This window comes from Mesorhizobium sp. CA15 (assembly GCF_020165215.1).
Classification (GTDB): Bacteria; Pseudomonadota; Alphaproteobacteria; order Rhizobiales; family Rhizobiaceae; genus Mesorhizobium.
In genome coordinates, this window is sequence record NZ_JAIUHQ010000007.1 from 1 (window position 1) to 110,839 (window position 110,839).

Below are 110,839 nucleotides of genomic sequence, written 5' to 3' on the forward strand. Positions count from 1 at the left end.
GTCTCACTCCGCTGGAACACCCCTCATCCGTCTCGGCGCTATCGCGCCGATCCACCTTCTCCCACAAGGGGAGAAGGTAAGAGCGCTCATTCCTCGTCTTCGTCCTTGTTCTTCGACTTGAGCGCCGAAAGCTTGGCGAAGACGGCGTTGGCATCGAGCTCCTGGTCCTCGTCCTTCGGCTTCTCCGGCGCGGGCACCAGCCGTTCGGTGAGCGCGGCGGGCAGCAGCGTGTCGCCGACAGGCTGCGCCGGCTCGCGGCCGCGCGAGGCGCGGTTGACTTCGAGGTCCAGGTCGATCTGCGAGGTGAGGCCGAGCGTCACCGGATCCATCGGCTGCAGATTGGCCGAGTTCCAGTGCTTGCGCTCGCGGATCTGCTCGATCGTCGACTTGGTCGTGCCGACGAGACGGGCAATCTGCGCATCCTTGAGCTCGGGATGGTTGCGCACCAGCCACAAGATGGCGTTCGGCCGGTCCTGGCGCTTCGACAAAGGCGTGTAGCGCGGACCCTTGCGCTTCGATTCCGGCACCCGCACCTTCGGCTCCGACAGCTTCAGCCGGTAGTTGATGTCCTTCTCGCCGCGCGCGATCTCGTCGCGCGTCAGCTGGCCGGTGATGATCGGGTCCATGCCCTTGATGCCCTGGGCCGACTCGCCGTCGGCGATCGCCTTGACCTCCAGCGGATGCAGCCCGCAGAACTGCGCGATCTGCTCGAAGGAGAGCGCGGTGTTGTCGACCAGCCAGACGGCGGTCGCCTTGGGCATCAGCAGCGAATTGGCCATGTCAAAAATCCTTCTCGTTCGCCCGCGTTCCCGCGCGGGCGGTGGTTTTAGAGCCACCAAAATGGGAAATTCGCGGCCTGTATAAACGCTCCCTCCAATTTTCGCAATGTTTTTGGGAAGGGCCGATTCAAGGCCCTAAAAAGACAAAACCCGCTGGACGAGGTCCAGCGGGCTTGGAACCGGAAACAAAGCAAGCGTCTCGACGGCTCTGGCTTGCATGTCGCAGCCCGACCGCGAGGCCGGGCTGCGTCTGATTACACCGCCTGGCGGGCGATACGCTCGATGTCGGCCCGGTTGATGCCGAGGTCGCTCAGCTGGCGGGCATTGAGCTTGTTCAATTCGCGCACGGTCTCGTTGTACATGCGCCACTTACGGAAAGCACTGATCGGGTTCATGATGGTTCTCCAGTCGTTTGGTCAAAATCGTTTGATGCCGCGTAAATAGGCACTCCTGCCCACAAATTGAACGGACGCTTTTGCATGGCCGCAATGCGTTTTGTGCAATGCAGCATTAAGGTTTCGTTCAGCTTGGAACCGGACACGCGCCGACGCCAGGATGGGTCGAGATTCAGGTCAGGCCGAGTCGAAAATGGTGGACTTCGAGAACCGGAGCGGAGCGTACTTCCGCATGTCCCGGAAAAGTGGTTTTCCGGTTTTCCGATCAGGACATGCGGCAGCTGGAAACCACGTAAGCACCGGAAGCGCAGAAGCCCGGCATTTGCAGGCCGGCCTCACCTGAATAACGACCCATCCTACTCCACGTCGAGGACGATCTTGCCGATATGCTCGCCCTCTTCCATTCGCTCGTGCGCTCGCCAGGCTTCGGTCAGCGGAAAGATCATGTCCATCACAGGAGCCACCTTGCGCGTGCCGAGCAGTGGCCACACCTGGGCCTCGAGCGCGGCTGCGATCGCCGCCTTGAACTCGACGGTACGCGGGCGAAGCGTCGAGCCGGTATGGGTCAGCCGTTTCACCATGATCTTGGAGAAGTCGGCGCTGGCCACAGCCCCGGCCTGCACCGCGATCTGTACGATGCGCCCTTCGACGGCCGCGGCATCGTAATTGCGCCCGACATAATCGCCGCCGACCATGTCGAGGATGACGTCGGCGCCCTTGCCATCGGTCGCATCCTTCACGGCGGCGACGAAATCCTCCTCGCGGTAGTTGACTGCCCGGTCGGCGCCGAGCTTCAGGCAGGCGTCGCATTTCTCCTTGCTGCCGGCGGTGGTGATCACAGTGGCGCCGAAGGCCGAGGCGAGCTGGATGGCGGTGGTGCCGATGCCGGACGAACCGCCATGGACAAGCAGCGTCTCGCCCTCCTTCAGGCCGCCGCGCTCGAATACATTGTGCCAGACGGTGAAGTAGTTTTCCGGAACCGCGGCGGCTTCCGAATGCGTGAAACCCGCCGGCAGCGGCAGCACGCTGCCGGTATGAACCTTGACATATTCGGCATAGCCGCCGCCCGGCGTCAGCGCGCAGACCCCGTCGCCGATGCGCCAGCGCGATATCTCGTCGCCGAGCGCCGCGATTTCGCCCGACGCTTCGAGGCCCGGCAAGTCGGATGCACCGGGCGGCGGCGGATAGGCGCCCTTGCGCTGCTGGACGTCCGGCCGGTTGACGCCGGCCGCGTGCACCCGGATCAGCACTTCGCCGGGGCCGGGCACCGGCACGTCGCGCGTTTCCGGCTTGAGCACCCTTGGCCCACCCGGTTGCGAGATCGCGATGGCCGTCATCTTCGCCGGAATCTTCTGTCCGTTTGCCATGATATCGTGTTCTCCCTGTATCCCGGTCTATCGCCGCCCGTTTGCATCGGCGCCCCCGCCTGGAGCAGTTCGGCGCTTGAAGAAGCGCCAACCTGCTCCAACTCTTTGTTCCTACGCTATTCCGGACGGAAAACCGCTACGCACTTTTCCCGGAATTGCTCTATGTATGCCGATTGCCAAATCAGGCAAATGGCCGAGTAAGAGAGGAGCGACGGATGGCGATCTTCGACGACGAACCCAGGAAAAAGCAGCGCCCGCACGAGATCGGCCAGGACCTGTCTCTACTGTCCGTCGACGAATTGGCCGAGCGCATCGCATTGCTGCGCGACGAGATCGCCAGGCTGGAAGCCGAGCGCACCGCCAAGGGCGCCACCAAATCCGCCGCCGAGTCGCTGTTCCGCCGCGGATAAATTGTTCGGCGTGCTCTCTCGCCGCCGAAAAGCCCGAATACATCTGTCTTCAGGCCCTGCGTCTCGAACCCGGATCAAGCGATGTTTGCAACCTACAGACCGATCCTCTCGCTGCTGCGCGGCACCGCGTTCCTGCTCGCCGCATCCGGCCTGCACGGGCTGCTCCTGCCGCTGCGCGGCCAGGTGGAAGGCTTTTCGACCGCATCGCTCGGCCTGATGGGCACGGCCTGGGCCGGCGGCTTTGTCGCCGGCTGCTTCTTCGCGCCGCGTCTCGTGCGCCGCGCCGGCCATGTCAGGGCTTTCGGCGCCTTCGCCGCGTCGGGCGCGATCATCGCGCTGCTCACCGGCCTCATCATCGACGAATATTTCTGGATCCTTTTGCGCGCCTTCACCGGCTTCACCATGGCCGGGGCCTTCATGGTGATCGAGAGCTGGCTGAACGAGAAGGCCACCAACGAGAACCGCGGCACGGTCTTCGGCCTCTATATGATGGTCACCTATGCCTCGATCATGGGCGGCCAGATGATTGTCGCCGGCGGCGATGTTCGGTCGGCCTCGCTGTTCATGATCACCGGCATCCTGTTTTGCCTGTCGCTCATTCCGACGGCCGTGTCGACGCAGTCGCATCCCAAGCCCCTGCAGGACGTCAAGCTCGACGTCAAAGGCCTTTACGCCAACTCGCCGGTGTCGGCGGTGGCCTGCCTCCTGATCGGCATCGCCAACGGTGCCTGGGGCACGCTGGGCGCCGTCTATGGCGCGCGCGTCGGCATATCGACCGCCGAGATCGCGCTGATGATGAGCCTGGTCGTCATTTCCGGTGCCGCCATGCAGCTACCGGCCGGGCGCCTGTCGGATACAACCGACCGGCGGTTCGTGCTGGCCGGCGCAGCCTTCGGCGCAGCCCTGGTCGCGATGCTGATCTTCCTGATCGCGCCGCGTTCGGGCGTTTTCATCATCGTGATGACCGCCGCCTATGGCGCCTTCGCCTATACGCTCTACTCGATCGCCGTCGCTCATGCCAACGACCACGCCCGCTCCGAGGACTTCGTCAAGGTTTCGGGCGGTCTGCTCTTGCTCTACGGCTTTGGCACGATGATCGGTCCGCTTTTGGCCGCGGCCTTGATGGGCTCGGTGCGTCCGGAGGGGCTTTTCCTGGCAACCGCGCTCGCGCATCTCAGCCTCGCCGGCTACACGCTGCTTCGCATCCGCGCCCGCGCGCCGGTGCCGATCGAAGACCGCGATGCCTTTAAAACGCAGCCCGCGGACCGCGCGGTCACGCCCGAGGCCACGCGGCTCGATCCGCGCAGAAAGGTTGAAACCGATAGTTGAGATTCGCGAGACTTTGCCTCACAAATAAAGGCATGATGTTTTCTGACGCCTTTATGGCGATAGCCGATCCCAACCGGCGCTATCTCTTGGAAGAACTCCGGCGCGGCCCAAAGACGGTGAACGAATTGGCCGCCGGACTGCCCGTCTCACGTCCGGCGGTTTCCCAGCATCTGAAGGTCCTGCTGGACGCCGGCCTGGTCAACGCCAAGCCCGAAGGCACAAGGCGCGTCTATACCGTCAGCAGCGCCGGCTTCCTCAGGCTCAATATCTGGCTCGACCAATTCTGGGAAACGGCGCCTGGGGAATAGTCTTTGGCGTTTGATGCATGTCGCTCAGAAGTGTGCAGCGGTTCTGAGACAACGACAGGCGTCAAGACCCAAAGCGCGATGCGCTTTGGCCGGAGCCCTCAGCTCCCAGTGCCGTCCCGAGCGCGTCGAGCAATTCGCCAGTGCCGTGCTCGCGGGTGGCCGGTGAGTCGATGCCGTCGAAAAAGGCGCCCTGCTCCGTCAGGATGAGCCGCGTTCCCTTGCCTTCGGCGACGAGCTCGATCGTCGCAAGCGACACGGAGACCCGGGTTTCGCCGAACAAGAGCTCATAACTGTAGACGATGCGCCGGTTGGGCACGATATCGTGATAGATCGCGTTGTAGAAATGCATCTGTCCGTCGCTGGGACAGCCGGCATTCACTTCCTTGCCGCCGACCCGAAAATCCATCTCATGCCGGCTGGGCATGGGGTTGTCGGGGTCAAAGAACCAGCGCTTCTTCGCCGTCGGATCGCTCAGCGCGAAATAGACCTTCTCCGGCGCCGCCGGATAGACGCGCTCGATGACGAAGGTGGAATGGACGACGGATCGTTCGCTCATGACGGGACCCTTCAGGTTTCATCTTTCGTTTCAGCGAGGAAATCGCCGAGGCGGTCGAGCCGACGCTCCCAGGCAAGCCGCCGCTCGTTGATCCAGTGCTCGGCGGCCCGAAGCGCCTGCGGCTCGATCCGGCAGGTCCGCACCCGGCCAAGCTTTTCGGTCCGCACCAGGCCGCTTGCCTCAAGCACGTTGAGATGCTGGACGACGGCCGACAACGACATCGCTAACGGTTCAGCAAGCTGGCTGACCGAAGCCGGCCCGCGCGACAGACGGTCCACCATCTGCCGCCGCGCCGGGTCGGCGAGCGCCTGGAACATCAGGTCGAGCTGGGCGGGATCGTGGAGCATCTCGCCCTAGCCGTTATTGTACGGAAAGAGCTTGAAGTAAGGTCCCGCTTCCTCGATCACCCGGGCAAAGGACGGGCGCGCGAGCAGCCGGTCGTGGTAGCGTTTCAAGGCCGGGAATTTTTCGCCGAAGGGCTCGACCTTTTTGGCGTAGAACAGCGCCGGCGAGGCGGCGCAGTCGGCCATGGTGAAGCTTTCGCCTACGGCCCAGGTCTTTGCCGCCATCTCCTCGTCGACAATGGCGTAGGAGTTGCGCAGCTGCACGCGGGCTTCCTCGACCCCGAACGGATCGGTCTTGTCCGTCGGCCGCAGCCTGTCGCCGACGATCTTCTGCATCGGATGCTGCACGTAGAAATCGTAGAAGCGGTCTGCCTGGCGGACCTGCAGGGCGAGATCGATATCGGCGGGAATGAGCTCGACCGGCCCGGGGTAATGCGCGGCGAGATATTCGACGACGATGGTCGATTCCAGCACCGTGCGGTCCCGCGCATCGTCACGCAGCGCCGGCATCTTGCCGGTCGGCGACACTTTCAGGAATGCGGCGCGGGAAGCCTCGTCGCCGAGGTCGACAATGACCGGCTCGAATGGCGTGTCGTTCTCGTAAAGCGCGATTAGCGGCTTCCAGCAGAACGAGGCCAGCGGGTGGAAATGCAGCGTCAGGGACATTCCGGCTCTCTTTCGCATTCGGATAATCGATACTGAAGTAACTACTTCACTATTGTCGCGGACGGCTCGAGTCAAGCCGGCGGCTTGCCGGCGCTAGCCGTGTGTGGCGATGGCCTCGATGATCTGCGACCAGTCGTTGCGATGCAGTTCGTGGCCGCCCCCTTCGACCTTGACCAGCTTTGCGCCGAGAACCGTCTTGGCGAGCGCCTCGCCATGTTCGATCGGGAAGAGCGGATCGGCGGTGCCGTGGATTACGAGCAACGGCACGCGAAGATCCCGCACCGTGCGTTGCGGGCCGCCGCCCTTGAGCAGGAAATGATTGGTCGCGCTGACGAGACCGCCGGAGCGGTCGTAATCCTCCTCGATCATCTTGCGCGTCCGCCCCTCATCGAACGGATGGCGAGTGCTGGCAATCGCGCGGGCATCCTTGACCATGAAGTCGAGCACCTGCTCCCGCTTCGACCAGTCGACGTTGCCGCCTTCGGCCGAGTGCTCTTTGTAAGCCTCGGTCGTTCCGGGCAGGGCGGACGTATCGACGCCGAGCGGCGAACAGGAGATCACGGTGAGCGCGCTGACGCGTTCGGGATATTTCAGCGCCACGCTTTGCGCGAGCATGCCGCCCATCGACATGCCGGCGACATGCGCTCTGGTGACGCCATGGTCGTCGAGCACGCGCTTGGCGTCGTCCACCATGTTCTCGAACGTGTAGGACGGCGCGCCCGGTGGATATTTCGTCGACAGGCCGGTGTCGCGGTTGTCGTAGCGGATGACGAAGCGGCCGCGCCCGGCAAGTTGCCGGCAGAAGGCTTCCGGCCACCACAGCATCGAAGCGATGGCGCCCATGATCAAAAGGATCGGCGGATCTTTCGGACTGCCGAAGCTTTCCGAAACGATGTCGGGGCGCTGCGCTGCGGTGGTCATCTGCTCCTCCTATCCGATTGCAATTTGCAATCAGTTGCACGATAATCAAACCGATATCATAATGCAACTGGTTTTTCTGGAGAGTGCCATGAGCATCGACCGTCGGTCCGGCTGCCCGATCAATCTGTCGCTCGAAGTCTTTGGCGACCGCTGGAGCCTGATCATCCTGCGCGACATGATCTTTGGCGGCCGGCGCCATTTTCGCGAGTTGCTCAACGGCTCGCTGGAAGGCATCGCCTCCAACATCCTGGCCGACCGGCTGAAACGGCTGATGGAGCTTGGCCTGCTGACCAAGGCCGACGACCCCAGCCACAAGCAGAAGGCGATCTACAGCCTGACCGAGATGGCGATCACCCTGGTGCCCATCCTGGCGCAGCTCGGCGCCTGGGGACGCGTCTGGCTGCCGGTCACGGAAGAATTGTCGATCCGCGCCGAGCTGCTCGAAAAGGGCGGTCCGCCGCTATGGGAGCAATTCATGGACGAACTGCGCCATGAGCATCTCGGAGCGCCATCGAAGACGCCGCCAGGCACGCCGACCGTGCGCCAGCAACTGCGCGCTGCCTACGAGGAAGTGGTCGCGCGAAAAGCTGAGGCAACGTCAATTTAAGTTTATATCCCGGCTGGCCGACCGCATCGACACCGAGAAGCCGGCCAGCACGTCGAACAGCGCGATGACCATCAGCGTGAAGAAGACGGAGTGCGCCGCGCCTTTCACCAGCAGGAATTCGACCAGGAAGGCGATGAAGACCAGCGTCGACAAAAGGTGATCGAGGATCGAGGCATTGGTGGTGCGCACTGATTTTGAGATCTCGACGAACAGGAAGATCAGCCCGATCAGCACCATCAGGCCACCGAGCGTCATCGAGAACACGCCGCCCGACATCATGCGGAAGGAGAACATCTCGGTCGTCCAGGGATCGTCGCCGCCGCCGAACAATCCCAGCAGGCCGAGATTGTAGAGGACGAAGGGCACGATCAGCAGCGGGACGGCACCGAACATCTGGGCGACTCCATGAGCACCCCTTTTGTAAAATCCGCGGCAGGCGCGCCGTCAAGGCTTTTCGCCGGCGGCGGCGAACACGCTCTAAGACCTAATGAAATAACAATGTCAGCCGGTTGTCCGGCTTTTCTGCAGCCTGCGAGGCCCAGGTCTCCCTCAACCAAGGGCCGCACGCAAAAAGACCGGCCAGAGGCCGGTCTTTTGAAACGTCACGAACCGCGGAAGCCTCTCAGCTTTCCTTCGGCTCAAGAACCTGGCGGCCGCGATACATGCCGGTCTTCAGGTCGATGTGATGCGGGCGGCGCATTTCGCCGGAATTCTTGTCCTCGACATAGGTCGGGGCCTTGAGCGCGTCGGCCGAGCGGCGCATGCCGCGCTTCGACGGAGAGGTTTTTCTTTTTGGAACGGCCATGGATATGCTCCACTACATGGTCAAAATGCCCCGGCAACCCTCGCGAAAGGGCCGCATCGAGGCCATAATCTGAGAAAGTCGGGTGCCTATACACGCCTTGCGCCGTTTTGGCCAGCGCCGGCGCGAATTTTTTTGCCGCAGGAGGACAGGAACTAGGTGTGTCGAGATTCAAGTCAGGCCGAGCCGAGAACGGTGGCCACCGAGAACCGGAGCGGAGCGTACTTAAAGTACGTGAGCACCGGAAGCACAGGTAGCCGCCGTTCGCAGGTTGGGCTCACTTGAATATCGATGCACCTAGTCAAGGCAGCCGACATAGGCGCCTGACCTGCTCGCGCGCCGCTCGATCAGCGAGGCCAGCCGCCGCAGGCCCGGCCCCGGCCTGGCGGGATTGCGCGCGATCGGGTTGGGAAGGCTGACGGCGAGCAGCGCCGCCTGCCGGCGCGACAATTGCTTGGCAGAGACGCCGAAATGATGCCGGGCGGCGGCCTCGATGCCGTAGATGCCCGGCCCCCATTCGGCGATGTTGAGATAGATTTCCATGATCCGCCGCTTCGACATCACAGCATCGAAATAGACGGCCAGGGGCAGCTCGACCACCTTGCGCACGCTGCCCAATGGGCGCGACCACAGAAAAAGGTTCTTCACCGTCTGCATGGTGATGGTGGAGGCGCCGCGCGTCGCCTCGCCAGCCAGCGCGTCGTCGACCACGCCGCGCAACTCGCCCAGATCGACGCCGCGATGAAAGCAGAACTGCCCGTCCTCCGACATGATCACCGAATGCGCCAGCACCGGCGCCACGTCATCGATCGAAACCCAGCGCCGGTCGTAGCCGGAAAAAGTCACGAGGTCCTTCAGCATCAGCGTCGAGACCGGATGCACGAAAGGTGGCAGATAAAGGAAGGTGAGCACGACCGGTATGACTGCCAGCACGAGCGCCACGACCAGGCAACGCCGGCCAAGCCGCTTGAGACCGGCGCGGTTCAGGCGCCGACGTCGCGCCATGTCCAGCCCTTCGCTTTCATATTCGACGATCGGTTCCGTCAAGCCGTCCACCCGTGCCTCGCCTCCTCCGGCATAAAGGCGCGAGCCTGCTTGCGCAATGTCTGAGTGTCGGCTACCGGTCCCGGCCATGGGCAAAGACGACCAGATCGCCTTCGAATCCGCGCTTTTCATGCGCGCCGCCGCGGTCGAGACCGAGCTGCGGCGGATCCTCGACGCGCGTCCGCTCACCAGTGAGATCGTGCGGCCGGAGCGCCTGATGGCGGCCATCCGCCATGGCGTGCTCAATGGCGGCAAGCGGCTGCGGCCATTTCTGGTCATGGAAAGTGCCGCGCTGTTTTCGGCCGATAGCGAGGCGGCGCTGCGCGTCGCCGCGGCGCTCGAATGCGTGCATTGCTACTCGCTCATCCATGACGACCTGCCTTCCATGGATGACGACGATTTGAGGCGCGGCCAGCCGACGGTGCACAGGGCCTTCGACGAAGCGACCGCGATCCTCGCCGGCGACGCGTTGCTGACATTGGCCTTCGACGTCGTCGCCGACGAAGCGACCTTGCTGGCGGCGGAGCGCCGCGCCACCCTGGTTCTCGCCCTTGCCCGAGCGGCCGGTGCCGGCGGCATGGTCGGCGGCCAGATGCTGGACCTGGAAGCCGAGCGCGAACGGCCGGACGAGGCGGGCATCATCACGCTGCAGGCGATGAAGACCGGCGCGCTGATCCGCTTCGCCTGCGAGGCCGGCGCGATCGTCGCCGGCGCGCCTGCTGCCGACCGCGAGCGGCTGGCGGAGTTCGGCTCGGCGATCGGCCTTGCCTTCCAGCTCGCCGACGACCTGCTCGACCTGACCGCCGACGCAAAGCAGATGGGCAAAGCGACGAACAAGGATGCGGCCGCCGGCAAGGCGACGCTCGCAGCACTGCACGGACCAGACTGGGCGCGCGGTCAGCTCCACGGCCTCATCGACCAGGCGCATGCCCTGCTCGAGCCCTATGGCGAGCGGGCTGAGCTGCTCAAGCAAGCGGCGACCTTCGTGGCGACGCGCAGCAACTGAACTGTGGCGCGGCGGGCGCCCATTGCGGAAGCCGACAACGGCTCCGATTGTTCGCCATGTTCGAATACTGCGGTCGATGGCCGGGTGATTATCCGGCATCCGCAGCAGTCTATATCCGCTCCAGGACAACGAACGGACATCATCGGTCCGGTCGCTGACGCCTCCCCGGCCCTCCATCCAGAGCCGTGAAATCCACCGGAAGGAACCTGGAAATGCCCTTTGCCAACTTCAAGATGCCCGAGGCCGCCCTCACAAAGGCGCAAAAGGAAGACCTCGTCCACAAGACCACGCAGATGTTCGTCGACTATTTCGGCGAAGGTGTACGCCCCCACACCATGGTGCTGATCGAGGAAGTTCCCGACGGAGGCTATGGCCGCGCCGACGAAGTCTTCATTCTTCCCGACGCCTACCGGGCCGAGGATAGTGCCTGACTTGAACCGGGCGAGTCGCTTGCCGAGCGCACGCCCAACTTTCCGTGTCGGAGCCGATACTCGCTTTCCCTTGGATCAGCCCCGCTTCGGCAAGCTCCGCAGGAAATCGATCATCGCGGCGTTGACCTCGTCCGGGCGCTCCTGCTGGGTCCAATGCCCGCAGCCGGGCAGCATCAGCGTATCGCGGATTTGCGGGACGAAGTTCCTGAGATTGGCCAACAGTTGATCCATGCCGGGGAAGGCGACCACAAGGTCACGGTCGCCCGCTGCGTAGAGAGCGGGAACCTTGATCCGCGCGCCGGCAAAGGGCGCCATCAGTTCCCAGTTCCGGTCGATGTTGCGGTACCAGTTGAGACCTCCGGCAAAGCCGGTGCGCTGGAACTCGCCGGCGTAGAAATCGCTGTCGCTTTCGCTGAGCCAGTGCGGCAGACTTGCAGGAACCTCGGCGGCTTGCAGGAGACCTCCGCCGTGCGGGACCATGGCAATTCTGGCGCCGCCGTCCGAAGCGTCTCCCGACACCGCGTAAAGCATGGCGCGCACCGTGGCCCGCGGGTCCCTTTCCAGCTCCGCCTCGGCAATGCCGGGTTGCTGGAAATAGAGCTGGTAGAACTGGGACTCCGCCGTTCGCGGCATGAGGCTGGTCGGACGCGCATTGCCGCGCGGCCGGAACGGAACGCTGAGGCCGACGACGGCATGGAAGCGGTCCGGCCGTAGCAGCGCGGCATGCCAGGCCACCACCGCACCCCAGTCGTGGCCGACGATGACGGCGCTGGGGACCTCGAGGGCGTCGAGAAGACCCACCATGTCGCCGACCAGATGAAAGAGTGTGTATTGGTCGATCGCTTCCGGCCGGTCGCTCTTGCCGTAGCCTCGCATGTCGGGGGCGACGGCACGGAAGCCCGCTGCTGCGAGCGCGCCCAGCTGATGCCGCCAGGAATACCAGGATTCAGGGAAGCCATGGCACAAAAGCACCACTGGCCCTTCGCCCTGCTCCGCGACATTGAGGCGGATGCCGTTGGTCTCAACTGTCCGCTGTATAGGTTCGCTCACGGCCGCTTCTCATGCTCGCGTTCCACCTCTGATCAATGGCGAAAGGCCAGACGCCGCAACGGGTGGCCGAGCCAGCGGGGTGCCAAGTTTTGGAGGCGCGCATCTTCCATTGACTGTCTCAGGCGCGGTCGCGGCAGTCAATATCCGACATGGTAACGTAGCGCCACGGCGTCCACGCACTTGAATAGTTCTGGCGATGCGCGTCCATTCGTGCAGGATCGCTGACTGAGGAGGCGGGGAACCAATGCTTAAGCTGCAAGCCTGGCTGGCCGATTATTGGGTCATCGGTGCAGGGTTCATGGCAGCATCGCTCATAGCGGCCGCGCCGGTCTTACCGCTTCCGCTGCCGGTGTTCCTGATCTTCCTGCACAGCCCGTTTTACATGGTCCATCAGGTCGAAGAGCACGCCGGCGGCCGATTCCGCAAATTCGCGAACGAAAATATTTTCGGCGGCCGTGACGCCCTTACCGTCGCCTCTGTTCTCGTCATCAACCTGCCGTTTGTCTGGGGTATCAACCTGCTGGCTCTTTATGCGGCATTCCTGTGGGGACCCGCCTGGGGCCTGGTTGCCCCGTATGTCATGATCGTGAACGCGCTTGCGCACCTCGTCACATCGGCGCGGCTCGGCAAATACAATCCCGGCCTCGTCACCAGCGTCATTTTGTTTTTGCCGCTGAGCGTCGTCACGATCTGGATGATCGGCCGGACGGGAGGTCTTGTCCCGCAATTGATCGGCGCAGCTCTCGCGATCCTGCTTCACCTGGCGATCATTGCGGTCGTGGCCGCCCGATACCGCTCTCTCGTCGTCACCTCACAGCATCGGCGGCGACGTCATCAGTCTTGATCATCGGCAAAACGGCCCTTTGTCCTCAACGGCACCACATTCGCGCTGGCTGGCTGTTCCGGCTCGGCGCTCTGCGCGGCGACTGCCATATCGGCCCGGGGCAGATAGATCGTCACCGTCGTGCCCTTGCCGATTTCGCTGTCAATCGTGACCGCGCCGCCGGACTGCTGCGCCAAACCGTAGACCTGGGCGAGGCCGAGGCCTGTGCCCTTCTCGGGCCCTTTGGTCGTGAAGAACGGTTCGAAAACCTGCGGAAGCACGTCTGCCGCGATACCGATGCCTGTGTCGGTCACCCGCAACGCGACGAATTCACCTTGCAGGCCGGCTGCGTTATCCTCGCTCGACAACAGCACGTTCTCCGCCGTTATCGTTATCAGGCCACCGTCTGGCATGGCGTCCCGCGCGTTGAAGGCAATGTTGACGAGACCAAGCTCCAGTTCGCCGGGGTCGACCTTGACTGGCCAGGTTTCGGGTCCGACAGCGGCGACCAATTTCACCGATTTGCGCATGGAGCCCGCTATCATTGCGCGGACGGCTTCCACTCGCTCTGCCAGCGAGACGACCTCGGCGCGGGCAGCCTGCTTGCGCGAGAAGGCCAGCAGCTGGCGTGTCAATGCGGCGCCGCGCTGGAGTGCAAGTTCCACGGATTCGGTCGCCCGCTTCATTTCGGGATCGGCGCCGACTTTCTTCCCCAATCGAACAAAGCTTTCGACCACCGTCAGGAGATTGTTGAAATCATGCACGATGCTGCCGGTCAGTTGGCCGAGCGCATCCATTTTCTGGGCATGAACGCGTTGCGCTTGCGCCTGCCGCAGTGCGATCTCCGCATCGCGTCGATCGGTGATATCGCGCGTAATCTTGGCGAAGCCGATCAGCTCTCCTCGCTCGTCGCGGATCGGATCGATCACCACATTCGCCCAGAACAGCGTCCCGTCCTTACGGACGCGATGGCCCTCGGTTTCGAAGCGTCCATCCCGTGTTGCCGTATGGAGCGCGCGGCCAGGTAAACCGGCGGCACGGTCATGCTCGGTGTAAAAACGTGAGAAGTGCTGACCGATGATTTCTTCGGCCGCATAGCCCTTGATGCGCTCCGCGCCGGCGTTCCAACTGGTCACCAGCCCGTTGGGGTCAAGCATGAAGAGCGCATAGTCGGTCACGCCGCTCACCAGAAGGCGGAACTGGCGCTCGCTTTGGCGCAAGGCTTCGTGCGCCGCACGGCGTTCGGTGATGTCGCGCGTGACCTTGGCGAATCCTTCGAGTCGGCCTGCGTCGTTATGGATCGGGGTAACGACAACCGATGCCCAGAAACGGCTGCCATCCTTGCGTACGCGCCAACCCTCGCCTTCATATCGACCGTTCTGCACGGCTGCTTCAAGGACGCGGAGCGGTGTGCCTTTTGCGCGTTCTTCGCGAGTATAGAATTTGGAAAAATGCTGGCCCACGATTTCCTCGGCAGCGTAGCCTTTCAGCCGCTCAGCGCCGGCGTTCCAATTGGTGACCACGCCGCTTGGATCGAGCATGTAGATGGCATAGTCGGTCACGCCGTCGACAAGGATGCGGAAGCGCCGCTCGCTCTGCAGCAGCGATTCATGCGCGGCGACGCGCTCCGTGATGTCTCGCGTGATCTTCGCGTAACCCAAAAGAACGCCGTTGCGGTCCAGTACCCGTTGGACAAGGCCGCTCGACCAGAACCTGGTTCCGTCCTTGCGCACCCGCCATCCTTCGGCCTCGTATCTTCCCTCCGCCTTTGCCGCGGCAAGCATCCTGCTCGGAACCCCATTCGCCTGATCTTCGACTGTGAAAAATCGGGAAAAATGCTGCCCCAGGACTTCCGAAGCCGCGTAGCCCTTTATCTTCTCGGCGCCGGCATTCCAGCTGGTGATGAGGCCATCTGCATCGAGGGTGTAGATCGCGTAGTCGGCGACAGCGTCGATGAAGAGTTCAAGGCGCCGGCTGTCGGAAAGGTGTTGCGCGTCGGCTGTGGTCAATGGCATTGTCGAACCCGCGTTACGTTCGCATTAGGCAGTTCGTCCGGTGACACCTCTGCAACATAAACGTGCCTATCTTGCATAGCAACGAGCTTGGACCAATGGCGACATATTCATCCACTCTCGCGGCCAATCTCAGAAATCCGGGCCATCTGTACAGCTTTGCTCCGGAAAACGAGCCTGGAGATGACGAGGAAAATCCCGTCTCTCACGAACTCGGCTCTGCCGAGCATGATGAACTTCCGTATAGGGTCGAGTTGTGGAACGCCGCCAAGAATGGTGTCGAACAAGTCCTCGCCGTCACGGCAAATGCCAGTATCGGCTACGCTGCCTATTATGCAGCGACGCGTGAGCATCCGGATCGCTACGTCACCTTGCGGCACAAGAACAATTTCGTTTCGAGATGGAACGGCCCGACGAACTAGGCAGAGGCCGGTCTATGACACGGAGCGCCAATTCTTCCCGTTCGGCCGAAGCGCTGCCCTATCGTATCGAACTCTGGCGGGCCGATAGCCATGAGATCATCGAACGGGTCCTCGCACGCGCCGCTACGGCCCAGCTTGCCCGCGCCATTTTTCAAGCCGCGAGAGACGAGCATCCTCGACGGCGGATCACGCTGCGCAAGGGAAACGGGATCCTCTCCGATACATCGGATTGACGATCTGCCGTCCGGTTTCGAGGCGCTGTCCGGAACGCCAGTGCGCTTACCCTGTCTGTCACGGATAGCGATACGTCGCCTTTGTATTGGAAGCTGCGACAAGGCCATCCTCCCTCCAACGAAATCTTAATGTAAATCAAGCGTAATCCCGACCATTAAAATTGTGCGTATGTGTTGGGGTTGCGCATGCCGGAATATTCTTCCTTCCTCCGGTCGATCCGGATCCGCTACATTTCGGGATTGCTTGTCTTCGCGCTGGCTTCGGCCGCCGTCATGTTCGCGCTCAACCGTGTGAATTCGTACCGCCACGAGGTCGATGCTCTCAGCGGCAATTTCGTCATCTTCGCCCGCGACCTGCGCAACGCCACCAATTTCGCCGAAACCACCGGCACCGCCTGGCGCAGCGAGACGCGCGATGCGTTGGCGACCGCCGCGCGCGGCCATTCCGAACGCCTGATGGGCGAGATCGGGATCCTGAACGCCCAGCTTGCCGCGATCAGGCCGCGCCTGTCGAACAACACCGTCAACGCGCTGGACACCGCTTCGGTCAATGACGACCTGTTCTGGTCGGCGCGCGATATGGTGCGCAACTTCAACTTGATGGCAGTCGCCCAGAAGGTCGACGAGTGGAGCTACCGCGAGATCCGTAACCAGAACGACCTTTTCGCCCAGCCGATGCTGGTGAAGGTGCGCACCGCGCTCGACGAGGAGCGCCGCCTCGCCGATGCTTCCAGCGACCGGCTGCTCCTGTGGGCGAGCGGCCTGCTGTTCGCTGTGCTCGCCATCGCGGCGTTTCTGATATTCCGGCCGATGGAGAATGCGATCCGCCGCGCCTTCGCCGAGACCGCCGCATCTTTGTTCAAGGCCGAGGCCGCCGACCGCGCCAAATCAGAATTCCTTGCCAATATGAGCCATGAGATCCGCACGCCGATGAACGGCGTTCTCGGCATGGCCGAGTTGCTTGCCAAGACCGAGCTGACGCCGCGCCAAAAGACCTTCACCGACGTCATCGTCAAATCCGGCAACGCGCTGCTCACCATCATCAACGACATCCTCGATTTCTCGAAGATCAATGCCGGCCAGCTGACGCTCGACCCCGCCCCTTTCCGCCTCGCGGAGGCGGTCGAGGATGTGGCGACGCTGGTGTCGGCGCGCGTTGCCGAAAAGAACCTCGAGCTCATCGTGCGCGTCGACCCGCGCCTGCCGGCCTTCGTCGTTGGCGATGCCGGGCGCTTCCGCCAGATCGTCACCAACCTGCTCGGCAACGCAGTGAAATTCACCGAGAAGGGCCATGTCCTGATCGATGTCGGCGGCGATGTCGTCGACGGTGTGGTCCAGCTCAAGGTCCGCGTCGAGGACACCGGCATCGGCATCCCGGCCGAAAAACTGCAAAGCGTGTTCGAGAAATTTGCCCAGGTCGACGGCTCCTCGACCCGCCGCCATGAAGGCACCGGCCTTGGCCTTGCGATCGGCGCCCGGCTTGTCGACCTGATGGGCGGCAAGATCGGCGTCGAAAGCGAGATCGGCCGCGGCTCCGTGTTCTGGTTCGCCGTGCCGCTGCCGGCGCACAGCCAGCAGGCGCGTGACGAGCTGGTGCCGGTCGACGTCACCGGCGCCCGTGTCCTGGTCATCGACGACAATCCGGTCAACCGCGAGATCCTGCTGGAGCAGCTCAGAAGCTGGAGCTTCGACTGCGCGGCCGCCGAAAGCGGCGCGGTCGGCCTCGCTTTCCTCGACCGAGCCTGCCAGCTCGGCGCCTCGGTCGACTGCATCATCCTCGATTACCAGATGCCCGGCATGAACGGCGCCGACGTCGCCAGAGCCATCGCCGCCGACAGCCGCCTCTCCTCCATCCCCGTCGTGCTGCTCACCTCGGTCGACCAGGTCGATTTCGGCCGCATGGTGATCGATTTCGGCATCGTCGCGCATCTCACCAAGCCGGCGCGTTCGGCGGTGCTGCTGGGCACCGTGATCGCCGCCATCCAGAAGGCGCGCACGCAAGGCGCCAAGGCGCATTTCGTGCGCGAGCCGGTCGCGGCCCAGGCGGCCCCGCCGGCCTTCACCGTCATCCGCGGCCCGTCGGTGTCCTTGCCGGCGGCGCCGGAATCGACGGCAGCGCCGAGCGGCCCGATCGATATCCTGATCGCCGAGGACAATGACGTGAACCAGCTGGTCTTCGGCCAGATCCTCAACGGTTTTGGCCTCAGCTATCGCATAGCCGGCAATGGTCGGACGGCTGTCGAGATGTACCGCTCGTTGCGCCCGCGCCTGGTGCTGATGGACGTCTCCATGCCGGAGATGAACGGCTATGAGGCGACCCGCGCCATCCGTGCCATCGAAGAGCAGAACGGCGATCACACGCCGATCATCGGCGTCACCGCGCATGCGCTCAAGGGCGACCGTGAAAAATGCATCGAGGCAGGCATGGACGACTATCTGCCGAAACCGGTCTCGCCCGACCGCCTCGGCGCCAAGATCGGCACCTGGCTCAGCGAGACCGTGGCGGCGAAGACGGCTTAAGCGTCAGGCGCCAGGTGCGTTCGGCGGCCACCGCCGAGTTCCTTCGCGCCCCCCTCTGCCCTGCCGGGCATCTCCCCCACGAGGGGGGAGATCAGCAGTTCCGGCGCTTCGTCCGTCCGTTGGAGATTGGCGAAAGCAAACGTGACGGCCAATCTCCCCCCTTGTGGGGGAGATGTCCGGCAGGACAGAGGGGGGCGCTGTCCCGCCGACTCTGAACCAGCTCTTTTCGAGCCTTCAGCCCCGCCGGAACGGATACAGGAATTGCCGCCAATAGCCTTTCGGCACCGGATGGCCGTGAATGCCATAGCCCTTCGGCCAGCGTCCCTCGGGCAGATGATAGGTGCCGAACAGCCGGTCGAGCAGCGGGAAATGAATGGCGAAATTGACGTCGATTGCCTCTTTCTCGAGGCCGTGATGCCAATGATGGAAGCGCGGCGACACGAGCATCTTTTCGACCGGACCGAAGCTCGTTCCGATGTTGGAATGGATGAAGGACGAATAGACGTAGACGATCAGGATATAGGTCTGGATCGCCGATTCATCGAAGCCCAACACGAACATCGGCGTCGCCGTCAGGCTGCGCAGCACGATGATTTCCAGGAAATGCATCCGCGCGCCGGCGATCCAGTCCATCGACTTGGCTGAATGATGCACGGCGTGGAAATTCCACAGGAATGGGATGCGATGGAAGGCGCGGTGCACCCAATATTGGGCGAGATCGGTCAGGAACATCACCGCCAGCAGTTGCACGATCCAAGGCAGGTCGTGGACCCAGGCGCGCACCGACCCAAGACCGCCTTGCGCATTGACGAAATTGGACGGCGCGAGCGTCAGGTAGGTCAATATTTGCACCAGCAGCGACGAGACCAAATAGTAGAACAGGTCCTCGCGCCACTCGTCGCGGAACACGGTCTGGCTCTTGTTGCGGGCAAAGATGCGTTCGAGCGGGACGAACAGCACGCCCATGAACAGGACATTGAGAATGAAGAAATCAAGGCCGAAGAACACGCCGTCGACATGCAACTCGTGACGCACCGGGAGCATGCCGATGAGCGAGGCCAACAGCACCGTGACCATAGCCCCCACGCCGAGCGTCTTTTCCCGGCGCAGCATCATGCTCAGGATGGCCAGGACGTAGCCCGAGATAAGCACGAAATAGAGGACCGGCTTGAAGAACAGCATCTGGTGGATCGGAGCAAGGTCCGGCATCGAGGTCAGCGTCGGATAGCGCACTACGATGACCATCAGGAGGCCGGTGATCCCGGCAAGCAATGCGATCGAGCCGGACAGCCAGCCGGACCCGAACGGCCGCTTGGTGCGCGGTGTTTCGAGCTCACCGATCACCCTTTTAAGGAAATTCCCCTCCGGCATGATGCTCCCCCCTATGTGATCCGAATAAAAACGCGCCCTGGAAACACTGTGCCCGCTCTTGCTATGGCAAAGCGCAATAAGATTTGAACGCCACCGCCCTGACAAGCGGATTCTCGTCGCAACATTAGCAATTGGCTATCGGCGTTGTTGACGGCCGGGAAGCTCGCGTCCCCGCCAGGAATGCAAGTCGCTACAATTTAAATCGCTGCTGGATGAGGCGGGCACATTCGCCGGCATCAGCCGGCTGGTGTCGAGCTCAAGGTCGTAGGCGACACCCAAGTGCACGCGTTCGAATTGCCAGCGTGCAAGTCCGGGCAGTCGGTCTGCACGCCGGCTTTCGCGCGTTTCGAGCACCTCTTGCGGCCCCTGTCCTGGCGTTGCGTCACCGATTGCGCAACACCACGCAGGCGCCGCCGACGCTTTGCAGCTTGTCGCAGATACCGTTGGCCTCGCCGCGCGAGTCGGCGCCGATCCTGACCGCGTAGATGCCGCGCCGGCCGATCGGCGTGCGAACCCGGCTCACCACCGGATCACGGCTGGCGAGCAAAGCCGGGAACCGGCCCCTGACCCGCAGCCACTGGCCTATCGCCGCCGAGCGGCGGAAATTGCCCGCCACCTGCACGCCCCACGGCTTCACGTTGATCGAAGCCATGGCGACGGTCCGCGACATGATCACCGGCAGTCTGCGGCAGGCAAGCGCGAAGCTCATCTTCGGGTCGAGCGGCTGGACGGTGCCGGCATAGGACCTGTCCGAGAACTTATCCACGGGCTCGCCCATAACGTCGAAGACATAGCTTTCCGTCTCCATTGGCAGGAAGCCGCCCGAGCTCAGCCAGCGCGACACGCGGTTCTCGCCGGCATTGTAGGCCGCGGCCGCGAGCCCGAGATTGCCATAGCTGACCTTCATCTCGGCGAGATATTTCGCCGAGGCTGGGATGGCCTGCCCGATGTCGAAGGGATCGGCGAGCCCGCGCATCTTCGCGGTGCCCGGCATGAATTGCGCGATGCCTTCGGCGCCGACCGGGCTCACCGCGCCCGGATCGAAGCGGCTCTCCTTCCAGATCAGCCGGGCGAAGAAATCCTTGGGCAGCCCGTTCTGTTGGGCCTGGGTCTCGATCAGATCGCAGACGCGGGAAATCAGGCGCTTGGCGGCCGACTTCGACTGCGGCGGATCGGCGAATGCCTGGGCGGCCGGGATCAGCACGAAAAACAAGAGCAGCGTTGCCTTTAGGAAACGCCGCATCGGTTCATTCCGCGGCGGCTTTGCCGTGTCCGTACCGCTGCTCGATATAGTCGCCGACCATCTTCTCGAAATCCTGCGCGATCGAAGGGCCGCGCAGCGTCGCAGCCTTCTTGCCGTCGATGAAGACAGGCGCCGTCGGCGTCTCGCCGGTGCCGGGCAGCGATATGCCGATGTCGGCGTGCTTGGATTCGCCGGGACCGTTGACGATGCAGCCCATCACCGCGACCTTGAGGTTCTCGACGCCGGGATATTTCTCGCGCCATACTGGCATGTTCTTGCGGATATCGGCCTGGATGCTCTGGGCAAGTTCCTGGAACACAGTGGAGGTGGTGCGGCCGCAGCCGGGGCAGGCCGCGACAATCGGCACGAACTGCCGGAAGCCCATGGTCTGCAGAAGTTCTTGCGACACCTGCACCTCGCGCGTGCGGTCGCCATTCGGCTCCGGCGTCAGCGAGATGCGGATCGTGTCGCCGATGCCCTGCTGCAAGAGGATGCCCATCGCCGCGGAAGAAGCGACAATGCCCTTGGTGCCCATGCCGGCTTCGGTGAGGCCCAGATGCAGCGCATGGTCGGAGCGGGTGGCAAGCTCGGTGTAGACGGCGATCAGGTCCTGCACACCGCTGACCTTGGCCGACAGGATGATCTTTTCGCGGCCAAGCCCGATCTCTTCCGCCATCTCGGCCGACAGGATCGCCGACCGTACGATCGCCTCGCGCGTGACTTCCTGCGCGGTGAGCGGCGAGCCCTTCGCCTGGTTGTCGTCCATCAGCTGGGTCAAAAGCTCCTGGTCGAGCGATCCCCAATTGACGCCGATGCGTACCGGTTTGTCATATCTGATCGCCATCTCGACGATCGCGGCGAACTGGCGGTCCTTCTTGTCCTTGAAGCCGACATTGCCCGGATTGATGCGGTATTTGGCCAGCGCTTCGGCGCAGGCCGGATGATCGGCGAGCAGCTTGTGCCCGATATAGTGGAAGTCGCCGACCAGCGGCACATCGATGCCGAGCCGCAACAGCCGCTCATGGATGCGCGGAACCGCCGCCGCGCTCTCGTCGCGGTCGACCGTGATGCGCACGATCTCGGAGCCGGCACGATGCAGCGCCGCGACCTGGGCGACGGTCTGGTCGACATCGGCGGTATCGGTGTTGGTCATCGATTGCACGACGACCGGTGCGCCGCCGCCGACCATCACGCCGCCGACCGATACGCCGACCGACCGGCGACGCGGGAAGGGACAAGAAAAATATCCGGTCATGCCGGCCGCCTTCATTTGGGAGTTTCGGCATGAGGTGGCGGAGCAAAGATGGCTTGTCAATGGCAAGCGACGGGCCATCCTGCAAATCGGCTGGAGCCGCGCGAAAAATAATAACCCGCCCGACCGCAAGATTTGCGGCCGAGCTTTCCGTCAATTTCAGTTAAAAGCACCGACCCGGTGGCATTTCTTGCCACCGGAAATTCACCGCGGCGGGTTGCGATGATGGTGCCTGGAAGAGCTTCAGTGTGTCGTCGGACTAGCTTTCAGCTTTTCAATCTCGTCCTTGATTGCCAGCTTGCGTCGCTTGAGATTCACGATTTCGAGGTCGTCGACCGAAGGATGGTTCATCGCATCGGTGAGCTCGCGCTCGATATCACCGTGTTTCCGCTGCAACTCGTCAAGATGGGATGCAAGAGACATGAATGGTTCTCCCTTTCATGGTTTCCTCGATTGCAGCCGTCGCAGGAGCCTCCACCGCAGGTTGCGACTGTGACGGCACCATGACAGTTTGCCACCAACCGATCCCGATGTCGAATGCCACGTGGTAGCATTCCACGACAAAGTGAAATGTGGTAAGGGCTGCGCGCCGGTCACAAACCCGCAAGTCACGGCCCCGCCCAAACAGCCCGATTGGGCGATGCATACGCAGACGGTAGATAATGTCCGAACAGGAACAGGCTGAAATACGCCTCGAATATTCCCGGCTCAAACAAGAACACGCCGATTTCGACGCCGCCATCAACGCGATGATCGCCACCGGCTGCGACCCGCTTCAGATCCAGCGCATGAAGAAGAAGAAGCTGATGCTGAAAGACCGGCTGTCGGCGCTGGAAGACCGCATCATTCCCGACATCATTGCCTGAGCGGATCGCCCCGCACCGTTAAGAGATCGATAGCCGTGCCGCGCGTTCGCGCAGCAGCGCGAGAAGTTCGCCGGTCCGTTCTTCGGACGTGTCGATCGGCACCACAAGGCACATGGTCGCTTCGACCTTGCCTGGCGCAGAGAACACCGGCGCCGCAAGGCATTTGGTGTAGGCATCGACCAGGCCTGACGTGACGCAATAGCCGGTGATGCGCGCCCGCGCGATATCGTCGATGAAATCGTCGAGTTCGAGCTTGCGGCCGTCCGGCAGCACGAGGTCGTCTCGCGTGACCATCGCTTCGATCCCGCCGCGGTCGAGGCCGGCAAGCAGCAGCCGGCCGGAAGCAGTCCAGGGCAGCGGAATCTGCAGGCCGGTGGCCGAACTGATGCGGAATGGCCTGGTGCCCGGGCTCGAATGGACGATCGTGTAGCGGCCGCTCTGCAGCATGCAGAGTTCGGAGGTCTCGCCGGTCTCGCGCGACAGCGTGTCGACCTCCTGGCGGCCGCGCCTGAGCAGGTCGTTGCCGCGCATATAAGCCATTCCATAGAGATAGAGCTTCTTGCCGAAATAGACGCGGTTGCCGTCGCCAGCCATTTCCAGCAGCCCGGCTTCGACCAACTCGCGCACAAGCGTATAGGTCGTCGAGCGCGGCGCGTTGAGCCCTTTGGCCAGGTCGCCGATGCCGATCGCACGCTGGTTGGCGTGCAGGAATTCCAGGATGTTCAAGGCCCTGTTGAGCCCCTTCTCGCGCGAGCCCGCCGGCCGCTCTTCATCCGCATCGTCGCTTGGCCACTCGGTCAGCGTTTCACTCTCTTGCATTGTCGATTCCTAGTGCTAGTATCTGTCTTGTACAGGATACACACGTCTCTTGTAAGAGACAATCGCTGATTGCGACGCGTATCTCTGCTGCATTGGGGAACACACCATCAAAGGAGGTCGCCGTGAACGACACATCCGGCAGACGTGATTTTCTGAAACTGGGAATGGCGGGCCTGGCTACCGCCGGCGCGCTCACCGCCATCAGCGCCGAGAAGGCGGCGGCGCAAGCCGCGTCCGACAGCGTCCTGCGCACCGCGCTCGATCGCGGGAAGCTCATCGTCGGCACCGGCAGCACCAACGCGCCGTGGCATTTCGAAAACGATGCCGGCGAGCTGGTCGGTATGGACATCACCATGGGCCGCATCCTTGCCAAGGGCCTCTTCGACGACCCGACCAAGGTCGAGTTCGTCATGCAGGATCCGGCGCAGCGTATTCCGAACGTGACGACCAACAAGGTCGACATCACCATCCAGTTCATGACCATGACGGCGCAGCGCTCGCAGCTGATCCACTTCTCGCGGCCATATTACGTTGAAGGCGTCGCGCTGCTGACTTTGCCCGGCTCCGAGAACAAGACCTTCGACAAGCTCCTGGCGAACGGTTCCGCCACGCGCATCTCGATCCTGCAGAATGTCGACGCCGAAAGCTCGGTGCATTTTGCCTTGCCGCAGGCGCAGGTGCTGCAGATCGATACCCAGGCGAACGTTCTGCAGGCGTTGGAATCCAAGCGTGCCGATGCCGCCGCTGTCGATCTGTCGACGGTGCGCTGGCTCGCCTCGCGCAATCCCGACAAGTATTTCGACGCCGGCAAGAGCTGGTACTCGATGCTTTACGGCGCTGCGGTCCGGCAAGGCGACCTCGACTGGCTGACCTTCGTCAACCAGACCTTCACCATCGCCATGTTCGGCCATGAGACGGCGCTCTACGATGCCGCCTTCAAGGAATATTTCGGTCAGGAGCCGCCGCCGCGCCATCCGGGATTCCCGGTCATCTGACGCGCCACACGACCAACCGGCGGAAGAGCGGGGCAACCGTTCTTCCGCCTGTTCTCCTCACACCGGCCCATGCGAATGATGAATGCTATGTTCACCGCGGGTCATTGAGACGGACGCATGGGCTATACGCTCAATTTCAACCTGATCTGGCGGCATTTCGACAAGCTATGGGGTGGCTTGCTGCTCAGCCTTGAGCTTGCCGTCATCTCGATCGCCATCGGCATCGTCATCGGTTTGGTGTTGGCCGTCTGGTATGTCTCGGCCGGACGCGTGGTGCGCGCCATCATCGCCGCCTATGTCGAATTCATCCGCAACGTACCGCTGATCCTGCTGGTCTATTTGGTCTTCTACGGCCTACCGACGGTCGTCGACCTTGCCTACAGCGCCCCTACCTCGTTTGTCCTGACGCTATCGGTCTATAGCGGCGCCTATCTCGTCGAGGTGTTCCGCTCGGGCCTGGAAGCGGTGCCGCGCGGTCAGCTCGACGCCGGCAAGGCGATCGGCCTTACCCCATGGCAGCGCCTGATCCACGTACGCCTGCCGACGATGCTGCGCATCACGCTGCCGGCACTGTCCAACACCTTCATCTCACTGTTCAAGGACACCTCGATCGCCTCGGTGATCTCGGTCCCCGAGCTCACCTACGGCGCCCAGTGGATCAACTTCAACACGTTCCGCATCGTCGAAGTCTATCTGGTGACGACGGCGATGTATCTGGTGACCGGCTACACCTTGCTGTTTGCGCTGCGGCTGGTCGAACGCCGGTTCAGGGCGGCGCGCTGAGATGCTGAGCCAGATCCTCTACGCCCTGCCGTTTCTCGCCGAAGGCTTCGCCGTGACCTTATGGGTCTCGCTGCTGGTCGTGGTCCTGTCCTTGATCGCCGGGGTCCTGCTGGGGGTCGGCCTGGTCTACGGCCCAGCGCCGCTGCGTTGGGCAGTGCGCATCTTCTCGGACACCATCCGCGGCATCCCGATCCTGGTGCTGATGTTCTTCGTCTATTACGGCCTGCCCGCGGTCGGCGTGCACCTTCAGTCCTTCTGGGCGGCGGTGCTGGCGCTGACCTTGTTCAAGACGGCGCAGGTCGTCGAATATCTGCGCGGCGCCGTCGCCTCGATCCCGAAAGGCCAGTCGGAAGCGGCGATGGCGATCGGTCTCACGTTCCGCCAGCGCCTCACCTCGGTGATCTTCCCGCAGGCCTTCCGCCGCTTCCTGCCGCCTTGGATCAACGGCGTCACCGATGCCGTGAAGGGCAGCGCGCTGGTTTCGCTGCTCGGCATCACCGATCTGATGCAGGCGATCAACCAGGTCATCGGCCGCACCTATGAGGCGATGCCGCTCTATATCCTCGGCGCCCTCATCTATTTCGCCGTCAATTATGCGCTTTCCTATGCCAGCCGGCGGCTGGAACGGCGCTTCGCTTTCATCCGGGATTAAGTGATGGCCAGTTCGAACGACAACCCAGCGCTTCTCGACATTGCCGAGGTCTCGAAATCCTTCGGCTCGGTCAGTGTGCTGCGCTCGGTCAGCTTGCAGGTGGCGAAGGGCGAGGTGGTGACCATCATCGGCCCTTCGGGCAGCGGCAAGACCACGCTGCTGCGCTGCGTCAACTTCCTCGAAAGCTATGACAGCGGCTCGATTCGCATCGACGGCAAGGAGGTCGGCTTTCGCGACGGCGGCGCGCGCCAGCGGCGCAGCGAACGCGATTTGGCCGCCATGCGCGCCGAGACCGGCATGGTGTTCCAGAGCTTCAACCTCTTCCCGCATCTGACCGCCGCCGGCAACATCATGCTCGGCCTGACCAAGGTGCGCGGCAGGAGCAAGACGGAGGCGCGCTCGATCGCCGAGCATTGGCTGAGCCGCGTCGGCCTCGCCCACAAGGCAGACAGCCTGCCCGCCGAACTTTCGGGTGGCCAGCAACAGCGAGTCGGCATTGCCCGCGCAGTCGCCATGGAGCCCAAAATCCTGCTGCTCGACGAGATCACCTCGGCGCTCGACCCGGAGCTCGTCGGAGAGGTGCTGGCGGTGGTCCGCAGCCTCGCCGAAGACGGGATGACCATGGTGATGGTCACGCACGAGATGGCCTTCGCCCGTGACGCCTCCAGCCGCATCGTCTTCATGGCCGATGGCGGTGTCTCGGCCGTCGGTCCGCCGAAAGAAGTGCTCGCGGCGGAAACGACCAACGAGCGCCTCCGCGCATTTCTGGCGCGTTTCCGCGCCTCGCATTTCTGAAAGCGGATGGCCTCGGCCATCCAGGGAGTACCCTTCCATGTCGCCTTACATACGGCTCGCCGAGCTTGGCCTGACGTTGCCGGAGCCGCCGACGCCCATCGCCAATTTCGTCACCCATGCCGAGAGCGGCCGGCTGATCTTTCTTTCGGGACAGGGGCCGCTGCGTGCCGACGGCACGCTTTGCACCGGCAAGGTCGGCGATGACGTCACCGTCGAGCAGGCCTATGAGCATGCCCGCCTCACCGGCCTCAATTTGCTCGCCGTCATGCATGCCGCGGCGGGCGATCTCGGCCGCATTGTGCGGGTCGTGAAGCTGCTCGGCTTCGTCAACGCCACGCCGACCTTCAGCGACCACCCCAAAGTGGTCAATGGCTGCTCGGACCTCTTCGCCGATGTTTTCGACAAGCTTGGCGGCCATGCTCGCTCGGCCATCGGCGTCGGCTCGCTGCCACGCAATATCACTGTCGAAATCGAAGCGGTCGTGGAGATCGCCGCCTGACTTAACGGAGTCCACTCACATGAAGACCTATTCCGACACCGGCTCCAACACCACCATCCGCGAGCGGCTGGGCTTGAGGCCAATCATCAATGTCTCGGGCACGATGACGGCGCTGGGCGCCTCGATCATCGTTCCCGAAGCGATCAGCGCCATGGCCGAAATCGCTTCGCAATGGGTGGAGATGGACGATTTGCAGCGCGCCGCGAGCGCGGTGGTCGCACGCCTCACCGGCGGCGAGGCCGGCTTCATCACCGCCTGCTGCGCCTCGGGCATCACCATGGCCATCGCCGGCGCAATGACAGGCAACAACCTTCTCGCGATCGAACGCCTGCCGGACGACACCGAAGGGCTGAAGTCGGAGGTCGTGATCCAACTCGGCCACATCGTCAACTATGGCGCGCCCATCGACCAGTCGATCCGCGTCGCCGGCGCCAAGGTCATTCCGGCGGGCACCGTCAGCGTCACCCAGGACTACCATGTGCGCGAGGCGATCAATGAACGGACGGCGGCGGCTCTCTACGTCGTCGCCCACCACACCGTGCAATACGGCATGCTCTCGCTGGAGGAATTCTGCGAGATCTGTCATGCCAAGAACATTCCAGTGATCGTTGATGCCGCGTCCGAATATGACCTGCGCAGCTTCCTGGCGCGCGGCGCCGATATCGTCGTCTATAGCGGCCACAAATTCCTCAGCGGTCCGACCAGCGGCATCGTCACCGGCCGCAAGGACCTGGTACGCGCCGCCTACCTGCAGAACCGCGGCGTGGCCCGCGCGATGAAGGTCGGCAAGGAAAGCATCGCCGGCACAATGGCGGCGCTCGACGCCTGGGAAAAGCGCGACCATGCCGGCATCCGCCGGCGCGAGGAGGCGGCGCTCAATCTGTGGAAGGGTTCACTTCAAGGCATCCCCGGCATCAGTGCTGAGATCATTCCCGACCCGACCAACAATCCGCTCGACCGCCTGCAGGTCTTCGTGCGCCCGGAAAGCCGCTTCACCGCCGCAGGCCTCGCTTCCGCTTTGGCTGCCGGCTCGCCGCCGGTTATCGTCCGCAACCACGAGGTCGAGCGCGGCCATTTCTTCCTCGACCCCTGCAATTTGCATCCCGGCGAGGCGGAGATCGTCGCCGAGCAGTTGCGCGCCGTGTTGACGGCGAAGGAGCGCCCGTCCGATGCGATGAAAATCGCGCGCAAGGATTCGGCAGGATCGCTGCGCTGGCCGGATTAGCTCGGTGCGCATCGACAATCTTGCGGCTATCGGCGAATTCCGCTAAGGCGCGCCTTTGCCGCCGGGGAGCGAAGCCTTGACCGATCAGCGTGCCGACGTCGCCATCATCATGGGCAGCCAGTCCGACTGGGCGACGATGCGCCAGGCGGCGGAAACGCTGGAGGCGCTGGGCATCCCGCACAGAAGGCTGATCGTCTCAGCGCACCGCACCCCCGACCGCCTCTATGAGTTTGCCAAGGGTGCCAAGGCGGCCGGCTACAAGGTGATTATCGCCGGCGCCGGCGGCGCCGCGCATCTGCCCGGCATGACGGCGGCGATGACGCCTCTGCCGGTGTTCGGCGTTCCGGTGGAATCCAAGGCGCTTTCGGGCCAGGACTCGCTTCTCTCCATCGTGCAGATGCCGGCCGGCATCCCGGTCGGCACGTTGGCGATCGGCAAGGCGGGCGCCGCCAATGCAGCACTTCTCGCTGCGGCGGTGCTGGCGCTGAACGACGATAAGCTCGCTGCCCGGCTCGACGCCTGGCGCTCGGCGCAGACCGCCAAGGTTGCCGCCGAGCCGACGGACACGCCGTGAGCCTGGCGCCCGGATCGACCATCGGCATCATCGGCGGCGGCCAGCTTGGCCGCATGCTGGCGATGGCCGCGGCGCGGCTCGGCTACCGTATCGTTGTGCTGGAACCGCAGGCCGACTGCCCGGCCGCGCAGGTCGCCAACCGCCAAATCGTCGCCGCCTATGACGATCCGGCGGCGCTCGCCGATCTGGCCAGCGTCAGCGCGGTCATCACCTATGAATTCGAGAACGTCCCGGTCGCCGCGGCGCAAACGCTGGCTGTAACGGTCCCGGTCTATCCGCCGGCCCGCGCGCTTGAAGTCGCGCAGGATCGCCTCACCGAAAAAAGTTTTCTCAACGGCATCGGCATCCCGACGGCGGAGTTCTGTCCGGTCGACAATGACGATCAACTGACCGAGGCCCTCAAAACGTTCAACGGCAGCGGCGTGCTGAAGACCCGCCGCATGGGCTATGACGGCAAGGGCCAGCGCGTCTTCCGCAACATGCAGACCGGCGGCTTTGCCGGCGTCTGCGAGGCGATGGGCAATGTGCCGCTGATCCTGGAATCGCTGGTCGCTTTCGAGCGCGAGATTTCGGTGATCGCCGCGCGTGGCCTCGACGGAAATATCGCCGTCTTCGATCCGGCCGAAAACGTCCACCGCGAAGGCATATTGCGCAGCTCCACTTTGCCGGCGGCCATTCGTCCGGAGACGGAAGCCGCTGCCAAGGAGGCAGCCGCGAAAATCCTTTCCGCGCTCGGCTATGTCGGCGTCATCGGCGTCGAGTTCTTCGTGCTGGCCGACGGCGCGCTTCTGGCCAACGAGCTGGCGCCGCGCGTGCACAATTCCGGCCACTGGACCGAGGCCGCCTGCGTCGTCTCGCAGTTCGAGCAGCATATCCGCGCCGTCGCCGGCCTGCCGCTAGGTTCGCCCGCCCGGCATTTTGACTGCGTGATGGAAAACCTGATCGGCGACGACATGCTGAAAGTGCCGGCGCTGCTTAACGAACCCGACCTGATGTTGCATCTCTACGGCAAGGCCGAGTCGCGTCCCGGCCGCAAGATGGGCCATTTCACGCGTCTCATCAGGTCGCGATAACGCCCTATTGCATATCCTGGTCGTCGTCTCCCTCTGAGCCCGCGCAGCTCGGATCGCTCAGCTTGCAGCTGGCGTCGGAGGTCAACTGCTTGGTGCGTTCATCGGTGAGCGTCGTCAGACACTGCGAAACCTCCATCGGATGGATGGAGCCGCCCTCGCTGTCGGCAGTCGAATAGGCGCATTCGGCATCGCGAAAGGCGATCCAGGCGCGTTGCGCCGTCTGCAGCAGCTTGTTTGAAGCCTGATCGTTGCTGCCGACGATATTCTTGTAGGCGGCGTTGAGCTTGGCATCGGCCGCCTGGTAGTCGGCGTCCGCGCAGATGTTCAGCATCGACTGGCTGTCGTCGTTGCGGTCGCAGTCCTCGGCAAAGGCTGCCGGAGCGGTCGCTAGAAGGGCCAGGCAGGCGGACAAAACCAGACGGCGCATGGGAATCTCCAGTCGCTCGGGCGTGGGCCACCATCCCAGCCACCCATGAGTCGCGCAATGCCGCGCTGGCGAATATTTGATGGATCGCGCCGATTGCCCTAATCGGGCACCGTCACGTGGTTGACATGGACGACACTCCTCGTTTATGAGCCACGCCAAGTTCAAGGCGCGCTTTTTTCCGGGCGCGCCTTTAAAATTCGGCCCGGGACGGGCCCTGACCGAACAGGCAAGACCATGAAGATCAAGAATTCGCTCAAGGCGCTCAAGGCGCGTCACCGCGACAACCGGCTGGTTCGCCGCAAGGGACGCATCTACATCATCAACAAGACCGCTCCGCGCTACAAGGCGCGCCAGGGCTGAGGCTTGAGCGCAGCTTGCTGTCGCTTGCTGCGCGGCGTCCTCGCCGCGCTGGTGTCGATTGCCGGTTCGCCGGCGCTCTCACGCTAAAATCGCTTTGACGATCCGCCGTCCGGGACTAGATTCCGGCGATGCGGATTCGTTTTGCATTTCTCGCCGCCCTTTTGCTCTCCGGCACAGTTTTGCCTGCAGGGGCAGAAACGGTGCCCGGCGCGCTACCGCCAGATGCCGCGCCACCCGCCACAACACCGCCACCCGCCGCTCCGACCAGGCAGGGCCGCCTCGACCAGCTCTTCGCCGAGTTGAAGCGCGAGCGCAATGAAAAGGCCGCCGAGCGCATCGCCGGCCGCATCTGGAACGAGTGGAACCAGTCGGGCAGTGCCTCGATCGACCTGATGATGCAATGGGCGCAAAAGGCGACGGAAGACCAGAAATTCGACGTCGCCCTCGACTTCCTCGACCAGGTCGTGACCTTGCAGCCCGACTATGCCGAAGGCTGGAACCGCCGCGCCACCGTCCATTTCATGATGAAGAATTACGGGAAGTCGATGGCCGACATCGACCGCACCTTGCAGCTCGAGCCGCGCCATTTCGGCGCGCTTTCGGGCCTCGCTCAGATCATGGCCGAAACCGGCCACAAGCAGTCGGCGCTGGAGGCCTGGCAAAAGGTGCTGGCGATCTACCCGATGATGCGCAGCGCCCAGAACCAGGTCTCGACGCTCTCGGAAGAGCTCGCCGGCGAGGGGATTTAGGCAGTAGGAATTGGGCAGTAGGCAATAGGAAAGAGAGCAACCTACTGCCTACTGCCTACTGCCCTACTCCCCTACTCCCCTACTCCCCTACTCCCCTAAACTAAATCCGGCCTACCACCATATCCCTCCGCATGAACCTCATCTGCGCCGCCCTCCTCTTCCTCGTCGCTCTCCTCTTTGCCTTCGCCGGCGTCACCCGCGCCGGCGTCTGGCTGGTCGAGCGGCGCAGCCCGCCTATCGGCGCCTTCGCCGAGATCGATGGCGCGCGCATCCATTACGTCCATATCCCGGCGCCCGCCGGCGCCGACCTGCCGCCGGTCGTCTTCATCCATGGCGCCAGCGCCAATCTCAAGGACCAGATGCTGCCGCTGAAGCCCCTCCTCGAGGGTCGCGCCGAAATGCTGTTCCTGGACCGCCCGGGGCTCGGCTGGTCGGAGCGCGGAGACAATGAGACGTTGGCGAAGCAGGCGGATACTATCGCCGCGTTGATGGACCGGCTGAGTATCCGCGACGCAGTCATCGTCGCCCATTCCTTCGGCGGCGCGATTACCACGGCCTTCGCCCGTCAGCATCCGGAAAAAACGCTTGGCCTCGTCTTCCTTTCGCCCGCCACGCATCCCTGGCCGTCAGGCGCGACCGCCTGGTACTACAAGCTCACGGCCACGCCGGCGATCGGCTGGCTGTTTTCCGAAACGCTCGCCTATCCGGCCGGCATGCTGCAGATCGGCGGCGCGACGTCTTGCGTCTTCTCGCCGAACGCTGTGCCGGACTCCTATGTCGACAATGCCTCGATCCCGCTGGTGCTGCGGCCGTCCGCCTTCCGCGCCAACGCCCGCGATGTCGCCCAGCTCTACGACTATGTCCGCGCCGCCTCGCCTGGCTATCGCGCAATCAAGGCGCCGACGGTCGTCATCTCGGGCGATCGCGACAAGGTGGTCTACGCGACAATCCATTCCATCGGCGTGGAACGCGACATTCCCGGCGCCGAGCTGGTCTGGATCCACAATCTCGGCCACAAGCCGGACTGGATCGCGCCCGACCTCGTGGTCGGCGCCATTGCGAAAGTGGCCGGCGCGCAGATCGATTTGCAGGCGATCGCCAAGACCGCGGAAGGCCGGATCGCCGGCGACGCGCAGGGCGCCGGCAAATGTCCTGAGCTCCGGGTGCCAGACGCAGAACTCGCGCCGGGCTGAACTCGGAGGTTCAAGCGCCAAGGGCGTGTTGAGATTCGGAGCCGGCCTCACCCGAATATCGACTACGCCCTAGTGAGTCTCCGACCCCACATAGGCAATCCGCAGCATATTGGTCGAGCCCGGCGTCCGCAGCGGCACGCCGGCCGTGATGATGACGCGGTCGCCCGGCTTGCCGAAGCCTTCCTCCAGCGCGATGCGGCAGGCCCGGTCGACCATGTCGTCGAGGTCGGTCGCGTCCGGCGAGACGACGCAATGCGTGCCCCACAAGAGCGACAGCCGGCGCGCCGTGTTGACGATCGGCGACAACGCCACGATCGGCACCTGCGGGCGCTCGCGCGCGGCGCGCAGACCGGTGGTGCCCGACGCGGTGTAGGAGATGATCGCCGACAGTTTCAGCGTCTCGGCGATCTCGCGCGCGGCCAGCGAGATGGCGTCTGCGCCGGTGGCTTCCGGCTCCGAGCGCTGCGCATTGATGATGCCGGCATAGGTCGGGTCGGTTTCGACCTTGGTGGCAATGCGGTTCATCATGGCGACCGCCTCGACCGGATAGGCGCCGGCCGCAGATTCGGCCGAAAGCATGATCGCGTCCGCGCCTTCGAAGACGGCGATCGACACGTCGGAGACCTCGGCGCGGGTCGGCACGGGCGCGGTGATCATCGATTCCAGCATCTGCGTGGCGATCACCACCGGCTTGCCGGCGCGGCGCGCCGCGCGCGTGATCTGCTTCTGGATGCCGGGCACGGCTTCCAGCGGCATCTCGACGCCGAGATCGCCGCGGGCGACCATCAGCGCGTCGGAGAGCTCGATGATCTCAGGAAGTCGGGCCACCGCCTGCGGCTTCTCGATCTTGGCCATGATCAGCGCGCGGCCGCGCGCGATCTTGCGGGCCTCCGCCAGGTCCTCCGGCCGCTGCACGAAGGACAGCGCCACCCAGTCGACGCCGGTGGCAAGAACCGCGTCGAGATCGGCACGGTCCTTCTCGGTCAGCGCGCCGACCGGCAGGTCGGTGTCGGGCAGGCTGACGCCCTTCTTGTCGGAAATGCCCGAGCCGGCGACGACCGTGCAGGTGATCGATTTGCCGTCGCTCTTCAGCGCCTTCAGCTCCAGCTTGCCGTCGTCGATCAAAAGACGGTGACCGGCCTCGACCGAACTCAGGATTTCGGGATGCGGCAGATATACCCGCTTCGACGTGCCGGCTTCGGGATTGTCGTCGAGCGTGAAAGTCTGGCCGACAGCTAGCGCTTCCTTGACGTTGGCGAACTTGCCGACCCTGAGCTTCGGGCCCTGCAGGTCGGCCAGGATGCCGATCGGTCGGCCGACGGCCGCCTCGACGGCGCGGATGCGGCCGACCAGCGTGCGCATCAGCTCGTGGTCGGTATGGCTCATATTGATGCGGAAGACATCTGCGCCCGCTTCGAAGAGCTTTCTCAGCATCTCCTCGGAGGAGGAAGCCGGACCGATGGTGGCGAGGATCTTGACCTTGCGGCTACGTCTCATTGACTGTTTGTTCCCGGAGCGGGGGTCGCTGGCGCGCCTCCCGTTGCGGGCTCGTCGGTCAGCTGGACCATCCAGCTGGCCTGCTCGCCCGTGTCATATTCCTGAAATCCGGCGCGTTGGAAGCCCCGGGCGACGCAATCATTCACGCCGGCTATCTTGAACTCTTTTTCGGCGACGCACATGTTGATCGGGCCGTCCCAGCGCCCGCCACGTTCGGCGTCTTCTGCATAAAGATAGTAAAACCTTGATGACAGCGGACCCTCGATCAGCGTCTTGCAGGTCGATCCTTCGATGTGCCACCAGCCCTCGGTGATCCAGCCGGCCTTGGCGCGATAGCCGATGCCGACGCCCACCAGATTTTGCGTCGCGTTGCAAACGCGGAAGTCGGCCCGGGCCGGCGAGGTCGCGGCTATCGCGAAAAAACCCGCGCCGACGATCAGCAACGGCACGGCCAGGCGCTTGCGCAACCGACCGGCAAAACCCATCGCAGATCCCCTTGCGAACCACATTTGCATCTCTCGAAGCCCTTTTCAGCAAACTCCGGGCGCATGTCAACGCGCCGTTTTGTTCAATTCCAATCGATTTAGAAGGGCCCGTCGCGCAAATTCTCCCTCGGTCGGGGATTTTTTGCGGAAACCTTGGCCAAACAACGGCATTGCGCCGGCGTCCTCTTCGTGGAATGACGATAGCACATCGCAGCCGCCATCCCCTTTTCAGCCGATGACCCGATCCACAGTTTTCACGCCGTTCGACATAGTCGAGGGCGACCGCAAGAAAGGCGTCGTGCTTCTCGCCGACCACGCCCGCCGCGATCTCCCCGACGAATACGGCAGTCTCGGCTTGCCGGCGTCCGAATTCGACCGTCACATCGCCTATGACATCGGCGTCGAGACGGTGACGCGCGAGCTCGCCGCTACGCTTGACGTGCCGGCGGTGCTTGCCGGCTTCTCGCGGCTGCTGATCGACCCCAACCGGGGCGAGGACGATCCAACCATGATCCGCCAGCTCTATGACGGGACCGTGGTGCCGGGAAACTATCCAATTACCCGGGAGGAGCGCGAGCGGCGGCTCGACCGTTTCTACCGGCCCTATCACGACGCCGTCGGGGCGATGATCGCCTCCGTCGCCCATGCTTCGGGCAAGGCGCCGTTCATCCTCTCCGTGCATTCCTTCACGCCGGCGATGCAGGGTTTTGTCCGCCCCTGGCATGTCGGCGTCCTGTGGGACCGAGACGACCGCGTGGCGCGGCCGCTGATCGACATGCTGGCCGAGGACAAGTCCCTCGTCGTCGGCGACAACGAACCCTATGACGGCGCGCTGCGCGGCGACACCATGTTCCGCCACGCCATCGTCAACGGCTACGCACATGCTCTGATCGAAATCCGTCAGGACCTGATCGCCGACCGCGCCGGCGCCTTGGCCTGGGCCGAACGCCTGGCGCCGATCGTTGACGCCATCGACCGGCGGCCCGATATACATCAGGTGAAAATGTTCGGCTCGCGCACCGGACCTGTGTGACGAGACCGACGGCGGAGTTCCCCATGACCGAGCTCAACGATGACCAGAAACGCGATTTCGAGGCAGCCGCGTTCCGCCGGCTGGTGGCGCATCTGCGCGAGCGCGGCGATGTCCAGAACATCGACCTGATGAACCTCGCCGGCTTCTGCCGCAACTGCCTATCCAACTGGTATCGCGAAGCCGCCGAGGCCGAGGGTGTGGCGTTGTCGAAAGACGCTGCGCGCGAGATCATCTACGGCATGCCCTATGCCGAATGGCAGGCGCTCAACCAAACCGAGGCGTCGGAAGCCAAGAAGGCGGAATTCGAAGCGCGGCGGCCAAAGGATCATTAGCGATGCCGAACGCTTTCGCGACTTCGTCATTCTAGGGCGAAGCAGTCGCGAAGCGACGTCGCGGAGACCCTAGAATCCATTCCGTGACGCCTGCCGAAAAATGCTGCGGTCCAGAACAATCGTAACGGCGCGACCCCGGAGAAGCTTCTGCATCGTGGCGGCGCTCTTAAGTCACGGAATGGATCCTCGGGTCTACGCGCGTCGCTTCGCTCCTTGCTCCGCCCGTGGATGACGATGGGAGAGGCGTCTCGGCTAATCGCCAAAGCAGCAGCCCGCCATGAACAACGCCTCGTCCCCGATCGCGCCCTTGGTCCAAACACTTCCCCGCTGCGGTCCTTGACTACGAATTGAATCGATCTAATTTGCCGCGGGAATCCTTTGCATGGCGGATTTCAGACCATGAGCGTGCAAACCACGATGCAGGCCGCGGCGCGCGGCCGCTGGGCCGTCGCCGGTATTTTCCTCGCCAATGGTTTCTTGACCGGCAGCTGGGCGCCGCAGATCCCGGTGTTCCTCACCCGGCTCGACATCACCCGATTCACCCTCGGCCTGCTGATCCTCCTGTTCGGCGTCGGCGCGGTCATCGCCATGACCTGGTGCGGCCATCTGATCTCCCGGCACGGCTCGCGCAGGGTGACGCGCTGGTTCGGTGTTTGCGGCAGCTTCGGCCTGCTGATCGTGGCGCTCGCCCCCAACGTTCCGCTGGCGGCGATTGCCATGCTCGTCTTCGGCGGCTCAATCGGCGGCATGGATGTCGCGATGAACTCGAATGCCGTCGTGGTGGAAAGGCGGCTTTCGCGCGCGATCATGTCGTCGTCGCACGGCTTCTGGAGCCTCGGCGGCTTCGCCGGTGGCGCGCTCGGCGGCTACTCGATCCAGAATTACGGCTATCTTGCCCATGCCGTCGCGGTGACGGTGATCGCCTTTGCCGTCATCGCGTTTGCCGTTCGTTATCTCATCGCCGAGGGCCGGCCGCAGGCGGTCGAGCACCAGAAGTTCACGCTGCCGCGGCACATGGCCGTCTATCTGGTCGGGCTGATGGCGCTGCTCACCATGATCTCGGAGGGCGCGGTGCTCGACTGGGCGGCGCTCTTCCTGCACCAGGAACTGGGCGCCGATCTCGCGGTCGCCGGGCTGGCCTATGCCGCCTTCTCCGGGGTCATGGCGCTGATGCGTTTCCTGGGCGACGGCGTGCGCAACCGCTTCGGCGCGGTGTCGACCTTGCGCGGCTCCGCGCTGGTCGCCGCCGCCGGCATGCTGGTCGCCGGCCTCTCGCCCTCGCCTTACCTTGCCATAACCGCCTTTGCTTTCTGCGGCTTCGGCATTGCCAACATGGTGCCGATCATCTTTTCGGCCGGCGGCAATCAGGAAGGCATGTCGTCCGGCACCGGCATGAGCGTCGTCACCACCATGGGCTATTCCGGCATATTGGTGGCGCCGTCGGCAATCGGCTTCGTCGCCGAGCATTCGAGCTTCGGCCCGATCTTCGTTGCGCTGTCCGCGCTGCTGGTCGTCGTGCTCTTGATGGCCGGCCTCGCTCACCGGGCCGAATTCGCGCCCGAGCCCATACCGGCCGAATAGCGCTTCAGTTCCTCATGCAGGAAATCCGCCACGCGGCGGATGCGCATGCTGGTGCGCACGTCGCGATGCATGGCGAGCCAGACAGGCAGAACCGGCGGGGGCAAATCGGGCAACAGTTTTTCCAGGTTCGGATCGGCATGCCCTGGTGGGTGCTGCGCGCCGGCAGCCCGTTCGTGGCCATGTGGCGCGAGATCGTCTCGATGTCCTATCTGCGCTTCGAAGCGCGCCGGCTGGTCTCGACGCGGATGGAGGAGGTCATCGGCGAAATCCCGCACACCCCGCTCGACCAGGCTGTGAAGGAAGCATTGCAGGATATCGGCGTCGCCGCGGAGCCGTCGCGCCTCGCCGCCTGATCGCAGCATGCCAAAAAGCGGCCGATCCGGCAGCCCGGCTGCAAACTACAAGGATCGGTCGGGCATGTCTGCGTTGGCAGGCCGTATGCCTTGGAGACTGGCTGAGGCCTCCCAACCTCGTCATCCACGGGCGGAGCAAGGAGCGAAGCGACGCGCGCAGACCCGAGGATCCATTCCGTGACCTCGAAGCGTAGCAAGGGTGCAGAATTCTGCTTCGCCGCATCCCACGGCCCAGTTCACGGAATGGATTCCAGGGTCTCCGCGACGCCCCTTCGCGGCTGCTCCGCCCTGGAATGACGAGATTGGGCAAAGCTTCAGCTAATTCCCAGCGTTTGCGCTGGCTGCAGCCTTTCAAATCCCTGGACCGAGGAACCGGTCAGATCCTGCCCATCAACAAGAGTATCAACAGCACGACCAGGATGACGCCGACGATGCCCGAGGGGCCGTAGCCCCAGGATCGCGAATGCGGCCATGCCGGCACGGCGCCGATCAGGATCAGGATAAGGATAATTACGAGAATTGTGCCGATCGTCATGAAAAACCCTCGCCGTCTGGTTGAACTTCGAGGGAACAATGCAAAAAGCCGCCCGGTTGTTCCCGGGCGGCTTTTTTCCTTGGGGTTGTGAAACGCTCTATTCCGCGGCTTTCGGGAAGGTCTCCGCCGACCCCGCGCCCGTCTCGCTGGCCGGCTCGTCGGTCATGACCTTGCCTTTGCCGCGCCGCAACAGGCGGCTGAACCAGCCGCGGCGCTGGCCGGGCTTCACCTTGGCGCGGGTGAACACCATCAGCATCGAGGGCGTCACCACCAGCGTCAGCAGGGTGGCGAAAGACAGGCCGAAGACGATCGCCGAGGACAGCGAGATCCACCATTGCGTCGACGGCGCGTTGATCGTCGTTTCGTGATGGAAGATTTCGAGCCCGAGGCCGAAGGCGATCGGCAGCACGCCGAGGATGGCCGACACCGCCGTCAGCACCACCGGACGGGCGCGCTCGCGGCAGGTCTGCAGCACCGCATCCATCTTGTCCCAGCCTTCCTCGCGCAACCGGTCGTAAGTGTCGATGAGCACGATGTTGTTGTTCACCACCACACCGGCCAGCGCGATGACGCCGATGCCCGACATGACGATGCCAAAGGCCTCGCCTGTCAGAAGCAATCCGAGGAACACGCCGATCGTCGCCATGACCACGCAGGACAGGACGAGCCACACGCTGGTGAATTTGTTGAACTGCGCAAGCAGCACCAGGAAGATCAGGAAGATCGCCGCGCCAAAGGCCTTGCCGAGGAAGGCGCTGGCTTCCGCGCTGTCTTCGTTGGAGCCGGCGAGCTTCCAGCGGATGCCGCTGCCGAGATCCATATCGCTGACGGCCTTGGTCACCTGCTCCTGCACCGCCGCGACCTGCGCGCCGGCGCTGACATTGGCCTGCACGACCACGGTGCGCGCGCCGTCGATGCGGTTCAGGATACCGACGGTCGGCTCCGGCTTGCGCACGACGAAGTTCGAGATCGGCACCGACCCTTGCGAGGTCTGCACCCTGAGCTCGTCGAGCGTCGACAGCGTGCGCCGGTCCTCGGGCAGGCGGAGCCGGATGTCGACCGCATCGTCGGCACCGGCCGGCCGGTATTCCGACAGCTTGAGGCCGTTGGTCACCAGTTGCACCACCGTGCCGACCGAAGTCGGGCTGATGCCGTATTGCGCCGCCTTGGCGCGGTCGACCTCGATCGCCCAATCGACACCGGGCGGCGGCAGGCCGTCCGAAATGTCGATGACATTGGGGATCTTGGCGATGCGTGCCGCGACCGCGCGCGCCTTGTCGTCGAGCCCGGCCGGGTCGACGGCCGAAAGCCTGATCTGGATCGGCTTGCCGGTCGGCGGGCCGGCTTCCGGCACGCGCACTTCGACATCGACGCCGGGAATGCCGGCCATCACGCCGCGCAGGTCGTCGAGGATCTGGTTGGCAGACTTGCGCTCGCGCCAATCGACGAACTCGTACTGGATGACGCCGACCACGTCTTCCGGAATGTCCTGGCCGCCGCCTTGCGTCTTGCCGACGCGGGTATAGACCGACTTCACGCCGGGCCAGCCGAGCAGACGGTTCTCCGCCGTCTTCGTCGCGGCGTCCATTTCGGCCAGCGAAAGATTGCCGCGGGCATGCACATAGAGCAGGCCGTAATCCGGCTCGACGCTGGGGAAGAACTCGACGCCGGCGCCATATTTCGAATAGGCGAAGCCGACGCCGACCAGAAGTCCGACGGTGAGCAGGATCACCGTGATCGGGAAGCGCACCGCCTGCTTGACCACCGCCATGTACCAGCCGTCGCGGTTGCCTTCCTCGTGATGCTCCGGCGCCTTGGCGAAGATCGCGCCCAAAGTCGGCGCGAAGACCAGCGCGTAGAGCATCGAGGCCGACAGCGTCACGATCAGCGTGATCGGCATATATTTCATGAAGTCGCCGATGATGCCCGGCCAGAACAGCAGCGGCGAGAAGGCGGCAATGCGTGTCATCGTCGCCGCGATCACCGGCCCGGCCATGCGCTTGGCTGCCAGCGCGAAGGCATCCGCCTTCGGCATGCCCTCGCTCATGCGCCGTTCCGCGAATTCGGTGACGATGATGGCGTCATCCACCAGCATGCCTACGGCCAGGATCAGGCTGAACAGCACGATCATGTTGATCGTGTAGCCCATCATGGCAAGCAGCAGGATGCCCATCAGGAACGATGACGGGATGGCAAGCCCGATGAGCAGCGAGGCCCGCCCCGACAGCGCGTAGAGGATGACGATGAACACCAGGATGACGGCGATCATCACATGGTTCTGCAGGTCGCCCAGCAGCTGGTTGACGAAGACCGACTTGTCCTGCGTGTAGGTGACATGCATGCCCTCGGGCATGGTCTTGATAAAGGTATCCGACACTTCCCTGACGTGGTTCAACGTGTCGATCAGGTTGGCGCCTATGCGCTTCTTGACTTCGATGGCGATCGCAGGCTTGCCGTTGAGGCGAGTGACCGTCTCGGCGTCCTTGAAGGTCGAGCGTATGGTCGCGATGTCCTTGGCCTGGACCACGGCGTTCGGCGTGGCGACCACCGGCAGGTTGGCGACGTCCTCGGGCGTCTCGATCAGCGACGGCACCTTGACCGCGTATTTGCCTTCCGAGCCTTCGAGATTGCCGGCCGCGACCAGGCTGTTGGAGGAGGCGACGCCCTGGATCACCTGGTCGAGCTGCAGTCCGTAGGAGGAAAGCTTCACCGGATCGACGACCACCTCGACAAGGTCGTCGCGAGCGCCCTGCAGCGAGCCTTCGAGCACGCCGGGCACCTCCTCGATGCGGTCGCGCAGCTCGCGCGCGGCCGACGTCAGCACGCGCTCCGGCACATCGCCGGAAAGTGTGACGACCAGAACCGGGAATTCCGAGACGTTGACCTCGTTGACGGTCGGCTCTTCCGCCGCCTGCGGCAGGTCGGCCTTGGCGTCCTGCACCTTGCTGCGCGTATCCTGCAGCGCCGTCGCGAGATCCGTCTGCGGCTGGAATTCGACCAGCACATAGCCGCCGCCCTGGAAGGCGGCTGAGCGCATCTCCTTGAGCCCCTTGAGACTCTTAAGCTTGCTTTCCATCGGCCTGAGCAGCAGGCGCTCGGAATCCTCCGGTGAGATGCCCTGATAGATCAGGCTGACATACATCATCGGAATCGGAACGTCGGGCTCTGCTTCCTTCGGCGTGGACTGGTAGGCGACCCAGCCCGCAACGACCAGAAACAGCAGCGCCGATATGGTGAGGCGAGCGTTGTTGATGGCGAGTCTGACGATATCCATGACTTCGGCCTGTTATGCTTCGGGGGCTGCGGACTGCCATCGCCGGATTGGGCCGGCGACGGACGCGTCCTGCTTTACTGCGTGCCGGCGGTGGCTTCGCCGATCAGCTTGTTGATGGTCGCCTGGTCGGCCTCGACGGGCTTCACCGGATCGCCCTCCTTCACCAGCTCCTGGCCGGCGACGATGATGCGCGCATCTTGCGGAATGCCGCCCAGCACCAGGCCGTGCGGCGTGTCGTCGACCAGGTCGATCGGAAAGAACGCCACCTTGTCGTCCTTGCCGACGGCGCGAATGCCGAGGTCGCCCTTGTCGCCGAGCGTCACCACCGAACGCGGCAGCATGACCGCGTTGGTCGGCTCGGCGCTGAGCGCGATCTCGGCCGTCATGCCGGCGGGGATGGAGCCGTCGGGATTGGGTATCGCCACCTCGACGCGGAAGGTGCGGGTCTGCGCCGAGGCATCGCGGCTGATGTAGCGCACGGTGCCGGTGACCTTCTGGTCGTTGACGAGGCGGACATCGGCCTCGTCGCCGATCTTGACGTAGCGCAGGTCGCGCTCGCTGATCTCGCCGCGGGCGATGACCGGATCGAGCTTCAGGACTGTCGCCACCTCGCCGCCCTGCATCACCGAGCTGCCGAGCTCCACCGGGATGCGGTCGATGACGCCGTCGAATGGCGCCTTGACCTCGTTGCGGTCGAGCTCCGCCTGCGCGGTGTCCAGCTGCGATTGCGCCAGCGTCAGGTTGGAGCGGGCGGTATCGAGCTGCAGCTTCGGCAGATTGCCGGTCTTGGCCAGCCGCTCGGCGGCATCGAGCTCGGCTTTGCGCTGCGCCAGCAATTGCTTGGCATTGTCGACGTTGGAGATCTTCTCCTCGGCCGCGAGCATCAGCACGAGGTCGCCGGTCTTGACGCGGTCGCCCTGCTTGACCGGCAACTTCTCGATGACGCCGGCGACGCGCGTCGCCAGCACGGCCCGCTTGTCGGCCTCGGTCAGGCCGGAGATGCGGATGGCGCGCGCATAGGTCTTGCGCGGCGGCGTCACCACCGCGACCGTGCGCAACGCGGCCTTGGGCTCGGCTTGCGCGGCGTCCTGCTTGGTGGCCTCCGGCTGAGCGGGCTTGCCGGCGTCGGCGTGCTTGTCCGTGGCGACCGACTTGTCGGCGGCGCTACCGACGGACGAAAACTCACCCGTGCCCATCCAGGCCGCGAATCCGATGAGCACGACAATGGCAGCAAGCTTGTGAAACCTGATTTTCGGCATCGTCATTTTTTCCGTTGCAGGACCTGGCGAGGTCGGCGCTTCCGACTTCGGGCGCGCGGCCGATATGGGTGTGCGCGGGGCCTAGTTCAATTTGCCGTGATCGGCGAAGCGCAGCTTCTACCTGAAAGTTGCGGCGCAATATAGTCGGAAAAGTTGTGGTAGCATTGCGAAGTGGAACGTGGTTCCTCGACAAATCCAAGCTTTTCTGCCAGACGGCTGCGCTTTTTTCCGGCGCGCCAATAGTTTTCCATGGCTTCCCTGACGTTACTGGCAGCAGCCGTCAGGATGATGCGGAAAGCTCCCATATGAAGCGCCGATCATCCGCGTTGACCGCGGTCCGTCCCCGCCATTCCCGGGCTGAAGCTGTCAAGTGATGAGCTTCAGCAGCCGGAAAAGACGCTCGAATGTCTTGCCATAGGGCGGGCGCAGCAGGCCGCCGGCGCTGAGCTTCGACTGGATGAAGATCGGCTTTTCCTTGCTGAAGGTGCGAAAACCCCACTCGCCGTGATAGGCGCCCATGCCGCTGTCGCCGACGCCGCCGAAGGGCTGCCGCTCCTGCGCCAGATGCATCATGCAGTCATTGACCGTGACGCCGCCGGCCACGGTTTCGCGCATGACCCTGTGGCGATTGGCGCTGTCGCTGCCGAACCAGTAAAGCGCCAGTGGACGCTCGCCCCGGTTCACATGATCGATAGCCTCGTCCACGCTGCCATATTCGACGATCGGCAGCACCGGTCCGAAAATCTCCTCGCGCATCAGCCGCAGAGTCTCGCCGGCATTGCGCACCAGCACGGGCGCCATCTTGCGGTCGCTGATGCCGAGCTTCTCGTTCGCAGGATTGACCTCGATAATGTCGGCACCGGCGTCGCGCGCCTCGGCGATCATATCGCTCAGCCGCCGATGATGCCGCTCGCTGACGATCGCCGTATAGTCGGGATTGTCGCCGAGGCGCGGATAGAGCTTCGCGATTGCCGCCGCGAACTTGGCCGCGACCGCAGCGCCCTGGCCTTGCGGGACCATCAGATAGTCGGGCGCGATGCAGGTCTGGCCGGCATTGAGCAGCTTGCCATAAGCGACGCTGGCGACCGCCGCATCGAGATCGCAGGAGGGATCGAAGATCGCCGGCGACTTGCCGCCGAGCTCGAGCGTCACCGGCGTCAGATTGGCCGCGGCAGCCAGTGCCACCTGGCGGCCGACGGCGGTCGAGCCCGTGAACAGGAGGTGGTCGAACGGCAAGGACACGAAAGCCTTGCCGACCTCCGCGTCGCCGACCGCCACGCTAACCTCGTCGGCGGCGAAATATTTTTCGACCAGGCTGGCGAGCAGGTCCGAAAATTTCGGCGTCAGCTCCGAAGGCTTGATCAGCACGCGGTTGCCGGCGGCCAGAGCGGCGGTCGCCGGCGCGATGGCGAGCTGGAAAGGATAGTTCCAGGGCGAGACGATGCCCACGACGCCGAGCGGCTGCGGCAAGAGGCGGTTGCGGCCGGGCAGGAACGGCAGGCTGGTGGCGACGCGGCGCTCGCGCATCCAGGCGCCGAGATGCGACAGCGCATGCCTGATGCCGGCGCGCACGACGAACAGTTCGGCAAGCCGCGTCTCCTGAGCCGAGCGGGCCGAAAAATCGCTGTCTATCGCAGCGCAAATTTCGGCTTCGTGCTTTTCAGTGAGCGCCAGCAGGCGCTTCAGCCGATCCTTGCGCACGTCCAGCGTCGGGAACGGCTCCTTCTCGAAGGCCCTGCACTGCGCCTCAAACCTGACCCCGAGAGCGTTTTGTCTGGTTTGCAGCATCGCGACCTCCCCTTTACGTTCAGGTAAGCTATATCGGCCCGACAACCGAATCCAGCATTGCCCCGGTTCCGCTGGGGAAGATGCTGACAGCCGGAGCGGACTTGCTAACAGGTATGGAAGACATCAGGCGCGGCGGCGCGCGGATTCCGGCTTAATGTGCGCTGCCAGGAACTCCTTGACGCGACGCCCCGGCGCCGGGCCGCGCATCGGCCTGAAGCCGTCGTCGAGCTCGCCCGACAGGTCGAGCGTCGCTTGGCTGCCGACGGCGTCGTAATTCTCTTCCAGCCAGTCGCTGGCGGCGCTGCGGCCGAGGTCGCGCAGATAGGCGATGAAAGCCCATTCGGCGTTGACCTTGGACGACGCGGAGAGGTCCTTGAAAGCCTCGTCGGCGTCGATGCGGTGCATGCGGATGTCGCGATATTCGCCATGCGGCAGGCGTCCGGCCGCGATCAACTCCTTGACGAAGGCGATCGAGCGGAATTCGCGCAGCAGCCCGGCATTGAAGGTGATCTCGTCGATGCGGTTCTGGATCTCATTGGCGCTCTTCGGCGTGCCTTCGCGCACCACCGGATTGATCTGCACCAGAAGCACGTCCTCGGTCGCCGCCGTCTTGAAGAACGGATAAAGCGCCGGATTGCCGCCATAGCCGCCGTCCCAATAGGGCACGCCCTTGATCTCAACGGCGCGGAACAATTGCGGCAGGCAGGCCGAAGCCATCACCGTGTCGAGGTCGATCTCGCCGTCGGAGAAGACGCGCAGCTGTCCGGTCTCGACATTGGTCGCCGAGATGAACAGTTCCATCGACTTGCAGGCGCGCACATTGTCGAAGTCGATCTCCTTCGCCACCACATCGCGCAGCGGGTTGAGGCCGAGCGGATTGGCGACATAGGGCGAGAACACCCGCGACATCGTGTCGAAGAAGACATAGCCGGGCGTGTTCTCGATCGACCAATTGCCCCAGACCACGTCCCACGGCATGCGCTGCACCGGGCTGAAACGGCCCTTCGAGGCCACCGCCCGCCAGAAATCCTCGAGCTTCTTGCGCGCGCCTTCCACGCCGCCCCGGACAAAACCGTCGGCCAGCGCCACCGCGTTCATGGCGCCGGCGCTGGTGCCGGACACCGCCGCGATCTCCAGCCGCCCGTCCTCCAGCAGCCGGTCGAGCACGCCCCAGGAAAAGGCGCCATGCGAACCGCCGCCCTGGAGCGCGATGTTGATCTTCTTCTTTTCCTCCGCCTTGCCGTTCTTCGCCATGGCGTTCCTTGTCTCGATGCGCCGGCCTACCGCAGCGTTGTTTGCACGGAGACGACGCAGTCAGCCTATGTTGCAGCGCAGCATATAAGGGCGAACCAAGGCAAGAACACGAACACACAAGCGTGATCATGGGATTTTCCTCGCCCCCGGGAGTGGGCTACGGCATGCTGTGACTGGCGCGACTGATCAGGCCGAAGCTTGGTTGCCAGGTGATTCCCCCAATCCGTCGCTGCTTCGCAGCGCCACCTTTCCCCCCTCCGGAGGGAAAGGAAGGGAGCGTTGCTGGACGAGCATTGACGGCAAAAGCTTGGCGCCTTCCTCTACCCCGTCGATCGGGGGAGAGGTGGCTCGGCGAAGCCGAGACGGAGTGGGGGTCGACCAGCGCTACATCAAACAACGCATGCGCCAAGCTGCCATGCACGCTATCGCCAAAGGCCAGCCGCTTGGAAATGGGCGCATGCCGTACCCGAGGTGAGGCGAGGAACCGAACCTCTCAAGCAACCAGATCGGGCACCGGCCCGACATAGCGCGACTGCGGCCGGATGAGACGTCCGGTCGCCTGCTGCTCGCGGGCGTGCGCAATCCAGCCGGCAACGCGGCCGGCGGCAAAGACGTTGGAGAACGCCTCCTTCGGGAAGCCGACCGCGTCCAGGAGGAGCGCTGTGTAGAATTCGACATTGGTCTGAATCGAGCGCTGCGGCTTGGCGATGCTGAGCACCTCGAGCGCCGCCTGCTCCACGGTTTCGGCGAAGGCCAACCTGCTACCCATCTCCTTGCTGCTCGTCTTGTTGCGCGAACCGAGCTGCCGCACGACCGTCTTCAGCGCATCGGCTCGCGGGTCGCGCACGCGGTAGATGCGATGGCCGAAACCCATGATGCGCTGGCCATGGGCGATCTCGTTGCGCAGCCATGCCGTGGCGTCGCCGCTGGCCTTGATGGCGTCCAGCATCTCGATCACCGGTCCCGGCGCGCCGCCATGCAGCGGACCTTTCAGCGCGCCGAGCCCAGCCAGGATCGCCGAGGTCAGTCCGGCCTGGGTCGAGGCCACCACGCGGGTCGCGAAGGTCGAGGCGTTGAGCCCGTGGTCGCAGACCGTCACCAGATAGCTGTCGAGCGCCTTGGCAAGCGCGGGCGAGGCGGAGCCGGAAAGCATGCGCAGCATGTCGCCGGCATGATCGGCTTTTTCGTCGGGAGCAATAGGCGTCTTACCCCGGCCAACGCGCAGCAAGGCCGGCGTCAGCACCGCAGGCGCCGCGACCAGCCGCAGCGCATCGGCAAGCCTGTCGCCGTCCGGCAGGACGGCCATGCCGGCGCGCATGCCGCTGTAGACGTCGAGCGGCGCAAGCTGGGCAAGCATCGGCTGGACGCGATCGAACACTTCCACCCGAGCCTTGCCGATCGCCTCCTCCAGTTCGGCATCGCTCGGAAGGTCGTCGAAGAAGCCGTCGAACAGCAGACGCACCACCTGCGCGTAGCGCCGGCGGCCGGCCAGTTCCATCAGCGAATGGCCTCGGATGGTGAGGTGCCCACCCGCACCATCGACATCGGAAAGCACCGTGTCTGCCGCCACAACATCATCGAGCCCATTTGCCATGATCGTCTCCTTGACCTTTGGTGCATGACAATTAATGCTGCACAATCAATGCATCAATCTTGATCAAGATAATCAATGTAAGGCGGCAAATGACGGAATGGCTGACCCGGGATGAGGCGCTGAAGCGGCTCAACGTCCGTCCGCAGACGCTTTATGCGTATGTCAGCCGCGGCCGCATCGGCATGAAGCCGGACGACGCAGACCCGCGCCGTAGCCGGTACCGCGCCGACGACATCGCCGCGCTCGCCACGCGCCGCGACCGCGGAAGGAGCCCGCAGGCAATCGCCGAAAGCGCCATCGCCTGGGGCGAGCCGGCGTTTCCCACGTCAATCTCCACGGTGCTGCATGGTCGTCTCATCTATCGCGGCAGGGACGCGGTGGAGCTTTCGGCGACAGCGACGCTCGAGGAGACCGCCGGACTGCTGTGGGCTTCCGACCGTCCGGTATCGTTCGCCTCGCTGACCCCTTCGGCCGCCCGGCAAAGCGGCACGCCCACCGCCTTCGCCAGGCTTTCGGCGCTCGCCGCCGGAGGCTGGTCCTCGCTCGGACGCAGGCCGGCCATGCTGCAGCAGGACGGCGCCGCCGCGACCAGCGCGCTGGCAACCGCGCTCGGCGCGTCGCCGGGCTCCGAACCTGTGCATATCAGGCTGGCGCAGGGCTGGTCGGTGGAAGCCGCCGGCGCCGATCTCATCCGCAAGGCGCTGGTGCTTTTGGCCGACCATGAGCTCAACGCCTCGACCTTCGCCGCCCGGGTCGCGGCCTCCACCGGCGCGCCGGTCGCCGCCTGCCTGCTCGCAGGCCTTGCGACGCTGACTGGCCCGCGCCATGGCGGCGCCGGCGCGGCGGCGATCACGCTTGTCGAGGATGCCGGGCGGCTGGGTCCGGACGAGGCGATTGCACGCTGGCTCGCTCATGACCGGCCGCTGCCAAGCTTCGGCCACCCGCTCTACCCGGAAGGCGATCCGCGCGCGCAAGCACTGCTGCCCGACCTGGAGATCGATGACGGGATCGTCCATCTTCGCGACGCCGTGCTCGCCGCGACCGGGCTGCATCCGAATATCGATTTTGCGCTGGCCGCGATGACGCGCAGCCTCAGCCTGCCGGCCGATGCGCCGTTCCGCCTGTTCGCGCTCGGCCGCAGCGTCGGCTGGACGGCCCATGCCGTCGAACAGGTGACCAGCAACAGGCCGATCAGGCCCCGCGCCCGTTATGACGGGCCTATTAGCCTGGGTTGATGACCTTGCAGATTGGCCGGACGCGTTTGAGGTCGTCATTCTAGGGCGGAGCAAGGAGCGAAGCGACGCGCGCAGACCCTAGAATCCATTCCGTGACGCTAAGGCGTTACAGAATTCTGCACCGTTGCGCCATACGGCGTCGGTCACGGAATGGATCCTCGGGTCAAGCCCGAGGATGACGAAGGGATGGGCCTTTTGCGCCAATCTCCAGCGTTCGCGACCGCCGCCAAACGGCGGCACACCCGTCAGGACATCGTGTCCAGCTTGCGCTGCATCGCCGCAATCTGCGCCTTCAATTCCTGCAGATCGTCGCCCTTCTCTTCCTTCTTCGCGGGCTCGGCGGCCGGCGCTGAATTGCCGCCGGCGGGCGGGAACGGCGTGAACATGCGCATGGCGTTCTGGAACATCTCGACATTGCGTCGCGTCTGTTCCTCGAGCGCCTTGATCGGCGTCTTCATCATGTCGATCGGCGTTTTCCCGAAGGTACCCTTGAGCTGCTCGCGAAACCGCTCCTGCTCCTTGGAGAAGGCGATCATCGATTGTTCGAGGAAGCTCGGCACGATCATCTGCATCTGATCGCCGTAGAAGGAGATGAGCTGGCGCAGGAACGGGATCGGCAGCATGTTCTGCCCATCCTTGTTCTCCAGCTCGAAGATGATCTGCGTCAGCACCGGATGCGTGATGTCGTCGCCGGTCTTTGCGTCCTGGACCGTGAATTCCTCGCCCTTCTTGACCATCTCGGCCAAGTCCTCGAGCGTCACATAGGTGCTCGTGCCGGTATTGTAGAGCCGGCGATTGGCATACTTCTTGATGACGATCGGGTCGTCTTTTGCGGCCATCCGTATCCTCCCCAGGACACCGGCACCTCTAGGAGTAAGCGGCCGGTAACGATTGCGCCCTTTATCGAGGATACGCGCAAAAGCCTCACAATTCCAAGCGGTTTGTGCACTGCGGCATCAATTAATGCTGCAGGGCATGACAAAATTCGCCGCGCGGTCAACGTCATGTTGCCGCAACCGGCGCGCGCTCTGCTTGCCGCGCATGGCGGCCATGCCCATTTCCGGTTTGACTCGGCTGCCTGAACCGGCAAGAAAGTCTTCAAGGATAGCCTAGAACACGACACCTCGAAGTCTGGAGAAGAAAATGTCCGCTTCCAATTCCATCGTCGTCGCCAGCGCCGCTCGCACCGCGGTCGGATCCTTCAACGGCAGTTTCGCCGCCACGCCGGCACATGAGCTCGGCGCCGTCGTCATCAGGGAATTGCTGGCGCGCGCGAACGTCGAGGCGGCGGAAGTCGACGAGGTCATCCTCGGCCAGGTGCTGACCGCCGCGCAAGGACAGAACCCGGCTCGCCAGGCCTCGATCAATGCCGGCCTGCCGAAGGAGACCACGGCCTGGGGCCTCAATCAGGTTTGCGGCTCGGGCCTGCGCGCCATCGCGCTCGGCATGCAGCAGATCGCCACCGGCGACGCCAAGGTGATCGTCGCCGGCGGCCAGGAATCGATGTCGATGTCGCCGCATGCCGAGCACCTGCGCGCCGGCGTCAAGATGGGCGACTACAAGATGATCGACACCATGATCAAGGACGGCCTGTGGGATGCCTTCAATGGCTACCATATGGGCAACACCGCCGAGAACGTCGCCCGCCAGTTCCAGATCACCCGCGAAACCCAGGACGAGTTCGCGCTCGCCTCGCAGAACAAGGCGGAGGCTGCGCAGAAGGCCGGCAAGTTCAAGGACGAGATCGTCGCCTTCACCATCAAGGGCAAGAAGGGCGACACAACAGTCGATCAGGACGAGTACATCCGGCACGGCGCGACGCTCGACGCCATGACCAAGCTGAAGCCCGCTTTCGACAAGGACGGCACGGTCACCGCCGCCAACGCGTCGGGCATCAATGACGGCGCCGCCGGCGCGCTGCTGATGACCGAGGCCGCGGCCGTGCGGCGCGGCATCACCCCGCTGGTGCGCATCGCCTCCTGGGCGACCGCCGGCGTCGATCCGGCAATCATGGGCACGGGGCCTATTCCCGCTTCGAAGCGGGCGCTGGAGAAGGCCGGCTGGTCGATCAAGGACCTCGACCTCGTCGAGGCCAACGAGGCGTTCGCCGCGCAGGCCTGCGCCGTCAACAAGGGCATGGGCTGGGATCCCTCGATCGTCAACGTCAACGGCGGCGCCATCGCCATCGGCCATCCGATCGGCGCTTCGGGCGCCCGCGTCTTCAACACGCTGGTCTACGAGATGCGTCGCCGCGGCGCCAGGAAGGGCCTTGCCACGCTGTGCATCGGCGGCGGCATGGGCGTTGCGATGTGCGTGGAAGCGCTGAACTGAGCGAATAGCGAATAGGGAGTAGCGAATAGGGAAAACGGCGTCGGCGCAGCAGGCTTCAATCCCCTACTCGCTATTCGCTACTCCCTACTCGCTCCTCCGATCAACAGGGAGGAGCACACATGACCAAAGTAGCAATCGTCACGGGCGGAACACGCGGCATCGGCGCGGCGATATCGGTCGCCTTGAAGACCGCCGGCTATTCGGTCGCGGCGAACTATGCCGGCAATGACGAGGCGGCCCAGAAATTCAAGGCCGAGACTGGTATCCCCGTCTACAAATGGTCGGTCGCCGACTACGAGGCCTGTGCCGCAGGCATCAAGCAGGTGGAGGCCGATCTCGGCCCGGTCTCCGTGCTGGTCAACAATGCCGGCATCACCCGCGACACCATGTTCCACAAGATGACGCCCGCACAGTGGAAGGAAGTGATCGACACCAACCTGTCCGGCGTCTTCAACATGACGCATCCTTTGTGGAGCGGCATGCGCGACCGCAAGTTCGGCCGCGTCATCACCATTTCCTCTATCAACGGCCAGAAGGGTCAGATGGGCCAGGTCAATTATTCGGCCTCGAAAGCCGGCGATATCGGCTTCACCAAGGCGCTGGCTCAAGAGGGGGCTCGCGCCGGCATCACAGTCAATGTCGTCTGCCCCGGCTACATCGCCACCGACATGGTCATGGCCGTGCCGGAAAAAGTACGGGAGTCGATCATCGCTCAGATCCCGGTCGGTCGCCTCGGCGAGCCGGAAGAGATCGCGCGCTGCGTCGTCTTCCTGGCTTCCGACGAAGCCAGCTTCATCACCGGCTCGACCATCACCGCCAATGGCGGTCAGTATTTCGCCTGACACCCCAGTAGGTCGCCCGACACCATTTATCGTCAAAGGCGGCTCCGGCACCGGAGCCGCCTTTTTGTTCGCCGGCAGGCCGGCGCGACACCTTGCCTCAATTCGGCACGCAAAAGTTAACGGCCGCAGCCACGCTTTGTGCATAACCGCTGCGACAAGCTGTGAATCCTCGGTGGGCAAGCTGTGGATAACACCATATCTAGGGGTGAACAAACCAGGAAAACCGCCGGATCGCTGATTCGTCGCCGATTCGTTCCGGCTTTGGCCGGAAAGTTAACAGTGGACGGTGCAAACGTCACCGAACTCGTTAAAAGCGATTAAGAAAAATCAACAATTTCATAAACTTGAAGTCTGCCCTCAGGTCGGGCCTGACCATTGCCCGGCAAAGCTTAACGACAACCCGGGTCCGGCCGAGGCCAAGCAGGAATTGGGCCAGTTCAGCGATTCAGCATGTGGTGAGACTTACCGTCAAAAAATCCACATATAGCCGTGAACAAAACCTGAATCAGAACGAGTCACCGATTCGTCGCTGATTCGTTCCAGACTCGTTCCAGCTGTTAACAAGCAGCCGATTTTGGCTGCTCCCTCCGGCATAGCCACTTCGCGAGGGAACATTCCGCTTTCGCTTCACGCCCGAAGTCCCTATGTGTCGCCTGTCACACGCGGCGGCAGCGCCGTGCTTCAGACTACGGGCGGCAGAAACCTTATTTCCGAGCCGATGAACATCCAGCCGAAACACTCCCAGCCGCTGATCCTTTCGGGCCGCGACGTGACGGCCGTACTGGGCCCGACCAACACCGGCAAGACGCATCTCGCCATCGAGCGCATGGTCGCGCATGAGACCGGTGTCATCGGCTTGCCGCTGAGGCTGCTTGCCCGCGAAGTCTATGCGCGCGTCTGCGAGAAGGTTGGCGCCCACAAGGTGGCGCTGATCACCGGCGAGGAGAAGATCGTGCCTGCCGGCGCGAAATATTCGGTCTGCACCGTCGAGGCGATGCCGCGCGAGACCGACGCCGCCTTCGTCGCCATCGACGAGGTGCAGCTCGCCGGCGATCTCGAGCGCGGCCATATCTTCACCGATCGCATCCTGCATCTGCGCGGCCGCCAGGAGACGTTGCTCCTGGGCGCGGCCACCATGCATGGCATCCTGCAGCGCCTGTTGAAGGGCGTGTCAGTGGTGACGCGGCCGCGGCTGTCGCACCTTGCCTATGCCGGCTCGAAGAAGCTCACCCGGTTGCCGCGGCGCACGGCGATCGTCGCCTTCTCGGCCGACGAGGTCTATGCGATCGCCGAGCTGATCCGCCGCCAGCAGGGGGGTGCTGCCGTCGTGCTCGGCGCTCTTTCCCCGCGCACCCGAAATGCCCAGGTGGAGATCTTCCAGTCCGGCGATGTCGACTATCTCGTCGCCACCGACGCCATCGGCATGGGCCTGAACCTCGACCTCGATCACGTCGCCTTCGCTCAGAACCGCAAGTTCGACGGCTATCAATACCGCAACCTGACCGCCGCCGAGCTTGGCCAGATCGCCGGCCGCGCCGGCCGGCACCTGCGCGACGGGACGTTCGGCGTCACCGGCCAAGTCGACCCGTTCGACGAGGAACTGGTCGCCAAGATCGAGGGGCACGATTTCGATCCGGTGAAGGTGCTGCAGTGGCGCACCGCCGATTTCGACTTTTCCAGCCTCGATGCGCTGAAGCGCTCGATTGAGGCCAATGCGCCGGTCGAAGGCTTGACCCGGGCGCTGCCGGCCGTCGACGCGCAGGCGCTGGAACAGCTGTCGCGCGACGGCGACATCCGCGATTTGGCCACCGGCAAGGAGCGCGTGGCGCTGCTTTGGGAAGCCTGCGCGCTCCCCGACTATCGCAAGATCGCGCCGGCACAGCATGCCGATCTTATCGCCTCGATCTATATGGACCTTGCGCGTCACGGCCATGTCGATGAGAATTACATGGCCGAGCAGGTGCGGCGCGCCGACACGACGGAAGGCGATATCGACACGCTATCGCACCGGATCGCGCAGATCCGCACCTGGACTTTCGTCTCCAACCGCCCGGGCTGGCTGGCCGATCAGCTACACTGGCAGGAAAAGACGCGCGAAATCGAAGACAGATTGTCGGATGCGCTGCATGAGCGGTTGACGAAACGCTTCGTAGACCGCAGGACTTCCGTCCTCATGCGGCGCCTTAGAGAAAATACCATGCCTGAAGCCGAAATCAGCCCGTCCGGAACCGTCCTCGTCGAAGGCCATCACGTCGGCGAGTTGCAGGGGTTCCGCTTCACCGCCGACCAGAGCGCCGGCGGCGAGGACGCCAAGGCGGTGCGCACCGCCGCCCAGAAGGCGCTCGCGGCCGAGTTCGAGGCGCGCGCCGAGCGCTTTGCCGCCTGCGCCAATGGCGACCTGGCTTTGGGCTCGGACGGCGTCCTGCGCTGGATCGGGGCGCCGATCGGCACGCTGGTCGCCGCCGACGAGGCGCTGAAGCCGCGCCTGGTTCTGCTTGCCGACGAGCAGCTGACCGGCCCCGCCCGCGACAAGGTCGCGGCGCGCGCCGAGCGTTTCGTCAATTTCCAGATCGAAACGCTTTTGAAGCCGCTGGTCGACCTGAAGAATGCCGACCAGCTCGCCGGCATCGCGCGCGGCATCGCCTTTCAGCTGGTCGAGCATTTCGGCCTGATCAATCGCCGCGACATCGCGGAGGAGATGAAGTCGCTCGACCAGGAAGGCCGCGCAGCGCTTCGCCGCCTCGGCGTCCGCTTCGGCGCCTACCATGTCTTCGTGCCGGCGCTGATCAAGCCGGCGCCGGCTGGCCTGGTGACGTTGCTGTGGGCGCTGAAGAACGACGGCAAGGACAAGCCCGGCTTCGGCGATGTGGTGCATGCGCTGGCTTCCGGCCGCACCTCGGTCGTTATCGACCCGACCTTCGACAAGACCTTCTACAAGCTCGCCGGCTACCGCAATCTCGGCCGCCGCGCCGTGCGCGTCGATATCCTCGAGCGGCTTGCCGACCTCATCCGCCCGGCGACCAACTGGAAGCCCGGCCTCGGCCAGCGTCCGGACGGCGCCTATGACGGTCACGCCTTCATAGTGACGCCGCCGATGATGTCGATCCTCGGCGCCACGGCCGACGACATGGAGGAGATCCTGAAAGGTCTCGGCTATCGCTCGGAGGCCAAGCCGGCCGCCGAGGTTAAGGCGAAGCTCGACGCGCTGGACGACGCCGCCCGCGAAGCGGCAGCGGCCAAGCTCGCCGCGGATAATGCCGCGCGCGCCGCGCGGGAGGCAGAGGCACAAGCCGCGGCAACTGATACGGTCGCGGAGGCAACGGTCGAGGGCTCGGAGCCGGCTGCCGCCGAAGCTCCGGCTGAAGCCGTCGCGGAAGTGGCAGCGGAACCTGCCACGGCAGAGCCGGCAGAAGCTGCGGCCGCGGTTACGGAAGAGCCCGCCGCTGTGGAAGGCGCCGCAGCGGTGGACATGGCGGCAGCGCCCGAGCCGGCCGAAAGCGCCGACGCTCTTACCTCCCCCCAACACCAGGTGGAGGATAGTGCCGGCGGCGATGCGCCAGCCGAAGCCGAGGAACCAAAACCTGTGCTCCTGTGGCGCCAGGCGCGTTTCGACCATCAGCGTCCGCGCCATCGCCACGAAAACCGTCGCGACAATCGCCCTCGCGGCGCCCAGCCCGCGCGCGAGGCAGGCGCCGCAAGCGGTCAGCCCGGCGATCGGCCTGCCCAGGAAGGCCGCCGCGAGCAGCGCGAAGGCGCCGGCAAGCCGCGCTTCGACCGCTCGAAGTTCAAGCCGAGGCCCGAGACAGGCGACCGGCGTGAGGGCGCTGAACGGCGCGAAGGCAAGCCGCAAGGCGAACGCCGCGAAGGCCGGCCGGACTGGAAGGGCGGCAGGCAGGACGGCAAGGGCAACACTCCGGGCGGCAAGCCTGCCTTCCAGGGCAAGCCGCGCGAGGAACGTCCGCAGCGCTTCGATCCGGATTCGCCCTTTGCCAAGCTCGCCGCCTTGCGCGACCAGCTGAAGAAATAGGTTCGAGCATGATCCCGAACCGAAGGACCGCGTCAGCGAAAAGTGGGAACCGGTTTTCGGGCGAGATCATGCCCCATCAAAGCTAGCCGCGATGGTTGGAGAAGGCCGTCAACGCATCGACAAATGGCTGTTCTTCTCGCGCGCGGTGAAGTCGCGGTCCTTGGCGGCAAAGGTCGTCGTCGCGGGACGCGTCCGCATCAATCGCGACAAAGCAGCGCAGGCGTCGGATCTGGTCAAGCCCGGCGACGTGCTCACCATCATGCTCGAGCGCCGTATCCTCGTCTGGAAGGTGCTGAACTGTGGCGCTAGGCGCGGCCCGGCCGACGAGGCGCGGCTGCTTTACGAGGATCTGTCGCCGGCGCCGGCACCCAAAGGCGAGGCGGTTCCGGACGCCGTTCCAGCCTTGCGCGAGGCCGGCAGCGGCCGCCCGACCAAACGCGAGCGGCGGCAGACCGACCGGCTGCTCGGCGACGACTGAGATATAGCCGGGCCGCGGCACGGCTGCAGCAATTCCAGGAAAACTGCGCAACGGTTGGGCTGGAGGACTTGGCCGAAGCTTTCCGGCTGGAATTCCATTCCGCGACACCGGCTGCGCCTGCAATCCCTGCCCTTGCATGCGGCGGGCAAAGGCGTTACCTCAGCCGAAAAGCCCAGCAAAATGGGACGTTCCGGAGCCTGCAATGACCTATGTCGTGACCGACAATTGCATCAAATGCAAATATATGGACTGCATCGAGGTCTGTCCGGTCGACTGTTTCTACGAGGGCGAGAACATGCTCGTCATCCATCCTGACGAGTGCATCGACTGCGGCGTCTGCGAGCCCGAATGCCCGGCCGACGCGATCAAGCCGGACACCGAGGGCGGCCTCGACAAATGGTTGCAGATCAATTCCGAATACGCCGAGAAGTGGCCCAATATCACCGCCAAGAAGGAGCCGCCGGCGGACGCCAAGACCTTCGACGGCGAGACCGGCAAGTTCGAGAAATATTTCTCGGCGGAGCCTGGCGAAGGCGATTGATATAGCGGCCGGGAACACCGGCATGGCGCGGCGTAACCGGACCGATACAATTGCTGTCTTGACGGGCAGCGCTGCCGCTTGGCGTTAGCGAATGCAGCAAAACCTTGATTCTTCCGACTTTTTGTGTTATATCAACGAAACATGCCGGTGACACAACGTCGATTTATGGCGCTAACGCCCCAAATCACTGAAAGGTGAGCTTCTCGATCCGGACCAGAGCGATCTGGGGCAGGCGGTCGCATTCGTGCGATATGCCGGCCCTTGGCTTTTCCGGTGGGTTCATCCTGTTGCGCGGCTAACGGTCGGCTTTGCCGACCTCGTGGGTTCGAGCCGGCATGATGCCGGCTGCACAACTTAAGGAGTTCAGGGCGTAATGGCAACGATCACCCCGCAGAAGAAGTCCAACGCGGCTCGTCACGGGTTCAAGACCGGCGAATTCATCGTCTATCCGGCGCATGGCGTCGGCCAGATCGTGGCGATCGACGAGCAGGAAGTTGCGGGTCACAAGCTGGAACTGTTCGTCATCGATTTCCAGAAGGACAAGATGCGGCTGAAGGTGCCGGTCGCCAAGGCGACCTCGATCGGCATGCGCAAGCTGTCGGAAGAGGATTATGTCGACCGCGCGCTGAAGGTCGTGCAGGGCCGCGCCCGCATCAAGCGCACCATGTGGTCGCGCCGCGCCCAGGAATATGACGCCAAGATCAACTCGGGCGACCTGATCTCGATCTCGGAAGTTGTGCGCGACCTCTACCGCGCCGACAACCAGCCGGAGCAGTCCTATTCCGAGCGCCAGCTCTATGAAGCCGCGCTCGACCGCATGGCCCGCGAGATCGCCGCGGTGAACCGCATGTCGGAGACCGAGGCGGTGCGCCTCATCGAGGTCAACCTCAACAAGGGTCCGAAGCGCGGTGCCAAGGCCGACAACGAGGAAGCCGAGCAGGAAGAAGCTGCCTGAGCTTTTCCGCCTTTAAGTTTACGAAGAACCCGGCCTCGCGCCGGGTTTTTTGTTTCTGGTACCCAATTCTACACCCCGCTGCCGGCTTCCTTCTGCGCCTCCTCTTGCCTGAGCGAGGCGATGAAGCGCTTGGTGCGCGCGCGCTCCGGATTGTCGAACACGACCGAAGCCGGGCCTTTCTCGACGATGACGCCGGCGTCCAGGAACACCACCTCCTGCGCGATCTTGGAGGCGAGCCTGAGATCATGCGTGGCCATCACCATGGTCGTGCCTTCGCGGGCAAGCTGTCCGAGCACGTCGACCACTTCCTGCGCCAGTTCCGGATCGAGCGCAGAGGTAGGCTCGTCGCAGAGCAGCACGCGCGGCGACGGCGCCAGCGCCCGGGCGATCGCCACGCGCTGCTGCTGGCCGCCGGACAGCGTCGCCGGCCAGGCGTCGGCCTTCTCCGCCATGCCGACCTTTTCGAGCAGCGCCATCGCCCGCTCGCGCGCCCTTGGCTCAGGCCATTTCAGCACAGTCACCAGCCCTTCCATGACATTCTCGATCGCTGTGCGATGCGGGAAGAGCTGGAAATTCTGGAACACCATGCCGGTCTGCAGGCGGATGCGCTGGATGTCCTTGGCCGGCACCTTGCCGCCCGGATGGAACGCAAGCGTCTCGTCGCCGATGCGCAGGGAACCGGACGTCGGGATTTCCAACAGGTTGATGCAGCGCAAGAGCGTGCTTTTGCCGCCGCCGGAAGGGCCGACCAGCGCAGTCACGCTGCCCTCGTCGAGGGTGACGGTCACGCCCTTCAGCACAAGATTGTCGCCGAAGCGCTTTTCGATGTTGCTGAGGCCGATCATGCGTTGGCCTCCAGGAACCCGCCATAGCGGTTGAGCCGCACTTCCAGCCGCGCCTGCAGCGCCGACAGCACCGAGCTCAACGCGAGATAGAGCGCGGCCGCCTCGACATAGAGGATCAGCGGCTCATAGGTGGTGGCGACGATGCGCTGCGCGGCCTGGAACATCTCGGGCACCGTGATTGCCGCCGCGAGCGAGGTGTCCTTGACCAGCGAGATGAAGGTGTTGGAAAGCGGCGGCACGGCAACGCGGCCCGCCTGTGGGAGGATGGTGCGCCGCATCGCCTGGCTCCAGGTCATGCCGATCGAATAGGAAGCTTCCCACTGCCCCTTCGGCACCGAGCCGATGACGGCCCGGATGATCTCAGACGTATAGGCGCCGATGTTGAGCGTGAAGCCTATCAGAGCGGCGGGAAAGGCATCGAGCAGAATGCCGACCGACGGCAGGCCGTAGAAGATCAGGAACAACTGAACGAGCAGCGGCGTGCCGCGAAAAATCCAGACATAGAAGCGCACCATCGCGACCAGCGGCTTCAGGCCGAACAGCCGGATCAGCGCCGTCACCAGTCCGGCGATGAGCCCAAGCGCGAAGGACAGGAGCGTCAGCGGCACGGTGAAGATCAGCGCCGCCCACAACAGCGTCGGCAACGATTCCAGCATCAATTGCAGCCAGTGCGGCACGAAGCGCTTCTCCCTTCCAGATACGGCGGCGCGTCCCCCGTATGGACCGACTATCATGCAAAAACCGGCGGGCCGTCAAAGACGACCCCGATGAATGCCGTGCAAAAACAGCGGGCCGTCGAAGACGGCCCGCCGGTATCCGAGCAAGGAGACGATTGCCTTACTTCGAAACGTCCTGGCCGAAATACTTGTCGGCGATCTTCTGGTAGGTGCCGTCGGCCTTGATGTCGGCCAGCGCTTTGTTGATGGCCGCGACCAGCTCCGGATCGCCCTTGCGCACGATCACGCCGGAATAATCGGCATTCTCTTCCTGCGCCGCGATCTTCACATTGGCGTCCGGCTTGTGCTTCTTGAAATCGAGGAAGGACAGGCTGTCATTGATCGTGGCGTCGGCGCGGCCGGTGAGCAGAAGCTGGATCGACTGGTCGAACCCGTCGGTGCCGACGAGCTCGGCGCCGTTCTTCTCGGCGAGCTTGCCGAAATTGGAGGTCAGCGACTGCGCCGACTTCTTGCCCTTGAGATCGGCGAAGGTCTTGATGTCGGTGTTGTCGCCACGCACGATCAGCACCGCCTTCGAGGCGATGTAGGGATCGGAGAAATCATACTTGGCCTTGCGCGCATCGGTGATGCCGACCTCGTTGATGACGGCGTCGTAGCGGTTGGCGTCTAGGCCGGCGATCAGGCCGTCCCACTTGCCTTCGAGGAACTGAACCTTGACGCCGAGCTTGTCGCCGATGGCCTTGGCGATCTCGACGTCGAAGCCGACCAGCGCGTTGGATTCGTCGTGATAGGTGAAAGGCGCATAGGTGCCTTCAGTGCCTACCTTGAGCACCCCGGCCTGCTTGATCTGGTCGAGATTGGCGCCGGCATAGCCGGCGGTGATCGCCAGAACCTGCAGCGTTCCGGCGAGAAGAAGCGGTTTGAGCCATTTCATTTTTCTGTGATCCCGTTTTGACCGGTGTCCCGGCGCGATTGTGCGAGCCGGAAACTGGCAGATAGAAGGCAGCAAAATAAGGAACCAGATTTCAAAAATCGGCTCTGCCAGAAATCTGATTCTCTAAGCCGCCGAGAATTCGCCAGAAGGCCTTCCCGGCAGATAACAGAATGCTTCCGTCGGCACCATCTACCCCCTCGGGCGGCGGAACCATCCATGCGCCTGACACGTTGCATGGCTGTTGTAGGGCGCGGCGGCATCTTTTCAACCGCCATACGCGCAATCGTCGCAAAAGGAGCCGGCATGATCGAAGACGCGGCAGGACGGACATTGGTCCGGGCGGCAATGAAGGCTCCATACCTCGAGCGCGACGAGGAGCATGTCCTTGCGCTTCGTTGGAAGGAAGAGAACGACCAGCACGCGCTGCACAGGATCACTGTCGCCCATATGCGCCTTGTGATCTCCATGGCCTCGAAATTCCGCCATTACGGCCTGCCGCTCGGCGATCTGATTCAGGAGGGCCATGTCGGCCTGCTGGAGGCGGCCGCCCGTTTCGAACCCGCGCGCGAAGTACGCTTCTCAACCTATGCCACCTGGTGGATCCGCGCCTCGATGCAGGATTACATCCTGCGCAACTGGTCGATCGTACGCGGCGGCACCAGTTCCGCGCAGAAGGCGCTGTTCTTCAATCTCAGGCGTCTGCGCGCGCGCCTCGCCAACGGCGCCGAGCCGCTCTCCAATGCCTCGCTCTACCGCGAGGTCTCGGCGGCGCTGGGCGTGCCGGAGGCCGACGTGGCGATGATGGATTCGCGCCTGTCTTCCCCCGATAGCTCGCTCAACGCGCCTTTGGCCGACGAGAACGGCGCTGCCGAGCGGATGGATTTCCTGGTCTCCGAAGACCCGCTTCCCGACGAGATCGTCGGCGAGAGGATCGACGTCCAGCGCCGCGCTATCTGGCTGCGGAGCGCGCTCGGCGCGCTCAATGCCCGGGAGCTCCGCATCATCGAGGAGCGCAGGCTGAGCGATGACGGCGCCACGCTGGAATCGCTTGGCGAACAGCTCGGCATCTCCAAGGAGCGCGTCCGCCAGATCGAGGCGCGCGCCATGGAAAAGCTGAAGCTGGCGCTGGTGAAGCAAAACCCTGAATTCCTGGCGGAAGCCGCCTGAAGCTAGTCCGGGCCAAGCTCAAAGATTAAGAACTTTATTAATAAGAGCACGCCGTCATCGGGGCCATTTTTCCTCGGTAATAACTAGGATTGTGAGCTCTTTAACAGACTGTTGCGCCGCAATCGGCTTTTTTACTCCTCCAGATCACACCACATGGGGGATTTGCCATGCTGCGATGCTGCGCGCTGATTGCACTCTTGATCCTCGTGGGTCTCACGACGTTTCAAGCGCATGCCGAGCGAAGGGTTGCCCTTGTGATCGGCAATTCGCAATACCGCGAAATCCCGACGCTCAAGAACCCGGACAAGGACGCAGAAAACGTGTCGAGGACATTCCGGCTGGCCGGCTTCGAGGTGTTCGCCGCCAAGGACCTGACCAAGCTTCAGTTCGAAGAGCGGTTCCGCAACTATCTGGCGGCGGCGGACGGCGCCGACCTGGCGGTCGTCTATTATTCGGGGCACGGCTTCCAGATCGGCGGAGAGAATTTCCTGATCCCGGTCGATGCGTCGCTGAAAGATGCGGCCGACATGGAGGTCCAGGCCATCAAGGTCGACGACATATTGCGGCAGCTGCGCTCGAGATCGAAAGTCCAGATGATCATCCTCGACGCTTGCCGCAACGATCCTTTCCCGCGCAAGGACTATTGGCTGCGCGATCAGTTGATCGTCGCCGGCGGCGGCGGCCTTGCGCAGGTAACGGGTTCGCAGAACACGCTGATTGCCTTTGCCACCGAGCCGGGGGCGGTCGCCTATGACGGATCCGGCGACCTCAGCCCGTTTTCGTCGTCCTTCTCCCGCCGTGCGCTGACGCCGGACCAGGAGATACGCTCGGTGATGGCGGCCGTCCGCCGCGACGTGGTCAAGGCCACCAACGGCAAGCAGGTTCCGTGGGAGAACTCCTCGCTGATCGACGACGTCGTGCTGATGCGCGGGGCGGAGGAACCAGCGCCGTCGCCGTTGGACGCCGAGCAGGGCCAGCAGACGGCGGAACGCGGAATCCAGGTCGCCGATGCCGCCGAAGCGATTGGAAGTCTCGACATCCGTGTCCCGCTCGGCGTCGGTCCGGTTCCGCTGAAACTGGAGCTTCCGGCCAAGGATGCCTCGGTCAGCCTCAAGCTTGCAAGCTACCCGGCGACCGGCACGCTGTCCCTGCCGGATCGCGTGCTTTCGCCGCAATCGAGCCTGACGACCGCCGAGGTCGACAAACTGCGCTACGAGCCGCAGATAGGCTCGGTCGCGCCCGTCGAAGTCGGCATCGAGATCCGCGCGGGCAGCGCCGCGAAGCGGTCGACGATGCAACTCTCGCCGAGCGTCGACCCTTGCGACCAAGCCGCCGGCGAGCCGCTCGACCTGCAGGGCGTTGTCTCGGGCCGCTTGCCGAACGAGATCGGCGGCGGAGCTGTCGAAGCTTGCGAGGCGGCGGTGAAGTCCTATCCCGACATTGCGCGCTTCCGCTACGAGTTGGGGCGGGCACTGCTGGCGTCGGGCCGGATCGACGAAGCCAGGAATGTGATCCAGGAGGCGGCCGATAAGGGGCACGTCCGTGCCGTGTACGAGCTCGGCTACATCGCCGCATCCGGAATGAGCGCGGCTCCGGATTTGACCAAAGCCAACAGCCTCTATGCGCAGGCGTCGGACAAGGGAGATCCCTACGGCATGACTGCCTTGGGGCGCGCTTTGTTCGACGGTGTCGGCGTCCAGCGCGACACCGGCAAGGGGCTGGACCTGCTGCTCCAGGCAGCGGCGATGGGGCATGTCGATGCCACCAAGGACCTTGCGGTGATCTTCAAGGAAGGCCGCAACGGCGTACCCGCCGACCCGGCCCGCGCCTTGGCTTTCCTCCGAGCCGGCATCGACCGGCAGGAGGCTTATTCGATGGCCATTCTCGGTCTCTCACCCAAGCGAAGCGAAAAGACGGTCCCGGTGTGCAAGCCCAAGGTGGTGACCAAAGTGGTCACGAAGATAAAGGTGGTCCGTACCCCCGCGCCAAAAGCGCCGCCACCGGTCACCAAGATACCGGCCAAGCGCATACCGAACGGCACCGGATCGGCATCTTGGCGTGGCAATGGCGGCGATCACCCCGAGCCCCGCGGCGGCGGATCTGACAGCGGCAGCACCGACGGTGACAGCACCGGCAGCACCGACTCCGGCAGCACCGACTCCGGCAGCACCGACACTGGCAGCACCGGCAGCACTGACTCCGGCAGCACCGACACTGGAAGCACCGGCAGCACTGACTCCGGCAGCACCGGCAGCAGTGATTCCGGCGGCACTGATACTGGCAGCACCGGCGGCTCTGACGGGATCAGATAGCAGCAGCGATGGCGTGGACGCCGCCAACCGAACGGCAGCGTCGAGAGAGCATGATCCCGATAAGTGGGAACCGGTTTCGGACGACATCATGCTCCAACAAGGATCGTGATGGCGATTCAACGAAACGCCATCACCATCAAGCGGAAGCCGCCGGAAAGCGGGGCGTCGGTCTTACTTGTCGGTGACGATCTTGACCTTGTCGCCGGACGACACAGTCGCGCCCGGCGACATGGCGTTGAGCACGCGGAACAGATCGAGCTTGCGGTCGACGCCGACCATCTGCGCGGCGAGCGAGCCCATGGTCTGGCCGGCCTGGACGGTGACGACCCGGATATGCAGCGGCTTCAGCGCCGCCTTCTCGGCTGGGCTCAGCACGCGGAAGGAACCGCTGACCGAGCGCGCCACCGGGTCCAGCGAAGTGCTGGCCGAGGGCGCGGCCGTCAGCAGCCTGTAGACCTGGCCGCCGGCGCGGATCACCGCGATGTCGAACTGCCAGCCTTGCGCGCTGGCATGCGCCGTCGCCGCATCGTTGCCGTTGATCGTGTCCTGGCGCACGCTGGCGTCTTCCAGCCCCGCGACCCAGCCGCTGCGGATGTAATCGGTGAGCGAGACGGACTTGTCGATCGCCACGCCGTCAAAGCGGATGGCGATGTCGCCAGGCCCGGTCGCCGTGACGGCAGCCGCCGAATTGTCGATGACGAAACCGTCCGGCACGGTGAAGGAGACGCCGAGATTGGGGTGCATGAAGGTCTGGCCGCGCACATAGCCTTCTTCCGGCGTGTCGCCGTAAAGCAGGCCGTCTATGCCGGCCAGAAATGCGTCGCGGTCGCGCGTGCCGACGCCGGGCGGGCCGAAATTGCGCGCGAGGCGCTGCGCCAGCTCGATACGCTGCGGCGTGTTCGGGTGCGTCGCCAGGAAGTCGAGGCTGGCGTCGGTGGCGCCGCTCACCGAGCGGAAATCCGTATAGGCCGACATCGACTGCAGGAAGCGGCCGGCGGCATAGGGATCATAGCCCGCCTCGCCGATCGACTTGATGCCGATGGCGTCGGCCTGCAGTTCCTGGTTGCGCGAGAATTGCGCGAGCCTGAGCTTGCCGCGGATCAGCGCCGCCTTGGCGGTCGGGCTGTCGCCGAGCACATCGGAAACCACCTTGGTCGCCAGGCCCTCCTCGGCTTCGAGCTGCTGCCGCTGCAGGCCGTGATTCGCGGTGACGTGCCCCATCTCATGCGCGATGACGGCGGCAAGCTCGGAGGAATCGTTGGCCAGCGCCAGCAGGCCGCGCGTCACATAGAGATAGCCGCCCGGCAGCGCGAAGGCGTTGACGTTGGGCGAATTGAGGATGGTGATGCGATAGGTCTGGGTCGGGTTGGCCGACACCACGGTCAGATTGCCGACGACCTTGGCCACCATGCGTTCGAGCTTTGGGTCGGAATATTCGCCGCCATAGGTGGCGAGAATCCGCGGGTGCTGCGCCTTCGCCATCTCTGCGAGCTTGGCGTTGGCCACGACATTGTCGACGGTGATCGGCTTGTCGGAAGGTTGGAAGCCGCTCTCCTGCACGTCCGGCGGCGTGAACATCTGGCAGCTCGCCAGCACGGCGACGCTCGCCAGCGCGAGAAATCGTGCCAGCGGCTTCATCCACACCTTCTCAGCGCCGCTCGACAGGTCGGCTTCCTTCCAAATCTTTCGGCAAATCACGGTCCAGCCGGACCAGCATGGCCGGACCTAGCCATACTCCCCCGGACAAGGCAAGCAAACGCCGGATCGCCCATTGCCGGTTTGGCCATAAATTATGTCCGCTTCCGGGCAACATGTTGTGATCCGGCAACGGTGCCGTCTCGATCGCCGATATAGCGCCGGAACGCATCCGGTCCAGACCGATCGAAGAAATCCTCGGCGGGCCCGGCTGCCGCGATCGTGCCTTCGTCGAGAAATGCCACGTCCTGCCCGACGCGGCGCGCATCTTCCGGCTGATGCGTCACGAACAACACCGTCATTTCGCGCTCGGCATGAATGCCAGCCACAAGGTCCAGCATATCGTCGCGCAGCGCCGGGCCGAGCGACGCGAAAGGTTCGTCGAGCAGCAAAACGGGCCGGTCGCGCAGCAGCACGCGCGCCAGCGCCACGCGCTGCCGCTCGCCGCCGGAAAGCTCGCGCGGCAGCCGCTTTTCCTTACCGGCAAGACCAACCCGCGCCAGCGCCTCGGCGACGGCAATGCGATCGGCGTCGCCGAGTTTCAGCGATGGCGAGCGGCCGAGCCCGACATTGGCTTCGACGGAAAGATGCGCAAACAAATTGTTTTCCTGGAACACCATCGACACCGGCCGCGCCGAAGGCGGCGTGTTTCCGAGACCGACGCCGCCGATCAGGACCTTGCCCGCATCAGGCGCTTCGAAGCCGGCTATCAGATTGAGCAGCGTCGACTTGCCGGAGCCGCTCGGCCCCATGATGGCGGTGATCCTGCCGGCCGCGAATTCGGCGTCGAAGCGGAAGGAAGATTCGCCATAGCTGAACGAGACGCCATCCAGCGCGACGGCGAGGCCCTTTTGCGCGGCGATGCCGTCGATGGTCGTCGTCATGACTTTCCTTCCCGCCCCAGCCAGTCCGCGGCGACCACCAGCATCAGGCAGACGAGGCCGAGCAGCAAGGCAAGTCCCGCGGCGTCGGCTGTCCGGTAGCTGCTCATGCGCGCCAAAAGCAGATAGGGCAAGGTCTGCACGGAATCGCTGCCGAACAGCGCGATCACGCCGAGATCGCCGAGCGACAGCGCAATGGCGAAGGCGAAGCCGGTGGCCAAGGGCCGCCTCAGCGACGGCCAGTCGATCAGGCTGAGCCGGTTCCAGCCGGCTATGCCGAGCGCCAGGCAAAGCCGCTCATGGCGTTCGCTCGCCGCGTCATAGGCCGGGCGAATCGCGCGGATGGCGAAGGGCATCGCCATCACCGCGTTGACGGCGACGACCATGACCGGCGCGATGGCAAAGACATCGGTGACGTGGCGCAGCGCCAGGAACCAGCCGGCGCCAAGCACGATCGGCGGCACGACGAGCACGAAGCCGGCGCCGGTGTCGGCGGCATATTCGAGCAGCGACGTGGTGTTCCCCGGGCGGCGGCGCAGGGCCAGCGCGCGCCGCGCCTCAATCAACACCAGCGACAACGTCACGCTGAGCAGCGCCGCAAGCAAGGCGAGGCCCGCGCTGGTGAGCGTCGCGCGGCGCACCGCTTCCTCGCCCGCCAGCCGGCCGAGATCGGCCTCCAGGCCTGAAAGCAGCGTCGCCGCCATCGGTCCGGCAACGAACAGCAGGGCAAGCGCGATGAGGCCGGCATTCAGCGCGGTTTCGAGCCGGCCCGCCGAAAGGTAGCGGCGCGGCGCCACCGGCAGATTGGCATCACCGACCGTGTTGGCGCCGAGCCGCGTGAGTGCTGCGACCACGACGAAGGTGAGCGCGATCTGAAGAAACGTCAGCGTTACGGCCCGCGCAGGATCGAAATCGAAGCGCAGCGCCTGGTAGATGGCCACTTCCAGCGTCGTCGCGGCCGGACCGCCGCCGAGCGTCAGCACGATGGTGAAGGAGGTGATGCAGAGCATGAAGACCAGCCCGGCAATCCCCGGCAGCGCCGCGCGCAGCGCCGGCCATTCGATCAGCCGGAAGGCGGGCCAGGCACCCATGCCGAGCTGGCTCGCCAGCCGCCACTGGTCGGCGGGAACGGTGCCCAGCGCCTCGAGGAACAGGCGCGTCGCCAAGGGCAGGTTGAAGAAGACATGAGCGACAAGGATGCCGGAGAGGCCGTAGATCCCCGGCCAATCCGCACCGCCAAGTCCGGCGAAGACGCCGGCAAAATAGCCGGCCCGACCGTAGAGCGCCAGGATGCCGAGCGCGGCGACGATCGTCGGCAAGGCCAGCGGCACGGTGAACAATTGCAGGATCGGGCGGCGTCCCGGAAAACTTGGATGCCTCGACAAAGCGCGCGCCACGAGCAGCGCCGGCGCGACCGACAGCAGCGTCGAGAGAGCCGCCTGCCACAGCGTGAAGCGGGCGACGCGCAGGAGATAATTGTCGAAGGCGGCGGCAGCGCCGGAGAGATCGTGCGCGCCTTCGACGGCGAGGCCGGCGAAGGCACCGCCGATGAGGAGGGCGATGGCCGCCAGCGCGACGACGCCGGCGGTGACGCGGGAGTCAGGGTGCACGGCGGCTTGCACGTTGCACCTTGGTGGAATTCAGCAAACGCCGTGTTCCTTCGCGCCCCCCTCTGTCCTGCCGGACATCTCCCCCACAAGGGGGGAGATCAGCAGCGCCCGCGCTTCGCTCATCACTGCAACGTCGCCAGTTGGCGAAACCGCCGATGACGGCCAATCTCCCCCCCTGTGGGGGAGATGTCCGGCAGGACAGAGGGGGGCGCCGTAGAGCGATCATCTTGCGCGAATAGCGATCCTATTTGCTCATCACCGCCAGCCACTCATCCACCCACGCCTTGCGGTTGGCGGCGACCTCCTGCGGGCTGAACAGCAAGGTCTTGGTCGGCTTCACCAGTTTGTCGAAGGCCGGGTTGAGCGGCTTGTCGGTCTTGCCGGCCGGGAACATCCAGTTGGTTTCCGGAATGACATCCTGGAATTTCGGTCCGGTCATGAAGGCGATGAACTTTTGCGCCAGCGGGTTCTTCGCGCCCGTCATGGTGATGCCGGCAACCTCGATCTGCAGGTACTCGCCTTCCTCGAACGAGGCGGCCTGGTAGCGCTCGGTGTTCTCGGCCACCATGTGGTAGGCCGGCGAGGTGGTGTAGGACAGCACCATTGGCGCCTCGCCCTTGGTGAACAGGCCATAGGCCTCGCTCCAGCCCGGCGTCACCGTCAGCACTTTCGATTTCAGCTTGGCCCAGGCTTCCGGCGCCTTGTCGCCATAGACCGATTTCACCCACAAGAGCAGGCCGAGGCCCGGCGTCGAGGTGCGCGGATCCTGGATGACGATCTTGTCCGTGCCGGCGCCTTCGACCAGTTCCTTCAGGCTCTTCGGCGGGACTTTAAGCTTCTGCGTGTCATAGACGACGGCGAAATAGCCGTAGTCGAAAGGCACGAAAGTGTCGTCGCTCCAGCCTCCAGGCACGTCGATGGCGGAGACTTCGCCATGCGGCACGAACAGTCCGCTCGCCTTGGCGTCGGCGGTGAGATTGGTGTCGAGGCCGAGCACGATGTCGGCCTTGGTGCCGGCGCCTTCGAGCTTGACGCGGTTGAGGAGCGCCACGCCGTCGGCCACCGAGACGAATTCGAGATCGCAGCCGCATTCGGCCTCGAATTCCTTCTTCACCGCCGGGCCGGGACCCCAATCGGCGGTAAAGCTTTCATAGGTATAGACGGTGAGCTTGTCCTTCGCAGCGGCAGGCGCGACGCCCGCCAGAAGCGAAACTAAGCCGGTTGCGAGAATGAGATGGGACAGTATTGCGCGCATATCGGCGCCTCCTTCGTTCGAGTGACAAGGAATTGAGGCGCCGGATCGTCCGAAACGTCTAATCCCTCCGCCGGTACAAACCGGATCAGGTTCAGCGGGTTGGCTTGATCGCCTCTCAGCCGGATCACGTCCGGCACCCCGTTAGAGCGTTTCGACAGATAGGCCCCGCCGAAGCAGCGCGCAAGCGGAAGTTTGCCGGGCAGCTAATGTTCGCCGGTAGCCTCGCAGCCGAAGCGCACGGCATCCCGCTTCCGTTTCGCCCGACGGGCTGGTAAGGGCGACGGCCATGGGCACATTCACCATCCTGCTTGGCGGCGAGCTTATCCGCACGCCCCGGCTCGAACGCCAGATCGCTGGCTCGCGCGTCATCGCCGCCGATGCCGGCATCGGCCATGCCCGCATGCTTGGACTTGTCCCCGAACTTTGGGTCGGCGATTTCGACTCGGTGCCGGCGAACCTGCCGGATGATCTCGCCGCCGTGCCGCGAAAAGTCTTTCCGGCCGAGAAGGACATGACCGATGGCGAGCTCGCCATAGCGGAAGCGCTTCAGCGTGGCGCCACCAGCCTCGTGCTGGCCGGCGCCTTCGGCGGCAAGCGCGCCGACCATGCCTTCCTGCATCTGGCGCTGGCCGTGCGGCGGGCCGAGGCTGGCACGACCGTGCTGCTGACCAGCGGCGCGCAGGAAGGCGCTCCCATCCTGCGCGGCAAGGCCAGCTTCGACTATGACGACGGCACCTTGTTTTCGGTGCTCGGCTTTTCCGACCTGTCCGGCCTGACGGTCACCGGCGCCAAATGGCCTCTCGACCGCGTCGAGGTGGCGTTCGGTTCCTCGCTCACTATATCAAATGAGGTCAAAGGGCAGCTTGGCATCGCGCTGGAGCGCGGCCGGGCCCTGCTTCTGGCCCACCCCTATCCTCTTCCAGAAAGTTGACATGGCGCCGCCACTCCTCAACCTCGACGACATTAAACTGACTTTCGGCGGCACCCCGCTGCTCGACGGCGCGGCGCTCAGCGCATCCGCCGGCGAGAAGATCGCGCTGGTCGGGCGCAACGGCTCGGGCAAGTCGACGCTGCTCAAGATCGCCGCCGGGATGATCGAGCCGCAGGATGGCGAGGTGTTCCGCCAGCCTTCGGCCACGGTCCGCTATCTGCCGCAGATGCCGGACATGGACGGCTTCGCCGACGTGCGCGCCTATGTCGAGGCGGGCCTTGGCCCGGCCGACGATCCGCATCGCGCCACCTATCTGATGGAACATCTTGGCCTGACCGGCGAGGAGCGGCCGAACGACCTGTCCGGCGGCGAGGCGCGCCGCGCCGCCCTTGCCCGCGTCATGGCGCCGGAACCCGACATCCTGCTCCTCGACGAGCCGACCAACCATCTCGACCTTTCGGTGATTGAATGGCTGGAAGAAGAGCTCGCCCGCACCTCCTCCGCGGTTATCCTGATCTCGCATGACCGCCGCTTTCTCGAGCGCGTCACGCGCGCCACTGTCTGGCTGGACCGCGGCCAGACGCGGCGGCTGGACAAGGGCTTTGCGCATTTCGAGGAATGGCGCGACCAGGTGCTGGAAGAGGAAGAGCGCGACCAGCACAAGCTCGGCCGCCAGATCGTGCGCGAGGAACATTGGCTGCGCTATGGCGTGACCGCCAGGCGCAAGCGCAACATGCGCCGCCTCGGCGAGTTGCAAACCATGCGCCAGCGCTTCCGCAGCCATCGCGGCGCAGAGGGCACCGCGACGATGGTGGCCAGCGACGCCGCCGAATCCGGCAAGCTGGTGATCGAGGCCAGGAACATCGACAAGAGCTTTGGCGATCTCACCGTGGTCAAGGGGTTCTCGACCCGCATCCAGCGCGGCGACCGCGTCGGCCTGGTCGGCCCGAACGGCGCCGGCAAGACAACATTGTTGAAGATGCTGACCGGCGAGCTGGCGCCGGACGCCGGCACTGTGCGCCTTGGCGTCAATCTCGAGATTGCGACGCTCGATCAGAAGCGCGAGGCCGTCGATCCGCAGGAGACGCTGGCGCATTACCTCACCGACGGACGCGGCGAGAACCTTGTCGTCAACGGCGAGCAGCGTCATGTCGTCTCCTACATGAAGGATTTCCTGTTCAAGCCGGAGCAGGCCCGCACGCCGGTGCGCGAGCTTTCCGGCGGCGAACGCGCGCGGCTGCTTTTGGCCCGCGTGCTGGCCCGGCCGGCGAACCTTCTGGTGCTGGACGAACCGACCAACGATCTCGACATGGAGACGCTGGAGCTGCTGCAGGAGCTTGTCGCGGGGTTTGCCGGAACCGTGATACTGGTCAGCCACGACCGCGACTTCCTTGACCGCACCGTCACCAGCGTGATCGCGCCGGACGGCGGCGGCCGCTGGATCGAATATGCCGGCGGCTATTCCGACATGCTGGCGCAGCGCGGCGGCTCCAGGCTGGAAGACCGCAAGGCAAGGTCCAAGACCGAGGCGAGCGAGGCTGGACCGAAAGCCGAACCGGCGGCGCCCAAAGGCGCCGCGAAAAAGCTCTCGTTCAAGCAGAAATTCGCACTGGATTCGCTCCCTAAGAAGATCGAAGCGGTGACGGCCTCGATCTCGCGACTGGAGAACAACATCGCCGACCCCTCCTTCTACGAGCGCGACCCCGCCTCGTTCCAGAAGACTATCGCCGCGCTCGACAAGGAGCGCACGACGCTGGCGGCACTCGAGGAAGAGTGGCTGGAACTGGAGATGCTACGCGAAGAGATGGAAGGGTAGGCTTGCCTGCACGTTCTATGCGCTTATATTATGCGCATGGAATAGAGAGGCTGCCGTGCTCCAATCAACTGCGAAACCGCAACGCAAATCGGTAAACACCTCGATCGATTCGAGATTGATCGAGGAGGCCAAGGCATTGGGTATCAATATGTCCCGCGCCGCCGAGCAAGGAATCGCCAAGGCAATTTCTGCCGAGAAGATCCGTCGCTGGCAGGAGGAGAACAAGGAAGCGCTCGAAAGCTCTAACGAATACGTCAAGCGTAACGGTCTGCCTTTGGCCAAGTACCGGCTGTTTTGATGGCTCGCTACGATTTCTACCGAAGCACGGGAAGCGACGGTTATCTCCTCGATGTCCAGTCCGACATACTAGAACAGCTCGATACCAACGTCGTCGTTCCCCTTCTGCCCCCCAACATCGCACCGCTGCCGGCACGCAGGCTGAACCCGATCTTCAGGATCGATGGCAAGGAACACGTTATGGTCACTCAGTTCATTTCGGCTGTGACGGCTTCCGAATTGCGGGCGGCAGAAGGAAACCTTGGCAGGCATCATGACGAGATCGTCGCCGCTCTCGACATGCTGTTTCAGGGCTTCTGAGCGGCGGCTTAAAACCGCCGCTGCCATCACCCCGATGTCTTCGCCGCCCAGGCCTTCAGCGCCTCGTCAAAAACCTTCTCGCCGGGGATGCCCTTTTCCATGGTGAGCAGGGCGCGGCGTCCGGTCTTGTAGACTACTGGCACGTCGATCCAGGCCTGGCCTCTCAGCAGCGTCAGGTTGGCGTCCTCGTCGGCCTTGGTGTCGTTGAGCGCGACGAGGAAGAAGCCGTCGGCGATCTTGGCCGGGATACCGATCAGCGGGCTGCCGGCATCCTGTTCGGAACTCTTCATGGCGATGCGCAGGATGTTGTCGACGCCGCCGCCATCGAACCCTTCCGGCGTCAGGAAGATCATCTCGATTATGTGGCTGGCGGGCAGTGTCTGGTCGGTGTTGCGCCGGATCGTCATGCGCAGCTGGATATTCTTGCCCGGGATCGTCGCCTCGGCGCGGATCGCCGGTTCCGGCGGCAGGTCGCCGCCGGGCGATTCCTGCACAAGCGACCACACGATGCTGCCAGGCTCAGCTGTGCCCTGCTGCGTGCTGGTGCGCTCCTCATAGAAGATCGCCTTCTGCCCGACTGGCACCGTTGCCTCGGCGGTCGCAGGCGCCGGCGCAGCCGGTGTCGTGCCCGCGGGCGGCGGCGTTGTCGCTGCCGCAGGCGGCGTAACGCCGGCCGCGGGCGGTGTTGCCGCGCTAGCCGCCGGCGGTGTGGTTCCGGCTGCGGGCGGCGTTGGATTGGCCGCTTCGGTCGTCGGCGCCCCGGCGGCAGGCGTCTCAGGCGTCGGCGTGGCCGGAGCAGGCGTGGCCGGAGCAGGCGGGGTCGTCGCCGGCGTCGCCGGCGGCCGCGAGGTCAGCGCCGCGACGGATTCGCCTTCGCCGATCGTGGGCTGTCCGCCGGCCGGGCCGGGATCGGTCTCCTTGCCCTCGGGCGTCAGGCGTTGCGTGAACTTGTTGGTGTCGGCCGCCTCGCCGGTGCCGGACGCCGCCGGCGCGGCCGCCGTCTCCGTCGCCGGCTTGGCCGGAGCCGGCTTGACCAGCGGCTCTGTCGAGGCCGTCTTGCTGCCACCGCCGCCAAGGCCGAAGAGCGACCCGAACGCATTCTTGTTCAGCCATATGCCGTAGCCGCCGCCGGCCAGCACCAGGAGCGCGACGACGGCGGCGATCAAGCCGCCATAGCTGCGCTTGCGCTTTTGCTGTGGCCGCAGGCGCTGGAAGGTATCGGCCGCCGGCTGCTCGTCATTGGCAAAGACATCGCTGCCGTCATCGGCATCGTCCATGCCCGCCAGGCCTACATCGTCTTCGCGCGGCGACGGCATCGGCGGCGGCGCCTTCTGCCAGGCTGGGTCCGCCTTTGGCGCGGTCTGCCAGTTCGGCTCGGTCCTTGCCGTGTTCTGCCAGGCTGGCTCGTCCTTCGCAGGGGTTTGCCGCGGGGGTTCCGCCTTCGGCCCGCTTTGCCAGCTGGGTTCGGTCCTGGCGGGCGCCGGCGACGGCCTGAACGGCTCGGACTTGAACGGATCCGGCTTGGCGGGTTCCGGCGCCGCCGGCTGGCGGGAATGGCTCGGCTGGTTCTTGTTGCGGTCGATGGAGGAGAAAATATGCTCCAGCTCCGCCAGCGGATCCTCGGCCGGAACGCGTTTGACATACTCGCGCTCGACACTGGAAATGGCGTCTTCCAGCGAGCGCTTCTGCTTGCTGACGACATCGGGCGCAAGCGGCGGGGAATACTCGGCCAGTTTCTTTGCCAGCACCGCGCGGGCGCCGTCGTATATCTGCTTGCGCATCTCGAACGAAGGGTCGGCCTTCTTGTCGAGCTGCTTTTTCAGAACACTAACGAAATCTGCCATGCGTCAGGTGACCTGCATTCTTTTCCCGCCGACCGCAAATCAGCCATAGCGCCGGGAAGGGCTGTGAAACTAGTCTTGAAATGGGTCGGTCACAAGTATTGTGTCGTCCCGCTCGGGGCTGGTGGAGAGCAACGCCACGGGGGCACCGATCAGCTCCTCGATATGGCGGACATATTTGACGGCTTGCGCCGGCAAATCGTTCCAGCTTCTGGCGCCGGCCGTGGTTCCCTTCCAGCCTTCGAGCGTCTCGTAGACGGGCTCGACCCGCGCTTGCGCGCCCTGGCTGGCCGGCAGGTAATCGATCGTCTCGCCGTCGAGGCGATAGCCCGTGCAGACCTTGATCTCGTCGAGCCCGTCGAGCACGTCGAGCTTGGTGAGAGCGATGCCCTTGATGCCGTTGACAGCGACCGCCTGGCGCACCAGCACGGCGTCGAACCAGCCGCAGCGGCGCTTGCGGCCGGTGACGACACCGAACTCGTGGCCGCGCGTGCCGAGGAACTCGCCGATCTCGTTCATCTGCTCGGTCGGGAACGGCCCTTCGCCGACGCGCGTCGTGTAGGCCTTGGTGATGCCGAGCACATAGCCGATGACGCCGGGGCCTACGCCCGAACCGGCGGCGGCCTGCCCGGCCACGGTGTTGGATGAGGTGACGAAGGGATAGGTGCCGTGGTCGATGTCGAGCAGCGTGCCCTGCGCGCCCTCGAACAGGATGCGTTCGCCGGCGCGGCGCCTGTCGTCGAGCACCTTCCAGACGCGGTCCATGTAAGGCAGGATCTCGGCGGCCACCGAGGTCAGTTCCTGCATGATCGCCTCATGCGTCGCTTCCGCATGGCCGAGCCCGCGGCGCAGCGCATTGTGATGCGTCAGCAGCCTGTCGACCTTCAAGGGCAGCGTTTCCAGATCCGCCAAATCCATCACCCGCACCGCGCGCCGGCCCACCTTGTCCTCATAGGCGGGGCCGATGCCGCGACGTGTCGTGCCAATCTTGGTTCCTGAATTCGAGGCTGCGTCTTCGCGCAATCCGTCCAGCTCCCGGTGCAGGGACAGGATAAGCGCGGTGTTTTCGGCTATTTTCAGGCGTTCCGGCGTGACCTCCACGCCCTGCTCCTTGAGCTTCTTGGCTTCGGCGACGAAGGCATGCGGATCGAACACCACGCCGTTGCCGATGATCGAAAGCTTGCCCTGTCTGACCACGCCGGAGGGCAGCAGCGACAGCTTGTAGACCTTGCCGTCGACGACCAGCGTGTGGCCGGCATTGTGGCCGCCCTGGAAGCGCACGACCACATCGGCCCGTTCCGACAGCCAGTCGACGATCTTGCCCTTGCCTTCGTCACCCCATTGCGAGCCGACGACCACCACATTGGCCATGTTCTTTTCCCTTGAAATGCCGCGCGGGCGGCCTGAAACGACAGGCCTCTATAGCGTCAAGCGGAGGCTGGCGCGACCCTTTCTTTGCCGCCGAAACCATCGATGGAGCATGACCCGAACCGAAGGTCGGCGAACCCAAAAAGCGGGAACCGGCTTCCGCAAGTGACCATGCCCCTCAAGGACTTGGATCAAAATGACGCCAACGCCGAGACGTCAACCTGGTCCAGGCACAACAAATTCCGGCTTTCGCATCATTTACTTGCCGCCGCCGCCACTCTAGGCCGGGCCGAACCCTCGAGCACCCGCAGGGCCGGAACCTCCATGCACCGAGCCGCCTATCTGTTCCTTCTGTCGACCATGCTCTTGTGGGGCGGCAATTCGGTGGCGGGCAAGCTTGCCGTCGGCCATGTCTCGCCGATGACGCTGGTGTTCCTGCGCTGGGTGATGGCGGTGCTGATCCTGCTGCCCATCGGCTGGCGGACGCTGCGTGAGGATTGGCCCGAAGTGCGCAGGCACTGGAGGCTGCTTGCCGGGCTCGGCGCTTGCGGCTTCACCATCTTCAACGTCATCTTCTATACGGCGCTCAACTACACGACCGCCATCAATGTCTCGATCGAGCAGGCAGCCATCCCGATCGTCATCATTCTTGCCAATTTCGTGCTGTTCAGGCTGCGCGTGCAGCCTCTGCAGATCGTCGGCGTCGTGCTCACCATCGCCGGCGTCGCGCTGACGGCAAGTCATGGCGACCTCGGCCAGTTGCTGAAGCTCGAGCTCAATTTTGGCGACGCCATCATGCTTGTGGCGGTGCTTTGCTACAGCCTCTATTCGGTGGGACTGCGCCTCAGGCCGGCAATCCGCTGGCAAAGTTTCATGCTGGCGCTGTCGATTGCCGCGCTGCTGGTTTCCCTGCCCTTCTTCGTCTGGGAGGTCGCGTCTGGCCGCGTCATCGTGCCGGACGCCCGTGGCTGGGCACTCACGCTCTACACGGCGCTTGGCGCTTCGGTCGTCTCGCAGGTCCTCTACATCAAGGGCAACGAATTGATCGGCGCCAACCGCGCCGGCCTGTTCATCAATCTGGTGCCGATCTTCGGCACGTTGCTTTCGGTGCTGATCGTCGGCGAGCAGTTTCAGGCGTATCAGGCCTTCGCGCTGGCGCTTGTCCTCGGCGGCATTGCGCTTGCCGAGTACAGCGGCAGCCGAGCAGCGCTGCAGACGGGGTGAATATCTCAACTTCCCGGCAAGCGGCCATCGGGTGACGGCCATCTCATGAATGCCCCGCCTGCTGATGCAAGCGGGGCGTTTTCACGTCCGGACGTTACTCGCCGCCGACGTCGAAGCGCAGCCGCTTCGCCGAGTCGATCGACTTGTGCGCGCGTACCTGCTCCAGCACACTTTCCGGGAAGGGCGCATCGAGATAGAGCAGCGCTATCGCATCGCCGCCCGGTCGGTTGCGGCCGAGCTGGAAGTTGGCGATGTTGACGCCGTTCTCGCCGCACACCGTGCCGAGCAGGCCGATGATGCCGGGCGCGTCGGCATTGGTGGTGTAGAGCATGTGCTGGCCGACCTCGGCATCGAGATTGATGCCCTTTATCTGGATGAAGCGCGGCTTGTGGTCGGAGAAGCAGGTGCCGGCGATCGAGCGCGTCATATGCTCGGTCTTGACCGTGAGCTTGATATAGCCGTCGAACACGCCCGACTTGTCGCGCTTGACCTCGGCGACGATGATGCCGCGCTCCTTCACCATGATCGGCGCCGACACCATGTTGACATCGGAGACCTGCGGCCGGATGAGGCCGGCAAGGGCAGCGCTCACCAGCGCGCGCGTGTTCATCGTCGCGGTCGAGCCGTCGAACAGTATCTCGACCTCCTTGATCGGATCCTCGGTGACCTGACCGACAAAGGCGCCGAGCACTTCGGCAAGCTTGACGAAGGGCTTCAGCCGCGGCGCCTCCTCGGCTGTGATCGAAGGCATGTTGATGGCGTTGGAGACCGCGCCCTTGATCAGGTAGTCGCTCATCTGCTCTGCAACCTGCAGCGCGACATTCTCCTGCGCCTCGGTGGTCGAGGCGCCGAGATGCGGCGTTGCCACGACATTCTCCATACCGAACAGCGGGTTGTTCTCGGCCGGCTCGACCTCGAACACGTCGATGCCGGCCCCGGCCACCTTGCCGCTCTTCAGCGCCGCGACCAGGTCCGCCTCGACGACCAATCCGCCGCGGGCGCAATTGATGATGCGCACGCCGTCCTTCATCTTGGCGATCGCCGCCGCATCGATGATGTTGCGCGTCTTGTCGGTCAGCGGCGTGTGCAGCGTGATGAAATCGGCGCGGGCGAAGAGCTCGTCGAGCTCGACTTTCTGAACGCCGAGCTCCTCGGCGCGGCTGTCCGACAGGAACGGATCGAAGGCGATCACATGCATCTTCAGGCCGACGCCGCGCGTGGCGACGATCGAGCCGATATTGCCGCAGCCGATCACGCCCAGCGTCTTGCTGGTGATTTCGACACCCATGAAGCGGTTCTTTTCCCACTTGCCGGAATGGGTCGAGGCATTGGCTTCCGGTATCTGCCGCGCCAGCGCGAAGATCATCGCCACCGCATGCTCGGCCGTGGTGATCGAATTGCCGAAGGGCGTGTTCATCACGATGATGCCCTTGCGGCTGGCGGCCGGGATATCGACATTGTCGACGCCGATACCGGCGCGGCCGACGACCTTGAGCCTGGTTGCCGCATTGATCAGTTTCTCGGTGACCTTGGTCGCCGAGCGGATGGCGAGGCCGTCATACTGGCCGATCACCTCGGCGAGCTTTTCCTTGTCCTTGCCGAGATCGGGCAAATAGTCGACGTCGATGCCGCGATCCTTGAAGATCTGCACGGCGGTGGTGGAAAGTTTATCCGAAACGAGAACGCGGGGCGCCATTGCGGCCTCCTTGACGTGGGAATGGATGTGTCGGGAACTGGCGGCCCGCGGGCCGCCATGAAACTCAGGCCGCTGCCTTGAGCGACGCCTTCTGCGTGGCGAAGGCCCAGTCGAGCCAGGGCAGCAACGCTTCGAGATCGGCGGTCTCGACGGTCGCGCCACACCAGATGCGCAGGCCGGGCGGCGCATCGCGGTAGGAGCCGATGTCGTAGGCGACGCCTTCCTTGTCGAGGGCGGACACGATCCCCTTGGCGAAGGCCGCCTGGCCGTCGGCATCGAGCGCCACCACTTGCGCGTCGGTGAAGGAGAGGCACACTGACGTGTTCGAGCGCGTCGCCGGATCGACGGCGAGGTGGCCGAGCCACGTCGACTTCTCAGCGAACCGGTCGAGCACCGCGGCATTGGCATCCGCGCGCGCGATCAGCGCTTCCAGGCCGCCGATCGATTTCGCCCAGCGGAGCGCATCGAGATAATCCTCCACGCACAGCATCGACGGCGTGTTGATGGTCTCGCCCTTGAAGATGCCCTCGATCAGCTTGCCGCCCGAGGTCAGGCGGAAGATTTTCGGCAGCGGCCAGGCCGGCTTGTAGGTCTCCAGCCGCTCGACGGCGCGGGGCGACAGGATCAGCATGCCATGCGCGCCCTCGCCGCCCAGCACCTTCTGCCAGGAGAAGGTGACGACATCGAGCTTCTCGAAATCGAGCCTTTGCGCGAAGGCGGCCGATGTCGCGTCGCAAATGGTCAGGCCCTTGCGGCTCGCGGGAATGAAATCGCCGTTCGGCACGCGCACGCCCGAGGTCGTGCCGTTCCAGGTGAAGACGACGTCGCGGTCGAAATCGACCTGCGTCAGGTCGGGCAGTTCGCCGTAGCCGGCCTCGAACTTGCGAACATCCGCGAGCTTGAGCTGCTTGACGACATCCGTCACCCAGCCGGAGCCAAAACTTTCCCAGGCAACCATGTCGACGCCGCGCTCGCCAAGCAGCGACCAGAGCGCCATCTCGACCGCGCCGGTGTCCGACGCCGGCACGATGCCGATGCGATAGTCTGTGGGAACCTTGAGGATTTCGCGCGTCAGCTCGATAGCCTGCTCGAGCTTCGCCTTGCCGATCTTGGCGCGGTGGGAGCGCCCAAGCGCGGCGGCTTTGAGCGCCTCGACCGACCAGCCGGGGCGTTTTGCGCAGGGACCTGAAGAGAAATTGGGGTTTGCCGGACGGAGTCCGGGCTTGGTAAGCGTCGTCATCGTGGTCTATCCTTCCAGATAGTGGCCCCTCGTTGGGGAGGGGTGGCCCACGGACGGCGATATGCGCTCACGCTTCCGGCGTCAAGAGCAAAGTTTTTGTCGCGGACGGGATATTCGTTCCAACTCGCGCTCGATCCGAAAGGAGAACGGCGGGCCCTTAGGACCCGCCGTCGAAACCTCTCAGCCTGCGTGGCTCACCAGAGATCGTAACGCAGCCCAAGCTTGATCTGATGATTGCTGATGCCCTTGTGGACAGGGAAGGAATTCAGGCTTGCGGCCGTGACATATTCGGCCTCGGGCGCGGAGAAATACTGATAGCCAAGGTCGATCAGAACATTCTTCGAGACCTGGTAGGCAAGGCCGGCGTTCAATGTGTAGGCCAAGGAATATTTTGTTTTGCTGCTGCGCCGAGAGAAGTCGTCGCTTGCATCCCCGTTGTCGGTGAAATAATCCGCCGAAAGACTGTATTTGCTTTGAACGATACCAATACCCGCGCCGATATAGGGCGTGACGCCGACATATGTGCCAAGATCGACATAGCCGTTCAATATGCCTGAGAAGGCATAGTTCTTGAGGTTTCCATCTCCCACGGTCGCCGTTGCCGGTGCCACCACGGTAGCTGTGTCGTCATAACTGAAGCTGGCTTTGTTGCCGGGCAGGTAGCCGAGGTTGATGTCGGCGCGAAGGTAATCGTTGAAATGATATCCGAAGCCGATGCTCGCGAAATACGCGTCCTCGCTCTCGCTAAAACTTTCGCTGGCGATCGTCGACGGGAAGGTGAAATCCCCGTTCTTGAAGCTCTTGTTCGCCAGATACGAGACATCGCCGCGCAGGTACCAGCCCGAGCCGATCTCGACCGGCTGATAGTCCGGCGCCTGATCGACATAGATCGGCGGATCGTAGTCGGCCGCAAGCGCCGGTGTCATCGGCAACAGCATGGATGCGGCAAGCGCTGACGCGATACGCGATCTGGATATCATGGTCCCCGGCTCCTGAAATTGGCGCCAGCCGCGAACGCGGGCGCCGTTTCAAGGAGCCATTGTTAACCATAGTGGTTAAGTGGCGGTTAAGGATAACAGCCGGTTACCGAATTGATTTCGATGGGATTTTACGGATGACGCAAAAGCGAAAGCCGCCCGGCGGGCGCCGGGCGGCTGACGAATTTCGGGATAATGAAGGCGATTACTTGGTGTAGATCGGTTCCGGTTCCGGCTGATAGGCGACCGGTGCGGCGCAGCCATTGTTGCCGCCGAACTGGTAGCGCAGGCCGCCGCGCACTTCATGCGTGTTTATGCCATGATCGAACCCCGGCCCGGAACTGGTCGAATCGAACTCGAACATGCGGCCGCCCTGGATGTGGGTGAAGCGATAGCCTGCATCGAGGATCACCCTGTCGGTCAGGCAGTAGGAAGCGCCCGCCATGAGAGCGTAGGCGAAGCGCCAGTTGGATGACCCCGGATTGGTCTCGGTGGTGTTCGGATCGTGGACCGTGTCCCACTTGATGTGCGCGCCGCCGATGCCGGCGCCGACGTAAGGCGTGATGCCGTGCCAGGTGCCAATATCCACATAGGCGTTGGCGAGCAGCAGCAGGGCGCTCATCCTCGACACTTCGGTTGATGTCGTGGTGAGGTCCGAGGTCTGGCCGTTGAAGTTCGATTTGAACCAATAGTCGGCAGTCAGATCGGTACGGAAGTAGTCGTTGACTTTGTAGCCGACACCGCCGCCTAGCGAGAAGCCACCCTTCAGCTTGCCGAAATCGAAATCGTTGGTGCCGGGCGGCGGTCCGTACGTAATGTAGTCGATGCCACGCAAAGTCGACTTGTGATAGTCGATGTCGCCACGGATATACCAGCCGCCGACATCAATCGGCTGCGGTTCGACTACCGGCGGTGGAGCTTCTTCGATTTGCGGTTCCGCGAGGTCGGCGGCGAGAGCCGGTCCGGCTATCCCCGCGAACAGCGCGGCAAGCAATGCCATTCTTGCTGTCTTGAACATTCTGTCACCCCTAAGAAGCCTCGGGACGACATCGCCCGAAGATGATTGACCTCGGGTTTGGATAATGAATTGCAAAGGTTAAAAGCCGTTTAACCGTACCGATTAACCACGAATCTATGCAATTTTAGAGCGAACGCCGTTGTCCGATCTGCCCGCCCGGCGACAAAAAGCCCGCCTGGCGGCGGGCTTGCGGATTTAGAGGAACTGCGGGACGGCGTTCAGGCGGCACTGCGGGTGTCCTGCAGGATGCCGACGATGTCGTTGACGACCGCTTCGACCAGCTGCGGATCATCGCCCTCGGCCATGACCCGGATGAGCGGCTCGGTGCCGGAGGGACGGATCACCAGGCGGCCGGCTTTGCCAAGCCGGTTGCGCGCATCCTCGATGGCCGCCTTGACCGCAGCTTCCTCCAGCGGCTTGCCGCCGGAGATGCGGACATTCTTCAAGAGCTGCGGCACCGGCTCGAACTTCTTCGACAATTCGCTGACCGGCCGGTTCTGCCGCTTGATGCAGGCCAGCACCTGCAGCGCCGAGACCAGGCCGTCGCCGGTGGTCGAGAAATCGGACAGCACGATATGGCCGGACTGCTCGCCGCCGACATTCAAGCCATGCGCGCGCATGTGCTCGACCACATAGCGGTCGCCGACTTTGGTGCGATGCAGCTGCAGCTTCATGTCGCCAAGAAAGCGTTCCAGCCCGAGATTGGACATTACGGTGGAGACGACGCCGCCGCCGGCCAACCGCCCGCTCTGGTGCCAGGACTCGGCGATCAGAGCCATGATCTGGTCGCCGTCGACGATGGTGCCGTTCTCGTCGACGATGACGACGCGGTCGGCGTCGCCGTCGAGCGCGATGCCGATATCGGCGCGCACCTCGTGCACCTTCTTCTGCAGGCCGGCCGGATGGGTCGAGCCGCACTCCTTGTTGATGTTGAAGCCGTTCGGCTCGACATTGATCGCCACCACCTCGGCGCCGAGCTCCCACAGCGCCTCGGGCGCCACCTTGTAGGACGCGCCGTTCGCGCAGTCGACGACGATCCTCAGCCCAGAAAGCGACATCGAGCGCGGCAGCGTGCGCTTGGCGAATTCGATATAGCGGTCATGCACGCCATCGACGCGCTTGGCGCGGCCGAGCCCGTCGGAATCGGCGAGCGCCAGCTCGATATCCTTGTCGAGCATGCCTTCGATACGTTCCTCGATCTCGTCGGAAAGCTTGTAGCCGTCGGGACCGAACAGCTTGATGCCGTTGTCGTAGTAAGGATTGTGCGAGGCCGAGATCATCACGCCGATGTCGGCGCGCAGCGAGCGCACCAGCATGGCGACCGCGGGCGTCGGTATGGGGCCGAGCAGGAACACGTCCATCCCGGCGGCGCACAGGCCCGCCACCATGGCGTTCTCGATCATGTAGCCGGAAAGCCGCGTGTCCTTGCCGAGCACGACGCGATGACGATGATTGCCGCGCTGGAAGGAGAGCCCGGCGGCCATGCCGACGCGCATGGCGACCTCGGCCGTCATCGGAAATTTGTTGGCGCGTCCGCGGATACCGTCGGTGCCGAAATACTGACCTGCCATGTGTCTCAAGTCCCCGTCGGTTTTTCAGCCGCCCGTTTTGCCACAGATTGGGCCGCATCCGATCATCAAATTTCGTGATTGTATATTACCAATTCTTAGAAAAACATTGTAGCGGGCGATGCAAGCGATTCGACAGCCTGTCACCACCTTTGACGTGGCGGCGCTATACCTGCCGGTGCGAGGCTTGTCGGCGCCCTGTTCCCGGCAAAGCCTGGCTGGCGGCGAACCGGCAGGCAATTCATCACCTTATCGCGAATAACACACTTTGTGAGAGCGCCTGTGCCGGAAGCATCTGGCGCAACCGGACATTGAGAGCTATTGATTTGGCATAGGGACACTTATTGGCGGCAGCAAGGGAGAAAACGCCATGCTTATTCATAGACTTGCAGCTTTGACGGGTATCGCCGTCGCAACCTTGTTCCTGGCGGCGCCGGCCAACGCGCTGACCATGGCCGAGTGCAGCACCAAGTATAACGCGGCCAAGGATGCGGGAACGCTCGCCGGCCAGACCTGGAACCAGTTCCGCAAGGCCCAGTGCGGCAGCGACGCCACCGCGACCGACACCAAGGCCGCGACCGACACCAAGGCCGCGACCGATACGAAGGCCGCCGACACCAAGCCCGCCAAGAAGACGAAGGCGGCCGCCGCTGCCGACGACGCGGCCAAGGGCCTGAGCTCCAAGGAGTGCAGCACCAAATACCAGGCCGCAAAATCCGCCGGCACGCTCAACGGCATGAAGTGGAACGACTTCCGCAGGGCCGAGTGCGGCCCTGGCGCAACCGCTGCGGCTGCCACCGCCCCCGCCACCAAAACCGCCACGACGACCAAGACCTCGACCGCCGCTGCCGATGGCGGCAAGGGCCTGACCATGGCCGAGTGCAGCACCAAGTACCAGGCTGCGAAGACCGCCAACAAGCTGAACGGCATGAAGTGGAACGACTTCCGCAAGGCCGAATGCGGCGCAGGTGCCGACGATGACGACACCGTGCCTGCGCCGACTGAGGCGACTTTCACGAAGGAACCGGCCAAGCCGACTGTGACCGCTCCGAAGGGCGTCACTTTCCCGGCCGCCATCTCGCCGAAATTCGCCAACGAGACCCCGGCCAAGGGCCGCATGCATACCTGCCTCGAGCAGTACTATGCCAACAAGGATGCCAACACGCTGAACGGCCTGAAGTGGATCCAGAAAGGCGGCGGCTTCTACAGCCTCTGCAACGCCAAGCTGAAGAGCTGATCGCCTAATTATTCGAAGGGAAAAGGCCCGCGCGTCGCAAGATGCGCGGGCCTTTTGTTGCAGGCGAAGACGCCCGCGGCCTTGCTCGCATCTGCATATGGCGGGACCGTCGGCATCGTCAATTTGCCCACACTGCCCATCGCCAGGTTTTGTCGGCAGCTCGCAAAGATTCCGGTTGAACATATAGGGAACAAACAGTATACAAAAAGATGTCAAACTTATCATCAATCAGGAGGGTCTCAATGTTCAGTTTGAAATTGGCGGCGTTGGCTGTGACGGCATTGGTCGCTTGGAACGCCTCACCTGCGAGCGCGCTGACGATGAAGGAATGCAGCGAGACCTATCGGGCGGCCAAGGAAGGCGGCACTCTGAACGGCATGGACTGGGCCGCTTTCCGCAAGGAGAAATGCGCGACGTCCGCCGCGGAGAGCGTCAGCGCGGATCCGGTCACATCCGCGGAGCAGCAGAAAACGGAAACCAGCGCGGCGGTCGTCCCCACGGTAGCGCCGGCGGGCGTGACATTCCCAACCACCCTCGCCGCCGAGTTCAAGACCGAAAAGCCCGCTAAGGCCCGGATGAAGACCTGCCTGCAGGGTTACCACAACAACAAGGAAGCGGGTACGTTGAACGGCCTTCGCTGGATCCAGAAAGGCGGCGGTTACTACAGCCTCTGCAATGCGCGGCTGAAAGCTGAATCATAAAAATCAAATACGGCGGATAAAGCGGCTCACCGTTTTTCCCGCAGACGTTGAGCCATCATCCTCGGGAGTATCTGGGATCTGCTGTTGGGCGATATCTACGCGCCAGGACGAGGGAAGCCTCGCCTTGTCTCCAATGCAAACAAAAACGCCGCGGAGCAAGCCGCGGCGTTTCTCGATCAGTCTTTCGCGCATCACCTCAGCTTGACGGCTGCGGCTCCATGCCGCCTTCGGGCTCGGGGCCCTTCTTGCGGCGGCCGCCGGTGCCGGCCTTCGGCACGGCCGAGCCGCGGCTGGGCGGGGTGTCGTCGCCGAGGTCGCGGGGGGGCTTGTTGCCAGCGATCAGCTGCTTGATCTCGTCGCCGGACAGCGTCTCGTATTCGAGCAGTCCTTCGGCGAGCGCGATCCATTCCTTCTTCTTCTTGGTCAGGATGGTCTTGGCGGTCGAATAGGCGTCGTCGATCAGGCGCCGCACCTCGGCGTCGATGATCTGCGCCGTCTCTTCCGAGATGTTTTGGGTGCGCGCCACCGAATGGCCGAGGAAGACCTCTTCCTGGTTGTCGCCATAGGCGACGTGGCCGAGCTTGTCGGAGAAGCCCCAGCGCGTGACCATGGCGCGCGCCAGCTTGGTCGCCTGCTCGATATCGGAGGAGGCACCCGACGTGATGTTCTCCTTGCCGAACTTGAACTCCTCGGCGACGCGGCCGCCCATCATGATCGCAAGCCGCGAGATCATGTACTTGTAGCTCATCGAATAGCGGTCGCCTTCCGGCAACTGCATGACCATGCCGAGCGCGCGGCCGCGCGGGATGATGGTCGCCTTGTGCAGCGGGTCGGCCGACGGCACGTTGAGCGCCAGGATCGCGTGACCGGCCTCGTGATAGGCGGTCAGCTCCTTCTCGGCCTGCGTCATCGCCGACGAGCGGCGCTCGGCGCCCATCATGATCTTGTCCTTGGCGTCCTCGAACTCGGCCATGGTGACGAGCCGCTTGTTGCGGCGCGCCGCCATCAGCGCGGATTCGTTGACGAGGTTCATCAGATCGGCGCCGGAAAAGCCCGGGGTGCCGCGCGCAACCACCTTGAGGTCGACATTGGGCGCCAGCGGCACGTTGCGCACATGCACCTTGAGGATCTTCTCGCGGCCGACGATGTCGGGGTTCGGCACCACGACCTGGCGGTCGAAACGGCCGGGCCTCAGCAGCGCCGGGTCGAGCACGTCGGGCCGGTTGGTGGCGGCGATGAGGATGATGCTCTCGTTAGACTCGAAACCGTCCATCTCGACCAGCAGCTGGTTCAGCGTCTGCTCGCGTTCGTCATTGCCGCCGCCGAGCCCGGCGCCGCGATGGCGGCCGACGGCATCGATTTCGTCGATGAAGATGATGCAGGGCGCGTTCTTCTTGGCCTGGTCGAACATGTCGCGCACACGGCTTGCGCCGACGCCGACGAACATCTCGACGAAATCCGAGCCGGAAATGGTGAAGAACGGCACGTTGGCTTCACCGGCGACCGAGCGGGCGAGCAGCGTCTTGCCGGTGCCGGGCGGGCCGACCAGGAGCACGCCGCGCGGGATCTTGCCGCCGAGGCGCTGGAACTTCTGCGGATCGCGCAGGAACTCGACGATTTCTTCGAGATCCTCCTTGGCCTCGTCGACGCCGGCGACGTCCTGGAAGGTGACGCGGCCGTGCGCCTCGGTCAAAAGCTTGGCCTTCGACTTGCCGAAGCCCATGGCGCGGCCGGAGCCCGATTGCATCTGGCGCATGAAGAATATCCACACGCCGAGGATCAGGATCATCGGCAGCCACGAGATCAGATAGCCGAACAGCGAATTGGAGCCGTCGGTCTCGGGCTTTGCGGTGATGGTGACGTTTTTGTCCTGCAGCCTGGAGACCAGCGACGGGTCGCCGGGCGAATAGGTCTGAAAGCCGTTGGCGTTGTCCGTGTAGTTGCCGAAGATGCGGGCGCCGGCGATGGTCACGCTTTTGACCCGGCCCGACGCGACGTCCTGCAGGAACTGCGAATAGGCGATATCCGTGGTGGCGCCGCGCGTCTGCGGGGTCTGGAAAAGATTGAACAGGGCTATGAGCAGGACCGCTATGATCGCCCAGAGCGCGAGGTTGCGATAATTCGGATTCATCTATTGTCCCGTTGGCGTCCGCGCGCGGACCCGCGATGATGGATTAGCTTGGGCCTAACATAGGGAGAGCGCCCCCCCTTGCCAAGCAGAACAGCACGTATCGGTTAAGCTTTCGCCCACCCTCAACCATCATCATGGCGGCGGAATGGCGGTGCCGGCAACGGCGGCGCGCCAACCAGGGCCGCCACGGCGGCGGCGGGCTCGATGTCGAAGGACGGCAGGAAGCGCGCGAAAGGAGCCACCGCCGGAGCGATCGAGACCGATCGCGAGCAGGCATTGCCGCCCGCAAAACCAAGGCATTCGCCGGCGGACCACAGCGCGGGCTCCGCGGCAAGCGCGGCGCGCGAAAGGCTCGGCGGGATATCCTCGCTCAAGGGCGCTTTCCCGGCGGCGGCCGCCCCCAGCGGCGCGATCACCAAGTCGCCAGGCCCGTCTTTCAAAGTGATGCGCCGCCGATTGTCCCAGAGCCGGTTGTGCTGCGGTGGCGCGGCAGCAGGCAGGTCGCGGTTCTCGCGCCGAAGGAAAATGCCGGTTCGTCGCGCGTCGATAACCGTCCGCGACAATGTGGCGCGAAACGGAGCGGACCGCAGGCGCGAAAGCAGCGCAGCGCAGCGCGTCTCGTCGGCGAGAAACGAGACGCCGCCGATGGTGGCCAACAGGATGCGCAGCGCATGGATGGCGGCTTGGCCATCCTCATGTCCGGCAAACTTGCGATCGAGGCGGATGAGGCCCGGAACCGGCCTGCCGGCAAAGGCGTCGATGAGCGTGGCCGCGCGGCGGCCGACGTCCCGGCGCTCGAAAGCCGCCTGGCCCGCCCGTGCCAGCGCCTGCGCGATACGCTGTTCGCCGTCGCCCTGCGCGAGCTTCGCCCGCACGCGCGGCCGCTCGAAGCGAACATCGGCATTGGTCGGATCCTCGATCCAGCCGATGTCGCGAGCCCGCAGCATCTCGCGCAGTGCCGCGCGCCTTGTGCTAAGCAGCGGCCGGACGATCCATGTCCGCCAGTCGAACAGCGTGGCGGGCGCCATGCCGGCGAGGCCCCGGCCCTCATCGTCGCGCGCCTGCCGCATCAGCACCGTCTCGGCCTGGTCGTCGGCAGTGTGGCCGGTCAGGATCAGCTTGATGCCTTCGGCGCCGGCAGCTTCGGCAAGCAGCCGGTAGCGCGCCTCGCGCGCGGCGGCCGCCAGACCGGTCGCGGGCTTGTCGCCGCGCCAGGCAAGAATGCGATGCGCGATGCCGCGCTCGGCGCAGAAGCGTTGAACGAGCCGCGCCTCAGTGGCCGAGTCCGGCCTCAGGCCATGATCGATGGTCACCGCGAGCAGCCTGGCGGCCGATGCCGTCCGGTCGAGGTGATCTTTGAGGAGAAGGAGAAGGGCGGTCGAGTCGCTGCCGCCGGACACGGCAGCAATGGCGCCGGTCGAAAGATCCAGGTCGGAGAAAAGGCAGTCCAAAAGGTCAGGTTTGCTGTCGGGCGTCAGCACGACGCCAGGGCCCTTTCCTGCTTGATGCGTTCCTTGAGGGCGCCGGAAACATCGGGATAGCGCTTGCCGATTTCACTGAAGGTGGCGCAGGCGACGTCGTTCTGCTTCAGGCCGACCAGCGAAACGCCGAGCTTGAGCAGCATGTCGGGCGCCTTCTTCGCCTTCGGATAGTCCTTGCTGGCGGCGAGGAAGACTTCGGCCGCGTCACGGTATTTCTGCTGCCCGAGCAGCGACTCGCCTAGCCAGTAATGCGCATCAGCCGCCTTGGCGTCCTTGGGGAAGCGGGAAATATGGTCGCGAAAACCCTGCTCGGCGGTCGGATAATCGCCCGACAGGATGAATTGGTAGGAATTGCGATAGAGCTCGTCGGGATTGTTGGTCGACGGCAGTGCCGCCACTTCGGTGCCGCCGGACTTGCTCTTCTTGGCCGGCGTTTCGGCGGAAGGAGCGTTTGCCGTGGCCGCGGGAGCTTCCGCCGGCGCGCTGGCCTGCGGGCCGGTCTCGGCATTGACCACGTTGCCGTTCTTGTCGACGGTGATGGTGCCGAAATTCTTCGGCGGCGCGCCGGTGATCAGCTTGCCGGGATCGCCGGTCTGCGATTCCACGATGACGTCGCCAACGCTTTTGCCGCCGTTTTGCGCACCGGTGCCAGCCGGCGGCTGCGTCGCCGGGGCCTGGGCGACGCTATTGTCGGCTCCGGCGTCGCCGGTGCCGGATTGACCGGTGCCGGCATCGCCGAGATTGGTGTTGCCGTTATTGTTGTCCTGGGGCGCGGCTTCCGATTTCTTCTGCCCGGCCGGCTTGGCGCCTCCTTGGCCCTCCAGCTGCTGGAAACGGAACTCATTGTCTTCCTGCTGCTTGCGGATCTGTTCCTGCATCTGCAGGATCTGGAAATTCATCTCCTCGATCTTGCCGTTCAGCTGGCGCAGCTGGTCTTCCAGACCAGTCACGCCGGCGCCGCCCTCCTGTTGTGCGACCTGCGCCTGTTCCGGCTTCTTCTTGTCGCCGAAGATGCCGAGCGTGGGCAGATGGAAGGTGAACCCGCTGTCGGCGGCCGGCCCGGCACTGTCGGCCGGCGCGGCAAGGCTTGGGAGGCTTGATACGAGCAGCAGCGCAAGCGTGCCGCTCAGGACCGTTCTGAAGTGCATTCTGTCTCTCGCGGTGGGTGTTGGCCTGATGCGCCTTTCCAAATCAAACAAGGGAGGAAGCGCCCTCGCGCTCATAGCAGGACGCGAGACTTCGGCCAAATTTTGTTTCGGTTTGTTGCAAAGGAAAAAGGCGGCCCTGAGGCCGCCTTTCATTTTTGGGATGTTGTATTTTTGTCGCCTGGGACGCCGAGCGCCGTTACCGAAAATCGACCCCGATCTTCGGTATCATGCGTCAGGAGCCGGCGCCGGAAAGCGTGGTGACGGCGCGGCGGTTCTGCGACCAGCAGGAGATGTCGTCGCAGACCGCGACCGGACGCTCCTTGCCGTAAGAGATCGTCTTCAGGCGGCCGGCGGAGACGCCCTTGGAGACAAGGAAGTCGCGGGTGGCGGCGGCGCGGCGGGCGCCCAGTGCCAGATTGTACTCACGCGTGCCGCGCTCGTCGGCATGGCCTTCGATGACGATCGCATACTGGCGGTACTGATTCAGCCACTGCGCCTGGCGGGCCAGCGTGGTCTGCGCATCGGCGCGGATCGACGAGGAATCGGTATCGAAGAAGATGCGGTCGCCGATGTTGACGGTGAAGTCCTGCGCCGAACCGGGCGTGGCGGCGCCGGCACCGTTGAGGCCGAGATCGGCCGCGCTGTTCGGGGTCTTCTTCGAGGCGCAACCGGTAATGGCGAGCGCCATCACGAGAGCGATCATCGCTGGGTTTCTGGTAAGTGCTGCGATACGGCCCATGCCGCCTCTCCTTCGCATATGAGTGATTTCGTTGATCACCCAGTAACCACGTTTGGGTTAACCGGCATTCAAGAAACACGGTTAATATTTGGTTTCGAGCTGCCCCCGCGGCTCTTCTCGTTCCCACGCATTTACCAAGGGCAAGACTGGGCGCGGACCCTAGGCAGAAATGCGGCCAAAACGCGACCAAGGGGGAAAGCAGGATTTTGAGCCGCCCGCTTTCTTCAATTCTTCAATTCCTCAGTTCCCCGCCCCCCTCACTCCAGCAACGGCGACCAAGCCGGATCGGAAGCGTAGTTCGCCGTCGGAATCTGCTGCTCGTTGCGGCCGGTGAGATCGACCGAGACCAGCTTGGGGCCGCCGGCGGAGTCGCGGAAGAACATCAGCACGCGGCCGTTCGGCGCCCAGGTCGGACCCTCCTGCTGGAAGCCGGAGGACAGGATGCGCTCGCCCGAACCGTCGGTCTTCATGACGCCGATCTGGAACTCGCCGCCGCTCTGCTTGGTGAAAGCGATGAGATCGCCGCGCGGCGACCAGACGGGCGTCGAATAGACGCCGTCGCCGAAGGATATGCGGTGCGGATTGGAGCCGTCCGCGCCCATGACATAGATCTGCGAACGGCCGCTGCCGCCGCCGCGGTCGGAGGTGAAGACGATCTGCGAGCCGTCCGGCGAATAGGAGGGAGAAGTGTCGATCGCGGTCGAATCGGTGAGCCGCGTCGTCGAGCGGCTCCTCAGATCCATGGCGAAGATGTTGGAGTTGCCGTCGTCGCGCAGCAGGCTCATGATCACCTTCTGGCCGTCGGGCGAGAAGCGCGGCGCGAACGTCATGCCGGGGAAGTTGCCCACCAGCTCGCGCTGTCCGGTCTCGATCTGCAGCAGATACACCTTCGGCTGCCCGCTTTCATAGGACATGTAGGTGATTTCCTGCCGGTTCGGCGAAAAACGCGGCGTCAGAACGATCGCGCGGCCGTCCGACAGGTAGCGTATATTGGCGCCGTCCTGGTCCATGATGGCCAGCCGCTTCTTGCGGGCGTTCTTGGCGCCGGACTCGTCGACGAAGACCACGCGCGTGTCGAAATAGCCCTTTTCGCCGGTGATCCGCTCATAGATGGCGTCGGCGATGATATGGGCGACGCGCCTGGTGTTGGCGTCGTTGGCGAAGAACTGCTCGCCCGCCATCTGCTGGCCCGCAAACGTATCCCACAACCGGTACTGGGCGCGGATGCGTCCGTCGGCTTCCTTGCCGACGCTGCCGGTGACCAGCGCCTGCGCGTTGATCACCTTCCAGTCGTCGAAGCGCGGCGTGGCGTCCGGGCCGGAAATCTTTTCGATGAAGGCGCTCTTGTCGATCGGCGCGAACAGGCCGGAGCGCTTCAGGTCGGCAGTGACGATCTCGGTGATCTGCGCGCCCAGCGCATCATTCGACTGAAAATCCGTGATGGCGATCGGCAGCGGTTCGACATTGCCCTTGTTGACGTTGATCTCGACGAGAGCCCATGCCGGCGCGGCGGCGCCAACGATAGAACCCAGTGCAATTGTCGCGACCATCAGGAGCGGCTTGAGGGTGAATTTCATATCTTCTCGCTTCTCTTCGCTGATTGTGCGGAGGGCAGGCTCAGAGGCCAAGCATTTCCCTCGGATCGAAAGTGACCTTGATCTGCGCCCAGATGTCCTGTTTTCCGGGAGGAACCTGCAGGCCGGCCATGTTGCATTTCTGGATAGCGCGCACCGCGCTTTCGTCGACCTGGCGGTTTCCGCTCGATTTCTCGACGACAGGCCGGCCGTCCAGCTTGCCGGAGGCGTCGAGATTGAACGAGATCACGGCGATGAGATCGTCCGAGGCTTCCATGCCCGCCGGGAAGGTCCAGCAACCCGCAAGCTGATCGCGCAGGGCCCCTTCCTCCGACTTCGACAGCTTCTGGCCCTGGTCCTTTTCGCCGCCCAGCGAAGCCTGCTGCGTCGAGCGCTTCGCGCCGCCGCCGGACGGCTTCTGCTTGTCCAGCAGGGCGGAAATCTCATCGGCATTGAACTGCTTGTCGTCCGACTTCGGCTTGGAAGACGCTTCCTTCACCGGCTTGTCGGCGTCCTTGCGGTCCGGCGCCTTGGCGCTTTCGGCCTGGGCCGGCTGCGGCTTCGGCCGCGCTTCCGGCGCAGGCGCGGAGTCCGGAAGCTTGGCCTCGTCGGTGGGTTGCTGCTGGGCGATCGCCTCGGCGACGGCGTCGGGCTTCACCTCTTCCTTCGAAATAGCGGCGGTCGTGTCCTTCGGCGGCGTCGGTGTCGGCTGCTTGGCCGGCGTCGGCTTGGGCTCCGTCTGCTTGACCGGCTCGGGCTTGACCTCTTCCTTCGGCGTCGGAGTCGGCGCGACTTCCGTCGCCGGGGTCGGCTTCGGTTTTTCCTGCGGCTTCGGCACGTCCTCGACCGCCGGTTTCTCGGTCGGCGTCGGCGCGGGCGGCGGCGCCGCCGTCTTCTCGACCGGCTTCGGCTTGGCTTCGTCCGTCACCGGCTTGTCGGTATCGACGGTGTTCTCGCCGACCTTCTGTGCATTGGGCGCGACGTCCGGCCGCTTGGTCGGCAGCGGCGCCGGTTTTTCATGCATCACCGACTTCTTGTCGCCCTGCAGCGTCTGCGGCACGGCTTCCATAGGCACGATGTCGACCGCCACCGACTCCACGTCGGCCGCGGGCATGGCAGGTGGCGACGACAGCGTGAACAGCCCGAAGGCCAGCGCCACCGTATGCAAGATCACCGATGAGGTGAGGCCGGTCCGCATTTGGCGTCTACTGATCCTGTTCCTGCAGCGAGACCAGGCCGATATTCTTGTAGCCGGCCGCCGAAATGCGGGCCATCACCTTCATTGCCGTGCCGTAATCGGTCGACTTGTCGCCGCGGATGAAGATGCGTTCGTCGTAACCGGTCTTCGAGATCGCCTGCAGCTTGGCTACCAGCTCCTCGATCGGGATCTCGGTCTCCTGCAGGAAAATCTTGCCCGTCGAGTCAATCGAGACGGTGATCGGCTGCGTGTCGACATTCATCGCCTTGGCCTGCGTGTCCGGCAGGTCGATCGGAACCCCGACGGTGAGCAGCGGCGCCGCGACCATGAAGATGATCAACAGCACCAGCATCACATCGACCATCGGCGTGACGTTGATCTCGGACATCAGGGCATGGTGACGGCCGCGCCGCCTATGGCCGCGTCCGCCTCGCCCCGAGCCACTTGCGCCTGCAGCAGACATCCCCATGATCGATCCTCAGCCCTTCTGCGCTACTTTTTCATCGATTTGGCGCGAGAGTATGGCGGAGAACTCGTCCGCGAAGCCTTCCATGCGCATGCCGATCTTGTTCGCGTCCGATGACAGCTTGTTGTAGGCGATGACCGCGGGAATGGCCGCGAGCAGGCCGATCGCGGTGGCGAGCAGCGCCTCAGCGATACCGGGTGCCACCACCGAAAGGCTGGTGTTCTTCGAGGCGGCGATCGCCTGGAACGACGTCATGATGCCGATGACGGTGCCGAACAGCCCGATGAAGGGTGCGGCCGAGCCGGTGGTGGCGAGGAAGCCGAGCCGACCCTCCAGCTTCTCCATCTCGCGCGTCAGCGCCAGGTCCATCGCCTTGTCGATGCGGGTCTGCAGCGCCAGCGCCGATTTCGCGCCCTTTTCGAAACTCTTCTTCCATTCGCGCATGGCGGCGACGAAGATCGCGCCCATGCCGGTGGTCTTGCGATCGGCCAGCGTGCGGTAGAGATCCTCCAGCGACTGGCCCGACCAGAACACCTGCTCGAAGCGGTTGAGCGCCAGCCGCATGCGGCTATAGGCGACGAGCTTGTCGATGATGATCGCCCAGGTCCAGATCGAGGCGCAGAGCAGGCCGATCATGACCAGCTTGACCACCCAGCCGGCCTGCATGAATAGGGCCCAGAGCGACAGATGCGCGCCCGGTTCGGCGAGTGCGATATTTTCCATGACTTACGTCCTTAAGATTTTCCGGGCATCGCTGGCGGCTGGCCCATGGGCATTCCTTTGGTCCGATCGCGCGAAGCTAGAAGCTTGCGGGATAGCCCCGAATGCACCGTTTCGCGGCCTTTTCGAGGCAAATATTGGTGAAAGGAAGGCGCATGGATTGCGCCAATCTTCGCCAATTCCTTCATGAACCGTTATGGTTAAGGATGGGTTAGGGGATCAGGCGCGGCGCATTGCCGCGCATGGCTGGGGCCGCCGGCAACCGGGGCCGTCCGGTTGAAGCCTTCAAGATGGGCCTCGCGTGGAAGCTTCAGGCTTTTGCCTTCGGCATGAAAGCCGCGATCCATTCCTTTGGGAAACGCTTTGGCCGGCCGCTTTCGCCGACGATCGCCGCTTCGACCTTGGCCTCGACCAGCACATCGCCGCCACGCTTCAATTGCTGGCCCATGAAGATGCGGGCGCCGGAAATATCGTCGGTGCGCGTGTCGATGGTGAGGATATCGTCCATACGCGCCGGCGAACGGAAGTCGATCTCCATGCGCCGCACCACCCAGACGATGCGCTCGCCATGCTTGCCGTCCAGGAGTTCGGTGTGGTGGACGCCGGTCAGCCTCAGATAGTCGGAGCGGCCGCGTTCGAGGAATTCGAGATAACGCGCATGATAGACGACGCCGGAGAAATCCGTGTCGGCATAGTAGACCCTCGCCATCAGCCGGTGGCCGAACTCCGTCAGCGCGCCGGAAAGCCCGGCGCCGAGCGCCGCCGATTCACCATGATCGTCCATCGCGCTTTCCTTTTCAGGCCCGAACAGGCACCTAAAGCCCTCGGGCTTTAGGCATTTTTCTATGCGTGTCGTTGTCCCAAAAACCGCTGCACACTTTTGGGCGACACGCACTGTTTTCGCGCGAGAACGGGATGGCACTGTTGGGCACGATGATCAAGACCTTGATGGCGGCGCTGCCAGCGCTTGGCCTGTTGGCGTTGCCCGCCGCAGCGGCGACTTTCTCGATGAAGCGCGGCCTCAATCTCGACCAATGGGTCACCTGGCCGGTCGAGGACAGATGGGGCGAGCGCCAGGCGATCCTGCCTTATCCGGAGTGGCGCAAATTCCTCAAGGAGGACGACTTCAAGGCGCTCAAGGGCGCCGGTCTCGACTTCCTGCGCATGCCGGTCGATCCCTCGCCCTTTCTTTCGGACCGCACCACGGCCCTTCGCGACGGCCTCTATGCCAGCGTGCTGGATTCGGCTCGCATGATCAACCGTGCCGGCCTGAAGGTGATCGTCGACCTGCATCTGATCCCCGCCGGCGGCAATCGCAAGATCGGCATGAGCGAGGTGGTGCATGATCCGGCCGTCTTCGATGCCTATGCCGAGCTGGTGCGCAAGATGGCGCGGACGCTGGCCAACGAGGATCCGAAGCTTGTCGCGCTGGAACTGATGAACGAGCCGCTGGCCGATTGTGAGGCGAACGGCACCAACCTTTGGCCCGACCGCCAGAAGCAGCTGTTCGCCGCCGCGCGCGCCTCCGCCACCAGGCTCACGCTGGTGCTGAGCGGCGGCTGCTATTCGAACGCGGAGTCGCTGGCCAGGATCGACCCCAAGACGATCGCCGATGACAATATCATCTGGACCTTCCATTCCTACGACCCGTTCCTTTTGACGCATCAGGGCGCAAGCTGGGCCGGCGACTTCATCCCCTACGTAACCGGCCTGCCCTACCCGTTGACGGCTGTCCCGAAGGCGCAACTCGACATGGCGCTGGACGCGATCCGCGACCGGATCAGGGCCGAGGCGCCCTGGGCGCGGCGAAGCGGCCTGCTTAGCTATCTCGACGAGCAGGTGGCGACGACGGACAGTCCTGAAAAGCTGCTTGGCGTGATGGATGCGCCGTTCGCGACGGTCGACGCCTGGGCGAAGGCCAACGGCGTCAATCCGCAGGACATCACGCTCGGTGAATTCGGCATGATCCGCAAGGAATACGGCAACAGCTTCGTCACGCCGGCCGCATATCGCGCAGCCTATGTGCGCGACATGATCGCCCGCGCCGAGGCGCATGGCTTCTCATGGTCGGTGTGGAGCTATGGCGGCGCCTTCGGCGTGGTCGACGCCTTCGACGGCGAGAAGGCCGAGCCGGACGTGATGGACGTGATCAGGTCGCTGCGCTGAGGCAGCGGGCCGAGGCGACGCGCCTCAGCCCAGATCGATCTGCAGGATCTCCGGCCGCACCCCGAGACGAACCGGCAGAATGCTGAAGCCCAGCCCGCCCGACACAATCAGGTTGCGGTCATTCTCCACGACATGGCCGTAGGCGAAGCGATTGCCATAGTCCGAAGGCACGACCGGCGAATAACCAAACAGCCGCACCTGTCCGCCATGCGTGTGGCCGGACAAGGTGAGCGATATCCGCGAGGGCACCTTTGGAAAGATGTCCGGTTCATGTGCAAGCAGGATGATCGGCTCGCTCCCCTGGATCTTGGCCAAGGTGCCCGGGAGATCGTCGAAGCCCTGGAAACTGTCGCGTCCCTTGGCCTTGTTCGGCAGCAGCGCGAGTTGATCGGCTAACCCGGCGATCCAGAAACCATGGCCGTCCTTTTCCAGCCGCACGACGTCGTTTTCCAGCACCGGGATGCCGACATGCTCGAGCGCCTTGCGCGACTGGGTCGGGCCGGCTTCCGCTCGCTGGGCGAAGAAATCGGTCCACCAGTCGTGATTGCCGAGGATCGACAGCACGCCGAGCGGTGCCTTCAGCCCCGACAATGCCTCGGCCCACTCCTCCACCCGCACCCGGCCCGTCACCAGCTTTGTCCCGGCGGTATAGTCACCGAGCAGCACGATCAGATCCGGCTGCAACGCGTTGGCCTCCTCGGCAAGCGCTGCGATCCGTTCCGGCGTCATCCAGGGCCGGCAGGAGTGGATATCGGCAAGCGCCACGACGCGCAGCTTGAGCCCGGCCGGCCAGTGCGGCGGCGTCAATGTGTAGCGCTTCACATGGGTGAGCAGCATCGGCTCGATGCCGACCGCATAGGCGCTGAGCGACACCATGGCGAAGGCCGAGCCGCCGACAAGGCGCAGGAAAGCGCGTCTGGTGATCATAGGTCGCCCCAGGCCCTAGGATTGCGTCAGATAGCCTATCTTAAAGGATGCAATTGCGCCCTCAGTCGGGCCGAGGCGCGCAGATTCTGCGCAGATGGGCCATCGCGCCGCCGAAACGGCGAACAAATCTGCGTTACTCTTCCTGAAACAGGCTGATCTGCTGCTGGGCGATATCCTTCGGCGGGTCGAGGCCGAGATGGCGCCAGGCGTTGGCGGTCAGCACGCGGCCGCGCGGCGTGCGCTGGATGAAGCCCTGCTGGATCAGGTAAGGCTCGATGATGTCCTCGATCGCGTCGCGCGGCTCGGAGAGCCCGGCCGCGATCGTCTCGATGCCGACCGGGCCACCGCCGAAATTGCGCGCGATCATCGACAGATAGCGGCGATCGAGCGCGTCGAGGCCGAGCGCATCGACCTCCAGCCTGGTCAGCGCCTCGTCGGCGATCCTCCTGTCGACATGACCGGCCCCGGCGACCGAAGCAAAATCGCGCACCCGGCGCAGCAGTCTGCCGGCGATGCGCGGTGTGCCGCGCGCGCGGCGCGCGATCTCCACCGCCCCATCGTCGCCGAGCGGCATCGACAGGATACGGGCGCCGCGGCGCACGATCTGCTCCAGTTCCTCGACCGTGTAGAAATTGAGCCGGACCGGAATGCCGAAACGGTCGCGCAACGGATTGGTCAGCAGGCCGAGCCTCGTCGTTGCCGCGACCAGCGTGAAACGGGCAAGGTCGATCTTGACCGAGCGCGCCGCCGGCCCCTCGCCGATGATGAGATCGAGCTGGAAATCCTCCATTGCCGGATAGAGGATTTCCTCGACCGCCGGATTGAGGCGATGGATCTCGTCGATGAAAAGGACGTCGCGCTCCTCGAGATTGGTGAGCAGCGCGGCGAGATCGCCGGCCTTGGCGATGACCGGACCCGAGGTCGAGCGGAAATTGACTCCAAGCTCGCGCGCCATGATCTGCGCCAGCGTCGTCTTGCCGAGTCCCGGCGGCCCGACGAACAGCACATGGTCGAGCGCCTCGCCGCGGCTCTTGGCGGCATCGACGAAGACCTTGAGATTGGCGCGCACCGCCGCCTGGCCGACGAACTCGTCGAGCGACTGCGGCCGCAGCGTCTGGTCGGCATCCTCGCCGCGCTTGTCGGGAGCAATGAGGCGAGGGGAAAGGGTCATGCCGCCTTCCTTGCATAGGACCGGTGGCGGGACAAGCGTCGCTTCACCGCGCCAGTTCCTTCAGGCCGAAGCGGATCAGCTTGGACGCATCCGCGCCCTCGCCGGCCGATTTCAGCGCCGCCGCGACCGCGTTCGCCGCGATATCGCGCGAATAGCCGAGATTGACGAGCGCCGAGACCGCATCCGTGATCGGCGCTGCGGCGACACCTTCGCCAAGCTCCTGCTTGAGCCCGATCGTACCGCTGGCCGCGCCCGCATAGGCTGGCGCTTTGGTGCGCAACTCAGTGACGATGCGCTCGGCCACTTTCTTGCCGACGCCTGGCGCTCTGGAGACCATGGCGATGTCGCGCAGCGCGATCGCGTTGGCGAGGTCGGCCGGCGCCAGCGTCGACAGGATGGCCAGCGCCACCTTGGCGCCGACGCCCTGCACATTGTTCATCAGAAGGCGGAACCACTCGCGCTCCAGCCCGGTCTGGAAGCCATAGAGGCGGATCATGTCCTCGCGCACATAGGTCTCGATGAACAGCACCACCGCCTCGCCGGGCGAGGGCAGCGCGGCCAGCGTCCGCACCGAGCAATGGACGACGTAGCCGACGCCATGCACGTCGATGACGCAGCTATCTTCGTCGATCTCGTCCAACGTGCCTTTCAGCTTGCCGATCATGATTGTCCCCTCACGCCAGCGCGGCCATGCGGTAGGCTGTGCTCGGGCGGTGATGCGCATGGCAGATGGCGATGGCCAGAGCGTCGGCGGCGTCGTCGGTGTCGAAGACAGCCTTCGGCATCAGCACCTTCACCATCATGTGGATCTGCTTCTTCTCGCCGTGGCCGACGCCGATAACCGCCTTCTTGACCGCATTGGGGGCATATTCGGCCACCACCAGCCCGGCGCGCGCCGGCACCAGCATGGCGATGCCGCGCGCCTGGCCGAGCTTCAGCGTCGCCGTCGCATCCTTGTTGACGAAAGTCTGCTCGACCGCAGCCTCGTGCGGCATGGCCTGGTGCAGCACCTCGGCCAACCCGTCATGCAGCTGGCAGAGTCTTGTCGCCAGCGACTCCTTCTCGTCGGACCGCACCGTGCCGGACGCGATGAAGCGCAGCGAATTGCCCACGCTGTCGATAATACCCCAACCGGTGCGCCTCAGGCCCGGATCGATGCCGATGATGCGAATCGCTTCCCCCATGCGCCAAGTCTAGCCGTGGCGGCAAGCGATGCCAGCAAAATGTGAACAAACCGGAAACAATTGCAATCTCGGCTATGCGCCGTTTCCGTACAACAGCGAGATGCCTAATTCGTCACGCGGCGGATGGTTTTCGACAGTCGCGTGAGAAATGCCGGCCTGGACGATGCGACCAGCTTCCACGCCAGGACTGCATTGCCCATGCGCCGCGGCAGGATTCCGATGCAAAGGAACCAGGCCGCCAGAGCAGCCCGCCGCCGCCAGGATGCGTTCATTTCCAGGCTGGCGGCGGCGCCCGCTCTTGCCAGTCCCAGCCGGGAGTCGGTGGCGACCGGATGCTGGGGCTCGTCGACGCAGAGCGAAGCCAGCCGCTCTTCCAGATGCACCGGATCGCGAAGGCTGGCATCCGGCGGCACGGTCAAGCCGATCTCGGCCGCCCGGTCGGACAAGGCCTCGAGGCGCCGGAAGTCATGCTGCACGCGCCAACGCGCCCGCTCGGCAAGCTTTTCGGCAAAGATCGAATGATTGGAGCCGTGGATGCGGTAGGCGCCAAGGCAGGTATCGATGGATTTCACCTCTCCGTGCAGCGGCGCCAGCGTTGCGAGATAGCCGTCGGCGCCTTGCCGGAAATCGCTTTCAGGCATCGGCATTATCGTTTCCAGCGCCTCGCGGTCGAACGCCAGCCCGCTTGTCACCGTCGTACGGTACCGCCCCTTGCGCAGCAATTCCGGCACCACGTCGCCTGAATCGAACGGCTGTTCCGGCGGTGGAAAGACATCCTTGATATGCTGGTCCTCATCAACGAGATGCAATCTGAATTGCGCTTGGGCGACATCCGCATCCCACTCGTCCAGAACCTCGGAGACGGCGTTCGGATAGAGATAGTCGTCGGCGTCGAGGAAAAGGACGATCTCTCCGGTGCTCGCCTCGAACCCGGTATTGAACGCAGCCGCATGTCCGCCATTCCTGCGCCTCAGGCACGGACGGATTTTGTCGCCGTAGGATTCGATTACGGCCACCGATGCATCCGTCGATGCGTCGTCGACGACCACGACCTCGACATTTCGGTGGTCCTGCTCCAACGCGCTGTCGATGGCGCGTCCTAGAAACTGTTCGTAATTGTAGTTGGGGATAATGATCGATACCGGGATGCGGTCCAATGGCGAATGCACGGGATCAAGCCTCGCAATCTGCTTTGGTCACAGTGACGGTGGTTTTCTTGCAGAACCGGCTCGGGTCGACCCGGCTGCGGCGAACGGCTCCAACTAGGGGCCTATCGCTTCAAGGCAAGTGTGATCTTTGTCGGGAAGGCCGGCCCAGCCTCCAATACGGCGATGGCTGCCGCAGTTTCGACGAGCGGCCGGAGTCGCAAGCGTTGAACTTGCAGCCAAAGCCACGGCCAAATTACCGCCCGATCAAGGATATACCGCTACCGCTATCGTTTTTTGCAAACGCAGTTTCAGCCGCGCGCGAACGCCGTATTCAAAAGACTGATCTGGTCGGACACCGGGTTGGCACGCCGACCGGGCGCGTGCGTCTCGCTGATGACGCCGCCATAGATTTCCTCGTCCATGCGCCGCACCAGCGACTGCAGGCGCAGCGAGCGCGTCACGAGGTCCAGAAAATCCTTGGGCAGCTCGTTCCAGCCAAGCGCCTCGTCATGCGCGGACGCGGTGTCGAGACGCACCTTGGATTTCTCCGAAGCCACCTGGTCGCGCGTCATCTCGCCGGAATTCGCCGCCCGCTGCAGCAAGAGCCAGGAGGCGACCTGCATAAGCCTTGTGGTCAGCCGCATCGATTCGGCCGCATAGAGCGTCGCTGCCGTGCGCGACAATTTCTTGGCTTCGAGCCTGCCCTTGCCATCAAGATATTCGGCGGCCTGTTCGACCAGCCCCATGCCTTCCTGGTAAAGCGGCTTGAAGGATTGGGAGAAAACCCGGCGCTCCGCCAATTTGATGGTTTTCGCGCTGCCCTTCGAAGGCTCGTTCATCGATACGCCCCTGCACTGCCGCAAGCCGATTCGGCATCCTTGCCGACGCGGCCCGCACCCTAAATGACTGAGGCTTGAAAATGCGCTTCGATGCAAATGAAGGCAAGCGCATGTTTAACAAACGGTTAACGCCGGGCCGGTTCCAGCCATCCGCAAGCGGATGACATCAGCCAGCCGGCAGCGGATAAAAAAAGAGCCGCGGATAAGGCGGCTCTCAGGAGTTTAACAGGGAGGCGTCAAACAAAGTGGCTCCAACCACTCGGTAAGAATCCAGCAAAACTGGATAGGTGTAGTAAACGCCTGTAAAGCTTAATGAACCCTTAACGCGGCGCTGATTTTTTAAGCGAACGCGCGCTCCTGTGCCGGAACAGGACAGCGGATTCGCTGCCCGGGATCGTCCGAGCACCGGATTTCGGGCGCCGATCGTGGCGGCCGTAACATGTTTGCTGCTGCCGCGGCATCGTTCCGAAACACGCGCCACGCAAAAGGCCGCTCCACAAAGGCGGCGCGCAAATCTGCGCCGCTTGAAATCAGGCAGGATATCCGGAGCAAACCATGGATTGGTATTCGATCGTCAAATTTCTTCACGTCGTCTCGGCTATTTTGTGGGTCGGCGGCGGCTTCGTGCTGTTCCTGCTCGGCGTGCTGGCCGAGCGCGCCGGCAACATCGAGGACAAGCTGCTGGCTATACGCGCCAGCGGACAGCTCGGCGGCCGGTTCTTCGCGCCGATGTCGATGCTGACGCTGGTCTTTGGCCTCATCATGTGCGGCTTCTGGGTCGGCTTTGCCGACTTGTGGATCGTCATCGGCCTCGTCGGCTATGCCACGACCTTCTCGATCGGCATGCTGATCTTCAAGCCGACCGGCGAGCGCATGGGCGCCATGATCGCCGAGCAGGGCGTGACGCCGGCCGCCCTCTCCATCGGCCAGCGCATGATGAACTGGGCGCGCCTCGATTATGCGGTGATGCTGGTGATCATCGCCGACATGGTGCTGAAGCCCACTCTGCACGACGTCGGCATTCTTGCCGGCATGGCGATGGTGGTCGCGCTGGGCGCCGCGCTCGCCTTCGGCGGCAGCCGCCAGATGGTGCCGAGCGCCGCGTGACATTAAGGCGCTCGCCCGAAGGCGCGTTGAGATTCAGGTCAGGCCGAGTCGAAAGTGGTGATTTCCGAGAACCGGAGCGGAGCGTACTTTAAGTACGTGAGCACCGGAAGCGCAGGAAATCGCCATTTGCAGGCCGGCCTCACCTGAATATCGACGCGCCTCACATCAGGCCGATAATGCCATCCCAAAGCAGCTTGACGGCGACCACCGCGACGGTGGCGTAGGTGAACGGATAGAAGATCTCCGGCCGCATGCGGCGCACCAGCCACGCGCCGGCGATGGTCGACAGCGGCGCCAGCGGCATCAGCACCGCCGAAGCGGTGAGATTGGCGGTGTCGAACTGGCCGAGCGCGAAATAGGGGATGAGCTTCAGCGCATTGGTGGCGGCAAAGAAGATCGCCGCGGTGCCCGACAGCACTTTCGGATCGAGCCGAATCGGCAGCGCATAGACCTGGAAGGGCGGGCCGCCGACATGGGCGACGAAGCTGGTGAAGCCTGCGACAGTGCCCCAGAAGCCGGCGGCAATGCGGTTCGGTTCCACCACATGGTCGGCGCCGTGACGGAACTGAAGGTAGATCCAGCGCAGCACGAACACTAGCGCGACGGCGCCAACGATCAGCCGCACCATCTCCTCAGTGACCAAAGCCGCGGTCAGCCAGCCGAGCGCGATGCCGATGACGGCGCCGGGCATCATGTCGACCAGCATCCTGCGGTCGTAGCCGCCCCACCAGGCCCACACTGAAACCACGTCCATCAGGCACAGGATCGGCAGCAGGATGGCGGCCGCCTGAACCGGCGGGATGGTCAGAGCCATCAACGGCACGCCGACGAAACCGACGGCGCCGCCGAAGCCGCCTTTCGACAGGCCGACAAGGATCACCGCCGGAATGGCGGCAGCATAGAACCACGGGTCGCTGAGCAAGCCTGACATCGGCAAAGGAAGGTTGGAGAAGGCGGGAATTCAGCCATAGCGCAGAACCGCGCCGCGGAGATAGTCATTTAATGCCGGCATCCGCTATTGCCAGCCCGATATCGACGTGCGCACGGACAAGGGCCATCAGTCGGTCGGCTCACTGTCTCGAGGTATGAAAATGAACGCCGTCAGCATTCGCCGCGCCCGTGAAGCGGACGTTGCGGCGATCTACCGAGCCGAGATTTTTGAACCAATCATCTTTCCTAGGAAACCGTAGAACCAGTCAGCCTGAGCACGATCAGCCTCATACATAATGCGATCCTGTTCCTCGCGTGACTGAACACCCGGTTTGCCATAGAAGCCATCCAGCGCCGCCTGCATGCGTCGGAACCCCTCGATTGTCACTTCGGGATGAGCTTGGAATGCGAAGGTGCTGTCTCCATAGCTGAAGGCTTGGTTGGGGTAGAGATCGCTTGACGCGAGATGTGCTGCGCCGGCTGGCATATCGAATGTGTGGAAATGAGCCTGCGCGACATGCAGTGGGTTCGGGAGAGTGGCACGACCCGCTTCCGTGGGCCGCAACTCGTAGTATCCGAACTCTTGGACGCCGGAAGAAGGCGGTCCCACTTGGGCGCCAAGGGTATGGGCAATCTGTTGAGCGCCTAGGCAGAGGCCGAGCAATGGCACATCGTGCTTGATGCAGGCTTCAATCCAGCGTGCCTCCTCTTTGAGAAACGGATATCTGATTGTCTCGTAAGCCTCGAACCTGCCACCGAAGATGATGCTGGCCGCAACATCACGTTCTGGCGCTCCTAATGCGTCTCCGTCAAACGGGTAGCGATAATCGAGTTCAAATCCATGTCGAGCTCCAAAAATGGAAACCCGATCATCGCGCGGACCACGGTCGTGACAGACCAAGATCAATCGACGCTTCTCCGGTCCTGTGGCCATCCCGATATCCTGTGTGTTGGCACCAAGGCACATGTCTACGCGTCAGCAGGAGCGCAAATCAATTGCTGATCCGCCAACCGGGGCATTGATTGAAAGCCAAAGCTCCGGGGAGTTTGACTGGATCGCCCCCAAGCGCGACGATGCTCGTTTGGATCGGTCCTCATCCGCCGCATAGCCGACTGTTCAAGCCGCTCCCTTTGCTCTATGCCGCAATGCAACCATCTTCGCCCGGCATAGGCGAAACCGGGATCGAAGGCCAATGAACGAAGCAACTCCTCCCAACCGCTGCCGCATCGTGCTGATCGCGCCGCCGCTCGTGCCGGCGGAGCAAATCTGCGCGGCGTTCGACGGTGGCGACGTCGCCTCGTTGATCCTGCCCGACAACGGCATGGACGATGCCTCCTTCCAGGCCTTCGCCGAAAGGATCGTGCCGATCGCTCAAGGTGCCGGCGTCGCCGTCATCATCGCCGGCGACAGCCGCATCGCCGGGCGCGTCCAGGCCGATGGCATCCATGTCGAAGTGAAGCCCGCGGAACTCGCCGAGACAATCGAGCGCGTGGCCGGCAAGATGATGGTCGGCGCCGGCGGCGCCAAGACGCGCGACGAGGCGCTGGAGCTCGGCGAGGAGCGGCCCGACTATATGTTCTTCGGCCGTTTCGGCTATGACAACAAGCCGGAGCCGCACCACCGCAACCTCGCCCTGGGCGAATGGTGGGCGGAGATGATTTCGATCCCCTGCATCGTCATGGCCGGCTCCGAGCTTGCCTCGGTCGAGACGGTGGCCGCGACCGGCGCCGAGTTCGTGGCGCTGTCCAGCGCCGTCTTTGCCGACGGACGCGATCCGCGCGCCGCGATCGCCGCCGCCAACGCGTTGCTCGATGAAACCGCGCCGCGTTTCGAGGGCTGACATGCGCCTGCGTGGCCTTTGCCTGACGGTTCTGGCCGGCTTGTTTGCGCAGGCCGCGATGGCGGCTGAGACCGTCCCGCTGCCGCAGCCGCGGCCGGAGACGAGCGCATCGGACAAGAGCGCACCCGACGCAGCCAAGCCGGATGCAAGCACGCCGGATACAAGCACGCCGGATATGGGCACGCCGGATAAGGGCAAACCGGACACAGCCGCGCCGAACGCCGGCGCGCCGGATCCGAGCAGGTTCGGTACCGGCGCGCATATCGACAAGCCGATCCAAAACACCTTGCCGCAACCGGCGACCATGACGCCGCCATCGGCCGACGCCGTCAATCCCGACCGCTTCGGCGCCAAGCAGCCGGACGCCGCCTACGGCGCCTTCCAGCGCGGGCTTTACAAGACCGCCTACAATCTCGCCATGGAGCGCGCCAAGAACGGCGATCCGGCGGCCGAGACGCTCGTGGCCGAAATCCTGTCGCGTGGGCTGGGTGTGCCGCTCAATCCGGCCGAGGCCGCGAAATGGTATGCGCTGGCCGCCGAACAGGGCGTGCCGGAGGCTCAGTTCCAATACGCGCTGGCGCTGCTGGACGGCCGTTATGTGAAGAAGGATGAAAAGGCCGCTTTCGCGCTGATGCAGGCCGCGGCCGAGGCCGGCAACCGGCTTGCCCAGTTCAACTTCGCCCAGTTGCTCGTCCAGCAGGATCCCGGCGACGACGGCCTTGTGAAGGCCGCCGCCTATTACGAACGCGCCGCCGCCACCGGACTTGCCGATGCGCAATATGCGCTGGCGCAGCTCTACGCCAATGGCGTCGGCGGCAAGCCGCATGACGACACCCAGGCGCGTCTTCTCCTGGCACAGGCCGCGAGACAAAACTACGACACCGCGCAGATCGACCTCGCCGCCTGGATGATCGAGGGGCGCGGCGGCGGGCGCGACCTGAAATCGGGCTTTGCCTGGATGAAACGGGCGGCGGAAGGCGGCAACGTCGCCGCCCAGAACCGTCTCGCCAAGCTCTATATGAGCGGCATCGGCACCGATCCGGACCTGATCCTTGCCGGCGCCTGGTACATCGTCGCCCGCCGCGCCGGGCTGATCGATCCGCAGATGGACGATTTCCTGCAGGGCCTCGACGACGAACAGACCAAGCAGGCGCTGCAGAAGGCAAATCGCCTGCCTTGACGCATGGCGTCACGGACAGCATGTCCGGACCGCCTTGGGCTCCCTCCCTTGCCTCCCCGGGCAATTTGTGGTCTTGGAGGCGCCAAAGCGCGAGCCGCGCCAGAAAAATCTCATTCCGGATCAGTTCATCATGGCCAAGATCAGTGGCAACGAAATCCGTCCCGGCTATGTCATCGAGCATGATGGCGGGCTTTGGGTGGCGGTCAAGACCAACACCGTCAAGCCGGGCAAGGGCGGCGCATACAATCAGGTCGAGCTGAAGAACCTGATCAACGGCACCAAGCTCAACGAGCGCTTCCGCTCGGCCGAGACCGTCGAGCAGATCCGGCTCGACCTGAAGGATTTTTCGTTCCTCTACGAGCAGGGCGACGCGCTGGTCTTCATGGATACCGAAAGCTACGAGCAGCTCGAACTGGGGAAAGACTTCGTCGGCGAGCGCGCCGCCTTCCTGCAGGACGGCATGATGGTGACGGTGCAGCTTTACGAGGAGCGGCCGATCGGCATTTCGCTGCCCGACCAGGTGACGCTGGCCATCACCGAGGCCGACCCGGTGGTGCGGGGCCAGACGGCCGCCTCCTCCTACAAGCCGGCGGTGCTGGAGAACGGCATCCGCGTGCTGGTGCCGCCCTTCATCTCGGCCGGCGAGCGCATCATCGTCGACACCAACGAAATCACCTACGTGCGCCGCGCGGATTAACGGCAAGAAAGCAGGAAGAAAAAATGGCGCGTTCCGCTCTCCTCAACGTCATGGTCCAGGCCGCGATGAAGGCCGGCCGCTCGTTGTCGCGCGACTTCGGCGAGGTGCAGAACCTGCAGGTCTCGATGAAGGGCCCGGGCGACTATGTCAGCCAGGCCGACCGCAAGGCCGAAGAGATCGTCTTCGCCGAGCTTTCCAAGGCGCGGCCGGGCTATGCCTTCCTGATGGAGGAGCGCGGCGCCGTCGAAGGCGAGGACGCTCAGCACCGCTGGCTCGTCGATCCGCTCGACGGCACCACCAACTTCCTGCACGGCATTCCGCTCTTCTCGGTGTCGATCGCGCTCGAGCGCCAGGGCCAGATCGTCGCCGGTGTCGTCTACAATCCGGCGATGGACGAACTCTACACGGCCGAGCGCGGCGGCGGCGCCTTCATGAACGACCGGCGGTTGCGTGTTGCCGGCCGCTCCAAGCTGACCGACGCGGTGATCGGCTGCGGCGTGCCGCATCTCGGCCGCGGCCAGCACGGCAATTTCCTGATCGAGCTGCGCAACGTCATGGCCGAAGTCTCCGGCGTCCGCCGCCTTGGCTCCGCCGCGCTCGACCTTGCCTATGTCGCAGCTGGACGCATGGATGGTTTCTGGGAAACCGGCCTGTCGTCCTGGGACGTCGCCGCCGGCATCCTTCTGGTGCGCGAAGCCGGCGGCTTCGTCTCCGACATGGATGGCGGACAGGACATGCTGGACAGCGGCGAGGTCGTCGCCGGCAACGAGCTCATCCAGCGCGCGTTGCTGAAAACCGTGAAGAAGCCATTGGCTGCTCGCTGACCAATGCATGTCGCCCAGAACTGTGCAGCGGTTCTGGGACAACGACATCAAAACGAAGACTTAAAGCGCGTCGCCTCAATCCGGTCCAACGCGACGCGCTTTAAGGCGTTCTTTGCGTCGAAAGGACGCGCGGCTTGGGTCGCAAAACCGCAACCGAAGCTTGAAATACTGGTCCGCGACTGCCCAGATTAGGCGTTGCAGGATCATTCATGAACGACGCGCATCCAGATACACAGCTTGAGATCCCCTTTGTCGGGCGCTGGCACTACTCGCGCGCCGAAATGATCGCCGACGGCATCGTTCACGCGGTGGGCATCGTGCTGGCGATCGCCGCCGGCTCGACTCTCCTGGCCCTGGCCGCCTTTCACTCCGGCCCCGGCGAATATGTCGCCGCGGTGTTCTACGTGGTGTCGCTGCTCACCGTGCTCTCGGTTTCGCTGGCCTATAATCTGTGGCCGGTTTCGTGGCCGGCGAAATGGATCCTGCGCCGCTTCGACCATGCCGCGATCTATCTGCTGATCGCCGCGACCTACACGCCCTTCCTCGCCCAGCTCGACAACTCGCCGTTGGCGCTACCCATGATCGTCATCGTGTGGAGCGCCGCAGCGGCCGGCATCGCCATCAAGATGTTCCTGCCCGGCCGCTACGACCGGCTGGCGATCGTCTTCTATCTCGCCATCGGCTGGAGCGGCGTCGTGCTGGCCGGACCGCTGGTCGAGACGCTGCCGACGACCTCGGTCGCGCTGCTTGTCGCCGGCGGCATCGTCTATTCCTGCGGCGTCGTCTTCTTCGCCTGGAAGGGCCTGCGCTTTCACAATGCCGTCTGGCACGGCTTCGTCGTCACCGGCGCCGGCCTCCATCTGGCCGCCATGGTAGACTGCCTGGTCGTCAACCGGTTCTAGGCCTGTAGCGCGGGCCTATCGGCCATATTGCCAAGCACCATTCAATTTGGTCACAATTCCGTTTAGAGTCGCGGCAATTCTGCGGCGGTGGCATCGGAAACGGGGCACGGATGGCTTTTCTCAGATCCTTCGGCAGGCGATCGGACGTCCTGGTCTATGATCCGCACAAGCTGTCGAGCCCGCAGGTCTTCCTGCTCACCATGGTGATCTTCCTGATCATCGTCGCTTTCATCGCCGCCATCCTCACCCGCCAGATCTCGACCGCCTTCTCCAGCAATCCGGGGCTCAACGGATTGATCGTCGGCGTGCTGGCGGTCGGCATCCTGCTTGCCTTCGCCCAGGTCGGGCGGCTGTTCCGCGAGGTGCGCTGGGTTAATTCCTTCCGCGCCGGCTCCGAAACCACCGAGCCGGTGCTTTTGGCGCCGATGAAGGCGATGATCGGCCGCTCGTCGACGATCGCGTTTTCGACCTCGTCGATGCGCACCATGCTGGACTCCATCGCCACCCGGCTCGACGAGAGCCGCGACACCTCGCGCTATCTGGTTGGCCTGCTTGTGTTCCTCGGCCTGCTCGGCACCTTC

Annotated in this window: 110 protein-coding genes, 2 pseudogenes and 1 riboswitch (1 of these 113 cut by a window edge); of the genes and pseudogenes, 51 read left to right on the top strand and 61 right to left on the bottom strand. The window is 64.0% G+C overall.

Annotated features, from left to right (window positions below; genetic code table 11):
- Positions 1-86 precede the first annotated feature (86 nt).
- From LB515_RS13840 to LB515_RS13850, 3 genes are all read right to left on the bottom strand, one after another.
- Positions 87-779 carry a DUF1013 domain-containing protein gene (locus tag LB515_RS13840; RefSeq protein WP_224545579.1) on the bottom strand — a complete coding sequence of 231 codons (693 nt, stop codon included), beginning with the start codon at positions 777-779 and terminating at the stop codon, positions 87-89.
- Positions 780-1,033: 254 nt separating this feature from the next.
- Complete coding sequence (locus LB515_RS13845; protein WP_095767350.1) at positions 1,034-1,174, bottom strand: DUF1127 domain-containing protein; 141 nt, start codon at positions 1,172-1,174, stop codon at positions 1,034-1,036.
- 356 nt (positions 1,175-1,530) lie between these two features.
- Positions 1,531-2,541 (bottom strand): NAD(P)H-quinone oxidoreductase, encoded by a 1,011-nt coding sequence (locus tag LB515_RS13850; RefSeq protein ID WP_224708054.1) that lies wholly within the window; start codon positions 2,539-2,541, stop codon positions 1,531-1,533.
- A 215-nt stretch (positions 2,542-2,756) separates the two neighbouring features.
- On the opposite strand from LB515_RS13850, the gene LB515_RS13855 reads away from it, so the two are divergent.
- The 3 genes from LB515_RS13855 (at position 2,757) to LB515_RS13865 (ending at position 4,588) form a co-directional block, all read left to right on the top strand.
- The gene (locus LB515_RS13855; RefSeq protein ID WP_224708055.1) at positions 2,757-2,951 is read left to right on the top strand and encodes a DUF1192 domain-containing protein; all 195 of its coding nucleotides are present in this window, start codon (positions 2,757-2,759) and stop codon (positions 2,949-2,951) included.
- An 81-nt stretch (positions 2,952-3,032) separates the two neighbouring features.
- Positions 3,033-4,280 carry an MFS transporter gene (locus LB515_RS13860; RefSeq protein ID WP_140841511.1) on the top strand — a complete coding sequence of 416 codons (1,248 nt, stop codon included), beginning with the start codon at positions 3,033-3,035 and terminating at the stop codon, positions 4,278-4,280.
- Positions 4,281-4,312: 32 nt separating this feature from the next.
- Positions 4,313-4,588, top strand: a complete 276-nt coding sequence (locus LB515_RS13865; RefSeq protein ID WP_140841513.1) for an ArsR/SmtB family transcription factor — start codon at positions 4,313-4,315, stop codon at positions 4,586-4,588.
- Between the two features lie 61 nt (positions 4,589-4,649).
- Here the strand turns inward: LB515_RS13865 and LB515_RS13870 are convergent, their stop codons facing one another.
- The 4 genes from LB515_RS13870 to LB515_RS13885 form a co-directional block, all read right to left on the bottom strand.
- Positions 4,650-5,144 carry an SRPBCC family protein gene (locus LB515_RS13870; RefSeq protein ID WP_095767345.1) on the bottom strand — a complete coding sequence of 165 codons (495 nt, stop codon included), beginning with the start codon at positions 5,142-5,144 and terminating at the stop codon, positions 4,650-4,652.
- A gap of 11 nt (positions 5,145-5,155) precedes the next feature.
- The gene (locus tag LB515_RS13875) at positions 5,156-5,491 is read right to left on the bottom strand and encodes an ArsR/SmtB family transcription factor (RefSeq protein ID WP_095767344.1); all 336 of its coding nucleotides are present in this window, start codon (positions 5,489-5,491) and stop codon (positions 5,156-5,158) included.
- 6 nt (positions 5,492-5,497) lie between these two features.
- On the bottom strand, positions 5,498-6,154 hold the full coding sequence (locus LB515_RS13880; RefSeq protein ID WP_224708056.1) for a glutathione S-transferase family protein: 657 nt from the start codon (positions 6,152-6,154) through the stop codon (positions 5,498-5,500).
- A gap of 93 nt (positions 6,155-6,247) precedes the next feature.
- Positions 6,248-7,075, bottom strand: a complete 828-nt coding sequence (locus tag LB515_RS13885) for an alpha/beta fold hydrolase (protein ID WP_224708057.1) — start codon at positions 7,073-7,075, stop codon at positions 6,248-6,250.
- Positions 7,076-7,163: 88 nt separating this feature from the next.
- On the opposite strand from LB515_RS13885, the gene LB515_RS13890 reads away from it, so the two are divergent.
- The gene (locus LB515_RS13890; protein WP_224708058.1) at positions 7,164-7,682 is read left to right on the top strand and encodes a winged helix-turn-helix transcriptional regulator; all 519 of its coding nucleotides are present in this window, start codon (positions 7,164-7,166) and stop codon (positions 7,680-7,682) included.
- Here the strand turns inward: LB515_RS13890 and LB515_RS13895 are convergent.
- The 3 genes from LB515_RS13895 to LB515_RS13905 all read right to left on the bottom strand — a co-directional run bounded on the left by LB515_RS13895 (position 7,674) and on the right by LB515_RS13905 (position 9,540).
- Entirely contained in the window at positions 7,674-8,075 is a 402-nt protein-coding gene (locus tag LB515_RS13895) for a hypothetical protein (protein ID WP_224627820.1), read from the bottom strand. The genes LB515_RS13890 and LB515_RS13895 overlap by 9 nt on opposite strands.
- Positions 8,076-8,304: 229 nt before the next feature.
- Positions 8,305-8,487: a 50S ribosomal protein L32 gene (gene rpmF / locus LB515_RS13900; RefSeq protein ID WP_006203806.1), complete on the bottom strand. Its 183-nt coding sequence runs from the start codon at positions 8,485-8,487 to the stop codon at positions 8,305-8,307.
- Between the two features lie 294 nt (positions 8,488-8,781).
- Positions 8,782-9,540 carry a transglycosylase domain-containing protein gene (locus LB515_RS13905; protein WP_095767340.1) on the bottom strand — a complete coding sequence of 253 codons (759 nt, stop codon included), beginning with the start codon at positions 9,538-9,540 and terminating at the stop codon, positions 8,782-8,784.
- Between the two features lie 76 nt (positions 9,541-9,616).
- On the opposite strand from LB515_RS13905, the gene LB515_RS13910 reads away from it, so the two are divergent.
- Positions 9,617-10,534 carry a polyprenyl synthetase family protein gene (locus tag LB515_RS13910; protein ID WP_411969139.1) on the top strand — a complete coding sequence of 306 codons (918 nt, stop codon included), beginning with the start codon at positions 9,617-9,619 and terminating at the stop codon, positions 10,532-10,534.
- 212 nt (positions 10,535-10,746) lie between these two features.
- Entirely contained in the window at positions 10,747-10,965 is a 219-nt protein-coding gene (locus tag LB515_RS13915) for a tautomerase family protein (protein WP_095767338.1), read from the top strand.
- Positions 10,966-11,040: 75 nt separating this feature from the next.
- On the opposite strand, the gene LB515_RS13920 is transcribed toward LB515_RS13915, so the two are convergent.
- Positions 11,041-12,015, bottom strand: a complete 975-nt coding sequence (locus LB515_RS13920) for an alpha/beta fold hydrolase (RefSeq protein ID WP_224602261.1) — start codon at positions 12,013-12,015, stop codon at positions 11,041-11,043.
- Positions 12,016-12,259: 244 nt separating this feature from the next.
- Between LB515_RS13920 and LB515_RS13925 the strand changes: the two genes are divergently transcribed.
- Positions 12,260-12,859, top strand: coding sequence for an HXXEE domain-containing protein (locus tag LB515_RS13925; protein ID WP_224708059.1), 600 nt, complete (start codon positions 12,260-12,262; stop codon positions 12,857-12,859).
- Here the strand turns inward: LB515_RS13925 and LB515_RS13930 are convergent.
- A complete protein-coding gene (locus tag LB515_RS13930) occupies positions 12,850-14,847 on the bottom strand; it encodes a PAS domain-containing sensor histidine kinase (RefSeq protein ID WP_224708060.1) in 1,998 nt (665 codons plus the stop codon). The two genes, LB515_RS13925 and LB515_RS13930, sit on opposite strands and share 10 nt — an antisense overlap.
- A 101-nt stretch (positions 14,848-14,948) precedes the next feature.
- On the opposite strand from LB515_RS13930, the gene LB515_RS13935 reads away from it, so the two are divergent.
- From LB515_RS13935 to LB515_RS13945, 3 genes are all read left to right on the top strand, one after another.
- The gene (locus tag LB515_RS13935) at positions 14,949-15,272 is read left to right on the top strand and encodes a hypothetical protein (protein WP_224708061.1); all 324 of its coding nucleotides are present in this window, start codon (positions 14,949-14,951) and stop codon (positions 15,270-15,272) included.
- A 14-nt stretch (positions 15,273-15,286) separates the two neighbouring features.
- Positions 15,287-15,505, top strand: coding sequence for a hypothetical protein (locus LB515_RS13940; protein WP_141245343.1), 219 nt, complete (start codon positions 15,287-15,289; stop codon positions 15,503-15,505).
- 186 nt (positions 15,506-15,691) lie between these two features.
- The gene (locus LB515_RS13945) at positions 15,692-18,025 is read left to right on the top strand and encodes a response regulator (protein WP_095767333.1); all 2,334 of its coding nucleotides are present in this window, start codon (positions 15,692-15,694) and stop codon (positions 18,023-18,025) included.
- Between the two features lie 234 nt (positions 18,026-18,259).
- Here the strand turns inward: LB515_RS13945 and LB515_RS13950 are convergent, their stop codons facing one another.
- From LB515_RS13950 to ispG, 4 genes are all read right to left on the bottom strand, one after another.
- Positions 18,260-19,396 (bottom strand): sterol desaturase family protein, encoded by a 1,137-nt coding sequence (locus tag LB515_RS13950; protein WP_224708062.1) that lies wholly within the window; start codon positions 19,394-19,396, stop codon positions 18,260-18,262.
- Positions 19,397-19,531: 135 nt separating this feature from the next.
- Entirely contained in the window at positions 19,532-19,750 is a 219-nt protein-coding gene (locus LB515_RS13955; RefSeq protein ID WP_224708063.1) for a phosphotransferase-like protein, read from the bottom strand.
- 28 nt (positions 19,751-19,778) lie between these two features.
- Positions 19,779-20,639, bottom strand: coding sequence for a lytic transglycosylase domain-containing protein (locus LB515_RS13960; RefSeq protein WP_224708064.1), 861 nt, complete (start codon positions 20,637-20,639; stop codon positions 19,779-19,781).
- A 4-nt stretch (positions 20,640-20,643) separates the two neighbouring features.
- Complete coding sequence (gene ispG, locus LB515_RS13965) at positions 20,644-21,894, bottom strand: flavodoxin-dependent (E)-4-hydroxy-3-methylbut-2-enyl-diphosphate synthase (RefSeq protein ID WP_224708065.1); 1,251 nt, start codon at positions 21,892-21,894, stop codon at positions 20,644-20,646.
- On the opposite strand from ispG, the gene LB515_RS13970 reads away from it, so the two are divergent.
- Positions 21,893-22,117, top strand: a complete 225-nt coding sequence (locus LB515_RS13970) for a hypothetical protein (protein WP_224708066.1) — start codon at positions 21,893-21,895, stop codon at positions 22,115-22,117. The two genes, ispG and LB515_RS13970, sit on opposite strands and share 2 nt — an antisense overlap.
- 17 nt (positions 22,118-22,134) lie before the next feature.
- On the opposite strand, the gene LB515_RS13975 is transcribed toward LB515_RS13970, so the two are convergent.
- Positions 22,135-22,314 (bottom strand): YdcH family protein, encoded by a 180-nt coding sequence (locus LB515_RS13975; RefSeq protein ID WP_042641511.1) that lies wholly within the window; start codon positions 22,312-22,314, stop codon positions 22,135-22,137.
- Between the two features lie 239 nt (positions 22,315-22,553).
- Here LB515_RS13975 and LB515_RS13980 point away from each other — a divergent pair, with 239 nt between their 5' ends.
- Positions 22,554-22,757, top strand: a complete 204-nt coding sequence (locus tag LB515_RS13980) for a YdcH family protein (protein ID WP_040985243.1) — start codon at positions 22,554-22,556, stop codon at positions 22,755-22,757.
- An 18-nt stretch (positions 22,758-22,775) separates the two neighbouring features.
- Here the strand turns inward: LB515_RS13980 and LB515_RS13985 are convergent, their stop codons facing one another.
- The gene (locus tag LB515_RS13985; protein ID WP_224708067.1) at positions 22,776-23,576 is read right to left on the bottom strand and encodes an IclR family transcriptional regulator; all 801 of its coding nucleotides are present in this window, start codon (positions 23,574-23,576) and stop codon (positions 22,776-22,778) included.
- A 164-nt stretch (positions 23,577-23,740) separates the two neighbouring features.
- On the opposite strand from LB515_RS13985, the gene LB515_RS13990 reads away from it, so the two are divergent.
- The 8 genes from LB515_RS13990 (at position 23,741) to LB515_RS14025 (ending at position 30,172) form a co-directional block, all read left to right on the top strand.
- The gene (locus tag LB515_RS13990; RefSeq protein WP_210200001.1) at positions 23,741-24,571 is read left to right on the top strand and encodes a transporter substrate-binding domain-containing protein; all 831 of its coding nucleotides are present in this window, start codon (positions 23,741-23,743) and stop codon (positions 24,569-24,571) included.
- 117 nt (positions 24,572-24,688) lie between these two features.
- Complete coding sequence (locus LB515_RS13995) at positions 24,689-25,354, top strand: amino acid ABC transporter permease (RefSeq protein ID WP_140841553.1); 666 nt, start codon at positions 24,689-24,691, stop codon at positions 25,352-25,354.
- 1 nt (position 25,355) lies between these two features.
- The gene (locus LB515_RS14000; protein WP_224545560.1) at positions 25,356-26,006 is read left to right on the top strand and encodes an amino acid ABC transporter permease; all 651 of its coding nucleotides are present in this window, start codon (positions 25,356-25,358) and stop codon (positions 26,004-26,006) included.
- Positions 26,007-26,009: 3 nt separating this feature from the next.
- Positions 26,010-26,801: an amino acid ABC transporter ATP-binding protein gene (locus tag LB515_RS14005; protein WP_224708068.1), complete on the top strand. Its 792-nt coding sequence runs from the start codon at positions 26,010-26,012 to the stop codon at positions 26,799-26,801.
- A 37-nt stretch (positions 26,802-26,838) separates the two neighbouring features.
- Positions 26,839-27,300, top strand: a complete 462-nt coding sequence (locus tag LB515_RS14010; RefSeq protein ID WP_095767324.1) for a RidA family protein — start codon at positions 26,839-26,841, stop codon at positions 27,298-27,300.
- Positions 27,301-27,319: 19 nt separating this feature from the next.
- Positions 27,320-28,525, top strand: a complete 1,206-nt coding sequence (locus tag LB515_RS14015; protein ID WP_224708069.1) for an aminotransferase class V-fold PLP-dependent enzyme — start codon at positions 27,320-27,322, stop codon at positions 28,523-28,525.
- 76 nt (positions 28,526-28,601) lie between these two features.
- Entirely contained in the window at positions 28,602-29,099 is a 498-nt protein-coding gene (gene purE, locus LB515_RS14020; protein ID WP_140723208.1) for a 5-(carboxyamino)imidazole ribonucleotide mutase, read from the top strand.
- Complete coding sequence (locus tag LB515_RS14025) at positions 29,096-30,172, top strand: 5-(carboxyamino)imidazole ribonucleotide synthase (protein ID WP_224708070.1); 1,077 nt, start codon at positions 29,096-29,098, stop codon at positions 30,170-30,172. Before purE ends, LB515_RS14025 begins: the two co-directional genes overlap by 4 nt.
- A gap of 4 nt (positions 30,173-30,176) precedes the next feature.
- Here the strand turns inward: LB515_RS14025 and LB515_RS14030 are convergent, their stop codons facing one another.
- Entirely contained in the window at positions 30,177-30,599 is a 423-nt protein-coding gene (locus LB515_RS14030) for a lysozyme inhibitor LprI family protein (RefSeq protein WP_224708071.1), read from the bottom strand.
- A 234-nt stretch (positions 30,600-30,833) separates the two neighbouring features.
- On the opposite strand from LB515_RS14030, the gene ykgO reads away from it, so the two are divergent.
- The 3 genes from ykgO to LB515_RS14045 all read left to right on the top strand — a co-directional run bounded on the left by ykgO (position 30,834) and on the right by LB515_RS14045 (position 32,901).
- Entirely contained in the window at positions 30,834-30,959 is a 126-nt protein-coding gene (gene ykgO, locus LB515_RS14035; protein ID WP_040974291.1) for a type B 50S ribosomal protein L36, read from the top strand.
- Between the two features lie 128 nt (positions 30,960-31,087).
- Positions 31,088-31,708 carry a tetratricopeptide repeat protein gene (locus LB515_RS14040; RefSeq protein WP_224708072.1) on the top strand — a complete coding sequence of 207 codons (621 nt, stop codon included), beginning with the start codon at positions 31,088-31,090 and terminating at the stop codon, positions 31,706-31,708.
- 131 nt (positions 31,709-31,839) lie between these two features.
- The gene (locus LB515_RS14045; RefSeq protein WP_224708073.1) at positions 31,840-32,901 is read left to right on the top strand and encodes an alpha/beta fold hydrolase; all 1,062 of its coding nucleotides are present in this window, start codon (positions 31,840-31,842) and stop codon (positions 32,899-32,901) included.
- A 69-nt stretch (positions 32,902-32,970) separates the two neighbouring features.
- On the opposite strand, the gene pyk is transcribed toward LB515_RS14045, so the two are convergent.
- Positions 32,971-34,398: a pyruvate kinase gene (gene pyk / locus LB515_RS14050; RefSeq protein WP_095767318.1), complete on the bottom strand. Its 1,428-nt coding sequence runs from the start codon at positions 34,396-34,398 to the stop codon at positions 32,971-32,973.
- On the bottom strand, positions 34,395-34,883 hold the full coding sequence (locus LB515_RS14055; protein ID WP_095767317.1) for a DUF1036 domain-containing protein: 489 nt from the start codon (positions 34,881-34,883) through the stop codon (positions 34,395-34,397). The genes pyk and LB515_RS14055 overlap by 4 nt, the downstream gene beginning before the upstream one ends.
- Positions 34,884-35,118: 235 nt before the next feature.
- Here LB515_RS14055 and LB515_RS14060 point away from each other — a divergent pair, with 235 nt between their 5' ends.
- The 3 genes from LB515_RS14060 to LB515_RS14070 all read left to right on the top strand — a co-directional run bounded on the left by LB515_RS14060 (position 35,119) and on the right by LB515_RS14070 (position 37,829).
- Positions 35,119-35,916 carry an N-formylglutamate amidohydrolase gene (locus LB515_RS14060; protein ID WP_224708074.1) on the top strand — a complete coding sequence of 266 codons (798 nt, stop codon included), beginning with the start codon at positions 35,119-35,121 and terminating at the stop codon, positions 35,914-35,916.
- Between the two features lie 23 nt (positions 35,917-35,939).
- Positions 35,940-36,248: a DUF1244 domain-containing protein gene (locus LB515_RS14065; protein WP_095767315.1), complete on the top strand. Its 309-nt coding sequence runs from the start codon at positions 35,940-35,942 to the stop codon at positions 36,246-36,248.
- A 399-nt stretch (positions 36,249-36,647) separates the two neighbouring features.
- Positions 36,648-37,829: an MFS transporter gene (locus LB515_RS14070; protein WP_224708075.1), complete on the top strand. Its 1,182-nt coding sequence runs from the start codon at positions 36,648-36,650 to the stop codon at positions 37,827-37,829.
- On the opposite strand, the pseudogene LB515_RS14075 reads toward LB515_RS14070, so the two are convergent.
- A pseudogene (locus LB515_RS14075) lies at positions 37,787-37,963 on the bottom strand (LysR family transcriptional regulator); the annotation flags it as partial. The gene LB515_RS14070 and the pseudogene LB515_RS14075 overlap by 43 nt on opposite strands.
- 3 nt (positions 37,964-37,966) lie before the next feature.
- On the opposite strand from LB515_RS14075, the pseudogene LB515_RS14080 reads away from it, so the two are divergent.
- A pseudogene (locus tag LB515_RS14080) lies at positions 37,967-38,182 on the top strand (oxidoreductase); the annotation flags it as partial.
- Between the two features lie 376 nt (positions 38,183-38,558).
- On the opposite strand, the gene LB515_RS14085 reads toward LB515_RS14080, so the two are convergent.
- The 7 genes from LB515_RS14085 to LB515_RS14115 form a co-directional block, all read right to left on the bottom strand.
- The gene (locus LB515_RS14085; protein WP_040991775.1) at positions 38,559-38,717 is read right to left on the bottom strand and encodes a DUF3309 family protein; all 159 of its coding nucleotides are present in this window, start codon (positions 38,715-38,717) and stop codon (positions 38,559-38,561) included.
- 97 nt (positions 38,718-38,814) lie between these two features.
- Positions 38,815-41,991 carry an efflux RND transporter permease subunit gene (locus tag LB515_RS14090; protein ID WP_224708076.1) on the bottom strand — a complete coding sequence of 1,059 codons (3,177 nt, stop codon included), beginning with the start codon at positions 41,989-41,991 and terminating at the stop codon, positions 38,815-38,817.
- 74 nt (positions 41,992-42,065) lie between these two features.
- Positions 42,066-43,250 carry an efflux RND transporter periplasmic adaptor subunit gene (locus LB515_RS14095; protein WP_224532703.1) on the bottom strand — a complete coding sequence of 395 codons (1,185 nt, stop codon included), beginning with the start codon at positions 43,248-43,250 and terminating at the stop codon, positions 42,066-42,068.
- A gap of 86 nt (positions 43,251-43,336) precedes the next feature.
- The gene (locus LB515_RS14100) at positions 43,337-43,555 is read right to left on the bottom strand and encodes a hypothetical protein (RefSeq protein WP_224532704.1); all 219 of its coding nucleotides are present in this window, start codon (positions 43,553-43,555) and stop codon (positions 43,337-43,339) included.
- A gap of 61 nt (positions 43,556-43,616) precedes the next feature.
- A complete protein-coding gene (locus tag LB515_RS14105; RefSeq protein WP_224708077.1) occupies positions 43,617-45,038 on the bottom strand; it encodes a coniferyl aldehyde dehydrogenase in 1,422 nt (473 codons plus the stop codon).
- 123 nt (positions 45,039-45,161) lie between these two features.
- Positions 45,162-46,292 carry a patatin-like phospholipase family protein gene (locus LB515_RS14110; RefSeq protein ID WP_224708078.1) on the bottom strand — a complete coding sequence of 377 codons (1,131 nt, stop codon included), beginning with the start codon at positions 46,290-46,292 and terminating at the stop codon, positions 45,162-45,164.
- 493 nt (positions 46,293-46,785) lie between these two features.
- Entirely contained in the window at positions 46,786-47,886 is a 1,101-nt protein-coding gene (locus LB515_RS14115) for a citrate synthase/methylcitrate synthase (protein ID WP_224708079.1), read from the bottom strand.
- Between the two features lie 89 nt (positions 47,887-47,975).
- Here LB515_RS14115 and LB515_RS14120 point away from each other — a divergent pair, with 89 nt between their 5' ends.
- Positions 47,976-49,121, top strand: coding sequence for a citrate synthase family protein (locus LB515_RS14120; protein ID WP_224708080.1), 1,146 nt, complete (start codon positions 47,976-47,978; stop codon positions 49,119-49,121).
- A gap of 245 nt (positions 49,122-49,366) precedes the next feature.
- Here LB515_RS14120 and phaR read toward each other — a convergent pair whose 3' ends face one another.
- Positions 49,367-49,960, bottom strand: a complete 594-nt coding sequence (gene phaR / locus LB515_RS14125; protein WP_095767308.1) for a polyhydroxyalkanoate synthesis repressor PhaR — start codon at positions 49,958-49,960, stop codon at positions 49,367-49,369.
- A 304-nt stretch (positions 49,961-50,264) separates the two neighbouring features.
- Between phaR and LB515_RS14130 the strand changes: the two genes are divergently transcribed.
- From LB515_RS14130 to LB515_RS14155, 6 genes are all read left to right on the top strand, one after another.
- The gene (locus tag LB515_RS14130; RefSeq protein WP_224708081.1) at positions 50,265-51,452 is read left to right on the top strand and encodes an acetyl-CoA C-acetyltransferase; all 1,188 of its coding nucleotides are present in this window, start codon (positions 50,265-50,267) and stop codon (positions 51,450-51,452) included.
- 119 nt (positions 51,453-51,571) lie between these two features.
- A complete protein-coding gene (locus LB515_RS14135) occupies positions 51,572-52,294 on the top strand; it encodes a beta-ketoacyl-ACP reductase (protein WP_224708082.1) in 723 nt (240 codons plus the stop codon).
- 718 nt (positions 52,295-53,012) lie between these two features.
- A complete protein-coding gene (locus LB515_RS14140; RefSeq protein WP_224708193.1) occupies positions 53,013-56,321 on the top strand; it encodes a helicase-related protein in 3,309 nt (1,102 codons plus the stop codon).
- Positions 56,322-56,412: 91 nt separating this feature from the next.
- Positions 56,413-56,799: an RNA-binding S4 domain-containing protein gene (locus tag LB515_RS14145; protein WP_095767305.1), complete on the top strand. Its 387-nt coding sequence runs from the start codon at positions 56,413-56,415 to the stop codon at positions 56,797-56,799.
- A 202-nt stretch (positions 56,800-57,001) separates the two neighbouring features.
- Positions 57,002-57,340, top strand: coding sequence for a ferredoxin FdxA (gene fdxA, locus LB515_RS14150; protein ID WP_095767304.1), 339 nt, complete (start codon positions 57,002-57,004; stop codon positions 57,338-57,340).
- A gap of 373 nt (positions 57,341-57,713) precedes the next feature.
- Positions 57,714-58,295 carry a CarD family transcriptional regulator gene (locus tag LB515_RS14155; RefSeq protein ID WP_040991750.1) on the top strand — a complete coding sequence of 194 codons (582 nt, stop codon included), beginning with the start codon at positions 57,714-57,716 and terminating at the stop codon, positions 58,293-58,295.
- 68 nt (positions 58,296-58,363) lie between these two features.
- Here the strand turns inward: LB515_RS14155 and LB515_RS14160 are convergent, their stop codons facing one another.
- From LB515_RS14160 to LB515_RS14170, 3 genes are all read right to left on the bottom strand, one after another.
- Positions 58,364-59,140 (bottom strand): amino acid ABC transporter ATP-binding protein, encoded by a 777-nt coding sequence (locus LB515_RS14160; protein WP_095767303.1) that lies wholly within the window; start codon positions 59,138-59,140, stop codon positions 58,364-58,366.
- Entirely contained in the window at positions 59,137-59,817 is a 681-nt protein-coding gene (locus LB515_RS14165; RefSeq protein WP_224708083.1) for an ABC transporter permease subunit, read from the bottom strand. Before LB515_RS14165 ends, LB515_RS14160 begins: the two co-directional genes overlap by 4 nt.
- 160 nt (positions 59,818-59,977) lie before the next feature.
- Positions 59,978-60,751 carry an amino acid ABC transporter substrate-binding protein gene (locus LB515_RS14170; protein ID WP_095767302.1) on the bottom strand — a complete coding sequence of 258 codons (774 nt, stop codon included), beginning with the start codon at positions 60,749-60,751 and terminating at the stop codon, positions 59,978-59,980.
- A 303-nt stretch (positions 60,752-61,054) separates the two neighbouring features.
- Between LB515_RS14170 and LB515_RS14175 the strand changes: the two genes are divergently transcribed.
- Entirely contained in the window at positions 61,055-61,918 is an 864-nt protein-coding gene (locus LB515_RS14175; protein ID WP_095767541.1) for an RNA polymerase factor sigma-32, read from the top strand.
- Between the two features lie 167 nt (positions 61,919-62,085).
- On the top strand, positions 62,086-64,230 hold the full coding sequence (locus LB515_RS14180) for a caspase family protein (protein WP_224708084.1): 2,145 nt from the start codon (positions 62,086-62,088) through the stop codon (positions 64,228-64,230).
- A gap of 171 nt (positions 64,231-64,401) precedes the next feature.
- On the opposite strand, the gene LB515_RS14185 is transcribed toward LB515_RS14180, so the two are convergent.
- The 4 genes from LB515_RS14185 to thiB all read right to left on the bottom strand — a co-directional run bounded on the left by LB515_RS14185 (position 64,402) and on the right by thiB (position 69,671).
- The gene (locus LB515_RS14185) at positions 64,402-65,868 is read right to left on the bottom strand and encodes a M48 family metalloprotease (RefSeq protein WP_140841608.1); all 1,467 of its coding nucleotides are present in this window, start codon (positions 65,866-65,868) and stop codon (positions 64,402-64,404) included.
- A gap of 152 nt (positions 65,869-66,020) precedes the next feature.
- Positions 66,021-66,809, bottom strand: a complete 789-nt coding sequence (gene thiQ / locus LB515_RS14190) for a thiamine ABC transporter ATP-binding protein (protein ID WP_224708085.1) — start codon at positions 66,807-66,809, stop codon at positions 66,021-66,023.
- Positions 66,806-68,416, bottom strand: coding sequence for a thiamine/thiamine pyrophosphate ABC transporter permease (thiP, locus tag LB515_RS14195; RefSeq protein ID WP_224708086.1), 1,611 nt, complete (start codon positions 68,414-68,416; stop codon positions 66,806-66,808). Before thiP ends, thiQ begins: the two co-directional genes overlap by 4 nt.
- Before the next feature lie 244 nt (positions 68,417-68,660).
- Positions 68,661-69,671, bottom strand: coding sequence for a thiamine ABC transporter substrate binding subunit (thiB, locus tag LB515_RS14200; protein WP_224708087.1), 1,011 nt, complete (start codon positions 69,669-69,671; stop codon positions 68,661-68,663).
- Positions 69,672-69,716: 45 nt separating this feature from the next.
- Positions 69,717-69,822: riboswitch (TPP riboswitch) on the bottom strand.
- Positions 69,823-69,957: 135 nt separating this feature from the next.
- On the opposite strand from thiB, the gene LB515_RS14205 reads away from it, so the two are divergent.
- The 4 genes from LB515_RS14205 to LB515_RS14220 are packed head-to-tail and all read left to right on the top strand — an operon-like array spanning position 69,958 to position 73,015.
- Positions 69,958-70,602: a thiamine diphosphokinase gene (locus LB515_RS14205; RefSeq protein WP_224708088.1), complete on the top strand. Its 645-nt coding sequence runs from the start codon at positions 69,958-69,960 to the stop codon at positions 70,600-70,602.
- 1 nt (position 70,603) lies between these two features.
- Positions 70,604-72,418, top strand: a complete 1,815-nt coding sequence (locus tag LB515_RS14210) for an ABC-F family ATP-binding cassette domain-containing protein (protein WP_224708089.1) — start codon at positions 70,604-70,606, stop codon at positions 72,416-72,418.
- Positions 72,419-72,473: 55 nt separating this feature from the next.
- A complete protein-coding gene (locus LB515_RS14215; RefSeq protein ID WP_095767295.1) occupies positions 72,474-72,716 on the top strand; it encodes a type II toxin-antitoxin system CcdA family antitoxin in 243 nt (80 codons plus the stop codon).
- Positions 72,716-73,015, top strand: coding sequence for a CcdB family protein (locus tag LB515_RS14220; protein WP_095767294.1), 300 nt, complete (start codon positions 72,716-72,718; stop codon positions 73,013-73,015). Before LB515_RS14215 ends, LB515_RS14220 begins: the two co-directional genes overlap by 1 nt.
- A 26-nt stretch (positions 73,016-73,041) precedes the next feature.
- Here the strand turns inward: LB515_RS14220 and LB515_RS14225 are convergent, their stop codons facing one another.
- Together LB515_RS14225 and LB515_RS14230 are read right to left on the bottom strand one after the other, a co-directional pair.
- Positions 73,042-74,859 (bottom strand): hypothetical protein, encoded by a 1,818-nt coding sequence (locus LB515_RS14225; protein ID WP_224708090.1) that lies wholly within the window; start codon positions 74,857-74,859, stop codon positions 73,042-73,044.
- 69 nt (positions 74,860-74,928) lie between these two features.
- Complete coding sequence (locus LB515_RS14230) at positions 74,929-76,227, bottom strand: adenylosuccinate synthase (RefSeq protein WP_224627862.1); 1,299 nt, start codon at positions 76,225-76,227, stop codon at positions 74,929-74,931.
- A gap of 321 nt (positions 76,228-76,548) precedes the next feature.
- Here LB515_RS14230 and LB515_RS14235 point away from each other — a divergent pair, with 321 nt between their 5' ends.
- Entirely contained in the window at positions 76,549-77,448 is a 900-nt protein-coding gene (locus tag LB515_RS14235) for a DMT family transporter (protein WP_224549297.1), read from the top strand.
- Between the two features lie 94 nt (positions 77,449-77,542).
- Here LB515_RS14235 and serA read toward each other — a convergent pair whose 3' ends face one another.
- The 5 genes from serA to glmM all read right to left on the bottom strand — a co-directional run bounded on the left by serA (position 77,543) and on the right by glmM (position 83,950).
- Positions 77,543-79,144: a phosphoglycerate dehydrogenase gene (serA, locus tag LB515_RS14240; protein WP_095767291.1), complete on the bottom strand. Its 1,602-nt coding sequence runs from the start codon at positions 79,142-79,144 to the stop codon at positions 77,543-77,545.
- Between the two features lie 64 nt (positions 79,145-79,208).
- Entirely contained in the window at positions 79,209-80,384 is a 1,176-nt protein-coding gene (locus LB515_RS14245) for a phosphoserine transaminase (protein ID WP_224708091.1), read from the bottom strand.
- Positions 80,385-80,578: 194 nt separating this feature from the next.
- Positions 80,579-81,364, bottom strand: a complete 786-nt coding sequence (locus LB515_RS14250; protein ID WP_224708092.1) for an outer membrane protein — start codon at positions 81,362-81,364, stop codon at positions 80,579-80,581.
- A 202-nt stretch (positions 81,365-81,566) separates the two neighbouring features.
- On the bottom strand, positions 81,567-82,379 hold the full coding sequence (locus LB515_RS14255; RefSeq protein WP_224708093.1) for an outer membrane protein: 813 nt from the start codon (positions 82,377-82,379) through the stop codon (positions 81,567-81,569).
- 218 nt (positions 82,380-82,597) lie between these two features.
- Entirely contained in the window at positions 82,598-83,950 is a 1,353-nt protein-coding gene (gene glmM, locus LB515_RS14260; protein WP_095767287.1) for a phosphoglucosamine mutase, read from the bottom strand.
- Between the two features lie 367 nt (positions 83,951-84,317).
- On the opposite strand from glmM, the gene LB515_RS14265 reads away from it, so the two are divergent.
- Both LB515_RS14265 and LB515_RS14270 read left to right on the top strand, forming a co-directional pair.
- Positions 84,318-85,184, top strand: a complete 867-nt coding sequence (locus LB515_RS14265; protein WP_224708094.1) for a hypothetical protein — start codon at positions 84,318-84,320, stop codon at positions 85,182-85,184.
- 242 nt (positions 85,185-85,426) lie between these two features.
- The gene (locus LB515_RS14270; RefSeq protein WP_224528015.1) at positions 85,427-85,885 is read left to right on the top strand and encodes a hypothetical protein; all 459 of its coding nucleotides are present in this window, start codon (positions 85,427-85,429) and stop codon (positions 85,883-85,885) included.
- 196 nt (positions 85,886-86,081) lie between these two features.
- On the opposite strand, the gene ftsH is transcribed toward LB515_RS14270, so the two are convergent.
- From ftsH to ybgC, 9 genes are all read right to left on the bottom strand, one after another.
- The gene (gene ftsH / locus LB515_RS14275) at positions 86,082-88,016 is read right to left on the bottom strand and encodes an ATP-dependent zinc metalloprotease FtsH (protein WP_224708095.1); all 1,935 of its coding nucleotides are present in this window, start codon (positions 88,014-88,016) and stop codon (positions 86,082-86,084) included.
- 122 nt (positions 88,017-88,138) lie between these two features.
- A complete protein-coding gene (tilS, locus tag LB515_RS14280; protein WP_224708096.1) occupies positions 88,139-89,497 on the bottom strand; it encodes a tRNA lysidine(34) synthetase TilS in 1,359 nt (452 codons plus the stop codon).
- Entirely contained in the window at positions 89,491-90,645 is a 1,155-nt protein-coding gene (gene ybgF, locus LB515_RS14285; RefSeq protein WP_095767282.1) for a tol-pal system protein YbgF, read from the bottom strand. The genes tilS and ybgF overlap by 7 nt, the downstream gene beginning before the upstream one ends.
- Before the next feature lie 232 nt (positions 90,646-90,877).
- On the bottom strand, positions 90,878-91,384 hold the full coding sequence (gene pal / locus LB515_RS14290; protein ID WP_095767281.1) for a peptidoglycan-associated lipoprotein Pal: 507 nt from the start codon (positions 91,382-91,384) through the stop codon (positions 90,878-90,880).
- Positions 91,385-91,641: 257 nt separating this feature from the next.
- Positions 91,642-92,934 carry a Tol-Pal system beta propeller repeat protein TolB gene (tolB, locus tag LB515_RS14295; RefSeq protein WP_224528395.1) on the bottom strand — a complete coding sequence of 431 codons (1,293 nt, stop codon included), beginning with the start codon at positions 92,932-92,934 and terminating at the stop codon, positions 91,642-91,644.
- Positions 92,935-93,001: 67 nt separating this feature from the next.
- Positions 93,002-94,156, bottom strand: a complete 1,155-nt coding sequence (locus LB515_RS14300) for a cell envelope integrity protein TolA (RefSeq protein WP_224708097.1) — start codon at positions 94,154-94,156, stop codon at positions 93,002-93,004.
- 7 nt (positions 94,157-94,163) lie between these two features.
- Entirely contained in the window at positions 94,164-94,625 is a 462-nt protein-coding gene (tolR, locus tag LB515_RS14305; RefSeq protein ID WP_411909045.1) for a protein TolR, read from the bottom strand.
- Between the two features lie 9 nt (positions 94,626-94,634).
- Entirely contained in the window at positions 94,635-95,345 is a 711-nt protein-coding gene (gene tolQ, locus LB515_RS14310) for a protein TolQ (protein WP_095767277.1), read from the bottom strand.
- A 307-nt stretch (positions 95,346-95,652) separates the two neighbouring features.
- Complete coding sequence (gene ybgC, locus LB515_RS14315) at positions 95,653-96,126, bottom strand: tol-pal system-associated acyl-CoA thioesterase (protein ID WP_224627873.1); 474 nt, start codon at positions 96,124-96,126, stop codon at positions 95,653-95,655.
- A gap of 131 nt (positions 96,127-96,257) precedes the next feature.
- Here ybgC and LB515_RS14320 point away from each other — a divergent pair, with 131 nt between their 5' ends.
- Positions 96,258-97,508: a glycoside hydrolase family 5 protein gene (locus LB515_RS14320; RefSeq protein ID WP_224708098.1), complete on the top strand. Its 1,251-nt coding sequence runs from the start codon at positions 96,258-96,260 to the stop codon at positions 97,506-97,508.
- A 24-nt stretch (positions 97,509-97,532) separates the two neighbouring features.
- On the opposite strand, the gene LB515_RS14325 is transcribed toward LB515_RS14320, so the two are convergent.
- The 6 genes from LB515_RS14325 to LB515_RS14350 all read right to left on the bottom strand — a co-directional run bounded on the left by LB515_RS14325 (position 97,533) and on the right by LB515_RS14350 (position 102,777).
- Complete coding sequence (locus LB515_RS14325) at positions 97,533-98,435, bottom strand: metallophosphoesterase (RefSeq protein WP_140841675.1); 903 nt, start codon at positions 98,433-98,435, stop codon at positions 97,533-97,535.
- Positions 98,436-98,568: 133 nt separating this feature from the next.
- Positions 98,569-99,606, bottom strand: coding sequence for a Holliday junction branch migration DNA helicase RuvB (gene ruvB, locus LB515_RS14330; RefSeq protein WP_224708099.1), 1,038 nt, complete (start codon positions 99,604-99,606; stop codon positions 98,569-98,571).
- 43 nt (positions 99,607-99,649) lie between these two features.
- Positions 99,650-100,270 (bottom strand): Holliday junction branch migration protein RuvA, encoded by a 621-nt coding sequence (ruvA, locus tag LB515_RS14335; protein WP_224708100.1) that lies wholly within the window; start codon positions 100,268-100,270, stop codon positions 99,650-99,652.
- A 10-nt stretch (positions 100,271-100,280) separates the two neighbouring features.
- The gene (ruvC, locus tag LB515_RS14340; protein WP_224608830.1) at positions 100,281-100,790 is read right to left on the bottom strand and encodes a crossover junction endodeoxyribonuclease RuvC; all 510 of its coding nucleotides are present in this window, start codon (positions 100,788-100,790) and stop codon (positions 100,281-100,283) included.
- Between the two features lie 104 nt (positions 100,791-100,894).
- A complete protein-coding gene (locus LB515_RS14345) occupies positions 100,895-101,959 on the bottom strand; it encodes a glycosyltransferase family 2 protein (RefSeq protein ID WP_224708101.1) in 1,065 nt (354 codons plus the stop codon).
- Positions 101,960-102,246: 287 nt separating this feature from the next.
- Positions 102,247-102,777 carry a DUF1465 family protein gene (locus LB515_RS14350; protein WP_140841690.1) on the bottom strand — a complete coding sequence of 177 codons (531 nt, stop codon included), beginning with the start codon at positions 102,775-102,777 and terminating at the stop codon, positions 102,247-102,249.
- Between the two features lie 555 nt (positions 102,778-103,332).
- On the opposite strand from LB515_RS14350, the gene LB515_RS14355 reads away from it, so the two are divergent.
- Positions 103,333-103,884 carry a DUF2269 family protein gene (locus tag LB515_RS14355; RefSeq protein WP_140841692.1) on the top strand — a complete coding sequence of 184 codons (552 nt, stop codon included), beginning with the start codon at positions 103,333-103,335 and terminating at the stop codon, positions 103,882-103,884.
- A gap of 160 nt (positions 103,885-104,044) precedes the next feature.
- Here LB515_RS14355 and LB515_RS14360 read toward each other — a convergent pair whose 3' ends face one another.
- Both LB515_RS14360 and LB515_RS14365 read right to left on the bottom strand, forming a co-directional pair.
- The gene (locus LB515_RS14360) at positions 104,045-104,815 is read right to left on the bottom strand and encodes a sulfite exporter TauE/SafE family protein (protein ID WP_224708102.1); all 771 of its coding nucleotides are present in this window, start codon (positions 104,813-104,815) and stop codon (positions 104,045-104,047) included.
- Between the two features lie 210 nt (positions 104,816-105,025).
- Positions 105,026-105,748 carry a glutamine amidotransferase-related protein gene (locus LB515_RS14365; RefSeq protein WP_224708103.1) on the bottom strand — a complete coding sequence of 241 codons (723 nt, stop codon included), beginning with the start codon at positions 105,746-105,748 and terminating at the stop codon, positions 105,026-105,028.
- A 259-nt stretch (positions 105,749-106,007) separates the two neighbouring features.
- Here LB515_RS14365 and LB515_RS14370 point away from each other — a divergent pair, with 259 nt between their 5' ends.
- The 6 genes from LB515_RS14370 to LB515_RS14395 all read left to right on the top strand — a co-directional run.
- Positions 106,008-106,655 carry a thiamine phosphate synthase gene (locus LB515_RS14370; RefSeq protein WP_224708104.1) on the top strand — a complete coding sequence of 216 codons (648 nt, stop codon included), beginning with the start codon at positions 106,008-106,010 and terminating at the stop codon, positions 106,653-106,655.
- Position 106,656: 1 nt separating this feature from the next.
- A complete protein-coding gene (locus LB515_RS14375) occupies positions 106,657-107,835 on the top strand; it encodes a tetratricopeptide repeat protein (protein WP_224708105.1) in 1,179 nt (392 codons plus the stop codon).
- Between the two features lie 130 nt (positions 107,836-107,965).
- Complete coding sequence (gene efp / locus LB515_RS14380; RefSeq protein WP_224549267.1) at positions 107,966-108,532, top strand: elongation factor P; 567 nt, start codon at positions 107,966-107,968, stop codon at positions 108,530-108,532.
- Positions 108,533-108,555: 23 nt separating this feature from the next.
- Positions 108,556-109,356, top strand: a complete 801-nt coding sequence (locus LB515_RS14385; RefSeq protein WP_095767263.1) for an inositol monophosphatase family protein — start codon at positions 108,556-108,558, stop codon at positions 109,354-109,356.
- A 209-nt stretch (positions 109,357-109,565) separates the two neighbouring features.
- Positions 109,566-110,258: a PAQR family membrane homeostasis protein TrhA gene (gene trhA, locus LB515_RS14390; protein ID WP_224549265.1), complete on the top strand. Its 693-nt coding sequence runs from the start codon at positions 109,566-109,568 to the stop codon at positions 110,256-110,258.
- 110 nt (positions 110,259-110,368) lie between these two features.
- Positions 110,369-110,839: the 5' end (the start) of a MotA/TolQ/ExbB proton channel family protein gene (locus LB515_RS14395; RefSeq protein ID WP_095767261.1), read on the top strand. Its footprint extends 552 nt past the window's final position; the window shows 471 of its 1,023 coding nt (coding positions 1-471); its start codon is at positions 110,369-110,371; the stop codon falls past the right edge of the window.

What these genes read in the sequence shown, in the direction of transcription:
- LB515_RS13840 (WP_224545579.1), bottom strand. Translation starts at nt 779, where the DNA reads ATGGCCAATTCGCTGCTGATGCCCAAGGCGACCGCCGTCTGGCTGGTC.
- LB515_RS13845 (WP_095767350.1), bottom strand. Translation starts at nt 1,174, where the DNA reads ATGAACCCGATCAGTGCTTTCCGTAAGTGGCGCATGTACAACGAGACC.
- LB515_RS13850 (WP_224708054.1), bottom strand. Translation starts at nt 2,541, where the DNA reads ATGGCAAACGGACAGAAGATTCCGGCGAAGATGACGGCCATCGCGATC.
- LB515_RS13855 (WP_224708055.1), top strand. Translation starts at nt 2,757, where the DNA reads ATGGCGATCTTCGACGACGAACCCAGGAAAAAGCAGCGCCCGCACGAG.
- LB515_RS13860 (WP_140841511.1), top strand. Translation starts at nt 3,033, where the DNA reads ATGTTTGCAACCTACAGACCGATCCTCTCGCTGCTGCGCGGCACCGCG.
- LB515_RS13865 (WP_140841513.1), top strand. Translation starts at nt 4,313, where the DNA reads ATGATGTTTTCTGACGCCTTTATGGCGATAGCCGATCCCAACCGGCGC.
- LB515_RS13870 (WP_095767345.1), bottom strand. Translation starts at nt 5,144, where the DNA reads ATGAGCGAACGATCCGTCGTCCATTCCACCTTCGTCATCGAGCGCGTC.
- LB515_RS13875 (WP_095767344.1), bottom strand. Translation starts at nt 5,491, where the DNA reads ATGCTCCACGATCCCGCCCAGCTCGACCTGATGTTCCAGGCGCTCGCC.
- LB515_RS13880 (WP_224708056.1), bottom strand. Translation starts at nt 6,154, where the DNA reads ATGTCCCTGACGCTGCATTTCCACCCGCTGGCCTCGTTCTGCTGGAAG.
- LB515_RS13885 (WP_224708057.1), bottom strand. Translation starts at nt 7,075, where the DNA reads ATGACCACCGCAGCGCAGCGCCCCGACATCGTTTCGGAAAGCTTCGGC.
- LB515_RS13890 (WP_224708058.1), top strand. Translation starts at nt 7,164, where the DNA reads ATGAGCATCGACCGTCGGTCCGGCTGCCCGATCAATCTGTCGCTCGAA.
- LB515_RS13895 (WP_224627820.1), bottom strand. Translation starts at nt 8,075, where the DNA reads ATGTTCGGTGCCGTCCCGCTGCTGATCGTGCCCTTCGTCCTCTACAAT.
- rpmF (WP_006203806.1), bottom strand. Translation starts at nt 8,487, where the DNA reads ATGGCCGTTCCAAAAAGAAAAACCTCTCCGTCGAAGCGCGGCATGCGC.
- LB515_RS13910 (WP_411969139.1), top strand. Translation starts at nt 9,617, where the DNA reads ATGGGCAAAGACGACCAGATCGCCTTCGAATCCGCGCTTTTCATGCGC.
- LB515_RS13915 (WP_095767338.1), top strand. Translation starts at nt 10,747, where the DNA reads ATGCCCTTTGCCAACTTCAAGATGCCCGAGGCCGCCCTCACAAAGGCG.
- LB515_RS13925 (WP_224708059.1), top strand. Translation starts at nt 12,260, where the DNA reads ATGCTTAAGCTGCAAGCCTGGCTGGCCGATTATTGGGTCATCGGTGCA.
- LB515_RS13935 (WP_224708061.1), top strand. Translation starts at nt 14,949, where the DNA reads ATGGCGACATATTCATCCACTCTCGCGGCCAATCTCAGAAATCCGGGC.
- LB515_RS13940 (WP_141245343.1), top strand. Translation starts at nt 15,287, where the DNA reads ATGACACGGAGCGCCAATTCTTCCCGTTCGGCCGAAGCGCTGCCCTAT.
- LB515_RS13945 (WP_095767333.1), top strand. Translation starts at nt 15,692, where the DNA reads ATGCCGGAATATTCTTCCTTCCTCCGGTCGATCCGGATCCGCTACATT.
- LB515_RS13950 (WP_224708062.1), bottom strand. Translation starts at nt 19,396, where the DNA reads ATGCCGGAGGGGAATTTCCTTAAAAGGGTGATCGGTGAGCTCGAAACA.
- LB515_RS13960 (WP_224708064.1), bottom strand. Translation starts at nt 20,639, where the DNA reads ATGCGGCGTTTCCTAAAGGCAACGCTGCTCTTGTTTTTCGTGCTGATC.
- LB515_RS13970 (WP_224708066.1), top strand. Translation starts at nt 21,893, where the DNA reads ATGCCGGCCGCCTTCATTTGGGAGTTTCGGCATGAGGTGGCGGAGCAA.
- ispG (WP_224708065.1), bottom strand. Translation starts at nt 21,894, where the DNA reads ATGACCGGATATTTTTCTTGTCCCTTCCCGCGTCGCCGGTCGGTCGGC.
- LB515_RS13975 (WP_042641511.1), bottom strand. Translation starts at nt 22,314, where the DNA reads ATGTCTCTTGCATCCCATCTTGACGAGTTGCAGCGGAAACACGGTGAT.
- LB515_RS13980 (WP_040985243.1), top strand. Translation starts at nt 22,554, where the DNA reads ATGTCCGAACAGGAACAGGCTGAAATACGCCTCGAATATTCCCGGCTC.
- LB515_RS13985 (WP_224708067.1), bottom strand. Translation starts at nt 23,576, where the DNA reads ATGCAAGAGAGTGAAACGCTGACCGAGTGGCCAAGCGACGATGCGGAT.
- LB515_RS13990 (WP_210200001.1), top strand. Translation starts at nt 23,741, where the DNA reads ATGGCGGGCCTGGCTACCGCCGGCGCGCTCACCGCCATCAGCGCCGAG.
- LB515_RS13995 (WP_140841553.1), top strand. Translation starts at nt 24,689, where the DNA reads ATGGGCTATACGCTCAATTTCAACCTGATCTGGCGGCATTTCGACAAG.
- LB515_RS14000 (WP_224545560.1), top strand. Translation starts at nt 25,356, where the DNA reads ATGCTGAGCCAGATCCTCTACGCCCTGCCGTTTCTCGCCGAAGGCTTC.
- LB515_RS14005 (WP_224708068.1), top strand. Translation starts at nt 26,010, where the DNA reads ATGGCCAGTTCGAACGACAACCCAGCGCTTCTCGACATTGCCGAGGTC.
- LB515_RS14010 (WP_095767324.1), top strand. Translation starts at nt 26,839, where the DNA reads ATGTCGCCTTACATACGGCTCGCCGAGCTTGGCCTGACGTTGCCGGAG.
- LB515_RS14015 (WP_224708069.1), top strand. Translation starts at nt 27,320, where the DNA reads ATGAAGACCTATTCCGACACCGGCTCCAACACCACCATCCGCGAGCGG.
- LB515_RS14030 (WP_224708071.1), bottom strand. Translation starts at nt 30,599, where the DNA reads ATGCGCCGTCTGGTTTTGTCCGCCTGCCTGGCCCTTCTAGCGACCGCT.
- ykgO (WP_040974291.1), top strand. Translation starts at nt 30,834, where the DNA reads ATGAAGATCAAGAATTCGCTCAAGGCGCTCAAGGCGCGTCACCGCGAC.
- LB515_RS14040 (WP_224708072.1), top strand. Translation starts at nt 31,088, where the DNA reads ATGCGGATTCGTTTTGCATTTCTCGCCGCCCTTTTGCTCTCCGGCACA.
- LB515_RS14045 (WP_224708073.1), top strand. Translation starts at nt 31,840, where the DNA reads ATGAACCTCATCTGCGCCGCCCTCCTCTTCCTCGTCGCTCTCCTCTTT.
- pyk (WP_095767318.1), bottom strand. Translation starts at nt 34,398, where the DNA reads ATGAGACGTAGCCGCAAGGTCAAGATCCTCGCCACCATCGGTCCGGCT.
- LB515_RS14055 (WP_095767317.1), bottom strand. Translation starts at nt 34,883, where the DNA reads ATGGGTTTTGCCGGTCGGTTGCGCAAGCGCCTGGCCGTGCCGTTGCTG.
- LB515_RS14060 (WP_224708074.1), top strand. Translation starts at nt 35,119, where the DNA reads ATGACCCGATCCACAGTTTTCACGCCGTTCGACATAGTCGAGGGCGAC.
- LB515_RS14065 (WP_095767315.1), top strand. Translation starts at nt 35,940, where the DNA reads ATGACCGAGCTCAACGATGACCAGAAACGCGATTTCGAGGCAGCCGCG.
- LB515_RS14070 (WP_224708075.1), top strand. Translation starts at nt 36,648, where the DNA reads ATGAGCGTGCAAACCACGATGCAGGCCGCGGCGCGCGGCCGCTGGGCC.
- LB515_RS14085 (WP_040991775.1), bottom strand. Translation starts at nt 38,717, where the DNA reads ATGACGATCGGCACAATTCTCGTAATTATCCTTATCCTGATCCTGATC.
- LB515_RS14090 (WP_224708076.1), bottom strand. Translation starts at nt 41,991, where the DNA reads ATGGATATCGTCAGACTCGCCATCAACAACGCTCGCCTCACCATATCG.
- LB515_RS14095 (WP_224532703.1), bottom strand. Translation starts at nt 43,250, where the DNA reads ATGCCGAAAATCAGGTTTCACAAGCTTGCTGCCATTGTCGTGCTCATC.
- LB515_RS14100 (WP_224532704.1), bottom strand. Translation starts at nt 43,555, where the DNA reads ATGGGAGCTTTCCGCATCATCCTGACGGCTGCTGCCAGTAACGTCAGG.
- LB515_RS14105 (WP_224708077.1), bottom strand. Translation starts at nt 45,038, where the DNA reads ATGCTGCAAACCAGACAAAACGCTCTCGGGGTCAGGTTTGAGGCGCAG.
- LB515_RS14110 (WP_224708078.1), bottom strand. Translation starts at nt 46,292, where the DNA reads ATGGCGAAGAACGGCAAGGCGGAGGAAAAGAAGAAGATCAACATCGCG.
- LB515_RS14115 (WP_224708079.1), bottom strand. Translation starts at nt 47,886, where the DNA reads ATGGCAAATGGGCTCGATGATGTTGTGGCGGCAGACACGGTGCTTTCC.
- LB515_RS14120 (WP_224708080.1), top strand. Translation starts at nt 47,976, where the DNA reads ATGACGGAATGGCTGACCCGGGATGAGGCGCTGAAGCGGCTCAACGTC.
- phaR (WP_095767308.1), bottom strand. Translation starts at nt 49,960, where the DNA reads ATGGCCGCAAAAGACGACCCGATCGTCATCAAGAAGTATGCCAATCGC.
- LB515_RS14130 (WP_224708081.1), top strand. Translation starts at nt 50,265, where the DNA reads ATGTCCGCTTCCAATTCCATCGTCGTCGCCAGCGCCGCTCGCACCGCG.
- LB515_RS14135 (WP_224708082.1), top strand. Translation starts at nt 51,572, where the DNA reads ATGACCAAAGTAGCAATCGTCACGGGCGGAACACGCGGCATCGGCGCG.
- LB515_RS14140 (WP_224708193.1), top strand. Translation starts at nt 53,013, where the DNA reads ATGAACATCCAGCCGAAACACTCCCAGCCGCTGATCCTTTCGGGCCGC.
- LB515_RS14145 (WP_095767305.1), top strand. Translation starts at nt 56,413, where the DNA reads ATGGTTGGAGAAGGCCGTCAACGCATCGACAAATGGCTGTTCTTCTCG.
- fdxA (WP_095767304.1), top strand. Translation starts at nt 57,002, where the DNA reads ATGACCTATGTCGTGACCGACAATTGCATCAAATGCAAATATATGGAC.
- LB515_RS14155 (WP_040991750.1), top strand. Translation starts at nt 57,714, where the DNA reads ATGGCAACGATCACCCCGCAGAAGAAGTCCAACGCGGCTCGTCACGGG.
- LB515_RS14160 (WP_095767303.1), bottom strand. Translation starts at nt 59,140, where the DNA reads ATGATCGGCCTCAGCAACATCGAAAAGCGCTTCGGCGACAATCTTGTG.
- LB515_RS14170 (WP_095767302.1), bottom strand. Translation starts at nt 60,751, where the DNA reads ATGAAATGGCTCAAACCGCTTCTTCTCGCCGGAACGCTGCAGGTTCTG.
- LB515_RS14175 (WP_095767541.1), top strand. Translation starts at nt 61,055, where the DNA reads ATGATCGAAGACGCGGCAGGACGGACATTGGTCCGGGCGGCAATGAAG.
- LB515_RS14180 (WP_224708084.1), top strand. Translation starts at nt 62,086, where the DNA reads ATGCTGCGATGCTGCGCGCTGATTGCACTCTTGATCCTCGTGGGTCTC.
- LB515_RS14185 (WP_140841608.1), bottom strand. Translation starts at nt 65,868, where the DNA reads ATGAAGCCGCTGGCACGATTTCTCGCGCTGGCGAGCGTCGCCGTGCTG.
- thiQ (WP_224708085.1), bottom strand. Translation starts at nt 66,809, where the DNA reads ATGACGACGACCATCGACGGCATCGCCGCGCAAAAGGGCCTCGCCGTC.
- thiB (WP_224708087.1), bottom strand. Translation starts at nt 69,671, where the DNA reads ATGCGCGCAATACTGTCCCATCTCATTCTCGCAACCGGCTTAGTTTCG.
- LB515_RS14205 (WP_224708088.1), top strand. Translation starts at nt 69,958, where the DNA reads ATGGGCACATTCACCATCCTGCTTGGCGGCGAGCTTATCCGCACGCCC.
- LB515_RS14210 (WP_224708089.1), top strand. Translation starts at nt 70,604, where the DNA reads ATGGCGCCGCCACTCCTCAACCTCGACGACATTAAACTGACTTTCGGC.
- LB515_RS14220 (WP_095767294.1), top strand. Translation starts at nt 72,716, where the DNA reads ATGGCTCGCTACGATTTCTACCGAAGCACGGGAAGCGACGGTTATCTC.
- LB515_RS14225 (WP_224708090.1), bottom strand. Translation starts at nt 74,859, where the DNA reads ATGGCAGATTTCGTTAGTGTTCTGAAAAAGCAGCTCGACAAGAAGGCC.
- LB515_RS14230 (WP_224627862.1), bottom strand. Translation starts at nt 76,227, where the DNA reads ATGGCCAATGTGGTGGTCGTCGGCTCGCAATGGGGTGACGAAGGCAAG.
- LB515_RS14235 (WP_224549297.1), top strand. Translation starts at nt 76,549, where the DNA reads ATGCACCGAGCCGCCTATCTGTTCCTTCTGTCGACCATGCTCTTGTGG.
- serA (WP_095767291.1), bottom strand. Translation starts at nt 79,144, where the DNA reads ATGGCGCCCCGCGTTCTCGTTTCGGATAAACTTTCCACCACCGCCGTG.
- LB515_RS14245 (WP_224708091.1), bottom strand. Translation starts at nt 80,384, where the DNA reads ATGACGACGCTTACCAAGCCCGGACTCCGTCCGGCAAACCCCAATTTC.
- LB515_RS14250 (WP_224708092.1), bottom strand. Translation starts at nt 81,364, where the DNA reads ATGATATCCAGATCGCGTATCGCGTCAGCGCTTGCCGCATCCATGCTG.
- LB515_RS14255 (WP_224708093.1), bottom strand. Translation starts at nt 82,379, where the DNA reads ATGTTCAAGACAGCAAGAATGGCATTGCTTGCCGCGCTGTTCGCGGGG.
- glmM (WP_095767287.1), bottom strand. Translation starts at nt 83,950, where the DNA reads ATGGCAGGTCAGTATTTCGGCACCGACGGTATCCGCGGACGCGCCAAC.
- LB515_RS14265 (WP_224708094.1), top strand. Translation starts at nt 84,318, where the DNA reads ATGCTTATTCATAGACTTGCAGCTTTGACGGGTATCGCCGTCGCAACC.
- LB515_RS14270 (WP_224528015.1), top strand. Translation starts at nt 85,427, where the DNA reads ATGTTCAGTTTGAAATTGGCGGCGTTGGCTGTGACGGCATTGGTCGCT.
- ftsH (WP_224708095.1), bottom strand. Translation starts at nt 88,016, where the DNA reads ATGAATCCGAATTATCGCAACCTCGCGCTCTGGGCGATCATAGCGGTC.
- ybgF (WP_095767282.1), bottom strand. Translation starts at nt 90,645, where the DNA reads ATGCACTTCAGAACGGTCCTGAGCGGCACGCTTGCGCTGCTGCTCGTA.
- pal (WP_095767281.1), bottom strand. Translation starts at nt 91,384, where the DNA reads ATGGGCCGTATCGCAGCACTTACCAGAAACCCAGCGATGATCGCTCTC.
- tolB (WP_224528395.1), bottom strand. Translation starts at nt 92,934, where the DNA reads ATGGTCGCGACAATTGCACTGGGTTCTATCGTTGGCGCCGCCGCGCCG.
- LB515_RS14300 (WP_224708097.1), bottom strand. Translation starts at nt 94,156, where the DNA reads ATGCGGACCGGCCTCACCTCATCGGTGATCTTGCATACGGTGGCGCTG.
- tolR (WP_411909045.1), bottom strand. Translation starts at nt 94,625, where the DNA reads ATGGGGATGTCTGCTGCAGGCGCAAGTGGCTCGGGGCGAGGCGGACGC.
- tolQ (WP_095767277.1), bottom strand. Translation starts at nt 95,345, where the DNA reads ATGGAAAATATCGCACTCGCCGAACCGGGCGCGCATCTGTCGCTCTGG.
- ybgC (WP_224627873.1), bottom strand. Translation starts at nt 96,126, where the DNA reads ATGGACGATCATGGTGAATCGGCGGCGCTCGGCGCCGGGCTTTCCGGC.
- LB515_RS14320 (WP_224708098.1), top strand. Translation starts at nt 96,258, where the DNA reads ATGGCACTGTTGGGCACGATGATCAAGACCTTGATGGCGGCGCTGCCA.
- LB515_RS14325 (WP_140841675.1), bottom strand. Translation starts at nt 98,435, where the DNA reads ATGATCACCAGACGCGCTTTCCTGCGCCTTGTCGGCGGCTCGGCCTTC.
- ruvB (WP_224708099.1), bottom strand. Translation starts at nt 99,606, where the DNA reads ATGACCCTTTCCCCTCGCCTCATTGCTCCCGACAAGCGCGGCGAGGAT.
- ruvA (WP_224708100.1), bottom strand. Translation starts at nt 100,270, where the DNA reads ATGATCGGCAAGCTGAAAGGCACGTTGGACGAGATCGACGAAGATAGC.
- ruvC (WP_224608830.1), bottom strand. Translation starts at nt 100,790, where the DNA reads ATGGGGGAAGCGATTCGCATCATCGGCATCGATCCGGGCCTGAGGCGC.
- LB515_RS14350 (WP_140841690.1), bottom strand. Translation starts at nt 102,777, where the DNA reads ATGAACGAGCCTTCGAAGGGCAGCGCGAAAACCATCAAATTGGCGGAG.
- LB515_RS14355 (WP_140841692.1), top strand. Translation starts at nt 103,333, where the DNA reads ATGGATTGGTATTCGATCGTCAAATTTCTTCACGTCGTCTCGGCTATT.
- LB515_RS14360 (WP_224708102.1), bottom strand. Translation starts at nt 104,815, where the DNA reads ATGTCAGGCTTGCTCAGCGACCCGTGGTTCTATGCTGCCGCCATTCCG.
- LB515_RS14365 (WP_224708103.1), bottom strand. Translation starts at nt 105,748, where the DNA reads ATGGCCACAGGACCGGAGAAGCGTCGATTGATCTTGGTCTGTCACGAC.
- LB515_RS14370 (WP_224708104.1), top strand. Translation starts at nt 106,008, where the DNA reads ATGAACGAAGCAACTCCTCCCAACCGCTGCCGCATCGTGCTGATCGCG.
- LB515_RS14375 (WP_224708105.1), top strand. Translation starts at nt 106,657, where the DNA reads ATGCGCCTGCGTGGCCTTTGCCTGACGGTTCTGGCCGGCTTGTTTGCG.
- efp (WP_224549267.1), top strand. Translation starts at nt 107,966, where the DNA reads ATGGCCAAGATCAGTGGCAACGAAATCCGTCCCGGCTATGTCATCGAG.
- LB515_RS14385 (WP_095767263.1), top strand. Translation starts at nt 108,556, where the DNA reads ATGGCGCGTTCCGCTCTCCTCAACGTCATGGTCCAGGCCGCGATGAAG.
- trhA (WP_224549265.1), top strand. Translation starts at nt 109,566, where the DNA reads ATGAACGACGCGCATCCAGATACACAGCTTGAGATCCCCTTTGTCGGG.